Origin of the sequence: Streptomyces sp. C1-1, from assembly GCF_050214755.1 — a bacterium.
Classification (GTDB): Bacteria; Actinomycetota; Actinomycetes; order Streptomycetales; family Streptomycetaceae; genus Streptomyces.
On sequence record NZ_CP189826.1, the window covers coordinates 8,199,773 to 8,287,500 of the forward strand.

General features: G+C 72.3%; 74 protein-coding genes and 1 riboswitch. Of the genes, 45 read left to right on the plus strand and 29 right to left on the minus strand.

Features of this window, described 5'->3' with window-relative positions; translation table 11 throughout:
* Positions 1 to 77 precede the first annotated feature (77 nt).
* Entirely contained in the window at positions 78 to 866 is a 789-nt protein-coding gene (locus ACQF4J_RS37320; RefSeq protein ID WP_351571322.1) for a carbon-nitrogen hydrolase family protein, read from the plus strand.
* 50 nt (positions 867 to 916) lie between these two features.
* Positions 917 to 2,620, plus strand: coding sequence for a flavin monoamine oxidase family protein (locus ACQF4J_RS37325; protein ID WP_351571319.1), 1,704 nt, complete (start codon positions 917 to 919; stop codon positions 2,618 to 2,620).
* Here ACQF4J_RS37325 and ACQF4J_RS37330 read toward each other — a convergent pair.
* Entirely contained in the window at positions 2,617 to 3,549 is a 933-nt protein-coding gene (locus tag ACQF4J_RS37330; RefSeq protein WP_351571316.1) for an LLM class F420-dependent oxidoreductase, read from the minus strand. The two genes, ACQF4J_RS37325 and ACQF4J_RS37330, sit on opposite strands and share 4 nt — an antisense overlap.
* A 34-nt stretch (positions 3,550 to 3,583) precedes the next feature.
* Positions 3,584 to 4,270: a DUF5995 family protein gene (locus ACQF4J_RS37335; RefSeq protein ID WP_427167759.1), complete on the minus strand. Its 687-nt coding sequence runs from the start codon at positions 4,268 to 4,270 to the stop codon at positions 3,584 to 3,586.
* 168 nt (positions 4,271 to 4,438) lie between these two features.
* Between ACQF4J_RS37335 and ACQF4J_RS37340 the strand changes: the two genes are divergently transcribed.
* Positions 4,439 to 5,566, plus strand: coding sequence for a glycoside hydrolase family 6 protein (locus ACQF4J_RS37340; RefSeq protein ID WP_427168666.1), 1,128 nt, complete (start codon positions 4,439 to 4,441; stop codon positions 5,564 to 5,566).
* On the opposite strand, the gene ACQF4J_RS37345 is transcribed toward ACQF4J_RS37340, so the two are convergent.
* Positions 5,545 to 6,924 carry a uracil-xanthine permease family protein gene (locus tag ACQF4J_RS37345; RefSeq protein ID WP_427167761.1) on the minus strand — a complete coding sequence of 460 codons (1,380 nt, stop codon included), beginning with the start codon at positions 6,922 to 6,924 and terminating at the stop codon, positions 5,545 to 5,547. The genes ACQF4J_RS37340 and ACQF4J_RS37345 overlap by 22 nt on opposite strands.
* A gap of 137 nt (positions 6,925 to 7,061) precedes the next feature.
* Between ACQF4J_RS37345 and ACQF4J_RS37350 the strand changes: the two genes are divergently transcribed.
* Together ACQF4J_RS37350 and ACQF4J_RS37355 are read left to right on the plus strand one after the other, a co-directional pair.
* A complete protein-coding gene (locus ACQF4J_RS37350) occupies positions 7,062 to 8,321 on the plus strand; it encodes an alginate lyase family protein (protein ID WP_427167762.1) in 1,260 nt (419 codons plus the stop codon).
* An 88-nt stretch (positions 8,322 to 8,409) separates the two neighbouring features.
* Positions 8,410 to 8,868 (plus strand): acyl-CoA thioesterase, encoded by a 459-nt coding sequence (locus ACQF4J_RS37355; RefSeq protein ID WP_351571304.1) that lies wholly within the window; start codon positions 8,410 to 8,412, stop codon positions 8,866 to 8,868.
* Here the strand turns inward: ACQF4J_RS37355 and ACQF4J_RS37360 are convergent.
* Positions 8,828 to 10,042 (minus strand): MFS transporter, encoded by a 1,215-nt coding sequence (locus ACQF4J_RS37360; protein WP_427167763.1) that lies wholly within the window; start codon positions 10,040 to 10,042, stop codon positions 8,828 to 8,830. The genes ACQF4J_RS37355 and ACQF4J_RS37360 overlap by 41 nt on opposite strands.
* A gap of 143 nt (positions 10,043 to 10,185) precedes the next feature.
* Here ACQF4J_RS37360 and ACQF4J_RS37365 point away from each other — a divergent pair, with 143 nt between their 5' ends.
* Complete coding sequence (locus tag ACQF4J_RS37365) at positions 10,186 to 11,424, plus strand: ROK family transcriptional regulator (protein ID WP_351571300.1); 1,239 nt, start codon at positions 10,186 to 10,188, stop codon at positions 11,422 to 11,424.
* Between the two features lie 22 nt (positions 11,425 to 11,446).
* On the opposite strand, the gene ACQF4J_RS37370 is transcribed toward ACQF4J_RS37365, so the two are convergent.
* On the minus strand, positions 11,447 to 12,187 hold the full coding sequence (locus ACQF4J_RS37370) for an SDR family oxidoreductase (RefSeq protein ID WP_351571297.1): 741 nt from the start codon (positions 12,185 to 12,187) through the stop codon (positions 11,447 to 11,449).
* 89 nt (positions 12,188 to 12,276) lie between these two features.
* The gene (locus tag ACQF4J_RS37375) at positions 12,277 to 13,164 is read right to left on the minus strand and encodes an RNA polymerase sigma-70 factor (RefSeq protein ID WP_351571295.1); all 888 of its coding nucleotides are present in this window, start codon (positions 13,162 to 13,164) and stop codon (positions 12,277 to 12,279) included.
* A 230-nt stretch (positions 13,165 to 13,394) separates the two neighbouring features.
* Positions 13,395 to 13,525: riboswitch (FMN riboswitch) on the plus strand.
* A 144-nt stretch (positions 13,526 to 13,669) separates the two neighbouring features.
* Between ACQF4J_RS37375 and ACQF4J_RS37380 the strand changes: the two genes are divergently transcribed.
* From ACQF4J_RS37380 to ACQF4J_RS37420, 9 genes are all read left to right on the plus strand, one after another.
* The gene (locus tag ACQF4J_RS37380; RefSeq protein WP_351571292.1) at positions 13,670 to 14,275 is read left to right on the plus strand and encodes a riboflavin synthase; all 606 of its coding nucleotides are present in this window, start codon (positions 13,670 to 13,672) and stop codon (positions 14,273 to 14,275) included.
* Positions 14,272 to 14,913 (plus strand): nicotinamide riboside transporter PnuC, encoded by a 642-nt coding sequence (gene pnuC / locus ACQF4J_RS37385; RefSeq protein ID WP_351805845.1) that lies wholly within the window; start codon positions 14,272 to 14,274, stop codon positions 14,911 to 14,913. Before ACQF4J_RS37380 ends, pnuC begins: the two co-directional genes overlap by 4 nt.
* Entirely contained in the window at positions 14,910 to 16,199 is a 1,290-nt protein-coding gene (locus ACQF4J_RS37390; RefSeq protein WP_351571286.1) for a bifunctional 3,4-dihydroxy-2-butanone-4-phosphate synthase/GTP cyclohydrolase II, read from the plus strand. Before pnuC ends, ACQF4J_RS37390 begins: the two co-directional genes overlap by 4 nt.
* A 25-nt stretch (positions 16,200 to 16,224) precedes the next feature.
* On the plus strand, positions 16,225 to 16,710 hold the full coding sequence (gene ribH / locus ACQF4J_RS37395; protein ID WP_058926549.1) for a 6,7-dimethyl-8-ribityllumazine synthase: 486 nt from the start codon (positions 16,225 to 16,227) through the stop codon (positions 16,708 to 16,710).
* A gap of 34 nt (positions 16,711 to 16,744) precedes the next feature.
* Positions 16,745 to 17,017: a phosphoribosyl-ATP diphosphatase gene (locus ACQF4J_RS37400; protein ID WP_030946750.1), complete on the plus strand. Its 273-nt coding sequence runs from the start codon at positions 16,745 to 16,747 to the stop codon at positions 17,015 to 17,017.
* A 48-nt stretch (positions 17,018 to 17,065) separates the two neighbouring features.
* Complete coding sequence (hisG, locus tag ACQF4J_RS37405; protein WP_200698265.1) at positions 17,066 to 17,914, plus strand: ATP phosphoribosyltransferase; 849 nt, start codon at positions 17,066 to 17,068, stop codon at positions 17,912 to 17,914.
* Positions 17,915 to 17,960: 46 nt separating this feature from the next.
* Positions 17,961 to 18,404: a PH domain-containing protein gene (locus ACQF4J_RS37410; protein ID WP_351571282.1), complete on the plus strand. Its 444-nt coding sequence runs from the start codon at positions 17,961 to 17,963 to the stop codon at positions 18,402 to 18,404.
* A 175-nt stretch (positions 18,405 to 18,579) separates the two neighbouring features.
* Complete coding sequence (locus ACQF4J_RS37415; protein WP_351571274.1) at positions 18,580 to 19,905, plus strand: hemolysin family protein; 1,326 nt, start codon at positions 18,580 to 18,582, stop codon at positions 19,903 to 19,905.
* Complete coding sequence (locus ACQF4J_RS37420) at positions 19,902 to 20,987, plus strand: hemolysin family protein (RefSeq protein WP_351571271.1); 1,086 nt, start codon at positions 19,902 to 19,904, stop codon at positions 20,985 to 20,987. Before ACQF4J_RS37415 ends, ACQF4J_RS37420 begins: the two co-directional genes overlap by 4 nt.
* Before the next feature lie 13 nt (positions 20,988 to 21,000).
* Here ACQF4J_RS37420 and ACQF4J_RS37425 read toward each other — a convergent pair whose 3' ends face one another.
* Both ACQF4J_RS37425 and ACQF4J_RS37430 read right to left on the minus strand, forming a co-directional pair.
* Positions 21,001 to 22,857 (minus strand): AAA family ATPase, encoded by a 1,857-nt coding sequence (locus tag ACQF4J_RS37425; RefSeq protein ID WP_427167766.1) that lies wholly within the window; start codon positions 22,855 to 22,857, stop codon positions 21,001 to 21,003.
* A 426-nt stretch (positions 22,858 to 23,283) separates the two neighbouring features.
* Entirely contained in the window at positions 23,284 to 23,904 is a 621-nt protein-coding gene (locus ACQF4J_RS37430; protein WP_351571411.1) for a uridine kinase family protein, read from the minus strand.
* Positions 23,905 to 24,146: 242 nt separating this feature from the next.
* Between ACQF4J_RS37430 and ACQF4J_RS37435 the strand changes: the two genes are divergently transcribed.
* The 3 genes from ACQF4J_RS37435 to ACQF4J_RS37445 all read left to right on the plus strand — a co-directional run bounded on the left by ACQF4J_RS37435 (position 24,147) and on the right by ACQF4J_RS37445 (position 26,568).
* The gene (locus ACQF4J_RS37435) at positions 24,147 to 25,499 is read left to right on the plus strand and encodes a peptidase C39 family protein (RefSeq protein ID WP_427167767.1); all 1,353 of its coding nucleotides are present in this window, start codon (positions 24,147 to 24,149) and stop codon (positions 25,497 to 25,499) included.
* 146 nt (positions 25,500 to 25,645) lie between these two features.
* Positions 25,646 to 25,786: an SCO1431 family membrane protein gene (locus ACQF4J_RS37440; protein WP_351571262.1), complete on the plus strand. Its 141-nt coding sequence runs from the start codon at positions 25,646 to 25,648 to the stop codon at positions 25,784 to 25,786.
* Between the two features lie 122 nt (positions 25,787 to 25,908).
* On the plus strand, positions 25,909 to 26,568 hold the full coding sequence (locus ACQF4J_RS37445) for a TetR/AcrR family transcriptional regulator (RefSeq protein WP_427167768.1): 660 nt from the start codon (positions 25,909 to 25,911) through the stop codon (positions 26,566 to 26,568).
* 54 nt (positions 26,569 to 26,622) lie between these two features.
* Here the strand turns inward: ACQF4J_RS37445 and ACQF4J_RS37450 are convergent, their stop codons facing one another.
* Positions 26,623 to 27,855 carry a glycoside hydrolase family 18 protein gene (locus tag ACQF4J_RS37450; protein ID WP_351571256.1) on the minus strand — a complete coding sequence of 411 codons (1,233 nt, stop codon included), beginning with the start codon at positions 27,853 to 27,855 and terminating at the stop codon, positions 26,623 to 26,625.
* 348 nt (positions 27,856 to 28,203) lie between these two features.
* Between ACQF4J_RS37450 and ACQF4J_RS37455 the strand changes: the two genes are divergently transcribed.
* The 3 genes from ACQF4J_RS37455 (at position 28,204) to ACQF4J_RS37465 (ending at position 31,937) form a co-directional block, all read left to right on the plus strand.
* On the plus strand, positions 28,204 to 29,376 hold the full coding sequence (locus ACQF4J_RS37455) for an acyl-CoA dehydrogenase (protein ID WP_427167769.1): 1,173 nt from the start codon (positions 28,204 to 28,206) through the stop codon (positions 29,374 to 29,376).
* Positions 29,377 to 29,726: 350 nt separating this feature from the next.
* A complete protein-coding gene (locus ACQF4J_RS37460) occupies positions 29,727 to 30,827 on the plus strand; it encodes a hypothetical protein (RefSeq protein ID WP_351805835.1) in 1,101 nt (366 codons plus the stop codon).
* A gap of 12 nt (positions 30,828 to 30,839) precedes the next feature.
* A complete protein-coding gene (locus ACQF4J_RS37465; protein ID WP_427167770.1) occupies positions 30,840 to 31,937 on the plus strand; it encodes a phosphotransferase family protein in 1,098 nt (365 codons plus the stop codon).
* A 6-nt stretch (positions 31,938 to 31,943) separates the two neighbouring features.
* Here ACQF4J_RS37465 and ACQF4J_RS37470 read toward each other — a convergent pair whose 3' ends face one another.
* Positions 31,944 to 32,378 (minus strand): hypothetical protein, encoded by a 435-nt coding sequence (locus ACQF4J_RS37470; RefSeq protein ID WP_351571244.1) that lies wholly within the window; start codon positions 32,376 to 32,378, stop codon positions 31,944 to 31,946.
* 235 nt (positions 32,379 to 32,613) lie between these two features.
* On the opposite strand from ACQF4J_RS37470, the gene ACQF4J_RS37475 reads away from it, so the two are divergent.
* The 4 genes from ACQF4J_RS37475 to fxsA all read left to right on the plus strand — a co-directional run bounded on the left by ACQF4J_RS37475 (position 32,614) and on the right by fxsA (position 36,671).
* Positions 32,614 to 33,054, plus strand: a complete 441-nt coding sequence (locus tag ACQF4J_RS37475; RefSeq protein ID WP_030677853.1) for an Lrp/AsnC family transcriptional regulator — start codon at positions 32,614 to 32,616, stop codon at positions 33,052 to 33,054.
* 48 nt (positions 33,055 to 33,102) lie between these two features.
* Complete coding sequence (locus ACQF4J_RS37480; RefSeq protein ID WP_351571241.1) at positions 33,103 to 34,701, plus strand: amidohydrolase; 1,599 nt, start codon at positions 33,103 to 33,105, stop codon at positions 34,699 to 34,701.
* A 535-nt stretch (positions 34,702 to 35,236) separates the two neighbouring features.
* Positions 35,237 to 36,031: a polyprenol monophosphomannose synthase gene (locus ACQF4J_RS37485; RefSeq protein ID WP_351571238.1), complete on the plus strand. Its 795-nt coding sequence runs from the start codon at positions 35,237 to 35,239 to the stop codon at positions 36,029 to 36,031.
* A gap of 79 nt (positions 36,032 to 36,110) precedes the next feature.
* Positions 36,111 to 36,671, plus strand: coding sequence for an FxsA family membrane protein (gene fxsA, locus ACQF4J_RS37490; RefSeq protein ID WP_351571236.1), 561 nt, complete (start codon positions 36,111 to 36,113; stop codon positions 36,669 to 36,671).
* A 110-nt stretch (positions 36,672 to 36,781) separates the two neighbouring features.
* Here fxsA and ACQF4J_RS37495 read toward each other — a convergent pair whose 3' ends face one another.
* From ACQF4J_RS37495 to ACQF4J_RS37510, 4 genes are all read right to left on the minus strand, one after another.
* Positions 36,782 to 37,156, minus strand: a complete 375-nt coding sequence (locus ACQF4J_RS37495) for an RNA polymerase-binding protein RbpA (RefSeq protein ID WP_010046329.1) — start codon at positions 37,154 to 37,156, stop codon at positions 36,782 to 36,784.
* A 255-nt stretch (positions 37,157 to 37,411) separates the two neighbouring features.
* On the minus strand, positions 37,412 to 38,749 hold the full coding sequence (locus ACQF4J_RS37500; protein WP_351571234.1) for an MFS transporter: 1,338 nt from the start codon (positions 38,747 to 38,749) through the stop codon (positions 37,412 to 37,414).
* A gap of 54 nt (positions 38,750 to 38,803) precedes the next feature.
* Positions 38,804 to 39,580 (minus strand): glycerophosphodiester phosphodiesterase, encoded by a 777-nt coding sequence (locus ACQF4J_RS37505; protein ID WP_351571231.1) that lies wholly within the window; start codon positions 39,578 to 39,580, stop codon positions 38,804 to 38,806.
* Entirely contained in the window at positions 39,577 to 40,299 is a 723-nt protein-coding gene (locus ACQF4J_RS37510; protein ID WP_427167771.1) for a YczE/YyaS/YitT family protein, read from the minus strand. The genes ACQF4J_RS37505 and ACQF4J_RS37510 overlap by 4 nt, the downstream gene beginning before the upstream one ends.
* 30 nt (positions 40,300 to 40,329) lie before the next feature.
* Here ACQF4J_RS37510 and ACQF4J_RS37515 point away from each other — a divergent pair, with 30 nt between their 5' ends.
* Complete coding sequence (locus ACQF4J_RS37515; protein WP_351806392.1) at positions 40,330 to 41,838, plus strand: PLP-dependent aminotransferase family protein; 1,509 nt, start codon at positions 40,330 to 40,332, stop codon at positions 41,836 to 41,838.
* Between the two features lie 40 nt (positions 41,839 to 41,878).
* Here ACQF4J_RS37515 and ACQF4J_RS37520 read toward each other — a convergent pair whose 3' ends face one another.
* The gene (locus tag ACQF4J_RS37520; protein WP_351571222.1) at positions 41,879 to 43,486 is read right to left on the minus strand and encodes an ABC transporter ATP-binding protein; all 1,608 of its coding nucleotides are present in this window, start codon (positions 43,484 to 43,486) and stop codon (positions 41,879 to 41,881) included.
* A 40-nt stretch (positions 43,487 to 43,526) separates the two neighbouring features.
* Positions 43,527 to 43,721, minus strand: coding sequence for a hypothetical protein (locus ACQF4J_RS37525; RefSeq protein WP_016434155.1), 195 nt, complete (start codon positions 43,719 to 43,721; stop codon positions 43,527 to 43,529).
* Between the two features lie 260 nt (positions 43,722 to 43,981).
* On the opposite strand from ACQF4J_RS37525, the gene ACQF4J_RS37530 reads away from it, so the two are divergent.
* From ACQF4J_RS37530 to ACQF4J_RS37550, 5 genes are all read left to right on the plus strand, one after another.
* Positions 43,982 to 44,374, plus strand: coding sequence for an ankyrin repeat domain-containing protein (locus ACQF4J_RS37530; protein WP_351571219.1), 393 nt, complete (start codon positions 43,982 to 43,984; stop codon positions 44,372 to 44,374).
* 301 nt (positions 44,375 to 44,675) lie between these two features.
* On the plus strand, positions 44,676 to 46,094 hold the full coding sequence (locus ACQF4J_RS37535) for a HEAT repeat domain-containing protein (protein WP_351806389.1): 1,419 nt from the start codon (positions 44,676 to 44,678) through the stop codon (positions 46,092 to 46,094).
* A 244-nt stretch (positions 46,095 to 46,338) separates the two neighbouring features.
* Entirely contained in the window at positions 46,339 to 47,484 is a 1,146-nt protein-coding gene (locus ACQF4J_RS37540) for a glycosyltransferase family 4 protein (RefSeq protein WP_427167772.1), read from the plus strand.
* Positions 47,481 to 48,638 carry a glycosyltransferase gene (locus ACQF4J_RS37545; protein ID WP_351571210.1) on the plus strand — a complete coding sequence of 386 codons (1,158 nt, stop codon included), beginning with the start codon at positions 47,481 to 47,483 and terminating at the stop codon, positions 48,636 to 48,638. The genes ACQF4J_RS37540 and ACQF4J_RS37545 overlap by 4 nt, the downstream gene beginning before the upstream one ends.
* Positions 48,635 to 49,483, plus strand: a complete 849-nt coding sequence (locus ACQF4J_RS37550) for an SGNH/GDSL hydrolase family protein (protein WP_351806383.1) — start codon at positions 48,635 to 48,637, stop codon at positions 49,481 to 49,483. The genes ACQF4J_RS37545 and ACQF4J_RS37550 overlap by 4 nt, the downstream gene beginning before the upstream one ends.
* Before the next feature lie 107 nt (positions 49,484 to 49,590).
* Here the strand turns inward: ACQF4J_RS37550 and ACQF4J_RS37555 are convergent, their stop codons facing one another.
* The 5 genes from ACQF4J_RS37555 to ACQF4J_RS37575 are packed head-to-tail and all read right to left on the minus strand — an operon-like array spanning position 49,591 to position 53,974.
* Complete coding sequence (locus ACQF4J_RS37555) at positions 49,591 to 50,460, minus strand: biotin-dependent carboxyltransferase family protein (protein ID WP_351806381.1); 870 nt, start codon at positions 50,458 to 50,460, stop codon at positions 49,591 to 49,593.
* Positions 50,457 to 51,074, minus strand: coding sequence for a 5-oxoprolinase subunit B family protein (locus ACQF4J_RS37560; protein ID WP_427167773.1), 618 nt, complete (start codon positions 51,072 to 51,074; stop codon positions 50,457 to 50,459). Before ACQF4J_RS37560 ends, ACQF4J_RS37555 begins: the two co-directional genes overlap by 4 nt.
* Complete coding sequence (locus tag ACQF4J_RS37565) at positions 51,071 to 51,829, minus strand: LamB/YcsF family protein (RefSeq protein ID WP_351806377.1); 759 nt, start codon at positions 51,827 to 51,829, stop codon at positions 51,071 to 51,073. Before ACQF4J_RS37565 ends, ACQF4J_RS37560 begins: the two co-directional genes overlap by 4 nt.
* Before the next feature lie 19 nt (positions 51,830 to 51,848).
* Positions 51,849 to 52,682 (minus strand): putative hydro-lyase, encoded by an 834-nt coding sequence (locus ACQF4J_RS37570; protein ID WP_351806375.1) that lies wholly within the window; start codon positions 52,680 to 52,682, stop codon positions 51,849 to 51,851.
* On the minus strand, positions 52,679 to 53,974 hold the full coding sequence (locus ACQF4J_RS37575; RefSeq protein WP_351571193.1) for an MFS transporter: 1,296 nt from the start codon (positions 53,972 to 53,974) through the stop codon (positions 52,679 to 52,681). Before ACQF4J_RS37575 ends, ACQF4J_RS37570 begins: the two co-directional genes overlap by 4 nt.
* 227 nt (positions 53,975 to 54,201) lie before the next feature.
* Here ACQF4J_RS37575 and ACQF4J_RS37580 point away from each other — a divergent pair, with 227 nt between their 5' ends.
* From ACQF4J_RS37580 to ACQF4J_RS37595, 4 genes are all read left to right on the plus strand, one after another.
* Positions 54,202 to 54,897: a GntR family transcriptional regulator gene (locus ACQF4J_RS37580; protein ID WP_351571190.1), complete on the plus strand. Its 696-nt coding sequence runs from the start codon at positions 54,202 to 54,204 to the stop codon at positions 54,895 to 54,897.
* A gap of 114 nt (positions 54,898 to 55,011) precedes the next feature.
* Complete coding sequence (locus tag ACQF4J_RS37585; RefSeq protein WP_351806373.1) at positions 55,012 to 56,538, plus strand: hypothetical protein; 1,527 nt, start codon at positions 55,012 to 55,014, stop codon at positions 56,536 to 56,538.
* 31 nt (positions 56,539 to 56,569) lie between these two features.
* Positions 56,570 to 57,460 (plus strand): hypothetical protein, encoded by an 891-nt coding sequence (locus ACQF4J_RS37590; protein ID WP_351571184.1) that lies wholly within the window; start codon positions 56,570 to 56,572, stop codon positions 57,458 to 57,460.
* Between the two features lie 36 nt (positions 57,461 to 57,496).
* A complete protein-coding gene (locus ACQF4J_RS37595) occupies positions 57,497 to 62,137 on the plus strand; it encodes a hypothetical protein (protein WP_427167774.1) in 4,641 nt (1,546 codons plus the stop codon).
* 11 nt (positions 62,138 to 62,148) lie between these two features.
* On the opposite strand, the gene ACQF4J_RS37600 is transcribed toward ACQF4J_RS37595, so the two are convergent.
* Positions 62,149 to 62,688 (minus strand): hypothetical protein, encoded by a 540-nt coding sequence (locus ACQF4J_RS37600; protein ID WP_351571178.1) that lies wholly within the window; start codon positions 62,686 to 62,688, stop codon positions 62,149 to 62,151.
* A 421-nt stretch (positions 62,689 to 63,109) separates the two neighbouring features.
* On the opposite strand from ACQF4J_RS37600, the gene ACQF4J_RS37605 reads away from it, so the two are divergent.
* Genes ACQF4J_RS37605 through ACQF4J_RS37625 form a run of 5 tightly spaced genes read left to right on the plus strand, consistent with a single transcriptional unit; the run spans position 63,110 to position 71,110 of the window.
* Positions 63,110 to 66,043: a nitrate- and nitrite sensing domain-containing protein gene (locus tag ACQF4J_RS37605; RefSeq protein WP_427168667.1), complete on the plus strand. Its 2,934-nt coding sequence runs from the start codon at positions 63,110 to 63,112 to the stop codon at positions 66,041 to 66,043.
* Positions 66,040 to 66,477: a roadblock/LC7 domain-containing protein gene (locus tag ACQF4J_RS37610; protein ID WP_351571175.1), complete on the plus strand. Its 438-nt coding sequence runs from the start codon at positions 66,040 to 66,042 to the stop codon at positions 66,475 to 66,477. The genes ACQF4J_RS37605 and ACQF4J_RS37610 overlap by 4 nt, the downstream gene beginning before the upstream one ends.
* A 9-nt stretch (positions 66,478 to 66,486) precedes the next feature.
* Positions 66,487 to 66,882 (plus strand): DUF742 domain-containing protein, encoded by a 396-nt coding sequence (locus ACQF4J_RS37615; protein WP_351806369.1) that lies wholly within the window; start codon positions 66,487 to 66,489, stop codon positions 66,880 to 66,882.
* 24 nt (positions 66,883 to 66,906) lie between these two features.
* Complete coding sequence (locus ACQF4J_RS37620; protein ID WP_427167775.1) at positions 66,907 to 70,524, plus strand: hydantoinase B/oxoprolinase family protein; 3,618 nt, start codon at positions 66,907 to 66,909, stop codon at positions 70,522 to 70,524.
* Positions 70,505 to 71,110 (plus strand): GTP-binding protein, encoded by a 606-nt coding sequence (locus tag ACQF4J_RS37625; protein WP_351571167.1) that lies wholly within the window; start codon positions 70,505 to 70,507, stop codon positions 71,108 to 71,110. Before ACQF4J_RS37620 ends, ACQF4J_RS37625 begins: the two co-directional genes overlap by 20 nt.
* A gap of 75 nt (positions 71,111 to 71,185) precedes the next feature.
* Here ACQF4J_RS37625 and glpK read toward each other — a convergent pair whose 3' ends face one another.
* The 4 genes from glpK to ACQF4J_RS37645 all read right to left on the minus strand — a co-directional run bounded on the left by glpK (position 71,186) and on the right by ACQF4J_RS37645 (position 76,320).
* Positions 71,186 to 72,694 (minus strand): glycerol kinase GlpK, encoded by a 1,509-nt coding sequence (glpK, locus tag ACQF4J_RS37630; protein WP_351571164.1) that lies wholly within the window; start codon positions 72,692 to 72,694, stop codon positions 71,186 to 71,188.
* Between the two features lie 278 nt (positions 72,695 to 72,972).
* On the minus strand, positions 72,973 to 74,601 hold the full coding sequence (locus ACQF4J_RS37635) for a GGDEF domain-containing protein (RefSeq protein ID WP_351571161.1): 1,629 nt from the start codon (positions 74,599 to 74,601) through the stop codon (positions 72,973 to 72,975).
* A 106-nt stretch (positions 74,602 to 74,707) separates the two neighbouring features.
* Positions 74,708 to 75,898 (minus strand): lipid-transfer protein, encoded by a 1,191-nt coding sequence (locus tag ACQF4J_RS37640; protein WP_351571154.1) that lies wholly within the window; start codon positions 75,896 to 75,898, stop codon positions 74,708 to 74,710.
* Positions 75,895 to 76,320: a Zn-ribbon domain-containing OB-fold protein gene (locus ACQF4J_RS37645; protein WP_351571405.1), complete on the minus strand. Its 426-nt coding sequence runs from the start codon at positions 76,318 to 76,320 to the stop codon at positions 75,895 to 75,897. The genes ACQF4J_RS37640 and ACQF4J_RS37645 overlap by 4 nt, the downstream gene beginning before the upstream one ends.
* A 98-nt stretch (positions 76,321 to 76,418) precedes the next feature.
* On the opposite strand from ACQF4J_RS37645, the gene ACQF4J_RS37650 reads away from it, so the two are divergent.
* Entirely contained in the window at positions 76,419 to 77,228 is an 810-nt protein-coding gene (locus ACQF4J_RS37650; RefSeq protein ID WP_351571151.1) for a M15 family metallopeptidase, read from the plus strand.
* A 47-nt stretch (positions 77,229 to 77,275) separates the two neighbouring features.
* Positions 77,276 to 77,809 (plus strand): NUDIX domain-containing protein, encoded by a 534-nt coding sequence (locus tag ACQF4J_RS37655; protein ID WP_249841152.1) that lies wholly within the window; start codon positions 77,276 to 77,278, stop codon positions 77,807 to 77,809.
* Between the two features lie 2 nt (positions 77,810 to 77,811).
* Here ACQF4J_RS37655 and ACQF4J_RS37660 read toward each other — a convergent pair whose 3' ends face one another.
* The gene (locus ACQF4J_RS37660; RefSeq protein WP_351571147.1) at positions 77,812 to 80,184 is read right to left on the minus strand and encodes a glycoside hydrolase family 31 protein; all 2,373 of its coding nucleotides are present in this window, start codon (positions 80,182 to 80,184) and stop codon (positions 77,812 to 77,814) included.
* 212 nt (positions 80,185 to 80,396) lie between these two features.
* On the opposite strand from ACQF4J_RS37660, the gene ACQF4J_RS37665 reads away from it, so the two are divergent.
* Positions 80,397 to 82,364, plus strand: coding sequence for an acetoacetate--CoA ligase (locus ACQF4J_RS37665; protein ID WP_427167777.1), 1,968 nt, complete (start codon positions 80,397 to 80,399; stop codon positions 82,362 to 82,364).
* A gap of 9 nt (positions 82,365 to 82,373) precedes the next feature.
* Here ACQF4J_RS37665 and ACQF4J_RS37670 read toward each other — a convergent pair whose 3' ends face one another.
* Positions 82,374 to 83,693, minus strand: coding sequence for an aminotransferase class I/II-fold pyridoxal phosphate-dependent enzyme (locus ACQF4J_RS37670; RefSeq protein ID WP_351571141.1), 1,320 nt, complete (start codon positions 83,691 to 83,693; stop codon positions 82,374 to 82,376).
* A gap of 111 nt (positions 83,694 to 83,804) precedes the next feature.
* Here ACQF4J_RS37670 and ACQF4J_RS37675 point away from each other — a divergent pair, with 111 nt between their 5' ends.
* Complete coding sequence (locus ACQF4J_RS37675) at positions 83,805 to 85,028, plus strand: MFS transporter (protein ID WP_351806363.1); 1,224 nt, start codon at positions 83,805 to 83,807, stop codon at positions 85,026 to 85,028.
* A 22-nt stretch (positions 85,029 to 85,050) separates the two neighbouring features.
* Entirely contained in the window at positions 85,051 to 85,944 is an 894-nt protein-coding gene (locus ACQF4J_RS37680; RefSeq protein WP_351571135.1) for a hypothetical protein, read from the plus strand.
* Between the two features lie 61 nt (positions 85,945 to 86,005).
* Here ACQF4J_RS37680 and ptsP read toward each other — a convergent pair whose 3' ends face one another.
* The gene (ptsP, locus tag ACQF4J_RS37685; protein WP_351806361.1) at positions 86,006 to 87,676 is read right to left on the minus strand and encodes a phosphoenolpyruvate--protein phosphotransferase; all 1,671 of its coding nucleotides are present in this window, start codon (positions 87,674 to 87,676) and stop codon (positions 86,006 to 86,008) included.
* Between the last annotated feature and the right edge of the window lie 52 nt (positions 87,677 to 87,728).

Sequence of the window (87,728 nt, forward strand, 5' to 3'; positions counted from 1 at the left end):
TCCTTCTTGCTGGTCGCGGCCCACCGACCGTACCTTCTAGATGGCCCCAACCCCTTCCGTACCGTCGAGGAACACGCATGCGCACCGCCCTGCTCCAGAGCTCCGGACGCCCCGGATCCGTCGCCGAGAACCTCAAGGTCCTCGACGCGGCCGCGAGCCGTGCCGCCGCCGCCGGAGCCGCGCTGCTGGCCGCGCCGGAGATGTTCCTGACCGGGTACGCGATCGGCGACGACATCGCCCGGCTCGCCGAGCCCGCCGACGGGGACTCCGCGGACGCGATCGCCGACATCGCGGGCCGGCACGGGCTCGCGATCGCCTACGGATACCCGGAGCGCGACGGCGAGACGGTCCTCAACTCCGCGCAGCTGATCTCCGCCGAGGGCGTCCGCCTCGCGAACTACCGCAAGACGCACCTCTTCGGCTGCTTCGAGCGCGACCACTTCACGCCGGGCGAGCAGCCGGTCGTCCAGGCCGAGCTCGGCGGACTCACCGTCGGCCTCATGATCTGCTACGACGTCGAGTTCCCGGAGAACGTCCGTGCCCACGCCCTGGCCGGCACCGACCTGCTCGTCGTGCCGACGGCGCAGATGCACCCGTTCCAGTTCGTCGCCGAGTCGATGATCCCGGTGCGCGCCTTCGAGAACCAGATGTACGTCGCGTACGTCAACCGGGTGGGCCGGGAAGGGGAGTTCGACTTCGTCGGGCTCTCCACGCTGGCCGGGCCCGACGGGATCGCCCGCACCCGCGCCGGCCGCGCCGAGGACCTGCTCCTCGCCGACGCCGACCCGGCCTTCCTCGCCGCCTCCCGCGAGGCGAACCCGTATCTGCAGGACCGCCGGCCCGGTCTGTACCGGTCGCTCGTCTGAACACCCCCTCCAGTCCTCACCCCGCAGTTCTCGCAAGGAGTCCGTACCCCATGACGTCCACCGTGCCCAACGCCGTCGAGCATGCGGACGCGCAGCAGCTGCCGCCGATCACCATGTTCGGTCCGGACTTCCCCTACGCCTACGACGACTTCCTCGCCCACCCGGCGGGCCTCGGCCAGATACCGGCGACCGAGCACGGCACCGAGATCGCGGTCGTCGGCGGTGGCCTCTCCGGCATCGTGGCCGCGTACGAGCTGATGAAGATGGGCCTGAAGCCGGTCGTGTACGAGGCCGATCAGATCGGTGGGCGGCTGCGCACGGTGGGCTTCGACGGCCCGAGCACCGAGGGCCTGACCGCCGAGATGGGCGCGATGCGCTTCCCGCCCTCCTCCACCGCCCTCCAGCACTACATCGACCTGGTCGGCCTGGAGACCCGCCCCTTCCCCAACCCCCTTGCCGAGACGACGCCTTCGACGGTGGTCGACCTCAAGGGCGAGTCGCACTACGCCGAGACCGTCGACGACCTGCCGCAGGTCTACCGCGATGTCGCCGACGCCTGGAACAGGTGCCTCGAAGAGGGCGCCGACTTCTCCGACATGAACCGCGCCCTGCGCGAGCGGGACGTGCCGCGCATCCGCGAGATCTGGGGCAGGCTCGTCGAGAAGCTCGACAACCAGACCTTCTACGGCTTCCTCTGCGACTCCGAGGCCTTCAAGTCCTTCCGGCACCGCGAGATCTTCGGCCAGGTCGGCTTCGGCACCGGCGGCTGGGACACCGACTTCCCCAACTCCATCCTGGAGATCCTGCGGGTCGTCTACACCGAGGCCGACGACCACCACCGCGGGATCGTCGGCGGCTCCCAGCAACTGCCGCTCAGGCTGTGGGAGCGCGAGCCCGGGAAGATCGTCCACTGGGCGCAGGGCACCTCGCTGGCGACGCTGCACGAGAACGGCGAGCCCCGCCCGGCCGTCACCCGCCTGCACCGCGCGGCCGGCAACCGGATCACCGTCACCGACGCGGGCGGCGACATCCGCACCTACAAGGCGGCCGTCTTCACCGCCCAGTCCTGGATGCTGCTGTCGAAGATCGCCTGCGACGACTCGCTCTTCCCGATCGACCACTGGACCGCCGTCGAGCGCACCCACTACATGGAGTCCAGCAAGCTCTTCGTGCCCGTCGACCGGCCTTTCTGGCTGGACAAGGACGAGGAGACCGGCCGGGACGTCATGTCGATGACCCTCACCGACCGCATGACGCGCGGGACCTACCTCCTGGACGACGGCCCGGACAAGCCGGCTGTCATCTGCCTCTCCTACACCTGGTGCGACGACAGCCTGAAGTGGCTGCCGCTGTCCGCGAACGAGCGGATGGAGGTCATGCTGAAGTCGCTCGGCGAGATCTATCCCAAGGTCGACATCCGGAAGCACATCATCGGCAACCCGGTGACCGTCTCCTGGGAGAACGAGCCCTACTTCATGGGCGCGTTCAAGGCCAACCTGCCCGGCCACTACCGCTACCAGCGGCGCCTGTTCACCCACTTCATGCAGGACCGGCTGCCCGAGGACAAGCGCGGCATCTTCCTGGCCGGCGACGACATCTCCTGGACGGCCGGCTGGGCCGAGGGCGCCATCCAGACCGCGCTGAACGCGGTCTGGGGCGTCATGCACCACCTCGGCGGCTCGACCGACCCGTCCAACCCGGGCCCGGGCGACCTCTACGACGAGATCGCGCCGGTCGAACTGCCCGAGGACTAGATCCCGGCCGCGCGGACCGCTTCGTACAGCTCGGCGGCCACGTCCTTGAGTTCCTCGGCGTCCCGGGCGCTGCCCTGGAGCTCGAAGAAGAAGGCGTCGAGGCCGGTGCCGGCGGCGTGGGCCGCGAGGTCCTCGACGATCTGCGCGGTGCTGCCCTGGAAGGGGGAGCGGTCCGTGCCGTCGTACGCCTTGGGCGAGTGCCGGGCGTTGATCCGCACCACCGTCTCGATCGGGTCGGTGCGGCCGCGCTCGGCCGCCAGGTCCTGCAACTGGCGCCACTGCGCGGCCAGTTGCTCGACGCCCATGGCGATGGGCATCCAGCCGTCGGCGTGGTCGACGAGCCGGGTCATCGCCTTCCTGCTGTTGGTGGGCAGCAGGATCGGGATCGGGCGGGCGGGCTTGGGAGCCACCACGGCCGAGGCGATCCTGGTGATCCGGCCCTCGTACGTCACCGGGTCCGGCCCCCACACCGCCCGGCACACGCCGATGATCTCGTCCAGGACCCGGCCCCGCTCCTCGAACGGCGCCACGCCGGCCGCGGCGTACTCGTCGAGGGACCAGCCCGTGCCGAGGCCCGCCAGCACCCGGCCGCCGCTCGCCGCGTCCAGCGTCGCGAGGGACTTGGCCAGCTGGAAGGGGTTGTGCAGCGGTGCCACCAGGATGCTGGTGCCGAGCCGGGCCCGCTCGGTCGACGCGGCCGCCAGGGTCAGCGTCACCAGGGGGTCGGGAACACCGCGGTAGATGTCGGGCCACGCCAGGCCCTCGATGCCGTACAGGCCCTGGGTCGCGGGCTCGGGGAACAGGGCCCGCTCGTAGACCCACAGGCTCTCGTAACCGATCCGTTCGGCGGTGCGGGCCACGTCGGGCACGTCACGTCCGATGTCGTACTGCCGCGCTTGGGGAAGGCTCAGACCCAGCCGGATGGCCATGCGTACGCTCCTTTGCGTCGGTACAACGGTCAACCTAATCCAGGAGCGGCGTCAGCAACATGCGGCCCGCGAAGCCGACGGCCGTATCCAGCCGTTCGGTGAACTCCTCGGCCACGTCGGGCAGTCGGCGCAGCGCCCACAGGGCCCGCGCGGCCGTCCAGGTGGCCTCCCGGGCCCGCTCCAGGCTCCACGAGCCGAGCAGATGGGTGAGCGGGTCGGCGATCTGGAGGAGGTCGGGCCCCGGCATCAGCTCTTCGCGGATGTGCTCCTCCAGCGAGACGAGGAGGTCGCCCACACGGTCGAACTCGTCCTCCAGATCGGCCGGTTCGCAGCGCAGACTACGACAGCTGTCCACCACGGCGAGCGCCAGGTCGTGCCCGATGTGCGCGTTGATGCCCGCCAGCGCGAACTGCATCGGACGTACCCCGGGATGCCGGCGGAACTGGAACAGGGGCCGCCAGCAGGCGGGCGGACGCCGTCCGTCGGACACCGTGTCGACGGCGGCGAGATAGCGTTCCGCGAACCGCACGTCCAGGGTGATCGCGGCCCGGGCGTCCGGGAAGCGGCCGGCGTCGATCCGGCGGTCGACGGCCTCGGTGACGGCAAGGTAGACGCGGTTGAACACCGCGATCCCGTCCCGCTCGGGCAGGGCCGCGTCGAGGGCGCGCATGCGCGAGAGCACCGCGTCCACGGTCGGGTCGAACTGTTGCAGTTGCGGCATGGGGGAAGGGTCCCAGTCCTACGCTGACCGCAGTGGCGGCGGGCCGAGGCTTCCCCGAAACGGGGGAACGCTCCGCCGTGGGGGAGGGGGAGCGACGCCTTGTCAGGCTTACGCGCACAGCGTCTGGCCGCACGCCGGGCCCGGCGCGGACGCGCCCGGCGCGCCGCGATGCTCGCGGTGGCCTCGGCGGTGGTCGCCGTCGCCACGGTGACCGGCGCGATCTCCGCCCTCGACGGCGGCCGCGGCGCCGACGCGGCGAGGTCCGCGGCGACCGGCTCGCCGCACGTCGACCGGCTGACGGCAGCGCCCCCGCCCTCTGCCACGGTCACGAAGTCCCCGTCACGGAAGCCCCGTTCGCCCGCTTCGTCGCGGAGCCGGGCCACCTCCGCGCCGGCGGCGTCCGAGCGCGAGCAGCGGTCCTCGACCGTGTCCGCCCTTCTCTACCGCCACCCCGACTCACACGTCCTCGACTGGGTCCGCGCCCACCCCGCCGACCCCCGCACACCGCTCATCGCGTCCCGCATCGCCGACCGGCCGGCCGCGGTGTGGTTCGCCGACCCCTCGCCGTCGGCCATCGCCTCCCGGGTCCGCGCGGTCACCTCGGGCGCGGCCGCGCAGGGCCGGGTGCCGGTGCTCGTGGCGTACGCGATCCCGGACCGCGACTGCGGCGGGGCCTCCGAGGGCGGGGCGCCGGACCTCGACGCCTACGACCGCTGGATCGACGCGTTCGCCGCGGGGCTCGGGTCCGGCGAGGTCGTCGTCGTCCTGGAGCCCGACTCCATAGCCCAGGCCGGCTGTCTGCCCGCCGCCCGCCGGGCCGGGCGTTTCGCGTCGCTGGCCCGCGCCGGCCGCGTTCTGAAGGCCGCCGACCCCAAGGCCCGCGTCTACTACGACGCCGGTCACTCCGGCTGGCACCCGGCCGGCGAGCAGGCGGCCCTGCTCCGGCAGGCGGGCGCCGCCTCGCCCGCCTCCTCAGACGGGATCTTCAGCAACGTCTCCAACTTCCGTCCGACCTCGGACGAGATCACCTACGACCGCCGGGTCCTCGACGCCCTCGGCGGCCCCGCGCGCCTCGGCGCCGTCATCGACACCAGCCGCAACGGCAACGGCGCCCCGGCCGACGGCACCTGGTGCGACCCGGCCGGCCGCAGACTCGGGCAGGCGCCGACGCTGAGCACGGGACAGGCCCGGATCGACGCCTACCTGTGGGTGAAGCTGCCGGGCGAGTCGGACGGGTGCGAGGGGGCGCCGGGGACGTTCAGCCCGTCGTACGCCTACGCCTTGGCCTCGTCGTAGGAGGACGTGCCCTCGTCGAGCAGCGGACCCTGCTGCTTGAGGTGGGCCGGGGCCAGGGCCCGCAGCGCGTGGTAGCCGGTGATGACGACGATCGTGCCCAGCGCGATGCCGGAGAGGGAGAAGCGGTCGGTGAACTTCATGGTGACGTCGCCGACACCGATGATGACGCCCGCGGCGGCCGGGACCAGGTTGAGCGGATTGCGCAGGTCCACCCGGGCGTTGGTCCAGATCTGGGCGCCGAGCAGGCCGATCATGCCGTAGAGGATGACGGTGATGCCGCCGAGGACGCCGCCCGGGATCGCGGCGACGACCGCGCCGAACTTCGGGCACAGGCCGAACAGGAGGGCGAAACCGGCGGCGGCCCAGTACGCGGCCGTGGAGTAGACGCGGGTGGCGGCCATCACGCCGATGTTCTCGGAGTACGTGGTGTTGGGCGGGCCGCCGAGCGCGGTGGACAGCATGGAGCCGACGCCGTCGGCCGAGATCGCCGTGCCGAGCTTGTCGTCGAGCGGGTCGCCGGTCATCTCGCCGACCGCCTTGACATGGCCGGCGTTCTCGGCGACCAGGGCGATGACGACGGGGAGCGCGACCAGGATCGCCGACCACTGGAAGGTCGGACCGTGGAAGGACGGCAGGCCGATCCAGTCCGCCTTGCCGACGCCGGAGAGGTCCAGACGCCAGTGGTCGGTGACCTTGCCGCTGGCGTCGGCCGAGTGGATGCGGCCGAAGATGCGGTCGAAGGCCCACGAGACGCCGTACCCGAAGACCAGACCCAGGAAGATCGCGATCCGTGACCAGAAGCCGCGCAGGCCGACGACGGCCAGGCCGGTGAAGAGCATGACCAGCAGGGCCGTCCACTGGTCCTGCGGCCAGTAGGTGGAGGCAGTGACGGGCGCGAGGTTGAAGCCGATGAGCATCACCACCGCGCCGGTGACGACCGGCGGCATCGCGGCGTGGATGATCCGCGCGCCGAAGCGCTGCACGGCGAGACCGACCAGGAACAGCGCGAAGCCGACGACGAGGACCGCGCCGGTGACAGTGGCGCTCGTGCCGCCCTGTGCGCGGATCACGGCCGCCACGCCGACGAACGACAGCGAGCAGCCGAGGTAGCTCGGCACTCGGCCGCGCGTGGCCAGCAGGAAGATCACGGTCGCGACGCCCGACATCATGATCGCGAGGTTGGGGTCGAGGCCCATCAGTACCGGCGCCACGAAGGACGCGCCGAACATCGCCACCACGTGCTGGGCGCCGAGGCCGACCGTGCGGGGCCAGGAGAGCCGTTCGTCGGGGCGTACCACCGCTCCGGGCGCGGGCGACCGCCCGTCTCCGTGCAGTTTCCAGCGCACGCCGAGGTCCATGTGAGGGTTCGCTTTCTCCGTACCTGAAGTCTTGTCCGGACCATTGTCACGGGTACCTCGGGGTTCTACGCTCGCACGGTCCTACTCGTGAACTGAATTCACATTTCTGACCGCTCCCTCGATGGATCGGAGTCCAGATGAGTGGAAGATCCCGCGCGGCCGTACTGCTCGCCACGGCGGTGACCATCGCGGCCGCCCTCGTCCCCTGCGCACACGCGAGCCCCCGGGCGCCCGCCACCACCGTCCTCGACGGCGCCCGGTTGCAGCGGACGAAAGCCCTGCTCGACCGCGGCGATCCACAACTCCGGCGCCAACTGGCGGCCTTGACGTCCCGCGCCGACGACTGGCTGCGCCAGGGCCCCTGGACGGTCGTCGACAAGCCCCGGCCCGCCCCCGGCGGCGACCCCCACGACTACCTCAGCCAGGCCCCCTACTGGTGGCCCACCACCACGCCCACCGCCGACAACCCCTGGGGCTGCCCCTACGTCCAGAAGGACGGACAGCGCAATCCCGAAGTCGACTCCGGCACCGACCGCCAGGACGCCGAGAAGGTCTTCGACTCGACCTACGACCTCTCGCTGGCCTGGTACTACACGGGCCGGAAGGCCTACGCCGAGAAGGCCGCCCGGATCCTGCGCACCTGGTTCCTCGACCCGGCCACCCGGATGAACCCGAACCTGGACCACGCCCAGTTCATCCCGTGCAAGTACGACGGCCGGGCCATCGGGATCATCGACTTCTCCCAGTCGTACACGAGCGTCCTGGACGCCCAGGCCCTCCTGGCCACCGGGGCCCCCGGCTGGAGCGCCGCGGACCGCACCGCGATGCGCGCGTGGAACTCCGACTTCCGCGACTGGCTGGAGAACAGCGACTTCGGCAGGCAGGAAGCCGCGGCCGGCAACAACCACGGCACCTTCTACGACATGCAGCTCGCCGCCCTCGCCTACGCCACCGGCGACCGGGCACTGGCCAGGCGGACCGTGCTCGACGCGCGGAGCGGGCGCATCGACCCGCAGATCGCCGCCGACGGCAGCCAGCCGCAGGAGCTCGCCCGGACCAGGAGCTGGCACTACTCCACCTTCGACCTGGTCGCGTACACACGGCTCGCGGCGATCGGCCGGCACGTCGGCGTGAACCTGTGGGCCTATCGAGGTCCGCAGGGACAGGGGCTGTTCAAGGCCGTGGACTATCTGCTGCCCGCCGCGACCGGGGTCGCGGCATGGCCCCACCCGGAGCTGGAGTTCCACCGGTACGCCGCGAGCGACGTCGTGCACGCGGCGGCGGACGCGGGGGACCGGACGGCCGGCGAGGCCGTCGGGAAGCTGGAGACCCCGCCCGGCGGCGACCTCTGGGCGCTGCGCCCGGCGGCCGAGCAGCTGGACTCGATCGTGGGCTGACCAGGCCCTTCCCGACCGGGACTCCTGAGCGTCCGCTTAGGATGGAGTGTCCCCACCGCTCCACCCTTGACGTTCAGGAGTCCCACCCGTGACCGCCGAAGCCCCGATCGCCCCCGCCCTGTCGTACGGCCGGCTGATCCCCGTCACCGTCCACTTCGACGACCTGGACGCGCTCGGACTGCTGCACAACGCGCGCTACCCGCTGAAGGTCGAGCAGGCCTGGACCGAGCTGTGGCAGGAGCACGGCATCCACTTCGACGGCGACTGGGCCGCGGCCGGAGACGCCTGCAACGCGGTCAAGGAGCTGACCATCGGCTACGAGGCGCCGGTGACCCGGCCGGGCGAGTACGCCGTCCACCTGTGGCTCGAACGGCTCGGCAACACCGGCCTGACCTACGGCTTCCGGTTCTGCTCGGCCGACGGGACCGAGACCTACGCGCGGGGCACCCGGGTCCTGGTCCGGCTGGACGCGGCCACGATGCGCCCCGCGCCGTGGAGCGAGGGCTTCAGGGCCGCGGGTCGGGCACTGCTGCGGGCTGCGGACTGACCTCGGTACGGCTGCCGCGCTCGCCCGTGCGCAGGACGCCCGCGAAGGCGGCGAGCCCGCAGGCCAGGACGGTCACCAGCACGAAGGACACCACCAGGCTCGTCGCCTGGGCCACCCCGCCGATCAGGCTGGGCGCGATCAGCCCCGAGGTGTAGGTGATGGTGGCGACGCCCGCGATGGCCTGGCTCGGGTTCGGTCCGCTGTGCCCGGCCGCCGCGAAGCACAGCGGCACGACGACGGCGATCCCCAGACCCAGCAGTGCGAAGCCCGTCATCGCCACCGCCGGATGACCCGCCAGGACGATCAGGACACCGCCGAGCACGGCGAACGCCCCGCCCGCCCGGACCGTGCGGACCGCGCCCAGGCGGTCGACCACCGCGTCGCCCACCAGCCGCGCCGCCGCCATGGTCAGCATGAACCCGGTCGTACAGGCGGCCGCCAGTCCGGCCGAGGTCTCCAGCTGGTCGCGCAGGAAGACCGCCGACCAGTCGAGGCTGGCGCCCTCCGCGAACACCGCGCAGAACCCGACCGCGCCGATCAGCAGCGCGGACCGCGGCGGCAGCGCGAACCGCGGCGGTGGCTCCTCGTCCTCGGCCGGCTGCAGGTCGAGCACCCAGGAGCAGGCCAGCAGGCCGAGGACGGTGAGGGTCGCCGACGCCAGCGCGAAGTGCACCCGCGCGTCCGCCCCCAGGTGCGCGGCGAGCGTGCCGCCCGCCGAGCCGATCAGGGCGCCGGCGCTCCACATGCCGTGCAGTCCGGACATGATCGACTTGTTCAGCCGGTGCTCGATCTCCACACCCAGCGCGTTCATGGCGACGTCCGCCATGCCCGCGCTCGCGCCGTAGGTGAACATCGCCAGGCACAGGGTGAGCATGTTCGGCGCGACGGACGGCAGGACGAGCGACAGTGTCCACAGGGCGATCAGCCCGCGTAGGGCGGTACGGCTGCCGAAACGGTGGCTGATCCGGCCGGCCAGCGGCATCGAGCAGGAGGCGCCGAACGCGGTGAAGGCGAGCGCGAAGCCCAGTTCGCCCGCGCTCAGGTGCGCGTGCTCCTGGACCCATGGCACCCGCGTCGCGAACGTGCCGGTGACGGCGCCGTGCACGGCGAACACCGCGGCCACGGCGTACCGGGCACGCCTCACCTCACGCAGGTCTTCGGCCACGTCGCCCATTCTCCGTCCCCTCCCGTTCCTTCCTGGCCTCGGTCGCGCCGCGTAAACTATCAGGGTCCCTTCCTGATAGATAGAGGATTAATGGCCGAGCGGGGCCCGGAGCCCCGCCCTCGCGGCCCCGCCGATCTGGAAGGATCCCCGGCATGCCCGCATCCCCCAGCACCGCCCGGGCCATCAACGACCGGCTCGCCCTGCGTCTGCTGCAGCAGGAGGGCCCGTTGACGGCCGGGCAGTTGAAACAGCTGACCGGACTGTCCCGGCCGACGGTCGCCGACCTCGTGGAGCGGCTGGCCGAGGCCGGTCTCATCACGGTGGTCGGAGAGGCGGGGGAGCAGCGGCGCGGACCGAACGCGAAGCTGTACGGGATCGTGGCCGACCGCGCCCGGCTGGCCGCGCTGGACGTGCGCACCGAGGGCGTCTCGGTGGTCGTCGCCGACCTCGTGGGGCGGGTGCTGGCCGAGGCGTCGGTGCCGATCGGCGGGGAGAGCGGCACGGGCCCGGTGGTGGAGCAGGCGGTGGCGCTGGTCGAACGCGTCGTGAAGGAGGCCGAGGCGAGCGGGGCGCCCCCGCGTGCGGGGGTACGGGCCTGGGGGAGCCTGCACACCGTGGGCATCGGCGCGCCCGGCCTGATCGACCCCGCCACCGGCGAACTCCGTGACTCCTCGGGGCTGCCCGCCTGGCACCGGCGCCTGGTCGCCGCGCTCCAGGACCGGTTCCCCGAGGCCCACGTGAGCATCGACAACGAGGCCAACCTCGCGGCCCTCGCCGAACAGCGCGACGGCACCGCCCGCGACCGCGACACCTTCGTCCTGCTCTGGCTGAGCTACGGCACGGGCGCCGCGGTCGTGCTGGACGGCGCGCTGCGCCGGGGGGCCTCCGGCGGTACCGGGGAGATCGGTTTCCTGCCGGTCCCCGGCACCACCGGACTGCCCTCGGCGACGGACTGCGACGGTGGCTTCCACTCCCTGGCCGGATCGGCGGCCATCGCGGAACTCGCCCGCCGACACGGGGTGCGAGCGACGGTCACCGGTGAGGAACCGCCGGCCGCGGCGCTGGTCCGGTCGGCGGTGAAGTCGGCGGCGGGGGAGCGGGCGGCGGGCGGTGCCGGTCGATTCCTCGACGATCTCGCCGACCGGCTCGCCGTGGGGGTGGCCTCCGTCGTGGCGATTCTCGATCCGGGGTGTGTCGTGCTGGGCGGCGAGGTCGGACAGGCCGGCGGTCAGGAGCTCGCCGCACGGGTGCAGAAGCGGGTCCGGCGGATGTCGCCCCTGGTCACCGAGGTCCGGCCGAGTGCCCTCGGCGGCGGCGCCGTACTGCGCGGCGCCCTGCTCACCGCCCGCGACCGGGCCCAGGACGAACTGTTCGCGCCGGCCGAGCGGTGACCCGCGGCTCCGGCACGCCGGTTCATCCCCGCAACCGCGCCAGGTACTCCTCGAACGTCCCCTTCCCGACCGCGTGTTCCGAGGTCATGTGGCCGCCCTCACGGAAGGCCCGGTACGCCTTGCCGAACAGCGGCACGCTGAGCACGGTGCGCCTGCGCCCCGTCGCCTTCAGGTAGGAACGGGCCAGCGACTCCAGGGTCCGGATCTGCGGACCGCCCATGTCCTCGACCCGCCCGGCGGGCTCGCCCTGCGCCAACTCGGCCAGCCGGTCAGCCACTTCGGCCACCTCGATCGGCTGGTCCGCCACCCTCGCGGGCAGCAGCAGGACCGGCAGCCTGGCCAGCGTCCGGAACAGCATCACGGGAAGGTCGTGGAACTGGGTCGTGCGCAGCACCGTCCAGCCGAGCCCCGACTCCTCGACCGCCTTCTCGACGGCGAGCTTGGTCCGGTAGTACGGGAACGGCACCCGGTCGACACCGACGATCGAGATGTAGAGCAGATGGTTCACGCCCGCCCGCCGCGCCGCCGCGATCAGGTTCGCCGCCGCCCTCTCGTCCCCGCCGGTCTGCGTGGAGGCGCAGTGCACGACCGTGTCGACGCCGTCGACCGCCGCGTCCAGCCCGGCTCCGCCCTCGCGCAGGTCGACGGCGTAGGGCCGGGTGCGCCGGCTGAGTACGCGCACCTCGTGGCCGTCCGCGCGCAGCCGCTCGGTGACGAGTCGGCCGAGGGTGCCCGTCCCGCCGGTCACCAGGATCGTGGTCATGCCGTCAGTCCCTTCGAACGCGGGCGCTCCCCGGTGGAACACCCCACGTCAGCTGAGACCGCGCGGCCCCGGCGAAATGTGACACGCCGCTACGGCCGCGCGAGCTGACGCCGTACGAAGTCCAGCTTGTCCGGATTCACCACGACCCGCAGATGGGCGATCAGACCGTCCCGCACCTCGAAGGCGACCACACCGGCCAGCACGTCGCCAGCCCACGCGGCCAGCCCGTACTCGCCGTTGACCTCGGCCGGCGTGTACCGCAGCCCCGCCGCGAACCGCTCGGCGCCGCCCACCGCGAGGCGCGCGACCTTCTCGCGCCCCTCGACCGGCCGCCGGGCCGCGCTGACCTTGCCGCCGCCGTCGCTCGACCAGGTCACGTCCGCCGTGAGCAGCTTCTCCAGCCCCGCGAGATCACCGTCCCGGGCCGCGCTGAGGAACGAGGCGACGAGCTCCGCCTGCCGCTCGGGCACCGGCTCGAACCGCGACCGGTCCTCACCCACCCGCCGCACCGCCCGCCGGTACAGCTGACGGCAGTTGGCCTCGGTCACGTCCAGCACCCCGGCGATCTCCCGGTGGCCGTACCCGAAGGCCTCCCGCAGCACGTACACCGCCCGCTCGGTCGGCGTGAGCCGCTCCAGCAGGACCAGCATCGCCATCGACACGGCCTCACGCTGCTCGGCCGACTCCAGCGGGCCGAGCGCACCGTCCGAGGTGACCACGGGCTCCGGCAGCCAGGGCCCGACATACCGCTCGCGCCGCGCCCGCGCCGACGTCAGCCGGTTGAGGCAGAGATTGGTGACGACCTTGGCCAGCCAGGCCGCCGGATGCTCGATGCCCGCGCGATCGGCGCCGCTGAAGCGCAGATACGCGTCCTGGACCGCGTCCTCGGCCTCCTCGGCCGAGCCCAGCATGCGGTAGGCCAGCCCGAACAGACGGGGGCGGTGGAGCTCGAACTCCTCGGCGGTCGCGCTGCTCATGGCACCACCCTGCCAGAGCGTGCCCACCGCGCCGTGGGGAGGCCCGGCGGCGGGCAAGGGCCGTCGTCACCGCCGCCGGGCCGGTCTGCGAGATCCAGAAAGGACTAGACCATAGGGTCCAACAGGTGGGCGGGAGTTGAGAAGTCCAGCGGCGGCCGCTGTGAGCCAACCCACACCCCTCACCCGTATGGACGCCGATCAGGCGTGGCACACTGGCTCTGTACCAGAAGCAGCGCACTCCGGGGTCGGTGAAATTCCGAACCGGCGGTTACAGTCCGCGACCCGGTCGCTTCCAGCGGCCGGTTGACCAGGTGAAATTCCTGGACCGACGGTTAAAGTCCGGATGGGAGGCAGTGCGCGGCGGGCGGGCATTCGTGCGCGCCGCCGTATGCGCTCATCCATGTGGATGAGTCTGTCCGGCGTCGCCCCCGGTGTCCTCGCTCGTACTCTGTCGTCTTCGACAGCCCCGGAGTCCGTGCCCGAATGAGGCAGGAGGACCCGGGAAGTGTTCACCGGAATCGTCGAAGAGCTGGGCGAGATCACCGCGGTCGAGAACCTCGGCGACGCCTGTCGCTTCCGAGTGCGCGGCCCCGTAGTCACCGAGGGCGCGAAGCACGGGGACTCCATCGCCGTCAACGGCGTCTGCCTCACCGTCGTGGACCACGAGGGCGACGAGTTCACCGCCGACGTCATGGCGGAGACCCTCGACCGCTCCAGCCTCGGCGCCATCGCGGCCGGCTCCCGCGTCAACCTCGAACGCCCCACGGCCGTCGGCGCGCGGCTCGGCGGCCACATCGTGCAGGGCCACGTCGACGGCACGGGCGAGGTCCTGGAGCGCAAGCCCTCCGAGAACTGGGAGATCGTCAAGATCTCGCTCCCGGCGGGCCTTTCGCGCTACGTCGTGGAGAAGGGCTCCATCACCGTCGACGGCATCAGCCTCACCGTCGTCGACGCCGGCCCCGACTACTTCACGATCAGCCTCATCCCCACCACCCTCGCCCTGACCACCCTGGGCATCAAGCAGCCCGGCGACCCGGTCAACCTCGAGGTCGACGTCGTCGCCAAGTACGTCGAGCGCCTGCTCGCGAGCGGTCAGGGGGCGGCCAAGTGAACTGGCTGAACTCCCAGGCGTTCGTCATGTTCGGCCAGCACATCATCTGGTCGGACATGATCGGCAACATCCTCGGCCTGATCACCCTCGCCCTCGGCTGGCGCCGCTCCCTGCTGACCTGGCCCGTGCAGTTCCTCTCCGGCCTCGTCCTGTTCATCGCCTTCTACGGCCACCTCGCCGGCAGCGCCGGCAAGCAGGTCGTCGTCATGGTGGTCGCCCTCTACGGATGGTGGCGGTGGAACCGCGACAAGGACGGATCCGCGGACGGCCACATCAAGCCACGGTTCGCCACCTGGCGCGAGCGCGGCGCGATGATCGCCGCCGCCGCGGCCGGCACGGTCGCCGTCGCCCTGCTCTTCAAGGCCTACCCGTCCCTGTCCTGGGACCCCTGGCCGGACGCCTACATCTTCGTCGGCACCGTCGTCGCCATGTACGCCCAGGCGCGCGGCATGGTCGAGTTCTGGATCGCCTGGCTCCTCGTCGACGTCGTCGGCGTCCCCCTCAACTTCGCCAACGGCTACGCCTTCTCCGGCTTCGTCTACGTCATCTACGGCGCACTCGTCCTGTGGGGCATGCGCGACTGGTGGCTGCGCTCCCGCAGGACGCCGCAGCCCGTCCTGGAAGGAGCGCCGGCATGAGCACGGCACCGATCCTGTACAGCGCGGACGGCATCGAGGACTGGTCCCTCGACCCGATCGAGCAGGCCGTCGCCGACATCGCGGCGGGCCGCCCCATCGTGGTCGTCGACGACGAGGACCGCGAGAACGAGGGCGACCTCGTCATCGCCGCCGAGAAGATCACCCCCGAGATCGTCGCCTTCATGATGAGCGAGTGCCGCGGCCTGATCTGCGCCCCCATGGAGAGCGAGGAACTCGACCGGCTGAACCTGCCGCAGATGGTCGACGACAACACGGAGTCGATGAAGACCGCCTTCACCGTCTCCGTCGACGCCTCCGGCGCCCACGGCGTGACCACCGGCATCTCCGCCGCCGACCGCGCGACCACGCTGCGGCTCCTGGCGAGCGGCGACGCCGAGCCGGGCGACTTCGTGCGCCCCGGGCACATCTTCCCGCTGCGCGCCAGGCCCGGCGGCGTGCTCACCCGCAACGGCCACACCGAGGCCGCCGTCGACCTCGCCCGGCTCGCGGGCCTGCGCCCGGCCGGCGCGATCGTCGAGATCGCCGGTGAGGACGGCCGCATGCTGCGCCTGCCCGAACTGATCCCGTTCGCCCGCAAGCACGGTCTGACGATCATCTCCATCGAGGACCTGATCGCCTACCGCCGCAGCGCCGAGCCCACCGTCCGCCGCGAGGCCGAGACCCGGCTGCCCACCGCCCACGGCGAGTTCACGGCCTACGGCTACCGCTCCACCGTCGACGGCGTCGAGCACGTCGCCCTCGTCCACGGCGAGATCGGCGACGGCGAGGACGTCCTGGTCCGCGTCCACTCCGAGTGCCTGACCGGCGACATCTTCGCCTCCCTGCGCTGCGACTGCGGCCCCCAGCTGAACGCCTCCCTGGACCGCATCCAGGAAGAGGGCCGGGGCGTGGTCGTCTACCTGCGCGGCCACGAGGGACGCGGCATCGGCCTGCTGTCCAAGCTGCGCGCCTACGAACTCCAGGAGCGCGGCCGCGACACCCTCGACGCCAACCTGGAGCTCGGCCTGCCCGCCGACGCCCGGGACTACGGCGCCGGCGCCCAGATCCTTCAGGACCTCGGCGTCCGCAGCCTCCGGCTGATGACGAACAACCCCGACAAGACCGACGCGCTCGTCCGTCACGGCCTCAAGGTCACCGGTCGCGAGCCGATGCCCGTACAGGCGGGCGAGCACAACCTCCGCTACCTGCGCACCAAGCGGGACCGGATGGGACACGACCTGCCCTGGCTGGACGCCGTCCCGGCGTCCACCTGCAACAACCAGTAACAGCACCTCGAGGAGACAAGAGAACGTGAGCGGCAAGGGCGCACCGGAGCTGTCCGTACGCAACGTCGGAGACCTGCGGGTCGCCGTCATCGCGGCGCAGTGGCACGAGAAGGTGATGGACGGCCTGGTGGACGGCGCCCTGCGCGCCCTGCACGACCTCGGCATCGACGAGCCGACCCTGCTGAGGGTCCCCGGCAGCTGGGAGCTCCCGGTGGTCGCCAAGGTCCTCGCGGGCCGCGGCTACGACGCGATCGTCGCCCTCGGCGTCGTCATCCGCGGCGGCACCCCGCACTTCGACTACGTGTGCCAGGGCGTCACCCAGGGCCTCACCCAGGTCTCCGTCGACACCGGCGTCCCGGTCGGCTTCGGCCTGCTGACCTGTGACAACGAGGAGCAGGCCCTGGACCGGGCCGGCCTGGAGGGCTCCAACGAGGACAAGGGACACGAGGCGGTGACGGCGGCCGTGGCGACCGCGGCCACCCTCCGCTCAGTATCTGAACCGTGGCACTGAGCCAACGTCCCTTTGGCGTAGTCTGACGCTCACCATGTCCAATAAGACGTTCGAGGAGCTCTTCACCGAGCTCCAGCACAAGGCCGCCCACGGCGATCCCGCCACTTCCCGCACCGCAGAACTGGTCGGCAAGGGCGTCCATGCCATCGGCAAGAAGGTCGTCGAGGAGGCCGCCGAGGTCTGGATGGCCGCCGAGTACGAGGGCAAGGAGGCGGCCGCCGAGGAGATCTCGCAGCTGCTGTACCACGTCCAGGTGATGATGGTCGCCCGCGGGATCTCCCTGGACGACGTCTACGCCCACCTGTAAGTCACACCCCCGTTCCCACACGAAACAAACGCGAAGGAAGCCGACCTCATGCTGCGCATCGCCGTCCCCAACAAGGGTTCCCTCTCAGGCCCTGCGGCGGAGATGCTGCATGAGGCCGGCTACCGGCAGCGCCGGGAGTCCAAGGAACTGCGGACCGTCGACCCGTCGAACGACGTCGAGTTCTTCTACCTCCGCCCCCGCGACATCGCGATCTACGTCTCCTCCGGGCAGCTCGACATCGGCATCACCGGCCGCGACCTGCTGGTCGACTCCGGCGCCGACGCCGAGGAGATCCTGCCGCTCGGCTTCGCCCGCTCCACCTTCCGCTTCGCCTCCAAGCCGGGCGCCGCGGCGGGCCTGGCGGACCTCAAGGGCAAGACGATCGCCACCTCCTACGAGGGCATCGTCGCCGGCCACCTGGCCGACAACGGCGTCGACGCCTCCGTCGTCCACCTCGACGGCGCCGTGGAGACCGCCATCGAGCTCGGTGTCGCCGAGGTCATCGCCGACGTCGTCGAGACCGGCACCTCGCTGCGCAACGCCGGCCTGGAGGTCTTCGGTGAGCCGATCATGAAGTCCGAGGCCGTCGTCATCCGCCGCACCGGCGCGGACGGCGAGGAGCCCAAGGTGCAGCAGTTCCTGCGCCGTCTGCAGGGCGTCCTGGTCGCCCGGACGTACGTGATGATGGACTACGACTGCCGGGTCGAGCAGCTGGAGAAGGCCGTCGCCCTCACCCCCGGCCTGGAGTCCCCGACCGTCTCCCCGCTGCACAACGAGGGCTGGGTCGCCGTCCGCGCGATGGTCCCCGCCAAAGAGGCCCAGCGGATCATGGACGACCTGTACGACATCGGCGCCCGGGCCATCCTGACCACGGCCATCCACGCCTGCCGTCTCTGACAACCGTCTCTGACCGCAGCAGGAAGCCCCGGAGAGCCGTAGAGAGATGTCCGACCTGCCCACCCTTCCCGTCACGTTCCGGCCGGGCCGCACCCGCGCGGTCCTGCTCACCGCAGGTGTCGCGATCTTCGTGGTCATCACGGCGGTCGCCCTCCTGCTGGAGGGCCTCGGCCCGGGGGAGCGGCTCAGCTTCATCGTCACCGGCGCCCTGATGGCCGGCGTGCTGGCACTGCTCGCACGCGTGAAGGTGGTCGCCGACGAGACCGGCGTCACCGTGGTCAACATCGCCACCAGGCGGCACCTGGACTGGCCCGAGATCCTGCACGTCAATCTGCGGCCCGGCGACCCCTGGGTGTTCCTCGACCTCAGCGACGGCACCAGCCTGCCGGTGCTCGGCATCCAGCCCGGCATCGCCCGGGACCGGGCCATCGCCGACGCGCGCACCCTGCGCGCGCTCGCCGAGGCCCGCTCGACGAGGGATCTGCCCTAGAGACCCCTGTCTTGATTAATCTGTTGGCGGAGGCGTTTTCGTCGCGCCTCCGCCGCCGGTGCTCCCGCGGACACCGGCTGCCCCTGCTACCCGAGGAGTGACTCCCTCCAGCGATGGACGGATCGTCCTGTAGTACCTGCGCCGCCCCCTCCCGACATACCGAGGTGGCGGCATCATGACCACCCCCCTGCTGCTCCTCGGAGCGGCGTTCCTGCTGATCCTGGCGAACGGCTTCTTCGTGGCCGCCGAGTTCGGTCTGGTCACGGTGGAGTCCACGGACGCCGAGAAGGCCGCCGCCGAGGGCGACAAACGCGCCCGCAGGGTCGCCGAGTCGCTGAAGGAACTGTCCTTCCAGCTCTCCGGCACCCAGCTCGGCATCACCATCACCTCCCTCGTCGTCGGCATGCTCGCCGAACCGGCGCTCGCCCGGCTGCTGCACGGCCCGTTCACGGCCGTCGGCATCCCCGCGGGCGCGGTCTCCGGCATCGCGGTCGTCGTCGGGATGCTGCTGGCCTCGGCCGTGCAGATGGTGATCGGCGAACTCGTGCCGAAGAACTGGGCGGTGTCCAAGCCCATGCAGGTCGCCCGCTTCGTGGCCGGCCCGCAGCACGTCTTCGCCCGCCTGTTCCGCCCGGTCATCGCCGCGCTGAACACGGTCGCCAACCGGCTGGTGCGCGCGCTGGGCGTCGAGCCCGCCGAGGAACTGGCCTCCGCCCGCACCCCCGGCGAACTCGTCTCCCTGGCCCGGCACTCCGCGCAGGCCGGCGCCCTGGAGCAGGACACCGCCGACCTCTTCGTACGGACGCTGTCCCTCGGTGAGCTGACCGCGCAGCACGTCATGACCCCGCGCGTGAAGGTCAGCGCGCTGCAGTCCTCGGCGACCGCCGAGGACGTGGTGAACCTGACCCGCGCCACCGGCCTGTCCCGCTTCCCCGTCTACAAGGAGAAGATCGACGAGGTCGTCGGCATGGTGCACCTGAAGGACGCGCTCGCGGTGCCGGCACACGACCGGCTGCGTACCCCCGTCGTCCGCATCGCCCGTCCGGCCCTGCTGGTCCCCGAGACCCTGCCGGTCCAGCCATTGCTGGCCCAGCTGCGCAGCGAGCAGCCCATCGCCGTCGTCGTCGACGAGTACGGCGGCACGGCGGGCGTGGTGACGCTGGAGGACATCGTCGAGGAGATCGTCGGCGAGGTCCGCGACGAGCACGACGGCCAGGACGTGCCCGAGCTCGCCGCCGCCCCGCCGGAGGACGGCAGGCCCGCCTGGGACGCCGACGGCAGCTGCCGGGTCGACATCCTGCAGCGCATAGGCCTCGACGTGCCCGAGGGGCCCTACGAGACCGTCGCCGGACTCGTCGCCGACCTGCTCGGCCGCATCCCGGCCGCAGGCGACCGGGCCGAACTGCCCGGCTGGCGGCTCACCGTGCGCCGCGTCGGCCACTACCGCGCCGAGCGGGTCCGCCTGGTGCGCACCGGGTCGGTCGTGGAGGTCACCCGATGAGCGTGCTGCAACTCCTGTTCGCCGCCCTGCTCGTGCTCGCCAACGGCTTCTTCGTCGGCGCCGAGTTCGCCCTGGTCTCCGTCCGCCGCAGCCAGATCGAACCGCTCGGCACGGCACGGGCCCGCCAGGTCCTCTACGGCCTGGAACGGCTGCCCCAGATGATGGCGGCGGCCCAGTTCGGCATCACGGTCTGCTCGCTGACCCTGGGCGCCGTCGCCGAACCGACGGTGGCCCACCTGCTGGAACCGGTCTTCGAGTGGATCCACCTGCCCGAGGGCATGATCCACCCCCTGGGTTATGTCATCGCCCTCGCCGCGGTGGTCTTCTTCCACCTCGTCATCGGCGAGATGGTCCCGAAGAACCTGGCCATGGCGGCCCCCGAGAAGGCCGCCCTGTGGCTCAGCCCCGGCCTGGTCTACTTCGCCCGCCTCTGCAAGCCGATCACCGTCGCCCTCGGCGCCTGCGCCCGGGGCATCCTGCGGCTCTTCCGCGTCGAGCCCAAGGACGAGGTGGAGGCCGTCTTCACCAGCGAGCAGCTCAACCGGCTGGTGGAGGACTCCGGTCAGGCCGGCCTCCTCGACCCCGAGGAGCAGGAACGCCTGGAGGACGCGCTGGAGCTGGGCTCCCGCCCGGTGACGGACGTGCTCCTGGGCCGCGAGTCGCTGGTGACGGTCCCGCCCTCGGTCACGCCGGGCCGGATCGTCGAGCTCACCGCCCGCACCGGGTACTCCCGTTTCCCGGTCGCCGCGGACAACGGCGCCTTCATGGGCTACCTGCACGTGAAGGACGTACTCGACCTGGAGGACTCCGACCGGGCGGTGCCGCAGCAGCTGTGGCGGCCGATGACGACCCTGCGCTCCGACCTCCCCCTGGACGACGCCCTGACGGTCATGCGCCGCGCCGCCACCCATCTGGCCCAGGTGGCCGACGGGTCCGGCAAGGTGCTCGGTCTGGTGGCGCTGGAGGACGTCCTGGAACTGCTGGTCGGCGAGGTGACGGACCCCGCGCACCGGGACACCCCGCAGGTGCGGGTCACGGAGCCACGGGCGAGCGGCGAGCCGGAAGGAGCGTTGGCGGGCTGACGGGAGGGGGCCGTCACGTCCCCGAAGGGTCCTGCGGCCCCCGTCCCGACAGCACCTCGCCGTACGCCTGCATCAGATCCGGCAGGCGCAGTGTCGACAAGTCGTCCCGGGACAGCATCCCCGGATACGTCGACAGCCGCAGGTCCCGGTAGGCGCAGCTCTTCTCGTACAGGGTCCGCAGGAACCGTCCGTTGCCCAGCTCGTCGATCCATCCCTGGTCGACGACGTGTCCGGCGATCGAGCGCAGCTCGTCCAGCGCCTCCTCGTCCCACACGTCCCCGTTCTCGGCGGCCAGCACCTCACCGATGGAGGTGAGTTCGAGGGGCCGGTAGGACGGGAAGTCGACGCGGGTGGTGAAGCGGGACGACAGCCCGGGGTTGGCCGCCAGCAGCCGGTCCATGCCCTCCGGGTAGCCGGCCAGGATCACCACCAGGTGGTCCCGGTTGTCCTCGGCCCGCTTCAGCAGGACCTGAAGCGCCTCGTCGCCGTAGGCGTCGCCCTTGCCGTAACCGGAGTTGGAGAGCGAGTAGGCCTCGTCGACGAAGAGCACGCCGCCGATGGCGGAGTCGATCAGCTCGTTGGCCTTCACGGCCGTCTGGCCCAGGTACTCGCCCACCAGGTCGGCGCGCTGGGCCTCCACCAGGTGGTCGCCGCCGAGCAGCCCGAGGGCGTAGAAGACGCGGCCCAGGATGCGGGCCACCGTGGTCTTGCCGGTGCCGGAGGGGCCGGAGAAGACGAAGTGCCGCTTGGGCGGCTGGACCGGCAGTCCCTGGCCCGCCCGCAGCCGCGCCATGTTCAACTGCGCGGACAGCGCCTTGACCTGGCGCTTGACGGGTTCCAGGCCCACCATGCGCTCGAGCTCGGCGAGCGCCTCCTCGAGCAGCGCGGGGTCGGTGGGCCCGGCGGGCAGCGGCGAGCCCGGGATGGTCTTCTCCCGCACCAGCGGGTCGATCGCGGACGGCATCGCCCCGGCCGGCGGCAGATCGGGCTCCGGGAACCTGAGGTCCCGGCCGTCGGAGCCGAAGAGCGGGTCGAACCCGTCGGGGCCCTCCAGGACGTCCTGGCCGCCGGACAGCGCGATCGCCGCGAGGTCGGCGTCGTCGTAGCCGTCGCCCTCGGCGATCGCCGCGAGCCGGGCCGAAGTGTCCATGAAGGCGGGGTCGACGCGGTGCACGGCCCGGTACAGCGGGAGCGCGGCGGCGGAGCGGCCCGTCCCCTCGTGGGCGCGGGCGAGCCAGTAGCGCAGCTCCTTGCGCTGCGGCTGCTCGCTGCGGCAGCGCATCAGGGCGGCCGCCAGCAGCGGTTCGGCCTGGCCGTACGTCTCCAGCCGGACCCGTGCCATCCCGCCGAACAGGCCGGCCTCGATGCCCAGCAGCGGGTCGTCGATCAGCGGGTCGGTGTGGCGGACGAGCTGGTCCCAGTCCTTGACGAGATAGGCGCGGCAGGCGTGCAGGAAGCGGACCTGGTGGTCGGTGTCGACGGGCGGCAGGCCGGCCAGCGCCCGGTCCAGCTCGGGGACGTGGCGGCCGTCCAGCCAGTGCGAGGCGTGCGCGAGCAGCAGGTCGCGCGGGCTCTCCAGCACGGGCTGCACCCACCAGCCGAGCCAGTACCAGGAGTTGAGGGCGCGGCGGTGCCGGGCGCGCTGTTCCCCGAAGCGGTCCCGGTGGCGGAACATCCTGAGCAGCGCGGTCGTCGTGTCGACGCGCAGCGCGTGCAGCCCGAGCCAGCCGTCGGCCATCCCGGGGTCCATCCGCACCGCGGCCCGGAACTCCTCCTCCGCCTGTGGATAGGCGCCCATCGTGTAGGCGTCCACACCTCGCAGCCAGGCGAGGTCGGCCGGGGCCTCGGGGCCCCGCGTGCCGAAGTCCATCACGTCCCCCACAAACCGTGCCCCCGTCGGTTGGCCGCCGGGCGGTCACCCGGTGGCCTCCTTGATCGAACCGCCGTACCGCGGACCGGAGTTGCGGTGCGCGCAGCCGTCGTACAGGTCGCACCGAGGGCATCGTACCTGCGCCGTGTCGCCCGTCGAAGGGTGCCGCACAGGACGTTTGACGAGGTGGGAGCGGATGAGCCCCGGATCGGACGGTGACCGAGGGTGAGCAAAACACGTCACACAGCGTCCGAATGGGAGGGTGAGGGCAGAACGAAGCCCCCGATCACGGGGGAACAACCGGGGGCTTCGCGTGCGTGGGCGGCCACGCTTGACCGCACATTGAGAACGTAAGACCTGTACGGCCCCTCGGTCAAGCCGAGTTGAGGCCCTCCGGGAAGTTCGCAAGCGCCGATCTTCACAAGTTCAGCACACTGCGGATGGTCCGTCACTGTGCGTGTTCGCTTGGTCCGGTCCAAGTGTGTGCGCAGGTCCCGGCAGTACCACGTATCCCTTCTCGCCCTGCCGTACCAGCAGGTCGGCGAAGGGTCGCGACGGATCCTCGGCGAAGTGTCGCCGTTCCGCGGGAACCCACGCGGCCCAGAACTCCCGTTGCTCCTCCCCGTCCCGCAGGCGTCCGCGGGTCCAGGAATCCTCGTGCGGCAACTCCATCCACAGCAGGTGGGCGAGGTGCGGCCGCAGGGCGCGGCGGCCCGCGCCGACGCCCTCGACGAGGATCACGGGGGCCGGCGGCAGGGCCCGGGGAGCGGTGAGGCGGCGGGCACGCCAGTCGTAGGGGGCGTAGTGCGCGCTCTCGCCGCGCCGGAGCGGGTCGATCACCTCGGCCCGGAGCCGGCCGGTCCAGTCGAACAGTTCGTCGTGGGTGGCGATGTCGTCGAGGTGCAGCACCGGGGCGTCGTCGAGCGCCCGGGCCAACTGCCCGGCGAACGTGGTCTTCCCGGATCCGGCGTGTCCGTCGACGCCGACCAGACGGACCGGGCCGCAGGACGGGGGCAGCCGGCGGAGCCGGGAGGCGAGGTGCTGAATCGTCGCTCCTTGGCTCGGGGGAGGGGTGTGGTCCGCATGGCCAGTCTAGACCTGCCCTGTCCGCGTCCTGGCAGGTGACGCCAGTGGTTCAGACCAATATTGGCGGGCGCGGCTCGGCCCGAAGTGCTGGCCGGAGGGCCGGTCGGCGGCCATAGTGGGCGCACAACGGTGCATGTCAAAAGTGCTGCACCGCTGTGCGATCGGACCTGCCCCGACTCGGACACCTGGGGGTCATTCCACCCATGAGCAGAGCCGAACAGCCGTCCCGCAGAACCGTTCTCGCCGCGGCCGTCGCCGCGGCGGTGGTGGGCCCCTCGGTCACCCCGGGGGTGGCCGACGCGGCGGACGCCGCGGAGGAGCCCGCCCGCACGGTGGACTACCACGCCTGGACCTCGTACACCGACTGGCGCGCCGGCAGCGCGCAGGGCACCCGTGCCGTCGCGGGCATCCGTCCCGGCGTCGCCATCGCGCGTCCGGCGGGCGCGGTGGACTACACCGACCCGCACACCGGCACGACCGCCACCTGGGAGTACGCGACCTGGACCTCCCCGGTGCACCGGCTGCGCGTCCCGGCCACCGAGGCGATCGCCTCCTGGAACGCGCACACCCCGGCCGGCACCTGGCTTCAGGTCGAACTGCACGGCACGTACTCCGACGGCACCGACACCCCCTGGTACGTGATGGGCCGCTGGGCGGCGGGCGACCAGGACATCAGGCGGACCTCGGTCGACGGCCAGAGCGACGGCAGGAGCACCATCTGGACCGACACCTTCGCCGTCGACGACGCCACCACCGGCCTGCGCCTGGTGTCGTACCGCCTGCGTCTCACCCTCTACCGCAGGCCCGGCACCGGGCTCACGCCCCTCGTGTGGCGGCTCGGCGCGATGGGCTCCGACGTGCCCGACCGCTTCACCGTCCCGGCCTCCACCCCCGGCCCGGCCAGGGAGCTGATCGTCCCGCGGTACTCGCAGGAGATCCACAAGGGGCAGTATCCCGAGTACGACAACGGCGGTGAGGCGTGGTGCAGCCCCACCTCCTCGCAGATGATCATCGAGTACTGGGGCGGCCGGCTCACTCCCGAGCAGCTGTCCTGGGTGGACCCGTCCTACGCCGACCCGCAGGTCGATCACGCTGCCCGCTACACCTACGACTACCAGTACGAGGGCTGCGGCAACTGGCCGTTCAACGCCGCCTACGCGGCCACGTACAAAGGGTTGCAGGGCGTCGTCACCCGGCTCGGCTCGCTCACCGACCTGGAGACACTGATCGCGGCCGGCATCCCGGCCATAACGTCCCAGTCGTTCCTCAAGGGTGAGCTGACCGGGGCGGGTTACGGCACCGCGGGGCACCTGATGACCGTCATCGGCTTCACCGCCGACGGCGACGTGATCGCCAACGACCCGTTCTCGCCGGACGACCAGGCGGTGCGACGGGTGTACGAGCGGCGCGAGTTCGAGAACATCTGGCTGCGCACGAAGCGGTACAACGCCTCAGGCAAGGTCGTCTCGGGCAGCGGCGGCGTCTGCTACCTGTACTTCCCCGCACGGCTCGGCATCCGCATGCGCGGGGCGCTGGCCGCGGTCGGCGTGCGCTGACGCACGGGCTCGCAGGTGAAGGCCCCGGACGAACCGGGGCCTTCACGCTGTGACCGACGTCTCTGCCGCAAAAGCCGTCAGGAGTGGCAAGGTGGACAGAACAGTGGGGGGAGTCCATCGCACCCGTCCGACCTCAGTGAGACACCATGACCGCACACTCCGCCACCGCCGTCCGCACGCGCACCGGCGGCCCCGAGAACGCCGGCCCGAAGGTCTTCGAGCACGTCATGGGCTGGGCCCTGGTCATGGTCGTCGCCATGCTCGTCACCCAGCTCGGCCTGCTGTGATGAGGCGCGGGACGCCGCCGGTCCGCCCCGCGCCCGCTCGTCGATCAGAGTCGAACGAGTGGACGTTGTTGTTCTGACATACTGCGGATGTCCCGCCACCCCGCCCGAGACCAGGGTCGAAATTGAAGATCAGCGAACAGCGCGACGGCGCCCGTCCCCGAGCGCGCGGCACCGAACGCTCGCTGGCGCGTCGCGCCGAACTCATCGCCATCGGGCGGAAGTTGTTCGCCGACACCTCTTACGACGCCCTGTCCATGGACGACATCGCCAAGCAGGCGCATGTCGCCAAGGGGCTGATCTACTACTACTTCCAGTCCAAGCGCGGCTACTACCTGGCGATCATCCACGACTCGGTCGCCGACCTGATCGGCTTCGCGGCGAGCGGTGCCGAACTGGAGCAGCTCGACCGGGTGCACCGCACCATGGAGAGCTACCTCCGCTGGGCCGAGCACAACCAGGCCGCCTACCGCACGATCGTCAGCGGCGGAGTCGGCTTCGACGCCGAGGTGCAGGCCATCCGGGACGGGGTGCGCGAGGCGATCGTGGCGACCATCGCCGACGGCGCCTACGGCTGCACCGACATATCGCCGCTGGCCCGCATGGGCCTGTTCAGCTGGGTGTGCAGCGTGGAGGGCGCCGCCCTCGACTGGATCGACCGTCCCGCCCTGACCCGCGCCCAGATGCGCGAGCTGCTGGTCAAGACTCTCGGCGGCTCGATGCGCGCCATCGAGGAACTCGACCCGGCCTACCCGACCCCGGCCCCGGCCCGCCGCGACGCCTGAGGCGAGGCGCCCGGACCGTCCCGCGCCCTCGCCCCAAGCACCTTACCGGCAAGGTCAGTTGATGGCCCTGATCAGCTCGCCGCTCGCCGTGTCCCCGCTCAGCTCCCAGAAGAACGTGCCACCGAGACCCTGCTGGTTCTTGTACGTCATCTTCGTCGCGATGGTCGAGGGCGTGTCGTAACTCCACCAGTTGTTGCCGCACTTGGCGTAGGCGGTGCCGCCCACCGTGCCGTTCGCCGGGCACTTGGTCTTGAGGACCTTGTAGTCCTCGATGCCCTGCTCGTAGGTGCCCGCCGCCGGACCGGTCGCCGTGCCGCCCGGTGCCGCCTGGGTCACGCCCGTCCAGCCGCGGCCGTAGAAGCCGATGCCGAGCAGCAGCTTGGCGGCCGGGACGCCCAGTCCGCGGAGCTTGGCGATGGTGGCGGAGGTGTTGAACTCGGCCTTGGGGATGCCCGGGTAGGAGGTCAGCGGGGAGTGCGGGGCCGTCGGACCGCTCGCGTCCCAGGCGCCGAAGTAGTCGTACGTCATCGGGTTGTACCAGTTCACGTACTGTGCCGCGCCCGCGTAGTCCGCCGCGTCGATCCGGCCCCCGGCGGTGGCGTCCGCGGTGATCGCGGCGGTGACGAGCGAGCCGCTGCCGAACTTCGAACGCAGCGCCGCCATCAGGTTCTTGAAGGCCTCCCGGCCGCTGGTGTCGCAGGTGTTGCCACAGGCGTTGGGATACTCCCAGTCGATGTCGATCCCGTCGAACAGGCCCGCCCACTTGGAGTTCTTCACCAGGTCGTAGCAGGACTGGGCGAACGCGGCCGGGTTCTTCGCGGCCTCGCCGAAGCCGCTGGACCAGGTCCAGCCGCCGAAGGACCACAGGACCTTCAGCCCCGGGTGCTTCTTCTTCAGCTTCAGCAACTGGTTGAAGTTGCCGCGCAGCGGCTGGTCCCAGGTGTCGGCGACGCCGTCCACCGACTCGGCGGCCGTGTAGGCGCGGTCGGTCGCCGCGTAGGAGTCGCCCATCGCGCACTTGCCGCCGGTGACGTTGCCGAAGGCGTAGTTGATGTGCGTGAGCTTCGCCGCCGAGCCGGACGTCTCGACGTTCTTGACGTAGTACTTGCGGTCGTAGGTGCCCCATTCGGTGAAGTAGCCGACGACCTTGGAGCCGGCCGCCTCCCGGGCCGAGGGTCTGGCGGCGGCGGGGCCGGCGCCGGCCAGCAGCCCGGCGCCGAGGACCGCGCAGCAGGCGGCGGAGGCGAGTGCCCGCACGGAGGCGCGGGGGCGGTGCGAAACGTGCATCGGGTGTCTCCTCGTGGGGGAGAGGGGAACGCGCGCCGATTGGCATGAACGCGGTAAAGCGTTGGTCATGAACACTAGGAGGACTAGACCAGTCGGGTCAATGGTGCGGACCAATCCGACGGACACCGGACGAGGTCCCGGGCCGGTTCGGATATTCTTGAAGTGAGCGGTCGTTAACTGGTGACGGGGCGCCCCCGATCGGGCATACTCACAGCGCACAGCCGCTGGTCAGCAGCTTCCGAGACCCGGGAGAGCGAGCGTCGGCTGGGCCCGTTGAAGACCCGGCGGCCGCCCCCACCCAAGGCGCACGTCCGCCGATGTGCCCTAAAGAGGGAGGAGAGCGTCGCCATGCCCGATCGCGCCGCGCAGCCGGTGGACCGTGAACTGCCCACGGACGAGGCCCGGGATCTGATCTCGCTCGTCCGCGACATCGCCCAGCGGGAGATCGCTCCGAAGGCGGCCGAGGAGGAGGACGCGGGACGCTTCCCGCGCGAGGTCTTCACGCTGCTGTCCAAGTCCGGGCTGCTCGGCCTGCCCTACGACTCCGAGTACGGCGGGGGCGACCAGCCCTACGAGGTCTACCTCCAGGTGCTCGAGGAGCTCGCCGCCGCCCGTCTCACCGTGGGCCTCGGGGTCAGCGTCCACACCCTGGCCTGCTACGCGCTCGCCGCCTACGGCTCCAAGCAGCAGCAGATCGAGTACCTGCCCGCGATGCTCGGCGGGGGCTTGCTGGGGGCGTACTGCCTCTCGGAGCCCTCCTCCGGCTCCGACGCGGCCTCCCTGCGCACCAGGGCGGTCCGGGACGGTGACCACTGGGTGATCAGCGGCACCAAGGCCTGGATCACGCACGGCGGGGTCGCCGACTTCTACACGGTCATGGCCCGCACGGGCGAGGAGGGCTCGCGCGGGATCAGCGTCTTCCTGGTCCCGGGTGACGCCGAGGGCCTCAGCGCCGCCGCGCCCGAGAGGAAGATGGGCATGAAGGGCTCACCGACCGCCCAGGTCCACTTCGACGGGGTGCGCGTGCCGGACGAGCGGCGGATCGGGGAGGAGGGCCAGGGCTTCGCGATCGCCCTGTCCTCGCTCGATGCCGGCCGGCTCGGCATCGCGGCCTGCGCGATCGGCCTGGCCCAGGCGGCGCTCGACGAGGCGGTCGCGTACGCCACGGACCGGCGGCAGTTCGGGCGGCCGATCGCCGATTTCCAGGGCCTGCGCTTCATGATCGCCGACATGGCGACCCAGATCGAGGCGGGCCGGGCGCTGTATCTGACGGCGGCGCGGCTGCGCGACGCCGGACGGCCGTTCGCCAAGCAGGCGGCCATGGCCAAGCTGCACTGCACCGACACCGCGATGAAGGTCACCACGGACGCCGTGCAGATCCTCGGCGGCTACGGCTACACCGCCGACTTCCCGGCCGAGCGCTACATGCGCGAGGCCAAGGTCCTGCAGATCGTCGAGGGCACCAACCAGATCCAGCGGATGGTCATCGCCCGTCATCTCGCGGGCCCGGAAACCCGCTGAACTCACCCGTTCTGACCTGCGGCGCCGCGAGCCGGGCCCACTCCGGATCGTGGCGCCCGGGCAGGGTGCGGCCCCGGTCGGCCCAGGCCCGCAGCAACTCACGGTAGATGGGCGGGTCCTGGAGGGCCGCCGGGACATGCGGAACCGTTCCTGTCGGCGAGGGCACGAACACCCGGCGTCGCCGCTCGGCCGCTGCGTAGGTTGAGGTCATACCAGGGCAACGGACGGGCGAGGGGACAGGTCACCCGTCCGCGGAATCGACCGTGAGTTCGTGGATGTCCGGCCGCGGATCTGGTGGGCCGACGCCACCTGACGTACCGTCAGCCAAGCCGTCTCCAGGGAGGTGTGGCATGGCCGACGACCGTCCCGTACCGCTCGACGAGTACCCCGTGCACCAGGTCGCCCTGTCCATGAGGCACGTCGCGACCGGCGACCGCAACGCCTACGACCGGTGCATCTTCCACGTCCTCGACCACGAGGGACGGGCACTGCTGATCACCGGACTCGGCGTTTACCCGAACGTCGGCGTGATCGACACCTACGCGACCCTGCGCGCGGGCGAGGCGCTGCACGCCGTCCGGGCGTCGGACGCGCTCGGCGAGGACCGCATGCAACTCGCGGTGGGCCCGCTGCGCATCGAGGTGGAGGAGCCGCTGCGCCGGATCCGGCTGCGCTGCGACGACGAGTCGTTGTCGTACGACCTCGTGTGGACCGCCGGCTTCCCCGCCCTGTGGGAGCCCCACCACCTCCAGCGCCGCGGCGACCGGCTCACCCTGGAAGGGCGCCGGTTCGTGCAGGCGGGGAGCGTGGAGGGCGTCATCCGGGCCGCCGGCGAGGAGTTCCGGGTGACGGCCGGGGGCTGGACGGGGACCCGCGACCGCAGCTGGGGCGTACGACCCCTGCCGGGGGAGGAGGGCGGCCGGCTCGCCGAGGAACACCCCACCGAGGGCTTCCACTGGCTGTGGTGCCCGGTCCGCTTCGAGGACCGGTTCCTGATGGTGGTCGTCCAGGAGGACGCGGACGGCTACCGCACCCTCAACGACGCCACCCTCGTCCGACCCGGCCATCGGGACCGCCAACTGGGCTGGCCCCAGCCAGAGATCACCTACAAATCCGGCACCCGTCACCCCGAGCGCGCCCTCGTCCACCTCGGCGACCTCCGCAAACCCCAGGAGCTGGAGGTGGAGATCCTCACCTCCTCCCCGCTCGCCGTCGGAGCCGGCTACCCGCCCGCCGACGACTGGCAGCACGGCACCTGGCGGGGCAGGGGCTGGACCGACCGGCGCACCTACGACCTGACGGCCGCCCACCCGCTCGCCGCCTACGGGGTCACCGACCACGCGGCACGCTTCCGCCTCGACGGACGGGTCGGGCACGGCATCTTCGAGCACGGCTCGTTCGGGCGGCACGACCCGAGCGGGTTCACGGACTTCACGTCGGTCGCACCCTAGGCGGTATGTGACATGGCACCCGCGGCGCCCCGCCCCCGCACCACCACCCGCGACCCCGAGGACATCGCCCGTCGCCTCACCGCCTGGCTCGGCACCCGCCTGCCCGGCGCGAAGGCGACCGGCGTCCGCGTCCCCGGGTCCAACGGCATGTCCAGCGAGACCCTGCTCTTCGACATCGAGCACCCCGAACCACCGCTGCGGGCCTGCGCGTTGAGACTCGCGGCCGACCCGGCGGCGTACACCGTCTTCCCGGTGTACGACATGCCGCGCCAGTACCGCACCATGCGCCTGGTCGCGGAACACACCGACCTGCCCGTACCGAAGGTGCTGTGGCTGGAGGAGGATCCCGCACCGCTCGGCGCCCCGTTCTTCGTCATGGAGCGGGTGGCGGGGCGCGTGCCCCCGGACGTCATGCCGTACACCTACGAGGGCAACTGGCTGCACGCGGCGAGCGACGCCGAACGCGAGCGCCTGGAGGCCGCCTCGGTCGGGCTGCTCGCGCGACTGCACGACCAAGTACCGCCGGAGCGGGCCGCGTTCCTCGCGCTGCCCGGAGAGGGCGACGCGCTGCGCCGCCACGTCACCGCCCAACGCGCCTACTACGACTGGGTCGTCGACGGCCGGTCCCGCTCACCGCTGATCGAGGCGGCCTTCGACCGGCTGGCGGAGACCTGGCCGGACCATCCGGGCACACCGGTCCTCAACTGGGGCGACGCGCGCATCGGGAACGTCGTCTACGACGGGTTCGACCCCGTCGCCGTCCTGGACTGGGAGATGGCGGCCCTGGCCCCGCGCGAGGTCGACCTCGGCTGGACCGTCTACCTGCACCGCTTCTTCCAGGACCTGACGGTCGCCTTCGGCCAGCACGGCCTGCCCGAGTTCCTGCGCCGCGACCGCGTCGAGGCCCGCTACGCCGAACTCACCGGCCACACACCGCGCGACATGGACTTCTACACCCTGTACGCCGCCCTGCGGCACGCGATCGTCATGCTGCGCGTCGCCTACCGGCAGGTGCACTTCGGCGAGGCCGTCGTCCCGGCGGACCCGGACACACTGATCCTGCACCACGGCAGTCTGCGCGCCATGGTGCAGGGCAGTTACCGGTACTGAGCCGGCTCAGGCGGCCTGACGGCGCATCACCGGCACGCTCATCGGGCGCGAGCCCGGGCCGCCGACGTGCGAGAAGGGCTGCGTCCGCCAGTCGAGTCCCTGAGGGAGCGTCAACAGCAGCGCGGTGTCGTGCTCCTGGGGCTTCGCCGACTCGTCGGCCGAGCGCGCCTCGGAGGCCTGACGGCCGGTGCCGGTGCAGACGGTGAGGCCGAACGGATTCCACGGCGAGGCGCACAGCGCGTGCTCCGGCAGCACCTCCTCGTCGGCCAGCAGGGCGATGGGCTGGGCGCAGTCCGGGCAGATCACCCGGTACATCTCGAAGGTGTCGTACGCGTCGAGCTCGTCGTCGAACTCGTCGGGTTCGACGCCCTCCGGCTCGGGCTCGACCACCGGCTGGAGCCGCTTGGGCGCGGTACGACCAGGGCGCTTAAGACTCTGCATGGATAACTCCCCCTTGGGCTGGGGCCGTGAAGGCGCTGCGGCCTCGACCACAGCAAGCACTTCCCGCCCGGTCTCGGCGGTAATCACGAGACCATCACGGAGACGCGTCGGGGGGTGTGGCGTTCGTCACATGCCGCTCGCAGATGCCCATGGCGGACGGCCACATCACGAACCGGGCATGACCTGGGGTGCTGAGGTATCCGAGGAGATCAAGCGCACTGTAGGTTCTTGCGCCATGGAGGAGCTCGACCGACAGATCGTTCAGCTGCTCGTCAAGGACGGGCGGATGAGCTACACGGACCTGGGCAAGGCCACGGGCCTGTCCACGTCGGCCGTGCACCAGCGGGTGCGGCGGCTGGAACAGCGGGGCGTCATCCGCGGCTATGCCGCGGTCGTCGATCCCGAGGCGGTCGGGCTGCCCATGACCGCGTTCATCTCGGTCAAGCCCTTCGACCCCAGCGCGCCGGACGACATCGCCGAGCGACTGGCGGGAGTGCCCGAGATCGAGGCGTGCCACAGCGTCGCGGGCGACGAGAACTACATCCTCAAGGTACGTGTGGCCACGCCCCACGAGCTGGAGGAGCTGCTGGCCCGGCTGCGGTCCCTGGCCGGCGTCTCCACCCGGACGACGGTGGTGCTGTCGACGCCCTACGAGGCACGGCCGCCGCGCATCTGAGCCGACCCGCGTACGACGCCGGCACCGCGGCACGAGAAACTGTCGGTCATGAGTGAACGCACCGACCGGCCGAAGACCGTCCTGCTGCGCCGAGGCGAGGTGCACAGCCCCGCCGATCCCTTCGCGACCGCGATGGTCGTGGAGGCCGGACAGGTCGCATGGGTCGGCTCCGAGGGTGCCGCCGACGCCTTCGCGGACGGCGTCGACGAGATCGTCGACCTGGACGGCGCGCTCGTGACCCCGGCGTTCACCGACGCCCATGTGCACACCACCTCCACCGGCCTCGCGCTCACCGGCCTCGACCTGTCCGGCGCCCCCTCGCTGGACGCGGCCCTCGTCCTCGTACGGGACTTCGCCGCTGCTCGGCCCGGCGATCGCGTCCTGCTGGGGCACGGCTGGGACGCCGCCCGCTGGCCCGGCGGCCGGCCGCCGACCCGCGCCGAACTGGACGCGGCCACGGGCGGCCGCCCCCTGTACCTGAGCCGCATCGACGTCCACTCGGCGGTCGTCACCTCGGCCCTGCTCGACATGGCCGCACTGGGCGAGGCGGACGGCCCGCTCACCGCCGACACCCACCACGCCGTGCGCGCCGCCGCGTTCGCGGCCGTGACCCCGGAACAGCGGACCGAGGCCCAGCGCGCCGCCCTCGCGCAGGCCGCGTCCCTCGGCATCGGGTCGGTGCACGAGTGCGCCGGCCCGGAGATCTCCTCCGAGGACGACTTCACCGCCCTGCTGCGGCTCGCCGCCGAGGAGCCCGGGCCCCGGGTGATCGGCTACTGGGCCGAGCAGGACGTCGAGAAGGCGCGTGAGCTCGGCGCCGTCGGCGCCGCGGGGGACCTGTTCGTCGACGGCGCCCTCGGCTCGCACACCGCCTGTCTGCACCGGCCGTACACCGACGCCGACCACACCGGCACCGCCTACCTGGACGCGGACGCCGTCGCCGCCCACGTCGTCGCCTGCACCGAGGCCGGCCTCCAGGCGGGCTTCCACGCCATCGGCGACGCCGCCGTGACCGCCGTCGTGGACGGCGTCCGCGCCGCCGCCGAGAAGGTCGGCCTCGCGCGCGTCCGCGCCGCCCGCCACCGCGTCGAGCACGCCGAGATGCTCACCCCGCAGACCGTCGCGGCCTTCGCCGAGCTGGGCCTGACCGCTTCCGTGCAGCCCGCCTTCGACGCGCTGTGGGGCGGCGAGGAGGGCATGTACGCCCAGCGCCTCGGCGTGGAGCGCGCCCGGACCCTCAACCCCTTCGCCGCCCTGCTGCGTGCCGGCGTCCCGCTCGCCTTCGGCTCCGACAGCCCCGTCACGCCCCTCGACCCCTGGGGCACGGTCCGCGCCGCCGCCTTCCACCGCACGCCGGAGCACCGCGTCTCCGTGCGCGCGGCCTTCACCGCCCACACCCGCGGCGGCTGGCGGGCAATCGGCCGCGACGACGCCGGTGTCCTGGTACCGGGAGCGCCCGCCGACTACGCCGTGTGGCGTACCGACGAACTCGTGGTCCAGGCGCCCGACGACCGTGTGGCCCGCTGGTCCACCGACCCCCGCTCCGGCACCCCCGGCCTGCCCGATCTCAGCCCGGGCCGTGACCTGCCCGTCTGCCTGCGCACGGTGGTGGGCGGCCGCACGGTGTTCGTACGGCCGGGCGAGTGATCTCCCGGGGTGGCGCACCGCCGATCGTGGTCCGCACGCTCGTGGTGCGACCTGCGTCTGCACCCCGCTGACCAGGCATTTACCTGAAGAGCCGCAGGTCGAACGGCTGTTGACAGGCGGAGGCGGGGGGCCGGTAGGTTCGGCCGAGTCCACCACCGGACGCCCGACCGGGGAACCTCCGCGCACTCGCCCGCGGCGCCGCTGGGTCAGGGACGGTGTGCCGCACCGGGGCACCGCCACTGGGAGCCAGGCTCAGCGCCCGCGCCGCTGCGAGGGAACGTTCCGACCGGTCGGGGAGGTGCGACCCGGGTGGGGCCCGGACGCTCAGTAGACAACGGCTTTCGGTCGACCCGCAGCCAGCGGGTCCCAGGTCGGCCCGAAGGGCGCCGGGCCCCCATCCGCAGCCAAACCGGTAAAAGGGTTGCTCTTACCCCGCTCTTGCGGAATCGACACCACCATACGAACGTCCTTGTCACGTCATCGCAGGCCGCGGCCACTATGGTGGACGTCTGCGTACGGACATGAAGGGGCAGCAGTGAACGACGGCGACGAGACCCTCGCGGCATCGGACCGGGGGAAAAAGTTCGGCCCGCTCGGCACGGCCTTGGTGATCATTCCGACCTACAACGAGGCGGAGAACATCAAGAAGATCGTCGGCCGGGTGCGCGCGGCCGTCCCCGAGGCGCACATCCTCGTGGCCGACGACAACAGCCCCGACGGCACCGGCAAGCTCGCCGACGAACTGGCCGCCGAGGACGACCATGTCCAGGTCCTGCACCGCAAGGGCAAGGAGGGCCTCGGCGCCGCCTACCTCGCGGGCTTCCGCTGGGGCCTGGAGAACGGCTACGGCGTCCTGGTGGAGATGGACGCCGACGGCTCCCACCAGCCCGAGGAACTGCCCCGGCTGCTGACCGCCCTGAAGAGCGCCGACCTGGTGCTCGGCTCCCGCTGGGTGCCCGGTGGCCGGGTGGTGAACTGGCCCAAGAGCCGCGAGTTCATCTCCCGCGGCGGCAGCCTCTACTCCCGTCTCGCCCTCGACCTGCCGCTCCGGGACATCACCGGTGGCTACCGCGCCTTCCGCCGCGAGACCCTCGAAGGCCTCGGCCTCGACGAGGTCGCCTCCCAGGGTTACTGCTTCCAGGTGGACCTCGCCCGCCGCGCGGTCAAGGCCGGCTACCACGTCGTCGAGGTCCCCATCACCTTCGTCGAGCGCGAACTCGGCGACTCCAAGATGAGCCGCGACATCCTCGTCGAGGCCCTGTTCCGGGTCACGGCGTGGGGTGCCACGGAGCGGGTCGACAAGGTCCTGGGCCGCGGCAAGAAGGCCTGATCCGGCCGCGCGGGGCCGCACAGGTCCCGCCGATCACCCGTTTATCCCGTCCTGAGCCGCTCCCAGGCACACTGGACGTATGACGACTGGCGCTCCCACCCCCACGTACCCCGCCCGGCCCCGGCGCTCCCGGCTGCGGACGTTCCTGCCGCTGGGCGTCGCGGCCTGGCTGGTGCTGGAGATCTGGCTGCTGTCCATGGTCGCGGGCGCGACCAGCGGGTTCGTGGTCTTCCTGCTCCTCGTCGCCGGGTTCGTGCTCGGCGGGGCGGTGATCAAGAAGGCGGGCCGTCGCGCCTTCCAGAACCTCAACGAAGCGCTGCAGCGGGGCGGCACCCCGCAGAGCGGCGGCGGCAACGGCCTGATGATGCTCGGCGGCCTGCTGCTGATGATCCCGGGCCTGATCTCGGACGCGGTGGGTCTGCTCCTGCTGATCCCGCCGGTCCAGAAGGCGGTGAGCCGCTTCACCGAGCGCACCGTCGACCGCAAGCTGCGCGAGGCGGTCCCGGGCGGCTTCGGAGACGCCTTCCAGCAGGCCCGCATCCACCGCCCCGACGGCAAGATCGTCCAGGGCGAGGTCGTCCGCGACGACGAGCGGGCCGGTGACACCCCGCAGGAGCCGCGTCCGCCGCTGACGCGGTGAGGGCGGGCCCGCCCCGGATCTGCGCACACGACGGCGGGCGCCTACGTGATTCCACGTAGGCGCCCGCCGTCTGTTGCGTGTGTTGGTGTCTACCCGACCCCGGCAGGGGACTAGGCCGACTTGCGGCTGTCCCGCGGATGGATCGCGATGTTCATCGCACCCGAACGCAGAACCGCCAGACGCTCCTCGAGGACCTCTTCGAGCTCCTCTCGGGTGCGTCGCTCCATCAGCATGTCCCAATGGGTACGCGCGGGCTTGGCCTTCTTCTCTTCCGGGCCGTCGCCGTCAACGAGGAGTGCCTGGGCCCCGCAGACCTTGCACTCCCACTCCGGCGGGATCTCCGCCTCGACCGAGAAGGGCATCTCGAAGCGGTGCCCCTTCTCGCATGCGTACTCCACGGCCTGGCGCGGGGCCAGGTCGATGCCGCGGTCCGTCTCGTAGCTGGTCACCACGAGGCGCGTGCCGCGAAGAGCTCGCTCACTCATGAATCGTGCCTCCCGGGCTTGTCGCCCACAGGACAGGTGTCGCTGTCGTCGTCATCCGGTCAACGTCCGGTCGGCGGTAAAGATTCCCGTTCCGGGACATGTGTCGCCGTCGTAGCCGCCCCTTGTTGTACCCACCAGCGCCCGGTTTGTCACATCCGCTAGCAGATGTCACCCAGCGTTTCGCCATCTTTGACGCGCAGTAACGGTCCGCCTGGCAGGCCAAACGCGTACACTACAGCCCTTTCGCCGTGAGCGCTAAATTCTCTCGGGAACCGGGTTTCCCGCGTCGTGGATCGCCCGCCGCACCGGAACCCGCGCGAGCAGCGCGAACCCGATCACGAAGAACGCCACCAGCGAGATGATCGCGTCCCGGTAGCTCCCGGTCAGCTGGTAGGTGATGCCGAACAGAAGCGGACCGAGCCAGCTCATACCCCGGTCGCTCATCTCGTACGCGGAGAAGTACTCGGCCTCCTTGCCGGGCGGGACGAGATGGGAGAAGAGGGAGCGGGACAGGGCCTGGCTGCCGCCGAGCACGAGCCCGATACCGGCCGCGAGCACGAAGAACCACACCGGCGCCCCGGCGGGCAGGAAGTACCCGGCCGCCAGCGTCACCGTCCACGCCACCAGCGAACCGAGGATCGTGCGCTTGGCCCCGTACGTCCGCGCCAGCCGCCCCATGCCCAGCGCCCCCGCGACGGCCAGCACCTGGACCATCAGCACGGCCGTGATCAGCGTGGACTGGCTCAGGCCCAGTTCCTCGGAGCCGTACACCGAGGCCTGTGAGATCACCGTCTGGATGCCGTCGTTGTAGATGAGGTAGGCGAGCAGGAAGGACAGAGTGAGGGGTTTGCCGCGCATGTCCCGGACGGTCGAGGCCAGCTGCCGCCATCCGTGCACCGCCGGTGCGGCGGACGCCGTACGACGGTCGTGCAGCCGCTTCAGCGGTACGAGGGTGAAGGCGCCCCACCACAGTCCCGCCGAGGCCAGACAGATACGGACCGCCACCGACTCGGAGACGCCGAAGGAGTCGTGGGCCGTGAACAGCACCAGGTTCACGATCAGCATCGACGAGCCCGCCGCGTAGCCGAACGCCCAGCCGCGCGAGGAGACCCGGTCGCGGTCCTCGGGCGGGGCGATCTGCGGCAGATAGGAGTTGTAGACGACCATCGAGACGGCCACGGAGGAGTTGGCGACGATCAGCAGCAGGCCGCCCAGCAGATACCGGTCGCCCGAGAGGAAGAACAGCCCCGTCGTGGCCGTCGCGCCCAGGTAGGCGCAGGCGGCGAGCAGCGGCTTCTTGCGGCCCGTGCGGTCGGCGGCCGCACCCACCAGGGGCATCACCACGATCGACACGATCACGGACGCCGAGACGCAGTACGCGAAGAACGACCCGGCCCGCACCGGGATGCCCAGCGGGTGCACGAACCCGTCCGGGTCCGCCGCCGACTTGGCGACGGAGGTCAGGTAGGGGCCCAGGAACACCGTGAGCACGCTCGTGGAGTAGACGGAGCAGGCCCAGTCGTAGAAGTACCAGCCGCGCTGCTCGCGCCGCAGGTCGGTGGTGGCCGTCCGCACGGTGTCGGTGGTGCTCACCCGCGCCTCGCTTTTCCGGTGGATGTCCCGCGCGAGGGCGGCGGGGTGCGGGTGTCAGGGGTGGGGGACCCAGACGCCGCGGTCCTCCATGACCTTGCGCAACGTGTCGATGTGATCGGTCATGATGCCATCGACTCCCAGGTCCAGGAGACGGTGCATGCGCTCGGCCTCGTTGATGGTCCACACGTGCACCTGCAGTCCGTGCGCGTGGGCGGTGCGCACGAAGCGGTGGTCGACGACCCGGATGCCGGACTGCGCCTCGGGCACCTGGGCGGCGACCGCGGAACGGCGCAGGGCCGCCGGCACGCCCCAGGAGCGCAGCCGCAGATTGAGCACGCCCCGGGTGCCGTACGAGGTCGCCAGGCGCGGGCCGGCCAGGCGCTGGGCGCGGACCACCCGCGCCTCGGAGAACGAGCCCACGCAGATCCGGTCCCAGGCGTTCGCGCGCTCGACGAGCTCCAGGAAGGGCAGGAGCGAGGACTCCGCCTTGAGATCGACGTTCCAGCGCACCCCGGGGAAGGTCTCCAGCAGCTCCTCGAACAGCGGGATCGGCTCCCTGCCCGCCACGCGCGCCCGGCTCACCTCCGCCCACGGCAGGTCGGCGATCCGCCCCCCGCCGTCCGACACCCGGTCCAGCGTCGCGTCGTGGAAGGCGACCAGCCTGCCGTCCGCCGTGGTGTGGACATCGGTCTCGATGTACCGGTAGCCCGCCGCCACCGCCCGCCGGAACTGCGACAGGGTGTTCTCCAGGCCGTCCGCGGCACCGCCCCGGTGAGCGAAGGCGATCGGACCGGGATGGTCGAGGTAGGGGTGGCGTATCGCTGGGGTCACCGTCGCAGTATGGCCCGCCCCGGTTGCCCCTCGGCAACGACCGTGCTGCCGCCCGATGCCGACGGGACGTCGAACACCCGCAGGAACAGCTGGGCGAGCGGTCCGATCGACAGCGCGTAGAGCAGTGTGCCGATGCCGACCGTGCCGCCGAGGGCGAATCCCGTCGCCACGACCGCCACCTCGATCGCCGTCCGCATCAGCCGGATCGAGCGGCCGGTACGGCGGTGCAGTCCCGTCATCAGGCCGTCGCGCGGGCCCGGACCGAAGCGGGCGGAGATGTAGAGCCCGGTGGCCACGCCGTTGAGCACGATGCCGGCCACGAGAAGGGGGAGGCGTACGGCCAGGGAGCGGACGTCGGGGAAGACGGCGAGCGTGGCGTCCATCGCGATGCCGATCAGGAACACGTTGGAGACGGTGCCGAGGCCCGGGCGCTGGCGGAGCGGTATCCACAGCAGCAGCACCGCCGCGCCCACGATGATCGAGACGACGCCGATGGTGAGGCCGGTCAGCCGGGCGAGCCCCTGGTGCAGCACACCCCAGGGTTCGAGTCCCAGGCCCGATCGGACGAGGAGCGCGGAGCTCGTGCCGTACAGCGTGAGCCCGGCGTAGAGCTGGATCAACCGTCGCCCGAAACGGTCCCTGGTGGCCAAGAGATACCCCCTGTGGTCGTGGTGGCCTGGTGCATGACACCCTGGGGGGTGAGTGGAAACCTCATCCATGGCCAATCCGGGGAAGGTGGACTGATTTCCATGGGGCAGTGGACCTCGGCGATGGGGGCCGCGCAGCTCGCCCGGCTTCTCAAGTCCCAGCAGGACCGGCCGGCCGGCCCGGGCACGCGCCGCCCGCCCGCCTACCGCGCGCTCGCGGACGGCATCCGCCTGCTGGTCCTGGAGGGCCGCGTCCCGGTCGCCGCCCGGCTGCCGGCCGAACGCGAGCTGGCCCTCGCCCTGTCCGTCAGCCGCACCACGGTCGCGGCCGCCTACGAGGCGCTGCGCACCGAGGGTTTCCTGGAGTCCCGGCGCGGCGCCGGCAGCTGGACGGCCGTACCGGCCGGAAACCCGCTCCCCGCGCGCGGGCTCGAGCCGCTCCCGCCCGAGGCCCTGGGATCGATGATCGACCTCGGCTGCGCGGCACTCCCGGCCCCCGAACCGTGGCTCACCCGGGCCGTCCAGGGAGCGCTGGAGGAACTGCCCCCGTACGCCCACACGCACGGCGACTACCCGGCCGGGCTCCCCGCCCTGCGCTCGATGATCGCCGACCGCTACACCGCGCGCGGTATCCCGACGATGCCCGAGCAGGTCATGGTGACCACCGGCGCCATGGGCGCGATCGACGCGATCTGTCACCTCTTCGCCGGGCGCGGCGAGCGCATCGCCGTCGAGTCGCCGTCGTACGCCAACATCCTGCAACTGATGCGGGAGGCGGGCGCACGGCTGGTGCCGGTCGCGATGGCCGAGGGGCTGACCGGCTGGGACCTGGACCGCTGGCGCCAGGTCCTGCGGGACGCGGCCCCGCGGATCGCGTACATCGTCGCCGACTTCCACAACCCGACCGGCGCGCTCGCGGGCGAGGACCAGCGGCGGCAGCTCGTGGAGGCGGCCCGGTCGGCGGGGACGGTGCTGATCGCGGACGAGACGATGAGCGAGCTGTGGCTGGACGAGGGCCTCGACGACAGGACCATGCCGCGGCCCGTCTGCGCCTTCGACCCCGCCGGGTCCAGCGTCATCACCGTCGGGTCGGCCAGCAAGGCCTTCTGGGCGGGCATGCGCATCGGCTGGGTTCGGGCGGCGCCGGACGTGATCCGCAGCCTGGTCGCCGCGCGGGCCTACGCCGACCTGGGCACGCCGGTGCTGGAACAGCTCGCCGTGAACTGGCTCTTCAACACGGGCGGTTGGGAGCAGGCGGTGGAGATTCGGCGAGGCCAGGCCCGGGAGAACCGGGACGCGCTGGTCGCCGCGGTACGCAGGGAGCTGCCGGAGTGGGAGTTCGAGGTGCCGAGGGGCGGACTGACCCTGTGGGTGCGCACGGGCGGCCTGTCCGGCTCGCGGCTCGCGGAGGCGGGGGAGCGGGTCGGTGTACGGGTGCCCTCGGGGCCCCGGTTCGGGGTCGACGGCGCCTTCGAGGGGTATGTACGGCTGCCGTTCACCGTGGGAGGCGCGGTGGCCGACGAGGCGGCCGTGCGGCTCGCGGCGGCGGCGAAGCTGGTGGAGGCGGGGGCATCGGGCGGCGGGGAGACGCCGCGTACGTTCGTGGCGTGAGGCGCGCGGCCTTCCCACGGCGCCCGATGCCCCCGCCGGCTCACGAGCTCTCGGCCACCGCGGCCTCCACGGGCACCGCCTCGGCCTGGATCGGCTCCGCCTCGACCTGCCCGGTCTCGACGTTCTCCCCGTCGGCCGGCGTCGTGCGCGGCGGCAGCAGTGCGAGCACCGCCTGCCGGTCCGTGTCGCTCGTCGCGTCGTCGTAGGGGTCCGGTGTCGACGGCACCTGAAGGCGGTGCACCGGTCCGGCGCCCAGGCGGGCGTACCCCCGGCCGGGCGGCACCTGCGCCACCGGTGTCGAGTTCGGGGGCGCTCCCAGTACCGCACGCAGTTGCTCGGTGGTGGCGGGCCCGAGCACGACACGCGCGCGTGTGTGCTGCCGTACCGCGTCGCTCAGCGCGTCCGCGCTGTCGAACTGGTCGGCCACCACCACCGTGACGTTGGCCGCGCGGCCGTGCCGGAGCGGGACCTGGAGCAGGGCCTGCGGGTCCTTGCGGCCGTCCGCCGCGGCGAGGTGGGAGAAGGCGGTGGGGCGGTCCAGCAGGAGCCACAGCGGGCGCTTGGTGTCCTCCGGCGGCGGGTGGCCGGCCTGACGGGCGCGGTTGGCGGCGATGAGCCGGCGTTCCGTCTCGGTGGCCGCCCACTCCAGGCTGGCCGTCGCCCCGGAGAGCCCGCACTCGACGGCGAGGACGCCGTCCCGGCCGGTCAGGGACGCGTACTCGCCGGTGCCGCCGCCCTCGACGATCACGACGTCGCCGTACTGCAGGGCCTGCAGGGCGATCGAGCGCAGCAGGGTCGAGGTGCCGCTGCCCGGCTGGCCCATGACCAGCAGGTGCGGCTCGGTGGAGCGGACACCGGTGCGCCAGACGACCGGCGGGACGTCGCGCTGCTCCTCGCCGTGGCCGAGGGGGAGCGTGCGCTGGACCTGGGTGGGGTCGGTGAAGCCGAGGACCGTCTCGCCCGGTGCCGTCACGAAGCGCTGGGCGGCGATGTCGGTGGGCAGCGGGGACAGGACCGTGACGGTCAGCTGGTTGCCCTCCTCGTCCCAGGCGAAGTGGTACTCGCGGCCGCGGCCCGACTTGGCGTGCAGCAACTGCTCGATCCGGGCGCGGGCCTCGGGCTCGCCGTCCGGGAAATAGGCGGGGTAGCGGATCACCAGCTCGGTGGTGCGGCCCGTCTGGTCGAACTCGTACGCCGGGAACGCCTTCTCCCACTCGCCGCCGTGGGCGTAGAGGGGGTCCGGGTCCTCCGGGGTCGAGAAGTACGGCACCAGTGCCTCGTACAGGGACTTGAGGCGCTGGGTCTGCGACTCGTCGGGGCCGTCGGGCTCCCGCGGCTTGCGGTCGCGGCCCTGCCAGGCCGCCGCCGACATCACGACGACGGCGGCGAGCAGCGGGCCGTACGGCACGAGCGCCACGACCAGGACCACCGACGCCATCAGGAACAGCAGCGGCCCGCGCCTGTCCTTGGGGGTCTCGGCCCATCTGCGCCGGCCGGCCGCCGCCAGCCGGCGCAGACCGCGCGTGATCGTGATCAGCGGATGGAGTACGTCGGTGGCGCTGTCGGCCGCCGTCCGGGCCAGCTCCCGGCTCCGGGCGATCTGCGCGCTGCCTGTGCTCAGGATGCGGGGGAGGGGGCGCCGGGCCACTGCTGTCTCCTCGGGGTGCGTACGGGACGGAGGAACGGCGTCAGAACTTGATGCCGCCGAGGAGGCTGGCCAGGCTCTCGCCGCCCGCCTTGATGCTCGGGGCGATCGCCGTACTGGCCAGGTAGAAGCCGAAGAGGGCCGAGACCAGCGCGTGCGAGGCCTTCAGGCCGTCCTTGCGGAAGAAGAGGAAGACGATGATGCCGAGCAGGACCACGCCTGAGATGGACAAGATCATTTGAGTTCTCCTGGTTCACGGGGACAGTCACCATGAGTACTTCCAGGATCACAGGATGTATCCATACGATAAAAGGTGCAAATGGGTGAATTATGGTGGATTTCCCTCGAATGGCTGAGCCTTGCTGCCCCTCTTGAGCAGGGCGTTTGCGTCCGACCGGGCGTGTGGTGATCTTTACCTCCGGCGCATCGGGTCATGTGCGGCGCGAGCCAGTACCCTTGCGATTCACCTGATCGGTTGTACGAGAGGCGGTCCCGCCGATGACTGAAGCCCCCGACCCCGAGGTCGTGGAGCTGGCGACCAAGATCTTCGATCTGGCCCGTCAGGGTCCGACCGAGGCACTCGTGGCGTACGTCGACGCGGGCGTTCCGGCCAACCTCACCAACGACCGGGGCGACTCGCTCCTCATGCTCGCCGCTTACCACGGGCATGCGGACGCGGTGCGCGAACTGCTCGCCAGGGGCGCCGCCGCCGACGAGATCAACGACCGGGGGCAGACCCCGCTCGCCGGGGCCGTATTCAAGGGTGAGACGGACGTCATCAAGACCCTCCTGGAGGGGGGCGCCGACCCCTCCGCGGGCACGCCGTCGGCCGTGGACACCGCCCGGATGTTCGGCCGGACAGAACTGCTCGAACTGTTCGGCGCACACTGATCCGTATGTTTTGACCAGCGAAAACACAGAAAACGGGGGAGGCGGTACAGGGCCGCCGAAATTTCGGTCGCGGCAGGTCGAACTGCCGAGTCATCATGACGTCGTGATTCACGGACGCGATGGCTGGGCAGGTGATGCCGCACCGCGCGGGCCGTGATGCGGTCCGCATGGGCCACCGACGAGAGGCAGAGGAAAATGGTCTACAGCAAGCAGGAAACGGCGGGCGCCCCGACGTGTTGTCACGCGGCCAGGTGAAGCAGGGTCCCCGGTTGTGTCGACGCTTGATGTGAGGCTGTTTCCCATGTTCGAACCGGTCATAGCGCCCAGCGGTACGCTGCTCGGCCTGCTTCAGCGGGGCCGCGGCGACGGAACACTGCACGCGCTCACCGCCCCGCGCGCCGAAGCGCTCGCGGCTCTCAACCACTGTGTGCTGCGTGACCCCCGCCACGACTGGCAGGTGGAGAACCGCTCCCTCTACTACGCCCGTCTCTACCTCGACCTGCACGGCGAGCTGGACGAGATCGAGGCCCACCTCTTCGACGTCGAGGACACCTTCGACACCGAGGAGTCACGCACCGGCCTGGCCCTCGCGGTCCTCGGCCATCTCGCCTCCTACGGCCGGCGGGACGCGCTCCAGCTGCTGCGCAGGTACGCCGCGTCCGGCTCCAACTGGGCCTGGGCCCTGGACGAGCTGGCCCTGCGGGACGACGACGCCGGTCTGCGGTCCCTGGCCGCGCCCGTCCTCGCCCGCTTCGCCACCGACGCCGAGGGCGAGGCCGAGCTGGCCGCCGTCGTGCGGGACGCCTTCGAGCCCCGGCCCTGGCGGCTGTGGGCCGAGGATCCCCGCGAATCGATCGCCACGCGCGTGCGTGCCGCCCAGGAGGCCGGCTGCTTCGACCGCTGGCAACGGCAGATGCGACCGACCGGGCCCCGTCCGGGGTGGAGCGTGCAGGCGGTCTTCGAGTGGGCCCAGCAGGGCGTCGAGCGGGGCGCGGCCCTGCACGTGCCCGCCGCCCGCTGTCTGGTCGCCGTCGCCGGCCCCGAGGACCGGCCGGAGATCGTGCGGGCCGCCAAGGACGGCTTCGACGGAGCGCGCTGCACAGCTCTGCGCTACCTCGCCGACGGCAACGATCCCGACGCCCTCGACCTGATCGAGGGCGCTGTGACAACGGGCTCGGCGGCCGTCGTGGAGGCCGCCGTGGACGCCTTCGAACGGATGCGGAGCATCGCCGCCGTCGACCGCGCGCGCGGCTGGGCCCACCGCCCCGACCCGCTGGGCGCCGCCGCCGGCCGTATGCTCGCCTGCCGCGGCGGAGTGGAGGACAAGGACCTGGTCCTCGGCGCGCTGCGGGAAGCCGTACGCGGTGAGGGCCCCGACGCCCCCACGTTGTGGACCCTGGTGGACGGCACCGGTCGGCTCGGCATCGCCTGCGCCGCCCCCGTCCTGCGCCACATCTACCGCGAGACCGCCTCCTCGCATCTGCGCGGCCGGGCCGCCCGGGCCCTCGCCGCCACCGATCCCTCCTTCCCCGCCGGCTTCGCCGTCGAATGCCTCTGGGACTGCGAGGAGTCCACCCGCGAGATCGCCGCCCGGCACGCCGAGACCGGTGACGTCCGGGTCGTCGAACAACTCCGTCGCCTCGCCGCCGATCCGGCCGAGGAGGCCGAGGTCCAGACGGCGGTACGCAGCCGGATCGCACCCGAGGGACCCGCCGTGTGAGGCGGCGCGGACGCAGGGGCACCGATGGCGGAAAGCGGGCAGCTCCGGTCCCCGGGAGACCCACCTGGGGCAGTGGCATCGGGTGGCGGCACGGCCGCCGGGTGAACGAGGGATGACCCGCGGGTCAGGCGGTCATGGACACGGTCTGACCTGCTCGGGTGTGCGAGGGAACGCTCACGGGACGTTCATCGTTCGCAAAGATCCACGTTGACGCGGCCACGTCCGGCCCGGCGAGAACACCGGTATGCGTGTCGTCATCGTGACCGAATCCTTTCCCCCCGATGTGAACGGCGTGGCCCACTGCGCGCTCCAGACCGCCCGGCACCTCGTAGATCGCGGTCACCATCCGCTCGTCGTCGCCCCGGCCCCCGCCGCTCTGCTGGGCCGGGCCGGGACCGGGCCCGACGCCCAGGCGCCGTGCCCCGTCGTCCGTGTCCCCTCCCTCCCGCTCCCGGGCTATCCCCAGGTCCGTGTCGCCCTGCCCAGCCGGCGCCTCGCCGCCGCCGTCGCCCTGCACCGGGCCGACATCGTGCACCTGGCCAGCCCCTTCGTCCTCGGCGTCCGCGGCATGGCGGCCGCCGCCCGGCTCGGTGTCCCCGCCGTGGCCGTCTACCAGACCGACCTGGCCGGCTACGCCCGCACCTACATGGGCGCCGGCGAGGCCGCGGCCTGGCGGCGCATCCGCTCCGTCCACGCCGCCGCCGACCTCACCCTCGCCCCCTCCAGTGCCTCCCTGCGCGACCTGGAGGCCCACGACGTCCCCCGGGTCAGGCTGTGGCCGCGCGGCGTCGACACCGTCCGCTTCCGCCCCGACCTGCGCGATGCGGCCTTGCGCCGCGAACTCGCCCCCAACGGCGAACTGATCGTCGGCTACGTGGGGCGGCTCGCCCCCGAGAAGCACGTCGAGCTCCTGTCCGGAGTGTGCGGACTCGACGGGGTGCGGGTCGTGATCGTCGGTGACGGCCCGAGCACACCGAGCCTGACCGAGGCGCTGCCCGGCGCCGTCTTCCTCGGCCGCCGTACCGGCGACGAACTGGCCCGGATCTACGCCTCCCTGGACGTCTTCGCGCACACCGGCCCGTTCGAGACCTTCTGCCAGACCGTCCAGGAGGCCATGGCCAGCGGCGTCCCGGTCGTCGCGCCCGCCGTCGGCGGACCACTCGACCTCGTCGCCCACGAGCGCACCGGCCTGCTGGTGCCACCGCACGACGCGGACGCCGTCCGCGACGCGGTGCGCTCCCTGGTCGCCGATCCCGAGCGGCGGTTCCTGTTCGGGGCCACCGCCCGCGCCACCGTCGAGGGACGCACCTGGGCGGCCGTCGGCGACCAGCTGATCGGCCACTACGCGGACGTGCTCGCCGCCCGGAAGAAGACGGCGGTGGCCGCATGACCCCGCTGCGGATCGTCCGGCTCGCCAACTTCGTCGCGCCCGCCTCCGGCGGACTGCGCACCGCCCTGCGCGAACTCGGCAAGGGCTACCGGGCTGCCGGGCACGAACCCGTGCTCATCGTCCCCGGCGCACGCGCCGACGACCGCGACACCGAGCAGGGCCGCGTCATCACCCTGCCCGGACCGCTGCTGCCCGGCACGGGCGGCTACCGCGTCCTGACCGACAAGCGGCGGGTCGCCGCGCTGCTGGAGGAACTGGCGCCGGACCGGCTGGAGGTCTCCGACCGGACGACCCTCAGGTGGACCGGCAAATGGGCCCGGCGGCACCGGGTGCCCGCCGTGATGGTCTCCCACGAGACCGCCGACGGCGTGCTGCGCACCTGGGGCCTGTCCGAGGGAGCCGCCCGGCGCGCCGCGGACGCCCTGAACATCCGTACGGCGCACACCTACGCGCGCGTGGTGTGCACGACCGAGTTCGCCGAGCGGGAGTTCGTGCGGATCGGCGCGCGCAACGTCGTACGGGCGCCGCTGGGAGTCGACCTGGTGGAACGCCGTCCCGCGCTGCGCGACGCGGGGCTGCGCGCACAGTACGCGCGCGTGCCCGAGACGCTGCTCGTGACCTGCACACGGCTGTCCGTGGAGAAACGGCCCGGCACGGCCCTCGACGCCCTGGAGGCGCTGATCCGCCGCGGCCGTCCGGCGGTGCTGGTGGTCGCCGGCGACGGACCGCTGCGGGCGCGGCTCGAACTGCGGGCGCGCGAGCGCGGGTTGCCGGTGACCTTCCTCGGGCACGTCTCGGACCGCGCCAGGCTCGGCGCACTGCAGGCCTCGGCCGACGTCTGCCTGGCCCCCGGGCCCGCCGAGACGTTCGGTCTGGCCGCGCTGGAGGCGATGGCCTGCGCCACACCCGTCGTGGTGAGCGCGTCGTCGGCGCTGCCGGAGGTCATCGGCTCCGCCGGAGCTGTCGCCGCGGACCACGGGGAGGCGTTCGCGGACGCCGTGGACGCGCTGCTCGAACTCCCCGAAACCGAACGGCGCGAGGCGGCCCGCGCGCGTGCCGAGTGCTTCGGCTGGGACGCGGCCGTGGACGCCTTCCTCGCCGCGCACGACGCGACGGTACCGGTGCGTCGCTTCGCCCCCGGGGGCGTGGCATGAGAGCCACGCGTTTCGTCGCCCTCGGCGACTCGCTGACCGAGGGCGTGGGCGACCCGGCCGGCGACGGGTGGCGCGGCTGGGCCGCGCTGCTCGCCGGCGGGCTCGCCGAGGCTGACGTCGAGTTCACCAACCTCGCGGTCAGCGGGGCACAGACCCGGGAGGTGCTCGAGGTCCAGACACCGGCCGGTCTCGCCCTGGAGCCGGACGTCGTGTCCGTGGTGATCGGCGTCAACGACACCTTGCGCTGCACCTTCGACATCCACGCCGTCGCCGAACGACTGGACCAGGTGTACGCCGCCTTCACCACGCGGGGCGCGACCCTGCTCACCGCCTGTCTGCCCGACCCCGGCTCGATGCTCGGCCTGCCGGGCTCCCTGGCCCGTCCCCTGGCCAGACGGCAGCGCGCGGTCAACGAGGTGGTCCACGTGCTGTCCGACCGCTACGGAGCGGTGCATCTGCACGCGGCCGAGGCCGACTGGATCACGGACCGCGCCATGTGGAGCGCGGACCGGCTGCACCCAGGGGAGCGGGGGCACCGGCAGTTGGCGGTGCGCTTCCACGGGCTGCTGGCGGAGGCGGGCCTCGCGACGGGGGCCGCGCCCTCGCCCGAGCCGGAGCATCCCGTGCCCACCAGGTCGGCGAGCCTGTGGTGGCTGGCCACGGCGGGCACCGGCTGGGTGGCGCGGCGGTGCACCGATCTGCTGCCGCAGCTGCTTCGGCTCGCCGCCGACGAGATGCGGCACCGGGCGCGGGGGACCAGCGGGCGGCTGGACCTGCGGGCCGCGGCGGCCGTTTCGGCGGCGCTGGCCGCGGTGACGGTCGCGGAGCGGGTGGACGTTGTGTGACGGGGTGTGGGCCGGTGGGTCTCTGCGGGTGCGTGGGGGTTTGCCGCGTGGGCCTCTGCGGGTGCGTGGGGGCTGGTCGCGCAGTTCCCCGCACCCCTGTCGGGGCGCTAGCGCCCGCGTGTCCCCACGAAGCGGACCGGCGTGCCCGGTGCCGCCTGGGCGGCGGCCGGGAGGTCCTGGGCTCGGACGACCGCGATCACGGGGTAGCCCCCGGTGGTCGGGTGGTCGGCCAGGAAGACCACCGGCCTGCCGTCGGGCGGGACCTGGACCGCGCCCAGAACCATGCCCTCACTGGCGAGTTCGCCCGGCCGGGACCGGTCCAGGACGGGCCCCTCCGTGCGCAGCCCGATGCGGTTGCTCGCCGGGGACACCCGGTACGTGCGGGACGTGAAAGCGCGCAGTGCCGCCGGGGTGAACCAGTCGTCGCGCGGACCGAGCCTCACCCTCAGGACGAGTTCGGCCGGCGGCGCCGGCTGCGGGGCGGCGTCCACGCGCGCGTGAAGGGCCTGCGGTGTGCCCAGGGGCAGCACCGTGCCGTCCGTCAGCGGTGGCGGGCCCAGGCCGGACAGCAGGTCCGTGGAACGGCTCCCGAGCACCGGGTCGACGGCGACGCCCCCGGAGACGGCGACGTAGCCGCGTACTCCCGAGACGACGGTGCCGACGTTCAGAAGGGCACCGGCGGGAACGCGTACGGGCGCGCCCCAGGCCACCGGCCTGCCGTCCAACGTCACCGGGCAGGGCGCGCCCCCGACCGCCACCGTGACCGCCGAACGCGGCCGCAGGGAGCAGCCGTTGACCGTGGTCTCCAGGACGGCGGCGCCGGGCGCGTTGCCGACGAGACGGTTGACGAGCGCCGCCGCGGGACCGTCGAGCGCCCCGGAGCGCGGCACGCCGAGGTGGGCGTGGCCCGGCCGGCCCTCGTCCTGGACGGTGGTCAGGGCCCCGGCGCGTACGACGACGAGCGCACGGTCCGTCATGTGCGCCCCACCGGGACGAACCGCACGCGCGTGCCGGGCGACAGCAGTGCGGCCGGCACGCGCGCGTGGTCCCACAGGACCGTGTCCGTGCTGCCGATCAGCTGCCAGCCGCCGGGAGACGAGCGCGGGTACACACCCGTGTAGGGGCCCGCGAGAGCCACGGCGCCCGCCGGGACGGCCGTGCGCGGGGTGGCCCGGCGCGGGACGTCGTAGTGCCGCGGCAGGCCGGTGAGGTAGCCGAATCCGGGGGCGAACCCGCAGAAGGCGACGCTGAACTCGGTGTCGGCGTGGATGCGGGCCACCTCGCGGGTGTCGACGTCCCAGTGCGCGGCCACGTCCGCCAGGTCGGGACCGTCGTAGCGCACCGGGATCTCGACCGCCTCACGCGCGCGTGGGGGAGCGGGGGGAACCGCGGCGGCCGCCAGTTCGGCGGCGAGGCGGACCGGGTCGTCCACGCCGTCCAGGAGGACCGTGCGGGCGGCCGGGACGATTTCGCCGGCCGAGAGCGCCCCCTCCGCGCGGCGGCGCAGCAGCTCGGCGTGCAGCGCCTGCGCCTCGTCCCCGGAGGCGACCTCGACCAGGACGGCGCCGTCGCCGACGGGCAGCACCCTCATGCGAAGGCCTCCACCCGGACACCGGAGGCCTGCAGGCGCTCCCGTACCAGCCGGGCCAGTTCGACCGCGCCCGGAGTGTCGCCGTGCAGGCACAGGGAACGCGCGCGTACCTCGACGCGCGCCCCGGAGTGCGCGTCGACCACCCCGTCGCGGGCCAGGCCGACCGAGCGCTCCGCGACCGCCTCCGGGTCGGTCACCACGGCGCCTTCACGGGCGCGCGGCACGAGCGTGCCCTCCTCCGTGTAGGCGCGGTCGGCGAACGCCTCGGGGACGGCCGGGAGGCCGGCCTTCTCGGCGTACTCCAGCAGCCGCGAGCCCGGCAGGCCGAGCACGGGCAGCGTGGCGTCGGCGAGGCGGACACCGTCGACGACCGCGCCGGCCTGTTCCTCGTCGAGCACCACGCGGTTGTAGAGCGCGCCGTGCGGTTTGACGTACGACACGCGCGTGCCCGCCGCGCGCGCGAAGACCTCCAGGGCGCCGATCTGATACGCGACCTCGGCCGCCAGTTCGGCGGGCGGCACGTCCATCGCCCGCCGCCCGAAGCCGGCCAGGTCCCGGTAGGAGACCTGGGCGCCGATCCGGACACCGCGCTCGGCCGCGAGCTCGCACACGCGCCGCATGGTCGCCGCGTCGCCGGCGTGGAAGCCGCAGGCCACGTTGGCGCTGGTGACGACGGACAGCAGCCGTTCGTCGTCGGTGAGCTGCCAGCGGCCGAAGCCCTCGCCGAGGTCGGCGTTCAGATCGATCGAGGTCATGGGTCCTTCGTGTCTCGTCTCAGGCCACGCGGTACTGCTCGTCGCGGGCGTCCGTCAGGAACATCTGTCCCGGTGCGTGCGTGATGGCGAAGGGCGGGCGGGAGGCCATCACCGCGGCCTGCGGGGTCACACCGCAGGCCCAGAACACCGGGATGTCCTCCGGCGCCGCGTCCACCGCGTCGCCGAAGTCGGGCCGGCCGAGGTCGCCGATGCCGAGCCCCGACGGATCGCCGCAGTGCACGGGACTGCCGTGCACCGCCGGGAGCAGACTGCTCTCCCGGATCGCCGCCGCCAGGTGCTGCGGCGGCACCGGCCGCATGGACACCACCATCGGGCCGTGCAGCCGCCCCGCCGGACGGCACTGACGATCCGTCACGTACATCGGCACGTTGCGGCCCTGCTCGACGTGCCGGATCGGCACGCCCGCCTCGGCCAGCGCCCACTCGAAGGTGAAGCTGCAGCCGATCAGGAACGACACCAGATCCTCGCGCCAGTGCGCGCGCACGTCCGTGGGCTCGTCCACCAACTCGCCGTCCCGCCACACCCGGTAGCGCGGCAGGTCGGTGCGCAGGTCCGCGCCGTCGGCGAGGACGGTGGTCCAGGAACCGGCGTCCGTCACGTCGAGCACCGGGCACGGCTTGGGGTTGCGCTGGCAGAACAGCAGCATGTCGTACGCCCAGTCGGCGGGCACCGAGATCAGGTTGACCTGGGTGTGGCCCGCCGCGACACCGGCGGTGGGGCCGGACAGGCCGTCCCGGAAGCGGGCGCGGGCGGTCTTCGGGCTCCACGCGTGCGCGTGGTCGTCGACCAGGGTCAGGGGGCGGTCGGCGACCGCGTCCTTCGTCCGGTTCACGCCAGCTCCTTCCCGCGCGTCTCCGGCAGCCCGAGCAGCGCCAGTGCCGCGAGGCCGTAGCCGATCGCGCCGAACACCAGGGCCCCGCCCACGCCCCAGCTGTCGGCCAGGAAACCGACCGCCGTGGGGAAGACGGCGCCGACGGCGCGCCCGGTGTTGTACGTGAAGCCCTGGCCGGTGCCCCGCACGGCCGTCGGGTACAGCTCGCTCAGGTAGGAACCGAAGCCGCTGAAGATGGCCGACATGCAGAACCCGAGGGGGAAACCGAGCACCAGGAGCAGGGTGTTGGCGCCGTGCGGGATGTTGGCGTACGCCAGGATGCAGACCGCGGACAGCAGCGCGAACAGCCAGATGTTGCGGCGGCGGCCGAGCCGGTCGGTGAGGTAGCCGCCGGTCAGGTAGCCGAGGAAGGCGCCGGAGATCAGGAAGGTCAGGTAGGCGCCGGTGCCGACCACCGACAGTCCGCGGTCGGTCTTCAGGTACGTCGGCACCCAGGTGGCCAGCGTGTAGTAGCCGCCCTGGACGCCCGTGGACAGCAGGCCGGCGAAGACGGTGGTGCGCAGCAGACCCGGCTTGAAGATCGCCGTGAACGAGCCCTTCCCGGTGCTCTTCTCGCGTACGGCGGCCGCCTCCGGGGCGTCGTGCACCCGGCGCCGCATCCAGATCACCAGCAGCGCGGGCAGGGCGCCCGTCCAGAACATGATCCGCCAGGCCAGGTCGTCGCCCGCGTACGAGAACACGACCGTGTACATGATCACGGCGAGTGCCCAGCCCACGGCCCAGGAGCTCTGGATCGCGCCCAGGGTGCGCCCGCGGTGCCTGGCGCTCGCGTACTCGGCGACGAGGATCGCGCCGACCGCCCACTCGCCGCCGAAGCCGAGACCCTGCAGCGCCCGGAAGACCAGCAACGTCTCGTAGTTGGGCGCGAAGCCGCAGGCCACGGTGAAGACCGCGTAGGTGATGACCGTGATCATCAGCGCCTTGACCCGGCCCACCCGGTCCGCCACCACCCCCGCCAGGGCGCCGCCGACCGCGGAGACCACGAGCGTGACGGTGGTGAAGAGGCCGGTCTGGCCGCTGTCCAGGCCGAAGTACGCGGACAGCGCGACCATGCTCAGCGGCAGCGTGAAGTAGTCGTACGAATCCAGGGCATAGCCACCGAAAGCGCCGGCGAAGGCGCGCCGGCCGCGCGGCCCCAGGGCGCGCAGCCAGCCCAACGCGCCGTCGTGGTCGGTGACTTCACCGGGGCGCGCGCCGGTGGCCAGGGCCTGGGGTGGAGGGGTCGTGCTCATGGGCACCTCGCAGAGGGAGGACGGAGGGTGCTTCAGGAGTGAGCCGTGCCGTGCGGATGAGCTGTGTCGGGCGGGAAACCGTGCCGTGCGGATGCGCCGTGCCGTGCGGGAGCGGTCGGCGCCGCGAGGGATCGGAGCGGTGCCGCGAAGAGAACCGTAGAGGATTGTTCAACGATCCCTCAATACCCATGTTGGTTCGTTCTTCTGATCTGCGATTGAATTCCGGCATGGCAGAGCCGCTGACGTCACTCGCCGAGGACCGCGCCCTCCTGGGGCGCACCAGCACCGCCGAACGGGTTTCGGACATTCTCAGAAGCCGCATCGCCGAGGGCTTCTTCCCACCCGGCACGCGGCTGTCGGAGGACAGCATCGGAGGCGCGCTCGGGGTCTCCCGCAACACCCTGCGCGAGGCGTTCCGGCTGCTCACACACGAACGCCTGCTCGTCCACGAGCTCAACCGCGGCGTCTTCGTCAGGGTCCTGGCGGTCGAGGACGTCGAGGACATCTACCGCACCCGCGGCCTCGTCGAGTGCGCCGTCGTCCGCGGGCTCGGCGAGCCGCCGTACGGGCTCGACGCGCTGTCGGCCGCCGTCGAGGAGGGGCTCCGGGCGGCGCGCGAGGGTGACTGGAAGGCGTTGGGTACCGCCAACATCCACTTCCACCGGGAACTGGTGGCCCTCGCGGGCAGCGCCCGCACCGACGAGCTGATGCGCAGCGTCTTCGCCGAACTGCGGCTCGCCTTCCACGTCGTCGACGACCCCAAGCGGCTCCACGAGCCCTATCTCGCCCGCAACCGCCAGATCCTCCAGGCGCTGGAGGCCGGGGACCGGGCGGAGGCCGAGAAGCTGCTCGCGGTCTACCTCGAGGACTCCCTGGAGCGGGTCGTCGAGGTCTACCGCAGGCGGGTCGGCGAGGAGGCGTAGCGGGCCGGGGCCGGACACACCGGGGTCTTCCTGGCACTGGCGGGCGAAGTGTGACGCCAGGGCCCGTCTGAGTCGTTTGGGCCGTTGTCAGACCGAGGACCTAGTCTGTGCACCGTGACTTCGCCTGCACCGACGGACCGTGTTCCGCCCCAGCTCAGCGCGGGGCCGCGCCCCGCACCGGGCCCGGCCGCCGACGAGGGACTGGCGCGGCGGCTGCGCGCGCTCGCCTGCACCGCGCCACTGCACGACCTCGACACCCGCAAGGCCAACCTCGCGGGGGAGTACTCGGTCTACGGCATGGCGGAGGTGGCCCTCGCGGCCATCGACCTGGTCACCCTGAACATGGACTTCGACACGGGCGCCGACCACGACCAGATAGTCGCCCGCCTCATCCCCCGCATCGCCGCCCAGGCACCCCAGCGGCCCGTCACCGAGCACGAACGCGTGGCCCGCTGGGTGCTGGAGAACCTGATCAACGTCGGAAGCGTCGACCGCGGCTTCCGGGCCGTCTACGGCACGTTCACGACCGACGGCAGCTACGTCCGGCGCGACTACGACTTCAAGCTGATCGAGGAAGTGCCCGGCCCCGGCGGCACGGTGTACCTCCGTACGACCGACGAAGCGGTCAACGTCCTGGTCGGCGCCCTCGACACGGACGTCACCAGCGCCCAGATCGCCGCCGAGGTCAAGCTGGAGGTGCTCATCAACCGGGGCCGCCTCGCCGACGCGCAGCTCGCCGCCGAGCAGGCCCGCTACCGCACCGTCCAGTACTCGGAGACCCTGCGCCGCGCCCTGGACGCGACCCGGCGCAACGTACGGGCGGTGGACTGGCTCAACTCCGTGCCCGACATGATCGCCGAGGCGCTGGACCACGTGGCCGACCGGTACCGCCACGAGAACGCCATCCTCACCAACATCCGCAAGGCGCGCGACGAGACGGAGGACGCCGAGCACAAGCGGCGCGCGGCCGAACTCGTCGACATCGTCAAGGACTGCATCCGCCGGCACACGCAGTTGCAGTCCCGGTTGCTGGAGGCCGGGCCGCTGTTCCGCGCGGAGCAGGACCGGCAGGCGTTCGCCACCCCCATGACCTCGTCGGGCATCGACCTGTACGGACATCTGGTCGCTCCCGTGCTGCCCCTGCCGCTGGAGCACGCGGTCCGGGTCACGGACGCCTTCTTCGCGCGTGGGACGGGCCTGCGGACGCCGGTGTCGGTCCGGGTGGGCGACCTGGTCGACATACTGCTGACGCCTCCGGTGGAGCGGGAGCACCTCGGCGCGGAGATGCCGGAGCCCGATCTGATCGCGACGCCGGACGACAGCCGGTTCAGCGAGGAGCAGCTGGCCGCGGCGACCGAACTGCTCGACCTGCCGGCCGACGCGCCGCGCCGTCTCTCCGGACTGCTCGCGGAGGCCCGCCGACGCGATCCGGAACTGCCGTACCTCGTGGCCCTGCTGGCGGTGCACGCGGCCAGCCCGCCGGTCGGAACGGCCTACCGGCAGGGCGAGGAGAAGCTGCTGTTCGCCGTGGACGACGGGACGGAGCTGGACGATCCCGAGTTCGGCGGCGCCGACCTGATCGTCGGGACCGCCCTGCTGGACGCGGCGGGGATGGCCGCGGACCGGACGGAAGCGGCATGACCGAGCAACGACGCGACAAGGAGCCCGAGCAGTGACCGAGCACGTCGATCGGAGTGACACGGAGGCCCCGGCGCCCACGGCGCCCACCCCTGTCACGCCCGCCGACGCCGCCGACGCGGCGCGGCTCGTCGCCTTCGGGCTGCAACCCAAACTGCAGCCCGCGCGGGACCAGGAGTACGCGGAACTGCTGCGGCGCTACCGGGAGGACCCGCCCTTCGCGCGTCTCGCGGACGCCGTGGCCGCCGGGCTCGGACTGATCGTGCTGGAGGTGTCCCCGCGCGCGGGGATGGCCGTGACCGCGGCCGAGGACTCGGTGTTCGCCGTCCGCATGGGCGACTACGCGCGTCGCACCTCCGCCGACGGCGGAGACCGCTTCCTGCACGGACTGGCCCACCTCGCCGTCGCCGCCATGGCCTTCCCGCGCCCTGAGGACCTGGCCGACGACGGCTACATCGGGCGCGTGAGCGTCAACGGCGTCGACGCGTTCGTCCGGCAGGCCTGCCGGCGGCTGGAGGAACGCGCCGAGGAGCAGGGCGAGAACACCGACCCCGCCACCGACGCGCCCGGGCTGGAGGCCGCGTGGCGGATCTGGATGAGGCGCAGCGCGGCCGGAGCCACCAAGGACGCGCGCAGGCTCGCCGGTTCGACGACCGGCATCGTCGGCAAGGCGGTCGCCTTCCTCACCGACTCCGGGTTCCTCCAGCGCACCGGCGACGACAACGGCGGCACCTACCGGACCACCGCCCGCTACCAGCTCCAGGTGCGGGACATGGCGGGCAGCGCCGCGATGGCCGAACTGCTGGAGCTGGGCGTCGTCCCGGTGACCGACGGCACGCCCACGCTGCTGCCCCCCGAGGACACCGACGACCTGCACCTGGCGGCCGACGCCGGACTGCCGTTCCACTCGTCGTCCCCGTCCTGAACCCCCCGACCTGCCGAAGACTTACGAGAGTCCGCCATGTACGAGCTGTCCCGGGTCCGCCTCTACTCGATCGGGCCCGCCGGTGCGCGCTACGCCGACACCATGCTTGACCTGCGCGGTGTGGGCGAGCCCGTGCCCGACCCCGCGCCCACCCAGGCGGAGTTCTTCGAGGAGGAGCCCGTCGGACCGCCGCGCCGCCCCGCGCCCGCCGGCGTGCTCTTCCTGGAGAACGGCGGCGGCAAGTCGGTCCTGCTGAAGCTGATCTTCTCGGTGATGCTGCCCGGCCACCGCAACACCCTCGGCGGCGCCAGCTCCGGCGTGCTGCGCAAGTTCCTGCTCGCCGACGACTGCGGGCACGTCGCCCTGGAGTGGCAGCACACGCTGACCGGCGAGTGCGTCGTCGTCGGCAAGGTCAGCGAGTGGCGTGGCCGGCAGGTCTCCAACGACCCGCGCAAGTTCGCCGAGGCCTGGTACTCGTTCCGGCCCGGGCCCGGACTGTCCCTGGACAACCTGCCGGTGGCCGAGTCCACCGCCGTACGCCCCGCGATCGAGGGCCAGTCGGGCGCCCAGGGCCGCCGCCGCACCATGAAGGGGTTCCGGGACGCCATCACCGAGGCCGGCAAGGCCTACCCCCACCTGGAGGTCCACTGGGAGGAGATCCACGACCGGTGGATCGAGCACCTCGGCGACCTCGGCCTCGACCCCGAACTCTTCCGCTACCAGCGGGAGATGAACGCCGACGAGGGCGAGGCCGCCGGCCTCTTCGCCGTCAAGAAGGACTCCGACTTCACCGACCTGCTGCTGCGCGCCGTCACCGACACCCGGGACACCGACGGACTCGCCGACCTCGTCAGCGGCTTCGGCAACAAGCTGGGCCGCCGCGCCGAGCTGATCGCCGAACGGGACTTCACCGCCGGGTCCGTGGACCTCCTCGGCCGGATCATCGAGGCCGCGGAGGCACGCGCGCGTGCGCGCGACGTCCACGCCGGCGCCGAGCGCCGCACCCGCACCCTGGCCCGCCGGCTGTCGGCACGCGGCACGCGGGAACGGGTGCGGGCCGCCGACCTCGCCCAGCGGGTCACCGCCGCCGCCTACGCGGTCACCCACGCCGAGGGCGCCCGCGAGCGCAGCGCGCTGATCGCCGCCGAACTCGCCTACCGCAACGCCTCCCTGGCGCTCGCCGCCGCCGAGAAGTCCGCCGCCGCGCAGAAGCGCGAGCTGGCCGACGCCCGCACCCTGCACTCCGCCTGGCAGGCCGCCGAGGCCGTGCTGCGCCACCGCGCCGCCGCCGACCGCGTCGCGCGCGTGGCCGCCGCCATCCAGGAGGCCGAACGGGACGCGGCCCCGGCGCTCGCCGCCCGCGCCAGGGCCGCCGTGGACCTCGTACGGGCCCTGCAGTCGGCCGCCGAGAGCGCCGAGACCCTCGCCAACGAGGAGGAGGAGCGCTCCGCCGCCCTGCAGGAGGTCGGTGAGGCCGCCCACCGGGACTCCACCGCCGCCGCGACCGAGGCGCAGCGGGCCCGCAGCGAGATCGGGCATCTGCGGCAGCGCCTCACCGAGGTCGAACAGGAGACCGCCGAGGCGGTGCGGGCCGGCTGGCTCGACGACAGCGCGCCCGACGCCGACCCGGCGCGCGCCGCCCTCGCGGCCAGCGACGCCGAGAAGACGGCCGTGGCGGCCTGGGACACGGCCCGTGAGGCCTCTCGCAAGGCGGCCGAGCACGCGCGCGAGGCGGCCTCGGCCGAGTCCCGCGCGGAGCTGACCGCGGCCCGCGCGGCCGACGCGGCGACCGCGACCCGGCGTTCCTACGAGGCCGAGCGCCGCCTGGCCGAGGCGCTGGCGGCCGAGGAGCGGCTGGCGGAACTGCTCAGCCTGTCCGGCAGGCCCGGCGAGCACGACCGGGCGATGGTCCCGCAGCCACGTCAGGAGGCGGAGGGCGACGAGGGGGCGCTCACGCCCGAGGAACTCGACCGCTTCGCCGACGAACTGCGCGAGCTGCTGGAGGACTCGGTCTCCACCGCCGAACGCCACCTCTTCGAGCTGCGCACGGCCGCGGCCGACGACTCCCGGATCCTCGGCGCACTCGGCGACGGCGGACTGCTTCCGCCCGGCCCCGACGTGCTGGCCACCGTCGAGTTCCTGGGCGAGCACGGCATCCCCGCACTGCCCGGCTGGCGCTATCTCGCCCAGGCCGTCGACCCCGCCGACCACGCGCGCGTGCTGGCCGCCCGGCCCGAGCTGGTCGACGGCGTGATCATCACCGACCCCGACACGCACGCGCGTGCCCGGGACGCCCTCGCCGACGCGGCCCTGCTTCCGCGTTCGGCCGTCGCCGTCGGCACGGCGGCCGCCCTGCTCGCACCGACCCCGGCGCACGATGCCGAACACGGCGGCTCCGCCGGTGTGTTCCTCGTCCCGCCGAACCCGGCCATGCACGACGAACGCGCCGCCGACGAGGAGCGGCAGGCGCTGCGCGCACGGGCGACCGAGCGCGACGAGGAGATCCGCGCCCTCGCCGCCCGGCTGGGCAAGGACCGTGAGCTGGCGGCCCGGCTCGCCTCCTGGCGCACCGGCTGTCCGGCCGGCCGCCTCGTGGAACTGGCACAGGCGGCGCACGACGCCCGCGTGTTCGCCGAGGAGGCGGAGGCCGAGCTGACCGAGGCGCGCACGGTGCGGGCCGAGGCCGACGAGGTCGCCGCCGAGGCCGCGCAGGTGCGGGACGAGCGGCAGGAGGCCGCGCAGAAGGCCCGCCGCGCCGCCGACGCCCTCGCGGGACTCGCCTTCCGGCTGCGTGAGCGGGCCGGCTGGCAGGCCAAGCTCCGCGAACTGGCCGACGAGGGCGCCGAGTCGGAGGTCCGCGCCCAGGCCTGCCTGGAGCGCGCCCGGGCCGCCGACGAGGACCGGCGCGCCGCCCAGCGGGCCGCCGACGACGCCCGGCGCACCGCCCGCGCGCTGCGCGCCGAGCGCGCCGAGATCGCGGGCGCCCCCGACGACGTACCGGAGGACGACGCGGCGGCCCCGAAGGCGTCGCTGCCCGCCCTGCGCGAGGCCTACCGGGCCGCCTCCCAGGTCTACGAGAAGGTCGGTGTCGGCGCCGACCTGCGCGCCGAGCAGGCCCGCGCGGAGAGCGACGAGAGCGCCGCCCGCGCCGAACTGGACCGGCTCAGCAACAAGGTCCGCACCCGCGCCGAGCAGCTGCTGCGGTCACCCGACGGCTCCGACGGGCCCTCCCGGCAGGCCGCCGCCGCCCGGGCCGAGGAACTGGTCCAGCTGCTGGAGACCCGGATGTCCAGCGCGAGCGAGCAGCTCGGCCGGCTCCGCGGTGAGGCCGAGCGGCACGCGCCCGAGGACGGCGAGGCGCACACCGAGCTGCCCGAGGAGCTCCAGCCGCGCGACGCCGAGCACGCCCAGGCACTGCTGCGCACGGCCACCGCCGAACTGGCCTCGCGCACCGAGGCGTTGAGCCAGTCCCGGCAGGCGCACGCCGAACTCCTCGACGCCCACCGAGCGGCCGAGGACTCGGCCGGGGGCTTCGACGAGATCGCCGCGATGCTGCGGGATCTGCTGCGCGAGCACACCTTCGAGGAGGAGCAGGAGGAACCGGAGCCCTACCCGGGCAGCCTGGAGGAGGCCCGGCACTCCGCGGCCGAGGCCCGCCGCTCGCTGCGCGGGTGCGCCGCCGAACTGTCGGCCGCCGAGTCCGCCGTGCGGGAGGCGAGCGACGTCCTCGTACGGCACGCCAACTCCACGCGCTACGAGCAGGTCCGCACCCCCGCCCGTCAGCAGATCCGCGAACTGCCCGCCTCCGCGCTGCCCGAGCACGCGCAGAAGTGGGCCGACGCCTTCGCACCCCGACTCCGCGTCCTCACCGACGAGTTGGCTCAATTGGAGCGCAACCGCGACTCGATCGTGGACCGTCTGCGCGGTCTCGTCGAATCGGCGCTGGCGACCCTGCGGTCCGCCCAGCGGCTGTCCCGGCTGCCCGAGGGGCTCGGCGAGTGGTCCGGGCAGGAGTTCCTGCGCATCCGCTTCGAGGAACCCGACCAGGCCACGCTCACCGAGCGCCTGGGCGAGGTCATCGACGAGGCGACCCGGGCCGCCGTGAAGAAGAACTCCGACCTGCGGCGCGACGGCATGTCCCTGCTGCTGCGCGGTGTGGCCGCCGCCCTGGAGCCCAGAGGCGTCGCCGTCGAGATCCTCAAGCCGGACGCCGTACTGCGCGCCGAGCGGGTGCCTGTCGGGCAGATGGGCGACGTGTTCTCGGGCGGCCAGCTGCTCACCGCGGCCATCGCCCTGTACTGCACGATGGCCGCCCTTCGCTCCAACGACCGGGGCCGGGACAGACACCGCCACGCCGGCACGCTGTTCCTCGACAACCCCATCGGGCGCGCGAACGCCACGTACCTGCTGGAGCTGCAGCGGGCCGTGTCCGACGCGCTGGGCGTCCAACTGCTCTACACCACCGGTCTGTTCGACACGACCGCGCTGGCGGAGTTCCCCCTGGTGATCAGGCTTCGCAACGACGCCGACCTGCGGGCCGGGCTGAAGTACATCAGCGTGGAGGAACACCTCCGGCCCGGACTGCCCCAGCAGAGTCCGGGCGGGGAGGGCGAAGCGGTGCACAGCGAGATCACCGCCACGCGGATGTTCAAGCGGCCGGCGCCGACGAACGGTTGAGCAATGCGGCGTCAGGGGTGCGACAGCTGCCCCGCGCCGCCCCGACGCCGTATCCGCTCCTGGGTCCGCGCGGTGGCCTTCTCCTGGCGCCGGGCCCGGCGCCGCTCGCGCCGCAGGGCCCGGGCGGTGCTGCTCGGGGCCGACACCACGCCGTTGCGCTGGTTCCACACCTGGCGGGTCACCCACACGTCCAGGGCACCCCAGGTGGCGACCACCGTGCTGACGACGCTGCTGATGACCATCGGGAAGGCCAGCCATGAGCCGGCCATGGTGCACAGGAACGCCACCATCGCCTGCAGCAGTGTCACGGCGATGATCAGCACCGCCCGCACCGCCGCCGTACGCACCGGATCGGGCAGCCGACGCCGCCGCGCCGACTCCTCGACCCACAACGGTCGGTACGACGACTGGGCCCGAGCCGTGCGCCCCTCTTCCACGGTCGTACGCCCGCCTGCCGGAATGTCGCGATCCGGTGCCTCGGTGCCCCGCCGCACCGCCGTGCGCGTCACCACGCCCTGCCCGGGCGCCTTGCTCCGCTCCGCCGTGCCCATCACCGTGTCACTCCCCACCGCCAGCAAACCGCTCGCCTCTGTGCCTCACAGCACTACACCCCAGTGGCTGCCCGGCTTGCGCTGTTTTACGCCGCCCGGTTGCGGGATGCGGCTCCTGTGGCCGATTCCGCACCCATTTCCTGCAGAGAAGGACGAACGACACTCGGCGAAGATTCCCAAGCAGCGAAAAATTTCGGCCAACACACCGGCCAGGCAGGCGCGATGAACTTCCGTCATCTCCCGGGCAAACCGGGAGGCAATCTCCCGCAATGAACGGACAACTCCCCATGTCTCGCCGCCCGTGCGGAAGTTCAGCCTCCGGACCGCTCTTCGAGTTACCTCTGCGTCGGTAGTAGGCTCGCGCCGTTTGTTGACGTACATGTGTACCCCCGCTCGGATGGGGGTCGAGCTGGGGGAGGCCATGCGCTTTCGCGGGAAGTCGATCCGCCGGAAGATCGTGGCGCTGCTTCTCGTGCCGCTGGTGTCCCTCACCGCGATCTGGGGCTTCGCCACGGTACTCACGGGACGTGAGGCGGAACAGCTGTTCAACGTGTCGGACGTGGTGGAGAAGGTCGCCTATCCGATCGAGGACACCGTCCGCGTCGTACAGCAGGAACGCCGTCAGTCCCTCGTCTATCTCGCCGACCCCCGCGCCTCCGAGGGCATGAGCGATCTGCGGCGCACCCGGGCCGCCACCGACAAGGCCGTCGCACGGATCCGGAAGAACTCCACGAACCCCGATGTGCGCGACGCCATGGGCGAGGAGACGACCGACCGGCTGGGCACAGTGCTGGACTCGTTCAAGGGCCTCGACGACCTTCGGCACAGTGTCGAGGACGGAACGGTCGACCGGGCCCAGGCCCTCGACCTCTACAACCGCCTGATCGACCCCTGCTACGTGCTGCTCACCAACCTCCACGTCGTCGACAACGTCGAGATGGACAAGCAGTACCGCGCACTGGTCAACCTCGCCCGCGCCCGCGAACTGCTCTCGCGTGAGGACGCGCTCCTGGGCTCCGCCCTCGTCGTCGGCAAGCCCTCCCGCACCGAGCTGCGCAAGGTCACCGACCTCATCGCCCAGCGCGGCCTGATCTACGACTACAACCTGCAGCTGCTGCCCTCCGACGACCGCGACCGCTACCAGCGGTTCTGGAAGAACGCCGAGACCGCCCCGCTGCGCGTGGCCGAGCAGTCCGCGGTCTCCGCGGGAGCCGGCAGCTCTCCCGAGGTCACCGCCAAGAACTGGGACACCGCCGCCGGGAACGTCCTCGACGAGCTCGGCACCCTCAACGACCAGGCCGACGACCGCTACCAGGACCGCGTACGCCCCGTCGCGATGGGTGTCATCGCCAAGGCCGCCGTCGCGGGCGTCCTCGGGCTGCTGGCCCTGCTCTTCTCGCTCTTCCTGTCCGTGCGCATCGGCCGCGCCCTCATCCGCGACCTGCGAAAGCTGCGCCTGGAGGCCCACGAGGCGTCGGGCGTGCGGCTGCCCAGCGTCATGCGGCGCCTGTCCGCGGGCGAGCAGGTCGACGTGGAGACCGAGGCACCGCGCCTGGAGTACGACAAGAACGAGATCGGCGAGGTCGGCCAGGCCCTCAACACCCTGCAGCGCGCCGCCGTCGAGGCCGCCGTCAAACAGGCCGAACTGCGCGCCGGCGTCTCCGAGGTGTTCGTCAACCTCGCCCGCCGCAGCCAGGTCCTGCTCCACAAGCAGCTCACCCTCCTCGACAGCATGGAGCGCCGCACCGAGGACACCGACGAACTGGCCGACCTCTTCCGGCTCGACCACCTGACCACCCGTATGCGCCGGCACGCCGAGGGCCTGGTGATCCTCTCCGGCGCCGCCCCGTCCCGGCAGTGGCGCAAACCCGTCCAGCTCATGGACGTCGTGCGGGCCGCCGTCGCCGAGGTCGAGGACTACGAGCGCATCGAGGTCCGCAGGCTGCCCCGGGTCGCCGTCACCGGCCCGGCCGTCGCCGACCTCACCCACCTCGTGGCCGAACTCCTGGAGAACGCCACCGTGTTCTCCCCGCCGCACACGGCCGTCCAGGTCGTGGGGGAGCGGGTCGCCAACGGCTTCACCCTGGAGATCCACGACCGCGGTCTGGGCATGGCCGCCGACGCGCTGCTGGACGCCAACCTGCGGCTCGCCGAGACACCCGAGTTCGAGCTGTCCGACACCGACCGGCTCGGTCTGTTCGTGGTCAGCCGCCTCGCCCAGCGGCAGAACGTGCGCGTCTCCCTCCAGACCTCCCCGTACGGCGGCACCACCGCCGTCGTCTTCATCCCGGACGCGCTGCTGACCGACGACGTCCCCGACACCAACGGCATCGGCTTCCGCCTCGACCGGCCCCAGCCCACGAAGGAGGCCGAACTCGAGGAGAGCCGCCGCAACGAGCTGTCCCGGGTGCCCGTACAGCTGCCCGGCGCGCTCCTGAACGGGCCGGTCGAGCTGGAGGCCCCCGTCGACCTCGACGCCATCGACGACTTCCCGGGCGCGCTCGACGACGAGGACGACGAACGCGGCGGCATCTTCCGCCCCCTCCGGTCCAGGGTCCTCGCCGACGACGAACCGGGCGGCCGTCACGACGACCTCCGGCGCCCCGACGCCGACGGCCGCGGGCCCGCCCGCGGCGACCAGGACGACCTCTCCGGCGCAGCCCTCCCGCTGCCGAGGCGCAGCACGCCCAAGCTGGTCAGCTCCCACGGGCGCCCGGTCACCGAGCCCCGGCCCCGGCGCGAGGACACGCACGAGGCAGCGCCGGCCCGGTCCGGCCGCCCCGACCCGAAGACCGCCGTGCCGCTGCCGTCCCGCCGCCGCGAGGAACTCCTGTCGGGCAGCGGGCCGGACGCCCCGGCCCCGGAGGCCGCACCGCCCCTGCCGAACCGCCGACGGGGCACCTCGCCACTGCGCTCCGGCCCGGGCGAGGCCGGCCGCCCCGGCGACGGTGACGTGACCGGGGCTCCCGTGGGCGGAGCCCCCGCGGCCGGGGCCCCGGGCGACCACCCGCTGAGCTCCGGGCTTCCCGCGCGCACCCGTCCCGCGCCGGCCGCGCCCGGCAGAGCGGACGCCGCCGACGGGCGTCCCGGCGCGGGGACGCAGGAGGCCGGGCCCGGCGCGGGCGCCCTGCCCCGGCGGGTGCGCCAGGCCAACCTGGCCCCGCAGCTGCGGCAGAGCGCCGTGCGGCGCACGGAGGAGCGCGCGGAACCCGTCGAGCGGGACGCCGACGACGTACGCAACCGTATGGCCTCGCTCCAGCGCGGCTGGCAGCGCGGCCGCGAGGAGAACGCCGCGGGCGACGACGCCCACCGCGGCACAGCACCACAAGGAACGACTAAGGGGGACGGTCGATGACCGCACCGAAGGCGACCGGCCACAGCGCGACCAATCAGTCCGGAGAGCTGAACTGGCTCCTGGACGAGCTGGTGGACCGCGTCGCGAGCATCCGCAAGGCTCTCGTGCTCTCCGGCGACGGCCTGCCGACCGGCGTGTCCAGGGACCTGACCCGGGAGGACAGCGAGCACCTCGCCGCCGTCGCCTCCGGGTTCCACAGCCTCGCCAAGGGTGTGGGCCGCCACTTCGAGGCGGGCAACGTCCGGCAGACCATCGTGGAACTCGACGAGGCCTTCCTGTTCGTGACGGCCGCGGGCGACGGCAGCTGCCTGGCCGTCCTGTCGGACGCCGACGCCGACATCGGCCAGGTGGCGTACGAGATGACACTCCTGGTCAAGCGCGTCGGCGCGCATCTCGGCACCGCTCCGCGCACCGATCTGCCCGCAGGCGGGTAGTGAGATGTCATGAGCGCTGACGGTCAGGGAACAAGCCACTGGTTCGACGACGAGGCCGGACCGGTCGTCCGCCCCTACGCGATGACACGCGGTCGCACGACCAGTCCGGGGCAGCACCGCCTCGACCTGATCGCGGTGGTGGTCGCGGAGCCGCAGGCGGAAGACCCGGACGCCGACACGACACTGTCCCCCGAGCACGTGGACATCGTCGACCTGTGCCGGGACACCCCTCAGTCGGTGGCCGAACTCGCCGCCGGGCTCGACCTGCCCATCGGCGTGGTCCGGGTCCTCGTCGGAGATCTCGTGGACGCGGAATTCGTCCACGTCAACCGGCCGATCCCGCCTGCCGAGCTGGTGGACGAGAGTATTCTGCGCGACGTGATCAACGGCCTCCGGGCGCTGTGAGCGGCGCGGAAGCGGGGTACTGACGTGACTGGCTGGCAGTTCTGGGTGGACCGGGGCGGCACGTTCACCGACATCGTCGCTCGACGCCCGGACGGCCGCCTGCTCACGCACAAGCTGCTGTCGGAGAACCCTGCGCGGTACTCCGACGCGGCCGTCGCGGGCGTCCGGGAACTGCTGGACGGCGCCCGGGAACCCGTCGAGGCCGTCCGGATGGGTACGACGGTCGCCACCAACGCCCTGCTGGAGCGCAAGGGCGAGCGCACGCTGCTCGTCGTCACCCGCGGCTTCCGCGACGCCCTGCGCATCGCCTACCAGAACCGGCCGCACATCTTCGCGCGCCGGATCGAGCTCCCCGAACTGCTCCACGAGCGGGTCGTCGAGGTCGACGAGCGCATCGCCGCCGACGGCACCGTGCTGCGCGCCCCCGACCTGGACGCGCTGAGCGGGCTCCTCCAGGAGGCGTACGACGACGGGATCCGCGCCGTCGCCGTCGTATGCATGCACAGCCACCTGCACCCCGCCCACGAGCAGGCCGTCGGGGAGCTGGCCGCCCGCATCGGCTTCCCGCAGATCTCGCTGTCCAGCGAGGTCAGCCCGCTGATGAGGCTCGTCCCCCGCGGGGACACCGCGGTCGTCGACGCCTACCTCTCGCCGGTGCTGCGCCGCTACGTCCGGCACGTCGCCGACGAGCTGCACGGGGTGCGGCTGATGTTCATGCAGTCCAACGGCGGTCTCGCCGAAGCCGGGCAGTTCCGCGGCAAGGACGCCATCCTCTCCGGTCCCGCGGGCGGGATCGTCGGCATGGCCCGCATGTCGCAGCTCGCCGGGTTCGACCGGGTCATCGGGTTCGACATGGGCGGCACCTCCACCGACGTCTCGCACTTCGCCGGTGAGTACGAGCGGGTCTTCACCACGCAGATCGCCGGTGTCCGGCTGCGCGCCCCGATGCTGGACATCCACACCGTGGCGGCCGGCGGCGGCTCGGTGCTCCACTTCGACGGCTCCCGCTACCGCGTAGGGCCGGACTCGGCGGGAGCCGACCCCGGCCCCGCCTGCTACCGCGGCGGCGGCCCGCTCGCCGTCACCGACGCCAACGTCATGCTCGGCCGCATCCAGCCCGCCCACTTCCCGAAGGTGTTCGGCCCCGACGGCGACCAGCCCCTCGACGAACGGCTCGTCCGCGACCGCTTCGCCGCCCTCGCGCGCGAGATCCGCGAGCGGACCGGCGACGACCGCACCCCCGAGCAGGTCGCCGAGGGCTACCTGCAGATCGCCGTCGCCAACATCGCCAACGCCGTCAAACGGATCTCGGTCCAAAAGGGCCACGACGTCACCCGCTACGCCCTCACCACCTTCGGTGGCGCGGGCGGCCAGCACGCGTGCATGGTGGCCGACTCGCTCGGCATCCGCACCGTCCTCGTCCCGCCGATGGCCGGTGTCCTGTCCGCCCTCGGCATCGGCCTCGCCGACACCACCGCCATGCGTGAACAGTCCGTCGAGGCGCCCCTGGAACCCCGGGCCATGCCCGCCGTCCTCAAGACGGCCGACGACCTCGAGGGAGCGGCCCGCGCCGAACTCCTCGCCGAGGACGTCCCAAAGGACCACATCCAGGTCGCCCGCCGTGCCCAGCTCCGCTACGACGGCACGGACACCACCCTCACGGTCGAGCTGACCGAGCCCGACACGATGCGTCACGCCTTCGAAGAACGTCATCGCGCCACGTACTCCTTCACGCTCGACCGCCCGATCGTCGTCGAAGCCCTCTCCGTGGAAGCCACCGGCATCACCGAACCCCCCGATCTGTCCGCCCTCGCCCCGTACGAAGGCCGCCCCGCCGCTCCCGACACCGTCCGGCTGCACACCGGCGGCACCTGGCGCGACGTGCCCCTCCACCGCCGCGAGGACCTGCCTCCCGGCGAGACGGTCACCGGCCCCGCGATCATCACCGAGGCCAGTGCGACGACCGTCGTCGACGACGGCTGGCAGGCCGTGGCGCGCGACGACGGGCATCTGGTCATGGAACGCTCGGTGATTACGCAGAGTTCCGATCTCGACACGAAAGCCGATCCGGTTCTGCTCGAGGTCTTCAACAACCTCTTCATGTCGATCGCCGAACAGATGGGTGCGCGGCTGGAGTCGACGGCCCAGTCCGTCAACATCAAGGAGCGCCTGGACTTCTCCTGCGCGCTCTTCGACCCGGACGGAAACCTGGTGGCCAACGCCCCCCACATCCCCGTCCACCTGGGCTCCATGGGCACCAGCGTCAAGGAGGTCATCCGGCGCCGGGGACCGGCCATGCGGCCCGGCGACACCTACGCCGTCAACGACCCGTACCACGGCGGCACCCACCTTCCGGACGTCACCGTGATCACGCCCGTGTTCGACACGCAGGGTGACCGGATCCTGTTCTACGTCGCCTCCCGCGGCCATCACGCCGAGATCGGCGGCATCGCCCCGGGCTCCATGCCCGCCGACAGCCGCACCATCGAGGAGGAAGGCGTCCTCTTCGACAACTGGCTGCTCGCCGAGGCCGGCCGCTTCCGCGAGGAGGAGACCCGCCGGCTGCTCACCGAGGCGCCCTACCCCTCCCGCAACCCCAAGACCAACCTCGCCGACCTGCGCGCCCAGATCGCGGCCAACCGCAAGGGCGTCGACGAAGTCGCCCGCATGATCGAGGACTTCGGCCTCGACGTCGTCCAGGCCTACATGAGGCACGTCCAGGACAACGCCGAGGAAGCCGTCCGCCGGGTGATCGACGCCCTCGACGACGGTGAGTACGCCTACGAGACCGACTCCGGCGCCGTCATCCGCGTGTGCGTGCGCGTGGACCGCGAAAAGCGCTCCGCGGCCGTCGACTTCACCGGCACCTCCGCGCAGCTGGCCGGCAACTTCAACGCGCCCTTCGCGGTGGTCAACGCGGCCGTCCTGTACGTCTTCCGGACCCTCGTCGCCGACGACATCCCGCTCAACGACGGCTGCCTGCGGCCCCTGGACATCATCGTGCCGCCCGCCTCGATGCTGGCGCCCGAACCGCCCGCCGCCGTCGTCGCGGGCAACGTCGAGACCTCCCAGGCCATCACCGGCGCCCTGTACGCGGCGCTCGGCGTCCAGGCCGAGGGCTCGGGCACCATGAACAACGTCACCTTCGGCAACGAGCGGCACCAGTACTACGAGACCGTCGCCTCGGGCTCCGGCGCGGGCGACGGTTTCCCCGGCGCTCCCGTCGTCCAGACCCACATGACCAATTCGCGGCTCACCGACCCCGAGGTCCTGGAGTGGCGGCTGCCCGTGCGGCTCGAGGAGTTCGCTGTCCGGCACGGCAGCGGCGGTGCCGGACGCTGGCGCGGCGGAGACGGCGCGGTGCGCCGCATCCGCTTCGAGGAGCCCATGACCGTCTCCACCCTGTCCCAGCACCGCCGGGTGCGGCCGTACGGCATGGCGGGCGGCGAGCCCGGCGCGCTGGGAGCCAACCGGGTGGAGCGGGCCGACGGCACCGTCACCGCGCTCGCCGGGAGCGACTCCGCGGACGTCGGTCCCGGCGACGTACTCGTCATCGAAACCCCCGGCGGCGGGGGCTACGGCCCACCGTCCCACCACCCCCATCAAGCAGGAGAAGAGATCGATGATCTTCGGGCGTTCTGAGCGCGGGAAGTCTCCGGTCGAGCCCGTCACGCTCAAGATCCTGGTGGCCGGCGGCTTCGGCGTGGGCAAGACCACGCTCGTCGGCGCGGTCAGCGAGATCCGGCCGCTGCGCACGGAGGAGCTGCTCACCGAGGCGGGACGCCCGGTCGACGACACGACCGGTGTGGAGGCCAAGCGCACCACCACCGTGGCCATGGACTTCGGCCGCATCACGCTGCGCGAGGACCTGGTGCTGTACCTGTTCGGCACGCCGGGACAGGAGCGGTTCTGGTTCATGTGGGACGAGCTCTCCGAGGGCTCCCTGGGCGCCGTCGTGCTCGCCGACACGCGCCGCCTGGAGGACTCCTTCGCCGCCGTCGACTACTTCGAGCGGCGCTCGATACCCTTCGTCGTCGGCGTCAACTGCTTTGAGGGAGCCGCCCGTTACCCGGTGGAGGACGTCCGGCGGGCCCTCGACCTCGACGCCGACGTGCCGCTGCTGCTGACCGACGCCCGCGACCGGGAATCGGTCAAGGAGGTGCTGATCGGCGTGGTGCGGCACGCGATGGCCCAGGCGTCGGAGCGCCGCGAGACCGTCGGCACCTGACGGAACCGCACGAGAGCGGCCCGTACCCCCGCCGACCGGGGTACGGGCCGCCGTCATCGGCACACGCGCGTGTGCCTAGTCCTCGTCCTCCGCCCAGCCGAAGCTCTTCTCCACGGCCTTGTGCCAGTTGTGGTACTCGCGGTCCCGCACCGACGCCTCCATGGAGGGCGCCCACTCGGCGTCCTTCTGCCAGTGCGCCTTCAGTTCGTCGAGGTCGTTCCAGACCCCGGTGGCGAGACCGGCGGCGTAGGCGGCGCCCAGGCAGGTGGTCTCGGAGACCTTGGGGCGGACCACGGGGACGTCGAGGACGTCCGCCTGGTGCTGCATGAGCAGGTTGTTCTTGGTCATGCCGCCGTCCACCTTGAGGGTGGTGATGTGCACCCCGGAGTCCTGGAACATGGCGTCCACGACCTCGCGGGTCTGCCAGCTCGTCGCCTCCAGCACGGCGCGGGCCAGGTGCGCCTTGGTGACGTACCGGGTCAGTCCGGTGATCACACCGCGCGCGTCGGAGCGCCAGTACGGCGCGAACAGGCCGGAGAAGGCGGGCACGATGTACGCGCCGCCGTTGTCCTCGACACTCGCCGCGAGCGGCTCGATCTCGTCCGCGGTGCGGATGATGCCCAGCTGGTCGCGGAACCACTGGACGAGCGCGCCCGTGATCGCGATGGAGCCCTCCAGGCAGTAGACCGGCGCCTCGCCACCGATCTTGTAGCCCATCGTCGTCAGCAGGCCGCTCTTCGACACCACGGGCCGGTTGCCCGTGTTGAGCAGCAGGAAGGAGCCCGTCCCGTAGGTGTTCTTCGCCGTGCCCACGTCGTAGCAGGCCTGCCCGAACACGGCGGCCTGCTGGTCACCCAGCGCCGATGCCACCGGCACGCCGGCCAGCTGGCCCACGGCGTTCCCGTACACCTCCGCCGAGGACTTGATCTCGGGCAGGATGGCCTCCGGGATGTTCATCGCGGAGAGGATGGACTGGTCCCACTGGAGGGTCTCCAGGTTCATCAGCATCGTGCGGCCGGCGTTCGTCACGTCGGTGACGTGCTGCCCGCCGTCGGTGCCGCCGGTGAGGTTCCAGATGAGCCAGGAGTCCATGGTGCCGAAGGCGATCTCGCCGTTCTCGGCGCGCGCCCTGAGGCCGGGCACGTTGTCCAGCAGCCAGGCCGCCTTCGGCCCGGAGAAGTACGTGGCCAGCGGCAGTCCGGTCTGCTCGCGGAAGCGGTCCTGCCCGTCCGAGCCGCCGAGCTGCCGGGTCAGCGCCGCGGTGCGCGTGTCCTGCCAGACGATGGCGTTGTGCACGGGCTTTCCGGTCGCGCGGTCCCACAGGAGGGTGGTCTCGCGCTGGTTGGTGATGCCCATGGCGCTGAGCTGGTCGGCGCGCAGCCCCGCCTTCGCGATCGCCCCGGCGACCACCGCCTGCACCTTGGACCAGATCTCGGTGGCGTCGTGCTCCACCCAGCCCGGCTTGGGGAAGATCTGGCGATGCTCCCGCTGGTCGACGGCGACGATCGCGCCGTCCTGGTTGAAGACGATGCAGCGGCTGGATGTGGTGCCCTGGTCGATAGCGGCGACGAACTTGTCCGTCATGACGTCCCCTTCGTCGTTCCTGCAGTACGGCGCCGGAGAGGATCAGGATCGCCGTGCCGTTGACCTCACCGACGAAGATGTCTTTGCGCATGGCGGCGAGCGTGCCGTCGCAGCCGAATCACCCGCGGGGGGAGTGGCCTGCCCTTCAGGCGGTTTTTGCGGTGTTTGCCTGGTTACAGCGTGTTTGTACGGCGATGTCGACCTACATCGGAAGTGTTCACCGGCACTCAGAGAGCGTCAAGCGCACGGACGGCAACGGTGACACGCTCGCGTGCCGCTCAGCCCGCCGGAGCGGGCGCCGCCTGGGCTCCGCGGAGGACCTCCAGCCCCTCCAGACCGGCCCGGCCCAGCACCCAGCTGGCCCCCTGCAGCGCCTTCGCGGCCTTCTTCAGCGGCGCCAGACAGGCGGCGGCCTCCCGGTGGTCGCGCACGCTGCCGGGCGGGCACAGGACGGTCGCCAGCGACAGCGTGACGGGCCGCCCGCCCGCCGACCACGGCGCGTCCAGCACGGCCGCGGCCAGCGGACCGAGTCGCTCCGGATCGGCGAGTACCAGGAAGTCGTCCCCGCCGATGTGGCCGACCCGGGTGGTGCCGGAGGCAGCGCCCTGCAGCGTCCGCCCCACGGACCGGATCAGCTCGTCGCCCGCCGCGAACCCGGCCCCGTCGTTGACCTGCTTGAAGTGGTCCACGTCCAGCCAACTCAGCGCGAACGTGCGGCCGTCCGCGATGCGCCGGTCCACCTCGCCCGTGATCGCGTCCGAGCCGGGCAGCCGCGTCAGCGGATTCAGCCCGGTCGCCTCCTCGACCCGGCTCTCCGCCAGCGCCCGCACCAGGTCGGCCAGGCGTACGACGCCCACGCACCGGCCGTACGCGTCGACGACCGCCACATCGTCCGAGGTGCGCTCCCGCCCGCCGACGGCCAGCACGTCCAGGACCTCCCACGCGGTCGCGTCGGCGCCCACCGTACGGGGCGGGTCGCCGAGCCTGGCGGCGGGCCGGTCGGCGTACAGCGCGTGCCCGTAGCGCCCCGACATCGACAGCAGGAAGCGCGAGCGGTGCACGGACCGGACCGGAACCCCCTGCGCGTCCACGAGGAGGACTCCGGAGACGTCGGGTGAGCCGATCAGCAGTGCTCGCACCTGCCCCGCGGACGCGGTCGCGGGCAGCAGCGCGGCGGGCCGCACGAACTCCCGCACGGACGGCCCCGGCCGGGACGCCACCGCCATGTCGGCGGGGCACCGGGGCGGAACGTACACATCCGCCGCGGGCAGCCGGGCCGGCGGCGCGAACAACGTCCCCTGGGCCAGCTGGGCACCGGCCGACACCGCGGCCGCGCACTGCAGTTCCGTCTCCACGCCCTCGACGGACAGCAGCGCTCCCAACTGCTCGCACAGCGTCCGCATGGCTCGTGTCGCGGCCGGCCGGGTCAGCAGCGAGGCGTCGAGTTTCACCAGGTCGGGGGCGAGATCGGTGAGCAGCCGCAACGGTACGTCCCCGTCGCCGACGCCGTCCGCACTGATCCGGAACCCCTGCGCCCGCAGTGCGCCGACCGCCTCCAGCAGCGCCCGCTGCGGCACGTGCGTGTACGGCGGTCCGATGTCGACGGTCACCTCCCACGGCAGTCGCCCCGCCGCGCGCACGGCGTCGTGCAGCGGGGTCAGCCCGCCGAGGTCGGCGAGGGTGCCCGCGAAGACGTTGACGTGCAGCGGCAGCAACGTCTCCCTGCGCGCGGCAGCCCGGACCGCCAGCACGGCGAGATGGCCGTCGAGTTCGGGGTCGCGGCGGGCCTCGGCCAGGATGTCTCCGGTCTCTGGGCGGGCGAGTATCTCCAGCCCCGCGACCCCTCCGGTGGCCAGGTTGACCACCGGTTGGAAGGCGAAGCGGAGAATGTCCGTCCAGGAGCGCACGGGAGCATGATGGCTCCGCGGGCGCGCCCATAGGCCCAGTTCACACGACGTTCACGCAGGATTCCCGGGTGATCACGCAGAGTGCGGGAAAGGCCTTGCCTCCCCGTCACCGCACGGCGATCACCGAGGACCCGTGCCCGAACAGCCCCTGGTTCGCCGTGATCCCCACATGTGCCCCCGCGATCTGCCGGTCACCGGCCTGCTCTCTCAACTGCCAGGTCAGTTCGCACACCTGGGCGATCGCCTGGGCCGGAACCGCCTCGCCGAAGGAGGCCAGTCCGCCGCTGGCGTTGACCGGTATTCGCCCGCCGAGGCTCGTCGCCCCCTCCCGGAGGAGTTTGGCGCCTTCGCCCTCCCCGCACAGCCCAAGGTCCTCGTACCACTGCAACTCCAGCGCCGTGGACAGGTCGTAGACCTCCGCGAGGGAGAGGTCCTCGGGGCCGACGCCGGCCTCCTCGTAGGCCGCCCGGGCGATCGACGTCCGGAACGTCCCGTCGGGGGGCTCCGCCGCCGCCCAGGAGTCCGTCGCGATGTCCGGGAGGTCGAGCACGGTGTTCGGGAAGCGCGGTGTCACCGTCGACACGGCCCGGATCCGCACCGGCCGCGCCGCACCGTGCCGGCGTGCGAAGTCCATGCTGGACAGCACCAGCGCCGCCCCGCCGTCCGAGGTCGCGCAGATGTCGAGCAGCCGCAACGGATCGGCGACCACCGGCGAGGCGGCGACCTCCTCGGCGCTCACCCGGGTGCGGTAGCGCGCGTTCGGGTTCAGCGCGCCCACGGCCGCGTTCTTCACCTTGACCTGCGCGAAGTCCTGCGGAGTGTCCCCATGCACGGCCATGCGGCGGCGCGCGTACAGCCCGAAGTACGTCGGGTTCGTCGCCCCCAGGACCCTGAACCGCAGCCAGTCCGGATCGTCCGGCCGCTCGCCTCCCGCGGGCCGGAAGAACCCCTTGGGCGCCGCGTCGGCCCCCACCACCAGGACGACGTCCGCGAGGCCGGACAGGATCTGCGCCCGCGCCGTGTCGACGGCCTGGGCCCCGGACGCGCACGCCGCGTACACGCTCGTCACACGGGCGCCCTGCCAGCCCAGCGCCTTCGCGAAGGTCGCACCGGACACATAGCCCGGATAGCCGCCACGCACCGTGTCCGCGCCGACGATCGAGCCGATGTCGCGCCACTCCAGCCCGGCGTCGGCGAGTGCCGCGCGCGCGGCTGCCACGCCGTACTCGACGAAGCCTCGCCCCCACTTGCCCCACGGGTGCATGCCCGCGCCGAGCACCGCCACCTCGCCCGTCATGCCCCCACCCCCGTAGGCCGCCAGTGCCACGTCGTCCAGGTCGTCTCCGCGTCCTCGTGCAGCACGCCGGGGACGACCTCCACCTCCATGCCCACCGCCAGATCGGCGACGGTGACCCCGGGAACCGCCTGCCCCAGCACCACGATCCGCTCGGCCGCCAGCTCCACAGCGATCAACGCGTACGGCTCCCACGGAAGTTCCGGATTGCTCACATAGGGTGACGGAGGGCGGTACCGGCTGTCCGTGAACGACCAGATCCGCCCCCGTCGCGACAGCGGCACCTCGTCGAGATCACCGCCGGGACATCCGGGATTGCGGCACCGAACCTCCTCGCGGGGGAAGAACACCGAGCCGCAAGCCGCGCAACGGGTGCCGAGGAGCCGGAAATCGTCCCCCGTCCCGGCGAACCATCCGTCCACCACGGGCGTACGAGTGCGAGACATGGTCCCTCCCTGCCACAACATCTGACGATGCGTCAGAAGTGTGTCACGGGCAGGCGGAATTGGGCAGTGCAGGAGACATGACACGACTCACCCGTGCAGTACGCGGTCTCGTCACCGCCTTCGCGGCAGTGCTGGCCGTGACCGCAACCTCGGCCACCGCCCGGGCGGAGACCGGGCCCAGGGCACCGAAGGACTTCGTGGCCCTCAGAGCCGTCGACCCGACGATCCTCCAGGAGATGCGCTACTTCACCCCGCACAACTTCGTCGGCGAACGCATCGACGGCTACGAACAACCGATCTGCATCCTCACCCGGCCGGCCGCCGAAGCCCTCCACAAGGCCCAGCTGAAACTGCTGCGCAGGGGATACACCCTCAAGGTCTACGACTGCTACCGGCCGCAGCGCGCCGTGAACCACTTCGTCCGCTGGGCCGAGGACCTCGACGACCAGGCGATGAAGAGCGAGTTCTACCCGAACGTCGACAAGACCCGGCTCTTCGAGGACGGCTACATCGCGGAGAAATCCGGCCACAGCCGTGGCTCGACGATGGACCTCACCATCGTGCGGCTCCCGGCGAGGCCGACCCGGCCCTACCACCCGGGAGAGCCCCTCGTGCCGTGCTACGCGCCGAAGGACGAACGCTTCCCGGACAACTCCGTCGACATGGGCACCGGCTTCGACTGCTTCGACACCCTCGCCCACACCCTCGACCCGCGTGTCCAGGGCGACCAGCGCGCCAACCGCCTGCTGCTCAAGAGCACCCTGGAGGGCCTGGGATTCGTGAACCTGGCAGAGGAGTGGTGGCACTACACGTACAAGCCCGAGCCCTACCCGGACACCTACTTCGACTTCCCGGTCTCCTGGAAGTCCCTCGCCGGCGGCCATTGAGCAGCCTCCGGAAGACGCCCCTCCACTGATCGGATACAGTCCGCCGCGTGTCCGAAACTCAATCCATCCCCAACTCCGCCCCCGGCTCGCATTGTTCGAGCTGCGGAGCGCCCTATGGAGAGGGCGTCTCCGGCTGGCCGCGCACCTGCCCGGCCTGCCACGCCGTGGCCTACCGCAACCCGCTGCCGGTGGCCGTCGCACTCCAGCCCGTGTACGACACCAAGGGCACGGCCCTGGTCGTCATCACCCGAACCGTCGCCCCCGCCAGCGGGGGCATCGCGTTGCCCGGCGGCTTCGTCGACGACCGCGAGGACTGGCGGCACGCCGTCGTCCGTGAGCTGAAGGAAGAGACCGGCATCGACGCGGCGAGCCGCGACGTACGCCTCGTCGACGCCATGAGCTCGCCCGACGGGCACCTGCTGCTGTTCGGAGTCCTTCCGGAACGCCCGGCCGACGGTCTGCCCCGGTCCGCCGCCACGGACGAGACGGAGGGCTGGCACCTCCTGCGCAGGCCGGAGGAGCTCGCCTTCCCGCTCCACACCCTGGCCGTACGCGCCTGGTTCGAGGGCCGCTACATCTGAGCTCAGCCCTCCCCGAGTCCCCGCACACGCACCGGGTAGGGCGGTTCGGACGAGCCGCCCTCACCCGCTGCCTCGACCACCAGCCGCCTTCCCCTGCTCTTCCAACGGGCCACGTAGCGTTCGAGTTCCGGCTCGTCCCAGCCGTCGCCGCCGTCCGGGACCACCAGCCCGCCCCCGGTGCGGCCGCGGGCCGGCGCCCACACCTCCAACTCCAGTCCGCCGTCGTCCCCCCGTACGGGAATGACGGCACCCGCACGCGCGAGCACGGGTATCCGAGACAGGGGAGCGTCCACGAGTACCTGTGCCGGCCCCTCGTAGACCTGCTCCGTGACGGTGTCGTACCAGCGCCCCCGCGGCAGCTGCACCGCACGCCGGTCGGCCCCCGGGTCGAGCACCGGCGCCACCAGCAGACCGTCGCCCAGCAGGAACGCGTCCTCGCAGTCGCGCAGCGCGCGGTCCTCGGGCGCGTTCCACCACAGGGGCCGCACGTAGGGCGCTCCGGTGCGCCGGGCCAGATGCGCCAGGGTCACGAAGTACGGCAGCAGCCGCCGGCGCTCGACGAGCGCCGCGCGCGCGTGCTCCAGCACCTCGGCACCGAACTCCCAGGGCTCCCGGCGCCCCGCCCGCAGACTCGCGTGGGTGCGGAACAGGGGCAGATACGCGGCCAGTTGCAGCCAGCGCAGATACAGCTCGGGTGACGGACTGCCGTCGAAGCCGCCCACGTCCGGCCCTGAATAGGGCACGCCGCACAGGCCGAGCCCCATGACCAGCGACAGCGACGCCCGCAGACCGGGCCAGCCCGTCGCCACATCGCCGGACCAGGTCCCGCCGTAGCGCTGCATCCCGGCCCAGCCGGAGCGGGAGAAGACGAACGGCCGCTCCTTGGGAGCCAGTTCGAGGAGGCCCTCGTAGCCCGCTCTGGCCATGCACAGCGCGTAGACGTTGTGCGCCTCGCGGTGGTCCCCGCCGCGGCCCTCCAGGGAGTGCCTGGCCGAGCGCGGCAGCGTCGACTCCCCGAACGCGGCGAACGACGTGGGTTCGTTCATGTCGTGCCAGAAACCCGAGAACCCCTGGGCGAGCCGCTCCTCGTAGAGCCCGCCCCACCACTTGCGCACGCGCGCGTGCGTGAAGTCGGGGAAGACCGCCTCCCCGGGCCACGCCACGCCCCGCACAAGCTGTCCCGAAGCGTCCCGCACGAACGCGTCGACGGCCGTCCCGCCGTCGTACACCGCGTTGCCCTCCGCGGCCTTCACCGCGGGGTCGACGATCGACACCAGCCGGATCCCGTCGCGGCGCAGGTCCTCCGCCAGGGACGGCAGCTTGGGAAAGCGTTCCTGGTCCACGGTGAACACCTGGTGCTCGTCGTGGTGGTCGATGTCGAGGTGCACCGCGTCCAGCGGCAGCCCGCGCTCCTGGTAGCCCGAGACGATCCGGCGCACCTCCTGCTCGCTGCCGAAGCCCCAGCGCGCGTGGTGGTGGCCCAGGGCCCAGGTGGGCGGCAGCGCCGGCGCGCCCGTCAGCGACGCCCAGGCCAGCAGCACGCGCGCGGGGGTGCCCACCATCACCCAGCAGCGCAGCGGACCGCCCTCCACCCGAAGCTCGCTCGTGCCCGCCCTGTCATGGCCGGAACCGGCTCCTTCCTCGCCCTCCCTCAGCGTCACCGTGCCGTCCCACGTGGTGTCGTGGAACACCAGATGAGTGGCCGCGTCGGACACCACCAGCTGCACCGGCATCGTGATGTACAGCGGATCGTCACCGGGGCCGAAGGCGCGGCCGGGGTCCGTGTTCCACAGTCGGTAGGTCCCGGCACGCAGCCGCGGGCCCGACGCCCGTCCCCCGAGCCCGAAGAACCGCGCGTCGGCGGCCACCTCCGAGCGCTGCATCCACCGCGCGACCCCGCCCCCGACCGGCTCCCACCACCGGGGCGGCAGATCACGGCGCAGCGTGACGCCTCCGGGCGTGCGCACCTCGACTGCGCCGTGCCGCGAGACGATCACCGTCACGCGCTCGGCCACGACCCGCCAGCCGCCGTCCTTGTCCGGCTCCAGAACCGCCCGTGGGTCCGCCTCCGGGCAGCGGCCGAAGAGCGCGTACGACGGCTCAGGAGCGGCCCCGTCCCAGCCCCAGAAGACCGCGCCGTTCACGGCGACCAGGATCCGCAGTTCCGAGCGGTTGAAGCGGATCACACCGCCGCCCGGGCCGGGCTCCACCTCCCGCACGGGTCCGGGCACCCGCGCGCGCTCCGGACCCCGCGGCGGCAGCGCGCCCGCGTCGGCACGCCGCCTGCGCCACGCCGCCGTCACGGTACGCAACCTCTGGGCCGCCCCCACCGAACCGACCACCCTCACCGAACGCACCAGGTCACGACCGTCCATGCTGCTCACCCTGCCATTGACCGCGCCGAACAGGGGTGTCGTTCAACTTCCGTTCACCCGTGCTGGGACCACATCTTCACGACACGGACTATGTGGGGCGCGCCCTGGTGCAGAAGTCGATCACATGGCATCGTCCGTGTCATCGCGTCACGCGCACACCCCAGCCCGTGCGCGAAAGACGCACACGACGCGCACAGTCCGGGAGCCGCCCCATGTCGACCGTGAACCCCCAGCCGCTCTGGCAGCCAGATCCGGAACGCATCGCCCAGGCACAGGTCACGAGGTTCCAGGCCTGGGCGGCCCGCGAGCACGGGGCTCCGGCCGACGGCGGCTACCCGGCCCTGCACCGGTGGTCCGTCGACGAGCTGGACACCTTCTGGAAAGCCGTCACGCAATGGTTCGACGTGTGGTTCTCGACGCCCTACGCGCGCGTACTCGGTGACCGCTCGATGCCCGGCGCCCAGTGGTTCCCCGGGGCGACCCTGAACTACGCCGAGCACGCCCTGCGCGCGGCCGCCACCCGTGCGGACGAACCGGCCCTGCTGTACGTCGACGAGACCCACGAGCAGCGCCCCGTCAGCTGGTCCGAACTGCGCCGCCAGGTCGGCTCCCTGTCCGCCGAGCTGCGCGCCCTCGGCGTACGCCCCGGAGACCGTGTCAGCGGCTACCTCCCGAACATCCCGCAGGCCGTCGTCGCTCTCCTCGCCACGGCCGCCGTGGGCGGCGTGTGGACGTCCTGCGCCCCCGACTTCGGGGCCCGCAGCGTCCTCGACCGCTTCCAGCAGGTCGAACCCGTCGTCCTGTTCACCGTCGACGGCTACCGTTACGGCGGCAAGGAGCACGACCGCCGCGAGATCGTCGCCGAACTCCGCCGCGAGCTGCCCACGCTGCGTGCCGTCGTCCACATCCCCCTGCTGGGCACGCAGGCACCCGAAGGCGCCCTTGAATGGGCGGCGCTGACCGGCGCGGACACTGAACCGGTGTTCGAGCAGGTGCCCTTCGACCACCCGCTGTGGGTGCTGTACTCCTCGGGCACGACCGGCCTGCCCAAGGCCATCGTGCAGTCCCAGGGCGGCATCCTCGTCGAGCACCTCAAGCAGCTCGGACTGCACTGCGACCTCGGTCCCGAGGATCGTTTCTTCTGGTACACGTCCACGGGCTGGATGATGTGGAACTTCCTCGTCTCCGGCCTGCTCACCGGCACCACGATCGTCCTGTACGACGGCAGCCCCGGGTATCCGGACACGGGCGCCCAGTGGCGCGTCGCCGAACGCACCGGAGCCACCCTCTACGGCACTTCGGCGGCCTACGTCATGGCCTGCGCCAAGGCCGGCGTCCACCCCGGGCGCGATTTCGACCTCTCCAAGGTGCGGTGCGTCGCCACCACGGGATCACCGCTCCCGCCGGACGGCTTCCGCTGGCTGCACGACGAGGTCCGCGACGACCTGTGGATCGCCTCCGTCAGCGGCGGCACGGACGTGTGCTCCTGCTTCGCGGGAGCCGTACCGACGCTGCCCGTCCACATCGGCGAACTCCAGGCGGCCGGCCTGGGCACCGACCTGCAGTCCTGGGACCCCAGCGGTGAACCTCTGACCGACGAGGTCGGCGAACTCGTCGTCACCAACCCCATGCCGTCGATGCCGATCCGCTTCTGGAACGACCCCGACGGCAGCCGCTACCACGACAGTTACTTCGACACCTACCCCGGCGTCTGGCGCCACGGCGACTGGATCACCATCACCTCGCGAGGATCCGTCGTCATCCACGGCCGCTCCGACTCGACCCTCAACCGCCAGGGCGTGCGCATGGGCTCGGCGGACATCTACGAAGCCGTCGAGCGGCTGCCGGAGATCAAGGAATCCCTCGTCATCGGCATCGAACAGCCCGACGGCGGCTACTGGATGCCCCTCTTCGTGCACCTCGCCCCCGGAGCCACCCTGGACGAGGCGCTCCTGAACCGCATCAAGCAGACCATCCGCGAACAGCTCTCACCGCGCCACGTACCGGACGAGATCATCGAGGTGCCCGGAGTCCCGCACACGCTCACCGGCAAGCGCATCGAGGTCCCGGTCAAGCGCCTCCTCCAGGGTGCCCCGCTGGAGAAGGCGGTCAACCCGGGCTCCATCGACGACCTCGACCTGCTGCACTTCTACGAGGACCTCGCCCGCAAGCGCTCCTGAGGCCGCGCCTCACCCCCCGTAGGTGGCCTCGGACTCGCCGAGCACGGCGGCGAAGTCCGAGGCCAGCCGCGCCGCGTCGGCCGGTTCCAGCTCCGCGACGGAGATCCGCACACCCGGAGCCGACGACAGCCGGAACCTGGCACCCGCGGCCACCCACCAGCCGTACGACCGCAACCCGTTCACCACGGCCGACTCGTCCCGCACGGGCACCCACACGTTCATCCCGCTCGACCCGTGCGCCCCGATCCCACGCTCGGCGAGCTCGTCGACAAGAGCCCCGCGGCGCAGCGCATACGTCTCACACGCGCGTGCCACCAACGCGCGCGTGCCGTCGTCGGTCAGCAACCCGTGGACGATCTCCTGGAGGAGATGGCTGACCCAGCCCGACGTCAGCAGCAGCCGGCCGTCGTGGCGGGCCAGCGTGGTGGCGTCGCACGCGGCGGCGGCCCACCGCAGATCGGTCCCGAGGAACTTGCTGACCGTCCGCACATGCACCCAGCGTCGCAGCCCCCCGCCGGCGAGGGTGTGCAGCGGGGCGTGCGCCACGGCGGAGGCATGGTCGTTCTCGACGACCAGCACGTCCGGCCGGTCCCGCAGCACGTCCACCAGGGCGTCCCGGCGTGCCCCGGAGAAACGGCCGCCGTAGGGATTCTGCGCCCGAGGGCTGCACACCACGGCCCGGGCGCCGGCCCGCAGCGCCCCATGCAGCGCGTCGGGACGCATCCCCTCGTCGTCGACGGCCACCGGGACGCTGCGCAGCCCCAAGGCCGTGACCAGATCCAGGAGATGGTGATACCCCGGATCCTCCATGGCCACGGCGTCACCTGGCCGCAGCTCCACGGAGAGCAGTCGCCCGATCAGATCGAGTGCTCCATGGGCGAACGTCACCTGCTCCACGGGCACACCGTCCGGCCCGATCCACTCGCGAACGGCCTCCTCCAGCCGCCTCAGCCGGGGCGCCGAGCGGTGGGCCCGCACCCCCGGAGACAACCGTGAGGGAGGTACGAGAGCGGGGAGCTGGGCGGGATCAGGGTGACCGCCGGACAGGTCGCGCAACCCCTCCGGAACTCTCGGAGGCCGGCGCGACGCCACGGCAGGGGCCGGAGCCACCACCGTCCCACCCCGCCCGCGTGTGACCACGATCCCGCGCTGCCGCAGCTCCTTGTAGGCCGTCGCGACCGTGCCGGGACTGACCCCGAGGTCGTCCGCGAGCCGCCGCACGGGAGGCAGGGCGGCCTCCGGCCCCAAGGCGCCCTCGGCCACGGCCCGTTCCACGGACGCCGCAATCCCCTTGGCCGTCGTACCGGTGATCCCATATTGTGTTGCCACGTTGGAAATTATGTGTCAGTACATAATCGAAGGCAAGGGGGAGCAGTGCATCCGATGCGCCGCGCAGTCGCATGGTCGAGCCGGATACCCGGAGGACGGGACGGGCGCAGAATGCTCGTCATCGCCCTCGTGGACCGCGTCGGCAGCGGCCTGTGGGCCTCCGTCTCCGTCCTGTACTTCACCTACGTCTCAGGGCTCTCCCTCGCCCAGGTGGGCACGCTCGCCGCGACCGCCGGAGCCATCGGAATCGCCGGAGCGCCGCTCGGCGGCCGCATCGCCGACAGATTTCCGCTCACCCGTGTACTGATCGCCGTCCAACTCCTGCGCGCCCTCAGCTCCTTGGCACTGCTGACCACGAACGACTACACCCTTCTGGTCGCCTTCGCCGCCGCAGGCGGCCTCGGAGACCGCGCGGCCGGCGTCCTCACCAGGCTCTATGCCACCCGGGCAGCCGGACCGGAACGCGTCCGCTACCAAGCCGTCCAACGGACCGTGGCCAACGCCGGCTGGGCACTCGGCGGCCTCACGGCCGCAGCCGCGCTGGCCCTCGGCAGCACCGCCGCCTACCAGTGGCTCCTCGCCGGCGACGCGCTGTCCTTCCTCGCGTCCGCCCTCCTCACCCTCCGCTGCGCGGAACCCCCCTCCGCCTCCCGCACCATCATCACGTCGAAGGACCCGGCCCCCAGCACCAAGGCCGCCAGCACAAAGGCACCCGGCCCCTGGCGCGACCGCACCTACCTCGCCTACGTGGCCACCGAGACCGTCCTCTTCCTCGACGACTCCGTTTTCAAGGTCGGCCTGCCTCTGTGGATCGCCCACGCGACGCACGCACCGCACGGCCTCGCACCCCTGCTGCTGGTGCTCAACAACGTGATGGTGGTGGCCCTCCAAGTGCCCCTCGCCCGGTTCGGAACCACAACCGCCGCCGCCCGCGCCCTTCTCCTCCCGCTCGCCGCCGCCTTCGCACTCGCCGGCGTCGCCATGACCCTGTCGGCGAGCGGCGGAACCGTGACCGCCACCCTGCTCCTCACCGCGGCCGCCACCGCCTTCACGCTGGCCGAGATCCTCCACGCCACCATCTCCTGGGAACTGTCCGTCGCCCTCGCGCCCGAGACCGCGCAGGGCACCTACCTCGGCGTCCACGGCCTGGCGCAGTCCGCCCAGCGCAGCGTCGGCCCACTCGCCGTCACCGCGGCCATCGCCACCGGCCCCCTCGGATGGAGCGTCTTCGGCGCCGGAATCGCCCTGACCTGCGCCATCCAGCACCGCCTGATCCGCGGCCGCCTCGCCCGGACCGCGTTGTCAGTGCCACCGGTTACTGTGAGTGAGCATTGATCGACTGTGCTCAGGGGGAAACATGGCGCACACCGACCACCAGACCATGCGACGCGTCCTGCGCCGCGAAATCGCCGGAACCATCGGCCTGCTGACCGACGAACACGACTTCCGGGCCATGCGGCGCTACCGCAGCTTCACCTTCGAAGACCACCTGACCTACCTGCAACAGGTCGAAGCACTCCTCAAGACCCGCGCCTCCCAGGGCAGCCACACCACGGTCGCCCTCTTCGACCCTCAGGAGTACGCCGAATTCTGCGCGGGAACAGGCCTCGACCCCGATGCCCCGTCGAGCCGCACCCGCTTCACCGCGGAACTCGCGACCACCGGCCCCACCGTCCCCTACCAGGGCCAGCCCTTGGCCGACCTCGTACCGGTCCTCGTCGACGAAGCGGTCCGACAGGCCACCTGGGAGTACGCGTCCACGCTGCTGGCCCGGCTCGGCGCCTGCGCCTCCTGCGGCGAGGACATCGGCCGCGCCGCCTTCACGCGCGCCTCCCACCTCCTCGTCCGCATCCTCGACACCGCCGGCGCGGGCAACCGACACCTCGTCTGCAGCGTCTCGGCCATCCCGGAAACACTGCTCGCCGTCCTCCACGCGGACGAGGACGACAACGGCGCCCTGCAACTCGACGAAGCAGAAGCCCTCGAATTCACCACCGTCCTGGCACTGGGCATCGCCACCAAGTGCCCCGGCGGACTCGTCATGCGCACCAGCGCCCCCGGCACCACCGACCGCGTCTACGGCTGGCGCCTGCGAGGCGAAGGCCTGGCACCCCTCACGGCCGGCGAGGTCTTCGACGCCTACTGCACCGACATCGAATCCGGCGATCTGATCTCACCGGAATCCGACGTCGACTACTGCGTACCGCCGGACCTCGGAGAGGAACGGGACACAGGCGGCCATCACCACTGAACGCCAAAGGGGCGCCCCACCCGCAGGTGGAGCGCCCCCTCAGGAAGCGGAAAGCCGGACCCTACTCGCCGGACAGCACCGCCTGAGCCGCGCTGCGCGCCTCCTCGGCGCTCTCCGTGGCACGAGCCGCGGCAGCCGCCCGCTCGCACTGAGCCAGCGTGTACTTGGCCAGCGTCGCCCGCACATAGGGAAGCGACGCCGCACCCATGGAAAGCGAGGTGACACCGAGACCGGTCAGCACACAGGCGAGCAGCGGGTCGGACGCGGCCTCACCACAGACACCGCAGCTCTTGCCCTCGGCCTTCGCGGCCTCCGCGGACAACGCGACCAGGTCGAGCAGCGCGGGCTGCCACGGGTCCTGAAGGCGGGACACCGCTCCCACCTGGCGGTCGGCGGCGAACGTGTACTGCGCGAGGTCGTTGGTGCCCAGTGACAGGAACTCGACCTCCTGCAGGATCGAACGCGCCCGCAGCGCGGCCGACGGAATCTCGACCATCGCTCCGAACTTCGCCCGCAGCCCCGCCTCCCGGCACGCGTCGGCGAACGCCTTGGCGTCGGCACGGTCCGCCACCATCGGCGCCATGACCTCGAGATACACCGGAAGCCCCTCGGCGGCCTTCGCCAACGCCGTCAGCTGGGTGCGCAGCACCTCCGGGTGATCCAGCAGCGTACGCAGACCACGCACACCCAACGCCGGGTTCGGCTCGTCGGCCGGGGTGAGGAAGTCCAGCGGCTTGTCCGCGCCCGCGTCGAGCACACGCACGACGACACGCCCCTCGGGGAACGCCTCGAGAACCTGACGGTAGGCCTCGACCTGCTTCTCCTCCGACGGCGCGTTCTTGCTGTCGTCCAGGAAAAGGAACTCGGTACGGAACAGACCGACACCCTCGGCACCGGCCTCCACGGCCGCCGGCACGTCCGCCGGGCCACCGACGTTGGCCAGCAGCGGCACCTTGTGCCCGTCGGACGTCGCGCCCGGCCCGGTCGCGGCGGCCAGCGCCGCCTTGCGCTCGGCGGCCGCGGCCTGAAGCTGCGCCTTCTTCTCCGCACTCGGGTTCACGAAGATCTCGCCGGTGCTGCCGTCCACGGCGATCACCGTGCCCTCGGCGAGCTCGCCGGCACCCGGCAGCGCCACCACGGCCGGGACACCGAGGGCCCGCGCCAGGATGGCACTGTGGCTCGTCGGCCCGCCCTCCTCGGTGACGAAGCCGAGGACCAGGGTCGGGTCCAGCAGAGCCGTGTCAGCCGGCGCGAGGTCACGTGCGATGAGGACGTACGGCTCGTCACTGTCGGGGACGCCGGGCATCGGCACCCCCAGCAACCGGGCGACGATACGATTCCGCACGTCATCCAGGTCCGCCACCCGGCCGGCGAGGTACTCCCCGGCACCGGCCAGCAGCGCCCGGTACGCGGCGAACGCGTCGTACACGGCACGCTCCGCCGTGCTCCCGACGGCGATGCGCCGCTCCACATCCGCCATCAGCTCGGGGTCCTGGGCCATCATGGCCTGCGCCTCGAGCACCGCCTGGGCTTCGCCGCCCGCCAGATTTCCCCGCGCCATCAGATCGGCCGCCACGGCTTCCACAGCCTTGCGGGCGCGCCCCTGTTCGCGCTCCGCGTCCTCGGCCGGTATCTGCTTGGCAGGCGGCTCGAGCACCGCCGTTCCCATGTGCCGAACCTCGCCGATCGCCACTCCGTGGCTCACGCCGACGCCTCGCAGCGTTGTCTCCATCTCACCCGTCTCCGATAGTGCGGCGGGTCCCGCCGCCGCGGTGGTTGTCGTA

Coding starts and splice junctions, on each gene's coding strand:
- ACQF4J_RS37525 (WP_016434155.1), bottom strand. CDS start 43,721: ATGATCTTGTCCATCTCAGGCGTGGTCCTGCTCGGCATCATCGTCTTC.
- ACQF4J_RS37605 (WP_427168667.1), top strand. CDS start 63,110: ATGCGCTTTCGCGGGAAGTCGATCCGCCGGAAGATCGTGGCGCTGCTT.
- ACQF4J_RS37330 (WP_351571316.1), bottom strand. CDS start 3,549: ATGGCCATCCGGCTGGGTCTGAGCCTTCCCCAAGCGCGGCAGTACGAC.
- ACQF4J_RS37365 (WP_351571300.1), top strand. CDS start 10,186: ATGCCCGCATCCCCCAGCACCGCCCGGGCCATCAACGACCGGCTCGCC.
- ACQF4J_RS37340 (WP_427168666.1), top strand. CDS start 4,439: ATGCTCGCGGTGGCCTCGGCGGTGGTCGCCGTCGCCACGGTGACCGGC.
- ACQF4J_RS37640 (WP_351571154.1), bottom strand. CDS start 75,898: ATGACGGGCGAGGTGGCGGTGCTCGGCGCGGGCATGCACCCGTGGGGC.
- ACQF4J_RS37425 (WP_427167766.1), bottom strand. CDS start 22,857: ATGGACTTCGGCACGCGGGGCCCCGAGGCCCCGGCCGACCTCGCCTGG.
- ACQF4J_RS37410 (WP_351571282.1), top strand. CDS start 17,961: ATGTCCGACCTGCCCACCCTTCCCGTCACGTTCCGGCCGGGCCGCACC.
- ACQF4J_RS37510 (WP_427167771.1), bottom strand. CDS start 40,299: ATGGATGAGGTTTCCACTCACCCCCCAGGGTGTCATGCACCAGGCCAC.
- ACQF4J_RS37320 (WP_351571322.1), top strand. CDS start 78: ATGCGCACCGCCCTGCTCCAGAGCTCCGGACGCCCCGGATCCGTCGCC.
- ACQF4J_RS37350 (WP_427167762.1), top strand. CDS start 7,062: ATGAGTGGAAGATCCCGCGCGGCCGTACTGCTCGCCACGGCGGTGACC.
- ACQF4J_RS37325 (WP_351571319.1), top strand. CDS start 917: ATGACGTCCACCGTGCCCAACGCCGTCGAGCATGCGGACGCGCAGCAG.
- ACQF4J_RS37535 (WP_351806389.1), top strand. CDS start 44,676: ATGTTCGAACCGGTCATAGCGCCCAGCGGTACGCTGCTCGGCCTGCTT.
- ACQF4J_RS37555 (WP_351806381.1), bottom strand. CDS start 50,460: ATGACGGACCGTGCGCTCGTCGTCGTACGCGCCGGGGCCCTGACCACC.
- glpK (WP_351571164.1), bottom strand. CDS start 72,694: ATGACGGACAAGTTCGTCGCCGCTATCGACCAGGGCACCACATCCAGC.
- ACQF4J_RS37540 (WP_427167772.1), top strand. CDS start 46,339: ATGCGTGTCGTCATCGTGACCGAATCCTTTCCCCCCGATGTGAACGGC.
- hisG (WP_200698265.1), top strand. CDS start 17,066: ATGCTGCGCATCGCCGTCCCCAACAAGGGTTCCCTCTCAGGCCCTGCG.
- ACQF4J_RS37360 (WP_427167763.1), bottom strand. CDS start 10,042: ATGGGCGACGTGGCCGAAGACCTGCGTGAGGTGAGGCGTGCCCGGTAC.
- ACQF4J_RS37370 (WP_351571297.1), bottom strand. CDS start 12,187: ATGACCACGATCCTGGTGACCGGCGGGACGGGCACCCTCGGCCGACTC.
- ACQF4J_RS37610 (WP_351571175.1), top strand. CDS start 66,040: ATGACCGCACCGAAGGCGACCGGCCACAGCGCGACCAATCAGTCCGGA.
- ACQF4J_RS37460 (WP_351805835.1), top strand. CDS start 29,727: ATGGCCGACGACCGTCCCGTACCGCTCGACGAGTACCCCGTGCACCAG.
- ACQF4J_RS37600 (WP_351571178.1), bottom strand. CDS start 62,688: ATGGGCACGGCGGAGCGGAGCAAGGCGCCCGGGCAGGGCGTGGTGACG.
- ACQF4J_RS37375 (WP_351571295.1), bottom strand. CDS start 13,164: ATGAGCAGCGCGACCGCCGAGGAGTTCGAGCTCCACCGCCCCCGTCTG.
- ptsP (WP_351806361.1), bottom strand. CDS start 87,676: ATGGAGACAACGCTGCGAGGCGTCGGCGTGAGCCACGGAGTGGCGATC.
- ACQF4J_RS37415 (WP_351571274.1), top strand. CDS start 18,580: ATGACCACCCCCCTGCTGCTCCTCGGAGCGGCGTTCCTGCTGATCCTG.
- ACQF4J_RS37465 (WP_427167770.1), top strand. CDS start 30,840: ATGGCACCCGCGGCGCCCCGCCCCCGCACCACCACCCGCGACCCCGAG.
- ACQF4J_RS37560 (WP_427167773.1), bottom strand. CDS start 51,074: ATGAGGGTGCTGCCCGTCGGCGACGGCGCCGTCCTGGTCGAGGTCGCC.
- ACQF4J_RS37515 (WP_351806392.1), top strand. CDS start 40,330: ATGGGGCAGTGGACCTCGGCGATGGGGGCCGCGCAGCTCGCCCGGCTT.
- ACQF4J_RS37565 (WP_351806377.1), bottom strand. CDS start 51,829: ATGACCTCGATCGATCTGAACGCCGACCTCGGCGAGGGCTTCGGCCGC.
- ACQF4J_RS37420 (WP_351571271.1), top strand. CDS start 19,902: ATGAGCGTGCTGCAACTCCTGTTCGCCGCCCTGCTCGTGCTCGCCAAC.
- ACQF4J_RS37595 (WP_427167774.1), top strand. CDS start 57,497: ATGTACGAGCTGTCCCGGGTCCGCCTCTACTCGATCGGGCCCGCCGGT.
- ACQF4J_RS37345 (WP_427167761.1), bottom strand. CDS start 6,924: ATGGACCTCGGCGTGCGCTGGAAACTGCACGGAGACGGGCGGTCGCCC.
- ACQF4J_RS37450 (WP_351571256.1), bottom strand. CDS start 27,855: ATGCACGTTTCGCACCGCCCCCGCGCCTCCGTGCGGGCACTCGCCTCC.
- ACQF4J_RS37660 (WP_351571147.1), bottom strand. CDS start 80,184: ATGGACGGTCGTGACCTGGTGCGTTCGGTGAGGGTGGTCGGTTCGGTG.
- ACQF4J_RS37530 (WP_351571219.1), top strand. CDS start 43,982: ATGACTGAAGCCCCCGACCCCGAGGTCGTGGAGCTGGCGACCAAGATC.
- ACQF4J_RS37475 (WP_030677853.1), top strand. CDS start 32,614: ATGGAGGAGCTCGACCGACAGATCGTTCAGCTGCTCGTCAAGGACGGG.
- ACQF4J_RS37580 (WP_351571190.1), top strand. CDS start 54,202: ATGGCAGAGCCGCTGACGTCACTCGCCGAGGACCGCGCCCTCCTGGGG.
- fxsA (WP_351571236.1), top strand. CDS start 36,111: ATGACGACTGGCGCTCCCACCCCCACGTACCCCGCCCGGCCCCGGCGC.
- ACQF4J_RS37435 (WP_427167767.1), top strand. CDS start 24,147: ATGAGCAGAGCCGAACAGCCGTCCCGCAGAACCGTTCTCGCCGCGGCC.
- ACQF4J_RS37615 (WP_351806369.1), top strand. CDS start 66,487: ATGAGCGCTGACGGTCAGGGAACAAGCCACTGGTTCGACGACGAGGCC.
- ACQF4J_RS37495 (WP_010046329.1), bottom strand. CDS start 37,156: ATGAGTGAGCGAGCTCTTCGCGGCACGCGCCTCGTGGTGACCAGCTAC.
- ACQF4J_RS37650 (WP_351571151.1), top strand. CDS start 76,419: ATGACACGACTCACCCGTGCAGTACGCGGTCTCGTCACCGCCTTCGCG.
- ACQF4J_RS37440 (WP_351571262.1), top strand. CDS start 25,646: ATGACCGCACACTCCGCCACCGCCGTCCGCACGCGCACCGGCGGCCCC.
- ACQF4J_RS37545 (WP_351571210.1), top strand. CDS start 47,481: ATGACCCCGCTGCGGATCGTCCGGCTCGCCAACTTCGTCGCGCCCGCC.
- ACQF4J_RS37665 (WP_427167777.1), top strand. CDS start 80,397: ATGTCGACCGTGAACCCCCAGCCGCTCTGGCAGCCAGATCCGGAACGC.
- ACQF4J_RS37455 (WP_427167769.1), top strand. CDS start 28,204: ATGCCCGATCGCGCCGCGCAGCCGGTGGACCGTGAACTGCCCACGGAC.
- ACQF4J_RS37470 (WP_351571244.1), bottom strand. CDS start 32,378: ATGCAGAGTCTTAAGCGCCCTGGTCGTACCGCGCCCAAGCGGCTCCAG.
- ACQF4J_RS37675 (WP_351806363.1), top strand. CDS start 83,805: ATGCTCGTCATCGCCCTCGTGGACCGCGTCGGCAGCGGCCTGTGGGCC.
- ACQF4J_RS37575 (WP_351571193.1), bottom strand. CDS start 53,974: ATGAGCACGACCCCTCCACCCCAGGCCCTGGCCACCGGCGCGCGCCCC.
- ACQF4J_RS37550 (WP_351806383.1), top strand. CDS start 48,635: ATGAGAGCCACGCGTTTCGTCGCCCTCGGCGACTCGCTGACCGAGGGC.
- ACQF4J_RS37480 (WP_351571241.1), top strand. CDS start 33,103: ATGAGTGAACGCACCGACCGGCCGAAGACCGTCCTGCTGCGCCGAGGC.
- ACQF4J_RS37390 (WP_351571286.1), top strand. CDS start 14,910: ATGAGCACGGCACCGATCCTGTACAGCGCGGACGGCATCGAGGACTGG.
- ACQF4J_RS37625 (WP_351571167.1), top strand. CDS start 70,505: ATGATCTTCGGGCGTTCTGAGCGCGGGAAGTCTCCGGTCGAGCCCGTC.
- ACQF4J_RS37335 (WP_427167759.1), bottom strand. CDS start 4,270: ATGCCGCAACTGCAACAGTTCGACCCGACCGTGGACGCGGTGCTCTCG.
- ACQF4J_RS37680 (WP_351571135.1), top strand. CDS start 85,051: ATGGCGCACACCGACCACCAGACCATGCGACGCGTCCTGCGCCGCGAA.
- ACQF4J_RS37400 (WP_030946750.1), top strand. CDS start 16,745: ATGTCCAATAAGACGTTCGAGGAGCTCTTCACCGAGCTCCAGCACAAG.